This is a genomic window from Rhodoferax sp. TS-BS-61-7 (assembly GCF_002943465.1).
Lineage (GTDB): Bacteria > Pseudomonadota > Gammaproteobacteria > Burkholderiales > Burkholderiaceae_C > Allorhodoferax.
The window spans coordinates 224245-337935 of record NZ_PTQY01000001.1 but is presented as its reverse complement, the minus strand read 5'-3'; the positions used below and the strand labels follow the sequence as shown (position 1 = coordinate 337935).

General features: G+C 61.1%; 111 protein-coding genes, 2 tRNA genes and 1 riboswitch (2 of these 114 cut by a window edge). Of the genes, 66 read left to right on the top strand and 47 right to left on the bottom strand.

Going from position 1 to position 113691, the window contains the following annotated elements; all coding sequences use genetic code 11:
• The 24 genes from C5F53_RS01580 to C5F53_RS01470 form a co-directional block, all read left to right on the top strand.
• Window positions 1-1110: the 3' portion of a phage major capsid protein gene (locus tag C5F53_RS01580; RefSeq protein ID WP_105259575.1), read on the top strand. Its footprint begins 93 nt before the window's first position; 1110 of the gene's 1203 nt are visible here — the last part of the coding sequence; its start codon lies off the left edge, out of view; it ends in the stop codon at window positions 1108-1110.
• A 72-nt stretch (window positions 1111-1182) separates the two neighbouring features.
• Window positions 1183-1518, top strand: a complete 336-nt coding sequence (locus tag C5F53_RS01575; protein ID WP_105259574.1) for a hypothetical protein — start codon at window positions 1183-1185, stop codon at window positions 1516-1518.
• An 80-nt stretch (window positions 1519-1598) separates the two neighbouring features.
• Window positions 1599-3314, top strand: coding sequence for a hypothetical protein (locus tag C5F53_RS01570; RefSeq protein ID WP_105259573.1), 1716 nt, complete (start codon window positions 1599-1601; stop codon window positions 3312-3314).
• Window positions 3315-3316: 2 nt separating this feature from the next.
• On the top strand, window positions 3317-3457 hold the full coding sequence (locus tag C5F53_RS20210; RefSeq protein WP_161499863.1) for a hypothetical protein: 141 nt from the start codon (window positions 3317-3319) through the stop codon (window positions 3455-3457).
• Window positions 3458-3462: 5 nt separating this feature from the next.
• Entirely contained in the window at window positions 3463-3657 is a 195-nt protein-coding gene (locus tag C5F53_RS01565; RefSeq protein ID WP_105259572.1) for a hypothetical protein, read from the top strand.
• A 5-nt stretch (window positions 3658-3662) separates the two neighbouring features.
• On the top strand, window positions 3663-4229 hold the full coding sequence (locus tag C5F53_RS01560; protein ID WP_105259571.1) for a head-tail connector protein: 567 nt from the start codon (window positions 3663-3665) through the stop codon (window positions 4227-4229).
• A gap of 2 nt (window positions 4230-4231) precedes the next feature.
• Window positions 4232-4594: a head-tail adaptor protein gene (locus C5F53_RS01555; RefSeq protein ID WP_105259570.1), complete on the top strand. Its 363-nt coding sequence runs from the start codon at window positions 4232-4234 to the stop codon at window positions 4592-4594.
• Entirely contained in the window at window positions 4584-5036 is a 453-nt protein-coding gene (locus tag C5F53_RS01550; RefSeq protein ID WP_105259569.1) for a hypothetical protein, read from the top strand. The genes C5F53_RS01555 and C5F53_RS01550 overlap by 11 nt, the downstream gene beginning before the upstream one ends.
• Before the next feature lie 3 nt (window positions 5037-5039).
• Window positions 5040-5624 carry a hypothetical protein gene (locus C5F53_RS01545; RefSeq protein ID WP_105259568.1) on the top strand — a complete coding sequence of 195 codons (585 nt, stop codon included), beginning with the start codon at window positions 5040-5042 and terminating at the stop codon, window positions 5622-5624.
• Window positions 5625-5696: 72 nt separating this feature from the next.
• A complete protein-coding gene (locus tag C5F53_RS01540; protein WP_105259567.1) occupies window positions 5697-7205 on the top strand; it encodes a phage tail sheath C-terminal domain-containing protein in 1509 nt (502 codons plus the stop codon).
• 40 nt (window positions 7206-7245) lie between these two features.
• Window positions 7246-7611, top strand: a complete 366-nt coding sequence (locus C5F53_RS01535; RefSeq protein WP_105259566.1) for a phage tail tube protein — start codon at window positions 7246-7248, stop codon at window positions 7609-7611.
• Window positions 7608-7904, top strand: coding sequence for a phage tail assembly protein (locus tag C5F53_RS01530; RefSeq protein ID WP_105259565.1), 297 nt, complete (start codon window positions 7608-7610; stop codon window positions 7902-7904). Before C5F53_RS01535 ends, C5F53_RS01530 begins: the two co-directional genes overlap by 4 nt.
• A gap of 145 nt (window positions 7905-8049) precedes the next feature.
• Window positions 8050-9552, top strand: a complete 1503-nt coding sequence (locus C5F53_RS01525; RefSeq protein ID WP_105259564.1) for a hypothetical protein — start codon at window positions 8050-8052, stop codon at window positions 9550-9552.
• A gap of 3 nt (window positions 9553-9555) precedes the next feature.
• Complete coding sequence (locus C5F53_RS01520; protein WP_105259563.1) at window positions 9556-10746, top strand: DNA circularization protein; 1191 nt, start codon at window positions 9556-9558, stop codon at window positions 10744-10746.
• Window positions 10743-11927, top strand: a complete 1185-nt coding sequence (locus C5F53_RS01515; RefSeq protein WP_105259562.1) for a phage baseplate assembly protein — start codon at window positions 10743-10745, stop codon at window positions 11925-11927. The genes C5F53_RS01520 and C5F53_RS01515 overlap by 4 nt, the downstream gene beginning before the upstream one ends.
• Window positions 11924-12442: a phage baseplate assembly protein V gene (locus C5F53_RS01510; RefSeq protein WP_201740769.1), complete on the top strand. Its 519-nt coding sequence runs from the start codon at window positions 11924-11926 to the stop codon at window positions 12440-12442. The genes C5F53_RS01515 and C5F53_RS01510 overlap by 4 nt, the downstream gene beginning before the upstream one ends.
• Before the next feature lie 5 nt (window positions 12443-12447).
• Window positions 12448-12891, top strand: coding sequence for a phage GP46 family protein (locus tag C5F53_RS01505; RefSeq protein ID WP_105259561.1), 444 nt, complete (start codon window positions 12448-12450; stop codon window positions 12889-12891).
• Complete coding sequence (locus tag C5F53_RS01500) at window positions 12884-13942, top strand: baseplate J/gp47 family protein (protein ID WP_105259560.1); 1059 nt, start codon at window positions 12884-12886, stop codon at window positions 13940-13942. The genes C5F53_RS01505 and C5F53_RS01500 overlap by 8 nt, the downstream gene beginning before the upstream one ends.
• Window positions 13933-14520, top strand: a complete 588-nt coding sequence (locus tag C5F53_RS01495) for a YmfQ family protein (protein ID WP_105259559.1) — start codon at window positions 13933-13935, stop codon at window positions 14518-14520. Before C5F53_RS01500 ends, C5F53_RS01495 begins: the two co-directional genes overlap by 10 nt.
• A gap of 12 nt (window positions 14521-14532) precedes the next feature.
• Window positions 14533-15651, top strand: a complete 1119-nt coding sequence (locus C5F53_RS01490) for a hypothetical protein (RefSeq protein ID WP_105259558.1) — start codon at window positions 14533-14535, stop codon at window positions 15649-15651.
• Between the two features lie 61 nt (window positions 15652-15712).
• Window positions 15713-16144 carry a hypothetical protein gene (locus C5F53_RS01485; protein WP_201740768.1) on the top strand — a complete coding sequence of 144 codons (432 nt, stop codon included), beginning with the start codon at window positions 15713-15715 and terminating at the stop codon, window positions 16142-16144.
• A complete protein-coding gene (locus tag C5F53_RS01480) occupies window positions 16141-16458 on the top strand; it encodes a hypothetical protein (protein WP_105259557.1) in 318 nt (105 codons plus the stop codon). Before C5F53_RS01485 ends, C5F53_RS01480 begins: the two co-directional genes overlap by 4 nt.
• Before the next feature lie 4 nt (window positions 16459-16462).
• On the top strand, window positions 16463-16873 hold the full coding sequence (locus C5F53_RS01475; RefSeq protein WP_105259556.1) for a M15 family metallopeptidase: 411 nt from the start codon (window positions 16463-16465) through the stop codon (window positions 16871-16873).
• Window positions 16870-17406, top strand: a complete 537-nt coding sequence (locus C5F53_RS01470) for a hypothetical protein (protein WP_105259555.1) — start codon at window positions 16870-16872, stop codon at window positions 17404-17406. The genes C5F53_RS01475 and C5F53_RS01470 overlap by 4 nt, the downstream gene beginning before the upstream one ends.
• Window positions 17407-17473: 67 nt before the next feature.
• Here the strand turns inward: C5F53_RS01470 and C5F53_RS20745 are convergent, their stop codons facing one another.
• From C5F53_RS20745 to C5F53_RS01455, 3 genes are all read right to left on the bottom strand, one after another.
• Entirely contained in the window at window positions 17474-17761 is a 288-nt protein-coding gene (locus tag C5F53_RS20745; RefSeq protein ID WP_105259554.1) for a DUF3892 domain-containing protein, read from the bottom strand.
• Window positions 17762-18178: 417 nt separating this feature from the next.
• Window positions 18179-18565, bottom strand: a complete 387-nt coding sequence (locus C5F53_RS01460) for a hypothetical protein (protein WP_105259553.1) — start codon at window positions 18563-18565, stop codon at window positions 18179-18181.
• Window positions 18566-18612: 47 nt separating this feature from the next.
• On the bottom strand, window positions 18613-19629 hold the full coding sequence (locus C5F53_RS01455; RefSeq protein ID WP_105259552.1) for a site-specific integrase: 1017 nt from the start codon (window positions 19627-19629) through the stop codon (window positions 18613-18615).
• A gap of 108 nt (window positions 19630-19737) precedes the next feature.
• On the opposite strand from C5F53_RS01455, the gene dusA reads away from it, so the two are divergent.
• The 5 genes from dusA to C5F53_RS01430 all read left to right on the top strand — a co-directional run bounded on the left by dusA (window position 19738) and on the right by C5F53_RS01430 (window position 23227).
• Complete coding sequence (dusA, locus tag C5F53_RS01450) at window positions 19738-20727, top strand: tRNA dihydrouridine(20/20a) synthase DusA (RefSeq protein ID WP_105259551.1); 990 nt, start codon at window positions 19738-19740, stop codon at window positions 20725-20727.
• Entirely contained in the window at window positions 20714-21604 is an 891-nt protein-coding gene (locus C5F53_RS01445; protein WP_236635172.1) for a DMT family transporter, read from the top strand. The genes dusA and C5F53_RS01445 overlap by 14 nt, the downstream gene beginning before the upstream one ends.
• Before the next feature lie 27 nt (window positions 21605-21631).
• The gene (locus C5F53_RS01440; RefSeq protein WP_105259550.1) at window positions 21632-21958 is read left to right on the top strand and encodes a hypothetical protein; all 327 of its coding nucleotides are present in this window, start codon (window positions 21632-21634) and stop codon (window positions 21956-21958) included.
• A 78-nt stretch (window positions 21959-22036) separates the two neighbouring features.
• The gene (locus C5F53_RS01435; RefSeq protein ID WP_105259549.1) at window positions 22037-22864 is read left to right on the top strand and encodes a thioesterase family protein; all 828 of its coding nucleotides are present in this window, start codon (window positions 22037-22039) and stop codon (window positions 22862-22864) included.
• A gap of 27 nt (window positions 22865-22891) precedes the next feature.
• Window positions 22892-23227 (top strand): hypothetical protein, encoded by a 336-nt coding sequence (locus tag C5F53_RS01430; protein WP_146097266.1) that lies wholly within the window; start codon window positions 22892-22894, stop codon window positions 23225-23227.
• Window positions 23228-23370: 143 nt separating this feature from the next.
• On the opposite strand, the gene C5F53_RS01425 is transcribed toward C5F53_RS01430, so the two are convergent.
• A complete protein-coding gene (locus C5F53_RS01425; RefSeq protein ID WP_105259547.1) occupies window positions 23371-24495 on the bottom strand; it encodes an MBL fold metallo-hydrolase in 1125 nt (374 codons plus the stop codon).
• A 70-nt stretch (window positions 24496-24565) separates the two neighbouring features.
• Window positions 24566-25546 carry an NAD(P)-dependent oxidoreductase gene (locus tag C5F53_RS01420; RefSeq protein ID WP_105260356.1) on the bottom strand — a complete coding sequence of 327 codons (981 nt, stop codon included), beginning with the start codon at window positions 25544-25546 and terminating at the stop codon, window positions 24566-24568.
• 82 nt (window positions 25547-25628) lie between these two features.
• On the opposite strand from C5F53_RS01420, the gene C5F53_RS01415 reads away from it, so the two are divergent.
• On the top strand, window positions 25629-26174 hold the full coding sequence (locus C5F53_RS01415; protein ID WP_105259546.1) for a TetR/AcrR family transcriptional regulator: 546 nt from the start codon (window positions 25629-25631) through the stop codon (window positions 26172-26174).
• Window positions 26175-26488: 314 nt separating this feature from the next.
• On the opposite strand, the gene C5F53_RS20020 is transcribed toward C5F53_RS01415, so the two are convergent.
• The gene (locus C5F53_RS20020) at window positions 26489-27469 is read right to left on the bottom strand and encodes a hypothetical protein (protein WP_146097265.1); all 981 of its coding nucleotides are present in this window, start codon (window positions 27467-27469) and stop codon (window positions 26489-26491) included.
• A 181-nt stretch (window positions 27470-27650) separates the two neighbouring features.
• Window positions 27651-28322 carry a GntR family transcriptional regulator gene (locus C5F53_RS01405; protein WP_236635171.1) on the bottom strand — a complete coding sequence of 224 codons (672 nt, stop codon included), beginning with the start codon at window positions 28320-28322 and terminating at the stop codon, window positions 27651-27653.
• A 166-nt stretch (window positions 28323-28488) separates the two neighbouring features.
• Here C5F53_RS01405 and scpA point away from each other — a divergent pair, with 166 nt between their 5' ends.
• The 6 genes from scpA (at window position 28489) to C5F53_RS20405 (ending at window position 38306) form a co-directional block, all read left to right on the top strand.
• Complete coding sequence (gene scpA, locus C5F53_RS01400; protein WP_105259544.1) at window positions 28489-30660, top strand: methylmalonyl-CoA mutase; 2172 nt, start codon at window positions 28489-28491, stop codon at window positions 30658-30660.
• Window positions 30657-31682 (top strand): methylmalonyl Co-A mutase-associated GTPase MeaB, encoded by a 1026-nt coding sequence (gene meaB, locus C5F53_RS01395; protein WP_105259543.1) that lies wholly within the window; start codon window positions 30657-30659, stop codon window positions 31680-31682. Before scpA ends, meaB begins: the two co-directional genes overlap by 4 nt.
• Before the next feature lie 37 nt (window positions 31683-31719).
• Entirely contained in the window at window positions 31720-33252 is a 1533-nt protein-coding gene (locus C5F53_RS01390; protein WP_105259542.1) for an acyl-CoA carboxylase subunit beta, read from the top strand.
• 33 nt (window positions 33253-33285) lie between these two features.
• On the top strand, window positions 33286-35334 hold the full coding sequence (locus C5F53_RS01385) for an acetyl/propionyl/methylcrotonyl-CoA carboxylase subunit alpha (RefSeq protein ID WP_105259541.1): 2049 nt from the start codon (window positions 33286-33288) through the stop codon (window positions 35332-35334).
• A complete protein-coding gene (locus C5F53_RS01380) occupies window positions 35331-35807 on the top strand; it encodes a VOC family protein (RefSeq protein ID WP_105259540.1) in 477 nt (158 codons plus the stop codon). Before C5F53_RS01385 ends, C5F53_RS01380 begins: the two co-directional genes overlap by 4 nt.
• A gap of 171 nt (window positions 35808-35978) precedes the next feature.
• Entirely contained in the window at window positions 35979-38306 is a 2328-nt protein-coding gene (locus tag C5F53_RS20405; protein ID WP_236635170.1) for a methyl-accepting chemotaxis protein, read from the top strand.
• 33 nt (window positions 38307-38339) lie between these two features.
• On the opposite strand, the gene rsxB is transcribed toward C5F53_RS20405, so the two are convergent.
• The 5 genes from rsxB to C5F53_RS01350 all read right to left on the bottom strand — a co-directional run bounded on the left by rsxB (window position 38340) and on the right by C5F53_RS01350 (window position 44265).
• A complete protein-coding gene (gene rsxB, locus C5F53_RS01370) occupies window positions 38340-39026 on the bottom strand; it encodes an electron transport complex subunit RsxB (protein WP_105259539.1) in 687 nt (228 codons plus the stop codon).
• Complete coding sequence (phaZ, locus tag C5F53_RS01365) at window positions 39023-40450, bottom strand: polyhydroxyalkanoate depolymerase (RefSeq protein ID WP_105259538.1); 1428 nt, start codon at window positions 40448-40450, stop codon at window positions 39023-39025. The genes rsxB and phaZ overlap by 4 nt, the downstream gene beginning before the upstream one ends.
• A 47-nt stretch (window positions 40451-40497) precedes the next feature.
• On the bottom strand, window positions 40498-41853 hold the full coding sequence (locus tag C5F53_RS01360; RefSeq protein ID WP_105259537.1) for a phospholipase: 1356 nt from the start codon (window positions 41851-41853) through the stop codon (window positions 40498-40500).
• Between the two features lie 53 nt (window positions 41854-41906).
• Window positions 41907-43115 (bottom strand): amino acid aminotransferase, encoded by a 1209-nt coding sequence (locus C5F53_RS01355; RefSeq protein WP_105259536.1) that lies wholly within the window; start codon window positions 43113-43115, stop codon window positions 41907-41909.
• A gap of 106 nt (window positions 43116-43221) precedes the next feature.
• Window positions 43222-44265, bottom strand: a complete 1044-nt coding sequence (locus C5F53_RS01350) for a nitronate monooxygenase family protein (protein WP_105259535.1) — start codon at window positions 44263-44265, stop codon at window positions 43222-43224.
• A gap of 66 nt (window positions 44266-44331) precedes the next feature.
• Here C5F53_RS01350 and uvrB point away from each other — a divergent pair, with 66 nt between their 5' ends.
• From uvrB to C5F53_RS01300, 10 genes are all read left to right on the top strand, one after another.
• Complete coding sequence (gene uvrB / locus C5F53_RS01345) at window positions 44332-46443, top strand: excinuclease ABC subunit UvrB (RefSeq protein ID WP_236635169.1); 2112 nt, start codon at window positions 44332-44334, stop codon at window positions 46441-46443.
• 118 nt (window positions 46444-46561) lie between these two features.
• Complete coding sequence (gene iscR / locus C5F53_RS01340) at window positions 46562-47098, top strand: Fe-S cluster assembly transcriptional regulator IscR (protein WP_105259534.1); 537 nt, start codon at window positions 46562-46564, stop codon at window positions 47096-47098.
• A 66-nt stretch (window positions 47099-47164) separates the two neighbouring features.
• Entirely contained in the window at window positions 47165-48385 is a 1221-nt protein-coding gene (locus C5F53_RS01335) for an IscS subfamily cysteine desulfurase (protein WP_105259533.1), read from the top strand.
• 30 nt (window positions 48386-48415) lie between these two features.
• The gene (gene iscU, locus C5F53_RS01330; protein WP_105259532.1) at window positions 48416-48802 is read left to right on the top strand and encodes a Fe-S cluster assembly scaffold IscU; all 387 of its coding nucleotides are present in this window, start codon (window positions 48416-48418) and stop codon (window positions 48800-48802) included.
• A gap of 120 nt (window positions 48803-48922) precedes the next feature.
• The gene (gene iscA, locus C5F53_RS01325) at window positions 48923-49246 is read left to right on the top strand and encodes an iron-sulfur cluster assembly protein IscA (RefSeq protein ID WP_105259531.1); all 324 of its coding nucleotides are present in this window, start codon (window positions 48923-48925) and stop codon (window positions 49244-49246) included.
• Window positions 49243-49758, top strand: coding sequence for a Fe-S protein assembly co-chaperone HscB (hscB, locus tag C5F53_RS01320; RefSeq protein WP_105259530.1), 516 nt, complete (start codon window positions 49243-49245; stop codon window positions 49756-49758). The genes iscA and hscB overlap by 4 nt, the downstream gene beginning before the upstream one ends.
• Before the next feature lie 8 nt (window positions 49759-49766).
• Window positions 49767-51623, top strand: coding sequence for a Fe-S protein assembly chaperone HscA (hscA, locus tag C5F53_RS01315; protein WP_105259529.1), 1857 nt, complete (start codon window positions 49767-49769; stop codon window positions 51621-51623).
• A gap of 21 nt (window positions 51624-51644) precedes the next feature.
• A complete protein-coding gene (fdx, locus tag C5F53_RS01310; protein ID WP_094478765.1) occupies window positions 51645-51983 on the top strand; it encodes an ISC system 2Fe-2S type ferredoxin in 339 nt (112 codons plus the stop codon).
• 98 nt (window positions 51984-52081) lie between these two features.
• Entirely contained in the window at window positions 52082-52792 is a 711-nt protein-coding gene (dnaQ, locus tag C5F53_RS01305) for a DNA polymerase III subunit epsilon (protein WP_105259528.1), read from the top strand.
• A gap of 41 nt (window positions 52793-52833) precedes the next feature.
• Window positions 52834-52908 (top strand) — tRNA-Val (locus C5F53_RS01300).
• A 53-nt stretch (window positions 52909-52961) separates the two neighbouring features.
• On the opposite strand, the gene C5F53_RS01295 is transcribed toward C5F53_RS01300, so the two are convergent.
• Window positions 52962-53630 (bottom strand): PilZ domain-containing protein, encoded by a 669-nt coding sequence (locus C5F53_RS01295; RefSeq protein WP_105259527.1) that lies wholly within the window; start codon window positions 53628-53630, stop codon window positions 52962-52964.
• A 15-nt stretch (window positions 53631-53645) separates the two neighbouring features.
• Window positions 53646-54677 (bottom strand): carboxylesterase, encoded by a 1032-nt coding sequence (locus tag C5F53_RS01290; protein ID WP_161499862.1) that lies wholly within the window; start codon window positions 54675-54677, stop codon window positions 53646-53648.
• Window positions 54678-54823: 146 nt separating this feature from the next.
• On the opposite strand from C5F53_RS01290, the gene C5F53_RS01285 reads away from it, so the two are divergent.
• From C5F53_RS01285 to C5F53_RS01275, 3 genes are read left to right on the top strand one after another with little or no spacing between them, the layout of a single operon-like run.
• Window positions 54824-55270 (top strand): hypothetical protein, encoded by a 447-nt coding sequence (locus C5F53_RS01285; protein ID WP_105259525.1) that lies wholly within the window; start codon window positions 54824-54826, stop codon window positions 55268-55270.
• Window positions 55271-55278: 8 nt separating this feature from the next.
• Window positions 55279-56379, top strand: a complete 1101-nt coding sequence (locus C5F53_RS01280; protein WP_105260352.1) for an NAD(P)/FAD-dependent oxidoreductase — start codon at window positions 55279-55281, stop codon at window positions 56377-56379.
• Window positions 56380-56412: 33 nt separating this feature from the next.
• Window positions 56413-57282 (top strand): DUF4394 domain-containing protein, encoded by an 870-nt coding sequence (locus C5F53_RS01275; RefSeq protein ID WP_236635168.1) that lies wholly within the window; start codon window positions 56413-56415, stop codon window positions 57280-57282.
• 50 nt (window positions 57283-57332) lie between these two features.
• On the opposite strand, the gene C5F53_RS01270 is transcribed toward C5F53_RS01275, so the two are convergent.
• Entirely contained in the window at window positions 57333-58412 is a 1080-nt protein-coding gene (locus C5F53_RS01270) for a quinone-dependent dihydroorotate dehydrogenase (RefSeq protein ID WP_105259524.1), read from the bottom strand.
• Window positions 58413-58457: 45 nt separating this feature from the next.
• Here C5F53_RS01270 and rpiA point away from each other — a divergent pair, with 45 nt between their 5' ends.
• Both rpiA and C5F53_RS01260 read left to right on the top strand, forming a co-directional pair.
• Complete coding sequence (gene rpiA / locus C5F53_RS01265; RefSeq protein WP_105259523.1) at window positions 58458-59144, top strand: ribose-5-phosphate isomerase RpiA; 687 nt, start codon at window positions 58458-58460, stop codon at window positions 59142-59144.
• Between the two features lie 28 nt (window positions 59145-59172).
• Window positions 59173-59832 (top strand): trimeric intracellular cation channel family protein, encoded by a 660-nt coding sequence (locus tag C5F53_RS01260; RefSeq protein ID WP_105259522.1) that lies wholly within the window; start codon window positions 59173-59175, stop codon window positions 59830-59832.
• A 40-nt stretch (window positions 59833-59872) separates the two neighbouring features.
• Here the strand turns inward: C5F53_RS01260 and C5F53_RS01255 are convergent, their stop codons facing one another.
• The 12 genes from C5F53_RS01255 to C5F53_RS01200 all read right to left on the bottom strand — a co-directional run bounded on the left by C5F53_RS01255 (window position 59873) and on the right by C5F53_RS01200 (window position 73708).
• Window positions 59873-60502, bottom strand: coding sequence for a riboflavin synthase (locus C5F53_RS01255; RefSeq protein ID WP_105260350.1), 630 nt, complete (start codon window positions 60500-60502; stop codon window positions 59873-59875).
• A 54-nt stretch (window positions 60503-60556) separates the two neighbouring features.
• Entirely contained in the window at window positions 60557-61702 is a 1146-nt protein-coding gene (ribD, locus tag C5F53_RS01250) for a bifunctional diaminohydroxyphosphoribosylaminopyrimidine deaminase/5-amino-6-(5-phosphoribosylamino)uracil reductase RibD (RefSeq protein ID WP_105260349.1), read from the bottom strand.
• On the bottom strand, window positions 61698-62360 hold the full coding sequence (locus C5F53_RS01245) for a hypothetical protein (RefSeq protein ID WP_146097264.1): 663 nt from the start codon (window positions 62358-62360) through the stop codon (window positions 61698-61700). Before C5F53_RS01245 ends, ribD begins: the two co-directional genes overlap by 5 nt.
• Complete coding sequence (locus C5F53_RS01240) at window positions 62329-62805, bottom strand: type IV pilin protein (RefSeq protein WP_105259520.1); 477 nt, start codon at window positions 62803-62805, stop codon at window positions 62329-62331. The genes C5F53_RS01245 and C5F53_RS01240 overlap by 32 nt, the downstream gene beginning before the upstream one ends.
• The gene (locus C5F53_RS01235; RefSeq protein ID WP_105259519.1) at window positions 62802-67892 is read right to left on the bottom strand and encodes a PilC/PilY family type IV pilus protein; all 5091 of its coding nucleotides are present in this window, start codon (window positions 67890-67892) and stop codon (window positions 62802-62804) included. The genes C5F53_RS01240 and C5F53_RS01235 overlap by 4 nt, the downstream gene beginning before the upstream one ends.
• An 11-nt stretch (window positions 67893-67903) precedes the next feature.
• On the bottom strand, window positions 67904-68590 hold the full coding sequence (locus C5F53_RS01230) for a PilX N-terminal domain-containing pilus assembly protein (RefSeq protein WP_105259518.1): 687 nt from the start codon (window positions 68588-68590) through the stop codon (window positions 67904-67906).
• On the bottom strand, window positions 68590-69591 hold the full coding sequence (locus C5F53_RS01225; RefSeq protein ID WP_105260348.1) for a PilW family protein: 1002 nt from the start codon (window positions 69589-69591) through the stop codon (window positions 68590-68592). The genes C5F53_RS01230 and C5F53_RS01225 overlap by 1 nt, the downstream gene beginning before the upstream one ends.
• A complete protein-coding gene (gene pilV / locus C5F53_RS01220) occupies window positions 69588-70187 on the bottom strand; it encodes a type IV pilus modification protein PilV (protein WP_105259517.1) in 600 nt (199 codons plus the stop codon). The genes C5F53_RS01225 and pilV overlap by 4 nt, the downstream gene beginning before the upstream one ends.
• Window positions 70178-70807 carry a GspH/FimT family pseudopilin gene (locus tag C5F53_RS20740; RefSeq protein WP_105259516.1) on the bottom strand — a complete coding sequence of 210 codons (630 nt, stop codon included), beginning with the start codon at window positions 70805-70807 and terminating at the stop codon, window positions 70178-70180. Before C5F53_RS20740 ends, pilV begins: the two co-directional genes overlap by 10 nt.
• 93 nt (window positions 70808-70900) lie before the next feature.
• A complete protein-coding gene (nrdR, locus tag C5F53_RS01210; RefSeq protein ID WP_105259515.1) occupies window positions 70901-71350 on the bottom strand; it encodes a transcriptional regulator NrdR in 450 nt (149 codons plus the stop codon).
• Window positions 71351-71450: 100 nt separating this feature from the next.
• Window positions 71451-72695, bottom strand: coding sequence for a serine hydroxymethyltransferase (gene glyA / locus C5F53_RS01205; RefSeq protein ID WP_105259514.1), 1245 nt, complete (start codon window positions 72693-72695; stop codon window positions 71451-71453).
• A 41-nt stretch (window positions 72696-72736) separates the two neighbouring features.
• A riboswitch (ZMP/ZTP riboswitch) is annotated at window positions 72737-72865 on the bottom strand.
• A gap of 18 nt (window positions 72866-72883) precedes the next feature.
• Window positions 72884-73708, bottom strand: a complete 825-nt coding sequence (locus C5F53_RS01200) for a lytic transglycosylase domain-containing protein (RefSeq protein ID WP_105259513.1) — start codon at window positions 73706-73708, stop codon at window positions 72884-72886.
• A gap of 916 nt (window positions 73709-74624) precedes the next feature.
• On the opposite strand from C5F53_RS01200, the gene C5F53_RS01195 reads away from it, so the two are divergent.
• Together C5F53_RS01195 and C5F53_RS01190 are read left to right on the top strand one after the other, a co-directional pair.
• Window positions 74625-77354: a DUF349 domain-containing protein gene (locus tag C5F53_RS01195; RefSeq protein ID WP_105259512.1), complete on the top strand. Its 2730-nt coding sequence runs from the start codon at window positions 74625-74627 to the stop codon at window positions 77352-77354.
• 85 nt (window positions 77355-77439) lie between these two features.
• Window positions 77440-79062, top strand: a complete 1623-nt coding sequence (locus C5F53_RS01190; RefSeq protein ID WP_105260347.1) for an HD family phosphohydrolase — start codon at window positions 77440-77442, stop codon at window positions 79060-79062.
• Here C5F53_RS01190 and C5F53_RS01185 read toward each other — a convergent pair.
• The 5 genes from C5F53_RS01185 to C5F53_RS01165 are packed head-to-tail and all read right to left on the bottom strand — an operon-like array spanning window position 79037 to window position 83463.
• The gene (locus C5F53_RS01185; protein WP_105259511.1) at window positions 79037-79840 is read right to left on the bottom strand and encodes a UDP-2,3-diacylglucosamine diphosphatase; all 804 of its coding nucleotides are present in this window, start codon (window positions 79838-79840) and stop codon (window positions 79037-79039) included. The two genes, C5F53_RS01190 and C5F53_RS01185, sit on opposite strands and share 26 nt — an antisense overlap.
• A gap of 17 nt (window positions 79841-79857) precedes the next feature.
• Window positions 79858-80364 (bottom strand): peptidylprolyl isomerase, encoded by a 507-nt coding sequence (locus C5F53_RS01180; RefSeq protein ID WP_105259510.1) that lies wholly within the window; start codon window positions 80362-80364, stop codon window positions 79858-79860.
• Between the two features lie 3 nt (window positions 80365-80367).
• Window positions 80368-81048 carry a peptidylprolyl isomerase gene (locus C5F53_RS01175; RefSeq protein ID WP_105259509.1) on the bottom strand — a complete coding sequence of 227 codons (681 nt, stop codon included), beginning with the start codon at window positions 81046-81048 and terminating at the stop codon, window positions 80368-80370.
• Window positions 81048-82331, bottom strand: coding sequence for a L,D-transpeptidase (locus tag C5F53_RS01170; RefSeq protein WP_105259508.1), 1284 nt, complete (start codon window positions 82329-82331; stop codon window positions 81048-81050). Before C5F53_RS01170 ends, C5F53_RS01175 begins: the two co-directional genes overlap by 1 nt.
• Before the next feature lie 28 nt (window positions 82332-82359).
• Entirely contained in the window at window positions 82360-83463 is a 1104-nt protein-coding gene (locus C5F53_RS01165; RefSeq protein ID WP_105259507.1) for a tetratricopeptide repeat protein, read from the bottom strand.
• A gap of 186 nt (window positions 83464-83649) precedes the next feature.
• Between C5F53_RS01165 and cysS the strand changes: the two genes are divergently transcribed.
• The 6 genes from cysS to C5F53_RS01135 all read left to right on the top strand — a co-directional run bounded on the left by cysS (window position 83650) and on the right by C5F53_RS01135 (window position 88856).
• Entirely contained in the window at window positions 83650-85026 is a 1377-nt protein-coding gene (cysS, locus tag C5F53_RS01160; protein WP_105259506.1) for a cysteine--tRNA ligase, read from the top strand.
• A complete protein-coding gene (locus tag C5F53_RS01155) occupies window positions 85026-85688 on the top strand; it encodes a DNA-3-methyladenine glycosylase (RefSeq protein WP_105259505.1) in 663 nt (220 codons plus the stop codon). The genes cysS and C5F53_RS01155 overlap by 1 nt, the downstream gene beginning before the upstream one ends.
• 14 nt (window positions 85689-85702) lie before the next feature.
• A complete protein-coding gene (locus tag C5F53_RS01150) occupies window positions 85703-86680 on the top strand; it encodes an acetyl-CoA carboxylase carboxyltransferase subunit alpha (RefSeq protein ID WP_105259504.1) in 978 nt (325 codons plus the stop codon).
• A 30-nt stretch (window positions 86681-86710) separates the two neighbouring features.
• Complete coding sequence (gene tilS / locus C5F53_RS01145) at window positions 86711-87676, top strand: tRNA lysidine(34) synthetase TilS (RefSeq protein WP_105259503.1); 966 nt, start codon at window positions 86711-86713, stop codon at window positions 87674-87676.
• A gap of 105 nt (window positions 87677-87781) precedes the next feature.
• Window positions 87782-87874, top strand: a tRNA-Ser gene (locus C5F53_RS01140).
• 172 nt (window positions 87875-88046) lie between these two features.
• The gene (locus C5F53_RS01135; RefSeq protein ID WP_105260346.1) at window positions 88047-88856 is read left to right on the top strand and encodes a mechanosensitive ion channel family protein; all 810 of its coding nucleotides are present in this window, start codon (window positions 88047-88049) and stop codon (window positions 88854-88856) included.
• A gap of 18 nt (window positions 88857-88874) precedes the next feature.
• On the opposite strand, the gene C5F53_RS01130 is transcribed toward C5F53_RS01135, so the two are convergent.
• The 5 genes from C5F53_RS01130 to C5F53_RS01110 all read right to left on the bottom strand — a co-directional run bounded on the left by C5F53_RS01130 (window position 88875) and on the right by C5F53_RS01110 (window position 95771).
• Window positions 88875-89513 (bottom strand): glutaredoxin family protein, encoded by a 639-nt coding sequence (locus C5F53_RS01130; protein WP_370446694.1) that lies wholly within the window; start codon window positions 89511-89513, stop codon window positions 88875-88877.
• 34 nt (window positions 89514-89547) lie between these two features.
• On the bottom strand, window positions 89548-91593 hold the full coding sequence (locus C5F53_RS01125) for a M3 family metallopeptidase (RefSeq protein WP_105259501.1): 2046 nt from the start codon (window positions 91591-91593) through the stop codon (window positions 89548-89550).
• Between the two features lie 53 nt (window positions 91594-91646).
• On the bottom strand, window positions 91647-92522 hold the full coding sequence (gene folD / locus C5F53_RS01120) for a bifunctional methylenetetrahydrofolate dehydrogenase/methenyltetrahydrofolate cyclohydrolase FolD (RefSeq protein ID WP_105259500.1): 876 nt from the start codon (window positions 92520-92522) through the stop codon (window positions 91647-91649).
• A gap of 71 nt (window positions 92523-92593) precedes the next feature.
• Window positions 92594-93220, bottom strand: a complete 627-nt coding sequence (locus C5F53_RS01115; protein WP_094478892.1) for a response regulator transcription factor — start codon at window positions 93218-93220, stop codon at window positions 92594-92596.
• A 4-nt stretch (window positions 93221-93224) separates the two neighbouring features.
• The gene (locus C5F53_RS01110) at window positions 93225-95771 is read right to left on the bottom strand and encodes a PAS domain-containing sensor histidine kinase (protein ID WP_201740766.1); all 2547 of its coding nucleotides are present in this window, start codon (window positions 95769-95771) and stop codon (window positions 93225-93227) included.
• Window positions 95772-95941: 170 nt separating this feature from the next.
• Between C5F53_RS01110 and aceE the strand changes: the two genes are divergently transcribed.
• From aceE to lpdA, 3 genes are read left to right on the top strand one after another with little or no spacing between them, the layout of a single operon-like run.
• Window positions 95942-98650: a pyruvate dehydrogenase (acetyl-transferring), homodimeric type gene (aceE, locus tag C5F53_RS01105; protein WP_105259499.1), complete on the top strand. Its 2709-nt coding sequence runs from the start codon at window positions 95942-95944 to the stop codon at window positions 98648-98650.
• Between the two features lie 18 nt (window positions 98651-98668).
• The gene (gene aceF / locus C5F53_RS01100) at window positions 98669-100333 is read left to right on the top strand and encodes a dihydrolipoyllysine-residue acetyltransferase (protein ID WP_105259498.1); all 1665 of its coding nucleotides are present in this window, start codon (window positions 98669-98671) and stop codon (window positions 100331-100333) included.
• Complete coding sequence (lpdA, locus tag C5F53_RS01095; protein ID WP_105259497.1) at window positions 100330-102168, top strand: dihydrolipoyl dehydrogenase; 1839 nt, start codon at window positions 100330-100332, stop codon at window positions 102166-102168. The genes aceF and lpdA overlap by 4 nt, the downstream gene beginning before the upstream one ends.
• Before the next feature lie 77 nt (window positions 102169-102245).
• Here the strand turns inward: lpdA and C5F53_RS20015 are convergent, their stop codons facing one another.
• Window positions 102246-102476: a hypothetical protein gene (locus C5F53_RS20015; RefSeq protein WP_146097263.1), complete on the bottom strand. Its 231-nt coding sequence runs from the start codon at window positions 102474-102476 to the stop codon at window positions 102246-102248.
• Window positions 102460-102597: a hypothetical protein gene (locus C5F53_RS20205; RefSeq protein ID WP_161499861.1), complete on the bottom strand. Its 138-nt coding sequence runs from the start codon at window positions 102595-102597 to the stop codon at window positions 102460-102462. The genes C5F53_RS20015 and C5F53_RS20205 overlap by 17 nt, the downstream gene beginning before the upstream one ends.
• A gap of 91 nt (window positions 102598-102688) precedes the next feature.
• Between C5F53_RS20205 and rsmH the strand changes: the two genes are divergently transcribed.
• The 4 genes from rsmH to C5F53_RS01075 all read left to right on the top strand — a co-directional run bounded on the left by rsmH (window position 102689) and on the right by C5F53_RS01075 (window position 106364).
• Window positions 102689-103762, top strand: coding sequence for a 16S rRNA (cytosine(1402)-N(4))-methyltransferase RsmH (gene rsmH / locus C5F53_RS01090; protein ID WP_105259496.1), 1074 nt, complete (start codon window positions 102689-102691; stop codon window positions 103760-103762).
• Window positions 103762-104175, top strand: coding sequence for a hypothetical protein (locus tag C5F53_RS01085; RefSeq protein ID WP_105259495.1), 414 nt, complete (start codon window positions 103762-103764; stop codon window positions 104173-104175). The genes rsmH and C5F53_RS01085 overlap by 1 nt, the downstream gene beginning before the upstream one ends.
• Before the next feature lie 44 nt (window positions 104176-104219).
• Window positions 104220-104807, top strand: coding sequence for a hypothetical protein (locus tag C5F53_RS01080; protein ID WP_146097262.1), 588 nt, complete (start codon window positions 104220-104222; stop codon window positions 104805-104807).
• Between the two features lie 135 nt (window positions 104808-104942).
• Entirely contained in the window at window positions 104943-106364 is a 1422-nt protein-coding gene (locus C5F53_RS01075) for an aspartate kinase (RefSeq protein WP_105259493.1), read from the top strand.
• A 73-nt stretch (window positions 106365-106437) separates the two neighbouring features.
• On the opposite strand, the gene C5F53_RS01070 is transcribed toward C5F53_RS01075, so the two are convergent.
• The 8 genes from C5F53_RS01070 to cyoB form a co-directional block, all read right to left on the bottom strand.
• Window positions 106438-107811, bottom strand: a complete 1374-nt coding sequence (locus tag C5F53_RS01070; protein WP_236635166.1) for a GGDEF domain-containing protein — start codon at window positions 107809-107811, stop codon at window positions 106438-106440.
• A gap of 27 nt (window positions 107812-107838) precedes the next feature.
• Complete coding sequence (locus C5F53_RS01065; protein ID WP_105259492.1) at window positions 107839-108945, bottom strand: YHYH protein; 1107 nt, start codon at window positions 108943-108945, stop codon at window positions 107839-107841.
• A 70-nt stretch (window positions 108946-109015) separates the two neighbouring features.
• Entirely contained in the window at window positions 109016-109549 is a 534-nt protein-coding gene (locus C5F53_RS01060) for a response regulator transcription factor (RefSeq protein WP_105259491.1), read from the bottom strand.
• Window positions 109539-110876 (bottom strand): ATP-binding protein, encoded by a 1338-nt coding sequence (locus tag C5F53_RS01055; protein ID WP_105260343.1) that lies wholly within the window; start codon window positions 110874-110876, stop codon window positions 109539-109541. The genes C5F53_RS01060 and C5F53_RS01055 overlap by 11 nt, the downstream gene beginning before the upstream one ends.
• Complete coding sequence (locus C5F53_RS01050; RefSeq protein ID WP_105259490.1) at window positions 110860-111642, bottom strand: SURF1 family protein; 783 nt, start codon at window positions 111640-111642, stop codon at window positions 110860-110862. The genes C5F53_RS01055 and C5F53_RS01050 overlap by 17 nt, the downstream gene beginning before the upstream one ends.
• A gap of 56 nt (window positions 111643-111698) precedes the next feature.
• Entirely contained in the window at window positions 111699-112154 is a 456-nt protein-coding gene (gene cyoD, locus C5F53_RS01045; RefSeq protein ID WP_105259489.1) for a cytochrome o ubiquinol oxidase subunit IV, read from the bottom strand.
• Entirely contained in the window at window positions 112155-112787 is a 633-nt protein-coding gene (cyoC, locus tag C5F53_RS01040) for a cytochrome o ubiquinol oxidase subunit III (RefSeq protein ID WP_105259488.1), read from the bottom strand.
• On the bottom strand, window positions 112780-113691 hold the final stretch of the coding sequence (cyoB, locus tag C5F53_RS01035) for a cytochrome o ubiquinol oxidase subunit I (protein ID WP_105260342.1). Its footprint extends 1092 nt past the window's final position; the window shows 912 of its 2004 coding nt (coding positions 1093-2004); its start codon lies off the right edge, out of view; the stop codon is at window positions 112780-112782. Before cyoB ends, cyoC begins: the two co-directional genes overlap by 8 nt.

Below are 113691 nucleotides of genomic sequence, written 5' to 3'. Positions count from 1 at the left end.
AAGGAAGACCAGACCAAGTACGACGGCCTGATGAATGAGCTGGAGCTCATCGGCACCCAAATCAACGCCCACCAGCGCCAGCTGGATGCCGAAGCAGACAACGTCTTTGTGCAGAAGCCCGGCACTAAGGTCGTGGACGGCGACATCAACAAGCTGGCCGCTGTAGCCTTGTACATGCGTCACGGCAACAACGTGACCGCCGAGCAGGCCATCGCCATCCGCAACGCCATGAGCACCACCACCGGCGCTGAAGGCGGCTTCACCGTTCCCGCCGAAGTCTCCAAGATGGTTATCGACGCCCTCAAGGCCTATGGCGGCATGCGCGACGTGGCAACGATCCTGCCCACTGAGTCCGGCAACGCTTTGACCTACCCTGCAAGCGACGGTACAGCGGAAGAGGGTGAGATCGTTGGAGAAAACGCAGCGGCGACCACTGGTGAAATCACCTTCAGCAACGTGCCGCTCAACCCGTTCAAGTACAGCTCCAAGAAAATCGCTTTGCCGGTTGAGCTGATCCAGGACAGCGCCATCGACGTGATCGCTTTCGTGGTTAACCGCTTGGCCACCCGCTTGGGCCGCATCACCAACAAGCACTACACCATCGGCACTGGTACCGGTCAGCCATGGGGCATCGTGAACCGCGCTTCTGCAGGCAAGGTGGGCACTACGGGCCAGACCCTTACCGTGATTTACGACGACTTGGCAGACCTGTTCTACAGCATCAACCGCGCCTACCGTCGTGGATCTGCCTGGAGCTTGGCAGATACATCCCTGCGCAACATCCGCAAGATCAAAGACACCGCAGGCCGTCCGATCTTCACGCCTGGCTATGAGGCAGGCATCACGCAAGACGCACCTGATCTGCTGATGGGCAAGCCGATCGTGATCAACGACGACGTGCCAGCCATGGCTGCCAACGCCAAGTCCATCCTGTTTGGTGACCACAAGCAGTACACCATCCGCGATGTGGCCGGCTCCACCGCCATCCGCCGCTTCGATGACTCTGCCTTTGCCCTCAACGGCCAGGTGGGCTTCTGCGGCTGGCAGCGCACCGGCGGCAACTTGCTGGACACAGCTGCCGTCAAGTACTACCAGAACAGCGCCACCTAAGCGCCCTGGTAGGCAGATCCGGGCACGCTGGCCGTGCCCGGCCCTCAAACCCCATTTCTCGGAATCATTCCCATGACAAAGAAACTCATTGCGCTGGCCGTCATTGCGGCTGGCGTCTTGGCTGTGGACTCCAAAGAGATCCCAGTCGGTCAACCCTTCGAAGCCGCTGACGACCTGGCCGAAAAGCTGATCGCCGCTGGCGACGCCAAAGAAGAGGCGCCTGCAGCCCCTGCACCTGCCAAGGGCAAGACGGTCAAAGCCCGTGTCCTGGTTGACGGCACCCTTGGCAAGATCAATCAGGTGATCGATGTCCCGCAAGAGAACGTCAAGACCTTGGAATCTGAAGGCCAGATCGACACCAGCAAAGCCGCCGTCACCTACGCCTTGAGCCTCAAGACTGACGACTAACCCCGCGCACTGCTGCGTGATGCACTCCACCCGCTGGAGTGCATTGCAGAGCAAACCCGCTCACCTATTCAAAGCCCACCATGTCCAGCTTACCAATCAAAGACGCCGACAACAACACCCGCCGGGTGGACGTTTTCACGCGCACCGAAGGCGCAGAGATGGTGGAAACCCAGGCAGTTGTCCTGGTAGACCCTGCCAGCGGTGCGCCAGTGGATCTGGCGACCCAAACCACAGTGGCCGCGCTGCTGACCGCAGCCCAGGCAATACAGGCCGCTGCCGAGGCACTTAACGCCAAGACCACCGCCATCAACACTGGCGCGATCGAGGGCACCGTGGCCCTGGACGGGGCCAGCCTTGCGGCGCTGGAAAACGTCACAGTGTCTGCAGCCAGCCTGGGCGAGCCCGGCAACACCCCAGCCACAGACGACACCGGCACTTTCAGCATCATCGCCCTGCTCAAGCGGGCGCTGGGCTTCTGGTCGTCTTTGGCCAGCGTGGTGCGCGCCACCAATAGCCCATTCACCGATGGCGACAAAGGCCTGATGATCCTGGGCAAGCGGCGCGACAGTGACAGCACCATAGTGGCTGACGGTGACTACGCTGGCTTCAATATGGATGAGGTAGGGCGCCTCAAGGTCGCCACACAGCCAGGCTCGGTACCGGCAGTCTCTGGCCAACTCACTGCAGCAGGCCAGGCTGTGGCCATTGCCACCGGCCGCATCGGAACGCTGTCCATCGCAATGGTGGCCACCACCCTGGTGGGGCACAACGCCATGTTTGAGTTCAGTAACGACAGCACCAACGGGGCCGACGGCAACTGGAAGACCGTGCAGGCCGTCCGCACCGACAGCAACATCATTGAGCCCACCACGGGTGTGCTCGCAGCAACCCCGGCCTATGGCTGGGAACTGAACGTATCCGCGTATGCCTGGTTTCGCGTGCGCGCCACGGCTCACACCAGTGGCACAGCTGCCTACACCCTCAAGCCTGGTGCCTATGCCAGCGAGCCGGTGCCCAGCAGCCAGAACCCGCCTCTGGTGCCCTTAACCTTCACCCAGGCCGGTGTCATCGCGATCAATACCGACCTCATGGTGATCGACTGCTTGAACTACCGATCGGTGCTCATTCAGGCCACGAGCCTCGGGACTTCCGGCGTCATTACTCCTGCATGGTCCAACGACGGTTTGACCTATGTCGCCCCCACGATGCACAACACATCGGGTGGAGCCAGCGGGACCGTGCAGGCTGGCAGCATCTATCGCATGGACGTTGGCGGCCGATATCTGCGGCTTCGACTCACAACCGCAACAACCGCCGGCACGACGACGTTGTCTGTGCAGTGCAGCCAGAACTCCGTTCCGCTGTCTGTTGCAATTCTTGGTACCCCTTCGTTTACGGCTGCTGCAGGCACAAACCGCATTGGCTTCATTGCTGGATCAGGTACTTACTCGGATGACAGCAATGGAGCGTTAGCGTCCGCAGCTTCGTTTACTGGTAGCAGTCGTGACTTGACCGCCGTTGCTTCGGCAACATCGTTTAACAGCGCAAACACGATGGCGAAAGAACTACGGGTTGGCGCCGAGTCCGATCAATCCGGCACTCTCTGGTTGGAGGTGTCACGCGACAACACAAACTGGCGTCGCATCAAGGCCGTACCCACTGCGGCGGTCACTGGTGGCGGCCAGTACGCCGAGATCGTGCACCGCCCGAGCTGGCGCTATGCACGCGTTGGCTTCACTAATGGCGCGACTTTGCAAGGTCGTTTTTCCATCGGCACTATTTTGATGGCTGCTTAACCATGAACGAATTTCCCATCTGCCCCTTGTGTGGCCAGCCGGTCAACACCAACACCGACGCGCATGTCACCGAAGCTGATGGCGTCACGGTGAAGCACCACGAGTGCCCGCAACCAGAGGCCGAGCCCCCAGCGGCCGAGTAAGTCGCATGCTGCTCTTGCTGCTGAAAGGCCCCAGCGGGCCTGTCTACACGTCTGCACCCATGGGCGCAGGCTACATGCGCGCGCCGGCAGCCAGCAGCCGCCCACTGCAGGCCGCCATGGTGCGCCCAGCAGCTGGTGCGCAAACCCGCGTGGCCACTGGCAACACCAGCCGCCCCCTGCAACCCAACACCACCAGGTAGCCAATATGTCCGCCATCCGCACCGGTACCCCCAGCGCCGAACCCTGGACCCTTGCCGAGGTCAAGACCCACCTCAAGGTGGACCACACCGAAGAGGACGCACTGATCGGCGCGCTGCTCACCGGCGCCCGCGAAAACGCGGAGGAACGCTTGGGCCGCACCCTGTGCAACACGCCCTGGCGCCTCACGCTCGACGGCTTCCCGAGCGCCATCAAGCTGCCTATGCCCCGCGCCCTGGCGGTGCAGTCGGTCAAGTACCTGGATGGTGACGGCGTAGAACGTACCCTGAACCCAGCCGACTACCTGCTGGACGACGTGAGCGAGCCCGGCTTCCTGGTGCCCGCTTACGGCAAGGCCTGGCCCGCCACGCAGTGCCGGATCAACGCCCTGGTGGTGGAGTACACCGCCGGCTACGGCCCGGCCGCCACCGCCATCCCCATGCCGGTACGCCAGTGGGTGCTGCTGGTGGTGATGGAGATGTACCGCAACCGCAGCCTTACCTCTGAGGTCAAAGCCATCCCGCACGACTTTGCAGCCAGCCTGCTGGACTATTACAAGATCTGGAGCATCTAGCCATGGCCAGCAAACTGCCAGCCGACGGTGAGCTGAACCGCCGCATCAACCTCCGCCTGCGCACCGATGTGCCCAACGCCAGCATGGGCACCGATGAGGTGTACAGCGCAGGCATCTGGCGCTGGGCCAAAAAAGAGCCCATCCGCAGCATTGCCATCCGGGCAGGGGAGAACACGGGCGAAGAGCCCACCGACCTGTTTTGGGTGCGCTGGGCCAGCGGCACCAAGCCCGACGACATCACCCTGGCCCACGTGATCGACTTTGGCGGCCACCGCTTTCGGGTGCTGGACACCATCGATGTGGACGACTTGCACCAGTTCACCCGCATCACGGCAAAAGACCTGGGAGTGATTGATGTCCCTTAACAAAGAGCGATATCGCACCGGCAACGACATCAGCGGCATCCGCATGGATGTGGGCCTGCAGTTCCACAAAACGATCGACTACGACCGGCGCCAAATGCGCCGCGCCCTCAACGCCGGTGCCAACCACCTGCGCAGAGAAGCGCGCCGCTTGCTGGCCCGCCGTGGCGTGGTGTCCTTGCCTGGCGAGACACCGGGCCAAGACACTGGGCGCCTGGTCCGCTCCATAGGCACCATCACCCGCGGCTCCAAAGGCGGCTGGGTGAAGGTGGGCCCGCGCACCATCAAGGGCAGCGTGTTCTACCCGGCGTTTCTGTTCTACGGCAGCCCTAAGACCGGGCTGGAGGCGCGTGCCAACTTCATGGAGATCGCCTTGCAGAACAAACGCGAGCTGGTACGCAGCGAAGTACGCGCCGCACTCAAAGACTCACTGGTGCCGAGGTAACGCATGGAACTAGAACCCATCATTGAAGCCCTGCGCACCCGCTTGCCAGTGTTTGGCAACCGCGTGGGCGGTGCCGTCCAGTTCAAGGCCTTGGGCGAGAAGTCAACCCTGCAAAGTCCCTGCGCCTACGTCATCCCACTGGACGACAACGCCAGCGAGCGCAAGGCCGGCAACACCGCCAGGCAAGAGATCACCGATGGCTTTGCCGTAGTGGTAGTCATGAGCAACAAGCCCGACGAAAAAGGGCAGGGCAGTGCACTCAATGCCCACAACATGCGCACCCTGCTGTGGGCCGCGCTGTTAGGTTGGTGCCCCAGTGAAGAGTACGACCCCATCGTCTACGAAGGCGGCCAGCTCATGAAGCTGGACCGCGCAGAAATGTGGTTCCAGTACGAGTTCTCAGCCATGACCGAGATCACCGACGCCGATGGATGGCGCAACACAGAGCTGAACGGCCTGCCGCACTTTGACGGCCTGGACGTGCAGCTGGATGCCATAGAGCCCTTTGACCCCAACCGTGGGGCCACAGGGCCCGATGGCCGCAACGAAACCGGCGGGGCCTGGCCCCGCACTGGCAGCCTCGAATAGAGGCCGCCACCTGTTACCGCATGCCCGCCACCCAGCGGGCTTTTTTTTGTCCCACCCTAGGAGTCCACTCCCATGTCTATTTCGTTTTCCAAGATCCCGGCCGGCGTGCGGGTGCCCCTCTTCTACGCGGAGATGGACAACAGCCAGGCAGGCTACTTCACGCAAAACAAGCGCGCCATGCTCATCGGCCAAAAGCTGGCCGCCGGCAGCCAGGCCGTCGACACGCCCATCCTGGTGTCCACCACCGACCAGGCCAAGGTCCTGTTTGGCGTGGGCTCCATGCTCGCCCGCATGCACGAGCTGTTCCGCGCGCAAGACCCGTTTGGCGAGGTCTGGTGCCTGGCAGTGGCTGACGCAGGCGCGGGTGTTGCCGCCACGGGCACCATCACCGTCACCGGCACCGCCACTGCAGCCGGCACCATTCCCCTGTACATCGCAGGCCAGCTGGTCAGCGTGCCTGTGGCCTCTGCAGACGCAGCCAACGCCATTGCCGCCAGCATCAACGCGGCCATCAACGCCGCCACAGGCCTGCCAGTCACCAGCACCGTGGCCACTAACGTGGTCACCGTCACCTGCCGCTGGAAGGGCCTCACCGGCAACGACATCACCGTCCTGGACAGCTTCCGCGGCGCAGCGGGTGGCGAGGCACTGCCAGCTGGCGTGGCCCTGGCTTACAGCGGCAGCGGCAAGCTCGCCAGTGGCACGCTCAACCCCACCCTCACGGGCACCCCCATCACCGCCCTGGGCGATGAAGAGTACGACTACATCATCCACCCCTACACCGACAGCACCAGCCTGGACGCCATTCAAGCCGAGCTGAACGACGCCACCGGCCGCTGGAGCTGGGCCCGCCAGGTGTATGGCCATGCCTACTCCGCCCTGCGTGGTGCGGTGGCAGCGCTCACCACCGCTGGTGGCTTGCGCAACGACCCGCACCACACGCTGGCCGCGATCGATGTGGACTGCCCCAACCCCGCCTGGGAATACGCGGCCGCCTACGGTGGTGCCAACGCCGTCTGTCTGAATGCTGACGCCGCACGCCCCACCCAGACCACGGTGCTAAACGGTATCCTGGCGCCACGCCCCGGCAAGCGCTTCCTGCTTACCGAGCGCCAGAGCCTGCTCAGCTACGGCATCGCCACCAGCAGCTACGGCCCTGGCGTGGTGCGTGTGGAGCGCGCCATCACCACGTACCAAAAGAACGCCTTTAACCAGGCCGACCCCAGCTACCTGGACAGCGAAACCCTGCACACCCTCACCGAGGTCACCCGCCGACTGCGCAGCCGCATCACGCAAAAGTACCCGCGCCACAAGCTGGCCAACGATGGCACCAACTTCGGCCCCGGCCAAGCCATCGTCACGCCCAACGTCATCCGCGGCGAGCTGGTGGCCGAGTACCTGGACATGGAGCGCGACGGCCTGGTGGAAAACGTCGCCCTGTTCAAAAAGTACTTGATCGTGGAGCGCAACGCCACCAACCCCAACCGCCTGGACGTGCTGCTGCCGCCTGACCTGATCAACGGCCTGCGCATCTTTGCGGTGCTCAACCAGTTCCGCCTGCAGTACGCAGCCAACGCCTAAGCCAGGCACAACCCCAGTTCATTGAAAGGAACTCAACACCATGGCAAGTAAACGACTGGCAGGCGTCTGCTACATCAAAGTGGACGGCGAGCAGATCGAAGTCTCGGGCGGCCTAGAAGCGCCCCTGTCAAAGACCAAGAAAGAGGCCGTGCAAAGCGCGGCGCGCACTGTGGGCTTCAAAGAAACACCCATTGCGCCTTACGTCAAGGTCACCGGCATCCTGGTGCCCGGCTTCCCCAAAGCCAAGCTGGAGAGCGGAACCGACATGACTGTCACCGCCGAGTTTGCCAACGGCGACGTGTACACCCTGTCTGGCGCCTGGTTCGGTGGTGAGTCTGCCCACAAGGGCGACGACGGCACCGCAGAGCTGGAGTTTGGTGGCACGGACGGGGAGTGGAAGGAATGAGCGGCCCCAAAGAAATCAAGCTCAAGAAGACCATCACGGCGCATGGCAAAGAGGTGTCGGTGCTGTCGCTGCAGGAGCCTGAGCCAGAAGACCTGTTTGCCCTGGGCTCGCCGGTCCTCATCGTCCCCAGCGCCACGGGGGACTCCGGCATTGAGATCCGCGCCAAGGTCATTGCGGCCTACATCTCGCGGCTGGCCAAGATCCCGCCCAGCAGCGTGAAAGAGATGCACATCGCGGACATCTACAAGTGCCAGGAGTGGCTGCTCCCTTTGTTGCAGGGCGAGGGGACATAAACCAGTTTGTAGACCGCCTTTTTGAGGTGGCCTACTTCTGGCGGCTAGATCCTGCCGTCCTCCTCGCCATGCCGCTTAGCCGGTACGACCTTTTCGCCCGCCAGGCAGAGCGCCTGGCCACCAAAATCAATCAGGAGTAATCGCCATGGCCGACAACTGGCAACTCAAGGCAGTGCTGTCTGCCAACGCACAGGGCCTGCTCAAGACGCTGGACAGCGTCAACAAAGCCACCCGCAGCACCCGCAAGCACCTGGCAGACATTGGCAGTGGCTCGCTCAAGCTGGCCCAGAACTTGGCGCTGCCCGTGGGCCTGCTGGGTGGGCTGGCTGCAGGCTTCAGCGTGGCGGGTGTGGTGCAGGCGGCCAAGAACTTTGCGCTCATGGGCGACGAAGTGGCCAAGGGCAGCCAAAAGGCAGGCCTAAGCATCAGCGAGTGGCAGCGGTGGAACTACGTGGCAGGCCAGTCCGGCATCGAGGCCGCCACGCTCAACAGCTCCATGGGCCGGCTGAACAAGCAGATTGCAGAGGCTGCGGCCGGTAAGAACAAAGACCTGGCAGCGCTGTTTTCCAAGGCCCGCATTGGCATGCGTGGCGCCAATGGCGAGCTGCGCACCAGTTCTGAGCTGCTGCCCCAGATTGCCGATCTGTTCGCCCGCAACGGCAACGAAGCCACCCGCGCCCGCATGGGCAATGCCATCTTTGGCAAGAGCTGGCAAGACCTGGCGCCGTTGCTGCTCGGTGGCAGCGACGGCATCGCCCAGCTCACCCTGCGCTACAAAGAGCTGGGCCTGGAAGTGGAGGAGGGCGCCATCAAAGCCGGCGAGGCCTTTGGTGACCAGATGGACGACCTGAACCTGGTCACCAAGTCCTACGCCAACACCATTGCCGCCAAGCTGCTGCCGGTGCTCAGCCCGCTTCTGGAGAAAACAATCCAGTGGGCGGTAGCAAATCGGGCCGTCATCACCACCAAGATCACCGACTTTGTGGCCGGCTTTGCCAACGCCATGGGGCGGGTGGACTGGAACAAGGTGGTTGAGGGCGTTGGTGGTTTCTTCAATGGCCTCATGAGTCTGGTGGAGTGGCTGGGCGGCGCTCGCAATGCGCTCATCGCGCTGGTGGTATTCATGAACTTGAATAGCATCGTTGCGCTCGCCCAGATCATTGGCTCGGTCGGCAAGTTTGCGTTTGGGCTTTACGGCTTGGCAGCCAGCGCTGTGCCTGCCGCTGTCACGAGCATGAGCACGCTCACCATGGCGATGGCCAGCGCCAACGCCGGCGGCACCACTCTGCTAGGCACGGTTGGCCTGCTGGTGGCCAAGCTGGCCGCTGCAGGGGCCGCTGGCTATGCGGTGGGCACGGGCCTGAGCTGGTTGATCGACAAGGGCATTCAGTCGGCCACTGGTGACAAAGACGCATCCCTTGGAACTTGGGTGTATGACAAATTCAACGACGACCCCATGGCGCAGATGAACGCGGCAGCCAAGCCCAATCTGGTGGGCAGCACAAACCGCGTGCAAGCCAGTGGCGCAGTCAACATCAAGTTTGAGAACGCCCCACCTGGAATGCGCTTTGAGCAAGAGATCACTCGCTCAGATATCCCAATCAACACCAGCGTGGGTTATCGATCCTTCGCCACTGGAATGCCATAAGCCATGTCCGAACTCTCCAAAGCCCTGCGCCCTGCCAGCTTCCGGGGTGTACCGTTTGAGGTACTGGAGGCCAGCGGTACCGCTGGTCGCCGTACTGAAACGCACGAGTACGCCAAACGCGACAAGCCCTTTGTAGAGGACAACGGCCGCGCCACACGCCCCATGCGCTTTGAGGGCTTTGTGGTGGGCCGTGACTACGTGGCCAAGGCAAAAGCGCTGCTGGATGCGCTGGAGGCCCCTGGCCCTGGTGCTCTGGTACACCCATGGTTTGGCACAGTTACGGTGTCCATTGAGAATCCCGCCGGCTACACCTTCGACAACGCGCTGGGCAAGGCCACCTTTCAGCTCAGCTTTATCGAATCTGGCGAGCTGACCTTCCCCAGCGCTGTCAGTAGCACCCCCGCCCAGAGCCGCCTGGCCGCCAGCGCGCTGGAGGTGGCCGCTGCAGACGACTTTGCCCAAACGTTCATGGTGGACGGCTTCCCGGACTTTGTGGAAGAGGGCGCCACCACAGGCCTCACGCAGGCCTTTGGCCGCGTGGCCAGCGGCACCGTGCCAGGCCTGGGCGCGCTGGACTATGCCAACACCGCCAGCAGCTACCTGCAGACCGGCCTGGCCTTGCTGCGCAGCCCTGCAGCCCTGGCGCAGACGGTGGTGGCCTTCCTGGGCGTGTCTGGCTACGCCACCAGCGGCCTGCAGTGGGGGGCGTTGGCGCAGTCGCTCATCCGCCTGGCACAGCACGCCAGCTTTGCAGTGCCTGCAGCGCCTGTTGTCTACACGCCTGCACGCCAGCAGGCTTACCAAAACACGCTGGCCACCAACGCACTCATGCGCCAGGTGCTGCTTGCCCAGGCGGTGGGCGCCAGCAGCCTGGTGGGCGCCACGGTTTACGACGACACAGTGCTGCTGCGCGATTCCCTCGCTGGCGCGCTGGATGCTGAATCGCTGCATGCCAGCGACAACAGCTATGAAGCGCTGCAGAGCGCCCGCGGCAAGGTGTGGCGCGACCTGACCGAGCGCGGCCGCGACGGTGCCCGCCTGACCACCCGCACCCCGCTAGACACCACGCCCGCCCTGGTGCTGGCGTATGACATTTACGAAAACGCAGACCGCGAGAGCGAGATCTGCACCCGCAACGCAGTCCGCCACCCCGGCTTTGTGCCGCCCGCCCCCTTGAAGGTGCTAACCCGATGACAGCAGAGCCCAATGACCCCCACAACACCGTGCGCCTGGTGGTCAACGGGCAAGAGTACGGCGGTTGGAAGTCCGTGCGCATAGAGGCCGGCATCGAACGCCAATGCCGCAGCTTTGACCTGGGGGTCACCGACCGCTGGCCCGGCCAGACCGACATACCCCGGCGCATCGTTCCGGGTGATGCGTGCCAGGTGTTCATTGGTGCCGACCTGGTGCTCACCGGCTACGTGGACGGCACCCCTGTGCGCTACGACGCGGACAGCGTGGGCGTCGGCGTCAAGGGCCGCAGCAAGACAGCCGACCTGGTGGACTGCTGCCCCGTGCCCGCCGGCGAGAGCCTGAGCGCCGTGGTGGCGCAGTGGCGCACCCAGCAGCTGCCCGGTGTTGCCAAGCCGCCCCCCAAGAGCGCAGTGCAGTGGCGTGGCCAGAAGCTGGAGCAAATCGCAGCCGCCCTGGCTGCCCCCTATGGCGTGCGTGTGGTGGCCGAGGTAGACACCGGCAAGGCCATCGCAGACCACCAGGTGCAGCAAGGTGAGAGCGTGTTTGAGAGCATCGACCGGATGATGCGCCTGCGCCACGTGCTGAGCACCGACAACGGCCAGGGCGACCTGGTACTCATCACCGTGGCCAGCGGCGGCCGCGCCACCACAGCGCTGGAGCTGGGCGTCAACATCAAGACCGGCGCGGCAGAGCTGGACTACAAGGGCGTGTTTAGTGACTACATCGTCAAAGGCCAGCGCGCTGGTGATGATGAATCCTTTGCCGGCGACGTGGCCGAGGGTGAGGGCACCAGCCTGGCAGCCGACAGCCGCGCCAAGCGCCGCCGTGTGCTGGTGATCAAGCAAAGCGGGCAGGCCGATGAAGGCACCTGCCAAGAGCGTGCCAACTACGAGCGCGCCCACCGCGCCGCCAAAGCCCTGCAGGCCAGCTACACCGTGGTGGGCTGGCGGCAGCAAGACGGCACGCTGTGGCAGCCCAACCAGCTGGTGCGCGTGCGCGACCCAATCATCGGCTTTGATGCGGACATGCTGGTGGCCGAGGTGGCTTGGGTGCTTGACGCCAAAGGCCTGCGCACCGAGGTGCGCGTGGGACCGCCAGACGGCTATGTGAACAAGGTGGGTCAACTCAAAGCGGCAAAGAGCCAAAAGGGCGGTGGCGATGCCTGGAGCGATGTGAAATGACCGACATGAACAAGCTGCTGGGCCCCATGGCCCGCAGGCTGGGCAACATGGTGGCGCGCGGCAAGGTGCTGGCGGCCAACAGCCTTGGCAAGCTGCAGATCCTGCAGCTGGGCCTGCTGGCCGGCGAAACCAAAGACCGGGTGGAGCACCTGGAGCCCTTTGGCTTTACCGCCAAGCCGCTGCCGGGTGCCGAGCACGTGACCCTGTTCCTGGACGGCGACCGCAGCCACGGCGTGACCGTGGTGGTGGCTGACCGCCGCTACCGCCTGCAGGGCCTTGTGGATGGCGAAGTGGCCATGTACGACGCATTCAACAACAAGATCCACCTCAAGGCGGACGGCACCCTGGACATTGTGGCCAGCGGCAGCGTGCAGATCACCAGCCAGCTGGTCACCATCACCGGTGATCTGCAGGTGGGCGGGACCATCACCGCTGCAGAGGTGCTTGGCGGTGGCAAGAGCCTGGCCACCCACACCCACCCCAACGGCACGCCCAACACGGGCACACCCAACTAGACACCATGATCACCGACCAACCACTGACCATCCTCATCGATGGCCGGGAGGCGCAGCTCGCCCTGCAGTCTGCCGAGCCACTGGTGCGGGCCGTGTACATCAGCCTGTTTACCTGGCGCCGCGCAAAGCCCGACGACGATCTGCCAGGCACCGAGCGCATGGGCTGGTGGGGCGACAGCTTCCCGCCGGTTGAGGGCGACCGCATTGGCTCGCGCCTGTGGCTGCTGGCCCGCGCCAAGCTGCTTGCAGACACCCCGGCCAAGGCCAAAGAGTACGCCGAAGAGGCGCTGCAGTGGCTGCTGGAGGACGGCGTGGCCGCCAAGGTGGACGTGCAGGCCGAGCGCAAAGGCCTGGAGACGCTGGCCATGCGCGTCGTCATCTACAAGACTGGGGCCAGCGTGCCCCTGGACATTCGATTCACCAACGTCTGGGAGTTCCTCCATGTTTAACCGCCCCACGCTTGCCGCCCTGGTAGAGCGCATCCGCACCGATGTGCTCTCGCGCCTGGTGAGCGACGACGCCCTGCGCCGCACCGAGGCAGAGGTTTACTCCCGCGCGCTGGCCGGTGCCGTGCATGGCCTTTATGGCTATGTGGAGTGGGCCGCCAAGCAGATCATTTACGACACGGCCGAAGAAGAGCACCTGGTGCGCTGGGCCGGCATCTGGAAGGTGCTGCGCAAGGTGGCCGTGGCCGCCAACGGCAATGTAACTTTCTCGGTGCAGGTGGGTGCAGTCATTCCCGCCGGCACGCTGCTGCAGGCGCTGGACGGCGTGCAGTACGTCACCACCACCGAAGTCACCGCCGGCAGCACCAGCGCCGTGGCGCCAGTGGCGGCAGTAGAGCCCGCTGCAGCCGGCAACCGGGCTGCAGGGCAGACGCTGAACCTGGTCAACCCAGTGGCCGGCGTGCAGACCTTGGCCACGGCCGGGCTGCTCAGCGGTGGTGCAGACGTGGAGACGATCGACAGCCTGCGCGATCGCTTCCTTACCCGCATCCAGCAGCCACCCCAGGGTGGCGCCAAGCACGACTATGAAAACTGGGCGCTGGAAGTGCCTGGCGTTACCCGCGCCTGGGTGTACCCGCAAGAGATGGCCGCCAACGGCGTCACCGTTCGCTTTGTGCGCGACAACGATGGCACAGGCGCCGCCATCATCCCCAGTGCGCCCGAGGTGGCCACGGTGCAGGCCTACATCGAAGACCCATCGCGCAAGCCGGTTACTGCAGCGCTCACCGTAGTGGCCCCCAACTCGGTGCCCTTGAATTTTGTGTTCACCGACTTGGTGCCCGACACCACGGCTGTGCGTGCGGCCGTGAGTGCCGAGCTGCAGGATCTGCTGCGCCGCAAGGCGGTGCCTGGTGGCCCCTTGTTGCTGTCCCAGATCCGGGCCGCCATCAGCACTGCAGCGGGTGAAGAGAACTATGTGCTGGCATCCCCCAGCGCGGACGTGACCAACACCCTGGGCAACATGTCCACCATGGGGACCATCACATGGCCTTGAACGCTGACGACTACCGGCAGCAGCTGCAGGCACTGTTGCCCCAGGGGCCCGCGTGGCCACGTGAGGAGTCGCCAGTCTCGCGCCTGCTCACCGGCCTGGCGCAAGAGCTGGCCCGCGTGGACGGCCGTGTAGTGACCCTACTGGAAGAGGCAGACCCCCGCACCACTGCTGAGCTGTTTGCCGACTGGGAGCGCGTTACCGACTTGCCAGACGAATGCGCCATTGCCTTTGGCGGTGACCAGACCACTGCCCAGCGCCGCGCCGCACTACTGGGTCGCCTCATCAACCTTGGCGGTCAAAACGCCGGGTTCTTCGTGGACCTTGCCGCTGCCCTGGGCTATGCCATCACCGTGCAGGACTTCACCGAGCACACGGTGGACGACGACGTGGACCACCCACTGTATGGAGAGGCATGGGCCTTTGCCTGGCAGGTGAATGGCGTGCTCAACCAGGTCACCGAGATCACCGTGGACGACTCGGTGGACGACCCCATCGCCGCTTGGGGCTCGGCCCTGCTGGAGTGCGTGATCGAACGCCTCAAACCCGCCCACACCACTGTTTTGTTTAGCTACACCTAGGAGACCACGCTCATGGATCGCGTTTTTAAATCCGGCGCTTCGGCCACACCGCCCGCGCCACCTGTCAGCCCATCGGTGGGCTATCCCATTGGCGGAGATCCTGGCACCGGCACGCCAGCCACCAAGCCCGGCGCGTACTGGTACCACATGATCACCGAGAGCCTGCGCCGCTTGCTGGTGGCATCTGGCCTCACGCCCGACCACACCAACCTGGACCAGGTTACCTTGGCCGTGCAGGAGATGATTCGCCAGGCCGCGGGCGACTACAAACCATCGGTGCGTGCGGCTACAACGGCCAACATCGCGGCCCTTAACGGTGGTGCCCCAAATACTTTGGACGGTGTCACGTTGGTGGCCGGCGATCGCATCCTGGTCAAAGACCAAACCACTGCCAGCCAAAACGGCCTGTACGTGATCACCACGTTGGGCACCGGTGCCAACGGCACCTGGACCCGCGCTGCCGATGCGGATGCCACTGGCGAGCTGACCAGCGGTGCAGTGGTAGCGGTGGAAGAGGGCAGCTTCAACATTGATACACAGTGGATTCTCGTTACTGACGGGGTTATCACTATTGGCACCACGCCGCTAACTTTCGTCAAGCAAGGTGCGGTGGGCCAACAGGTTGGCGAAGTCTGCTATTTCGCCAGGGCCACGGCGCCGGTTGGTTTCGTAAAGGCAAACGGTGGAACCATCGGCAGTGCAGCGAGCGGTGCAACCTTGCGCGCCAGCGCGGAAATGCTTGCGCTGTTTACTTTGCTGTGGGGCGAGTTCTCCAATTCGATACTGGCCATTCAAGACAGTGCTGGCGCCGCATCAACACGAGGCGCGAGTGCAGCGGCCGACTTTGCCGCAAACAAACGCCTGCCAGTGCTGGATCTGCGTGGCGAGTTCGTTCGTGGTCTGGATGACTCTCGCGGCGTGGACGCAGGGCGTGTAAACGGCTCTGGACAGTCTTACATGACCGAAAGCCACGTGCACGGTGGCTCCTACAACAGCTTCAATGACCGGGCTGGTGGAGCGGGCGGCACGCCGAACTTGAATTCGGGAGGCACGCTTAGCAACACGTCCGCATTTGGTGGCACGGAAACGCGCCCCAGGAACGTTGCGCTGCTTGCTTGTATCAAGTACTGAAGAAATAGACCAGGCCGCCTCAGAGCGGCTTTTTTACGTCCCCTTGAAGCCGAGGAACTTCATGCCAGATCCAACTATTCCGACCGCCGCCGTGGTCCAGCTTGCAGCAGCTGCCGGCGGCGCGGCCAGCGTCACTCTTCTGGGGGTGCCACTGGGCCTCCGGGTCGATCTGCTCATTGCGGGCTTTGCCGGTTCCGTGGTGGCCATGGCGCTGTTCAACAGCGTGCCAGGCAACTGGGACACCTGGCAGCAGCTGGTGCGCAGCAGCCTGCAGCGCATCGCCGTGGCGGTGGCCAGCAGCCTGGTGGCGGGCTACGTCACGCCCATCCTGCTGCTGATCATCAACATGCCGCTGGCCCTGGTGGTAGGTACCGGCTTTGTGGTGGGCGCCGGCGCGCGCCAGGTGCTCACCTTCGTCATCCAGCGTGTTAGCGGTGGGGCCCCAATGCCTGCATCGGTCGCACAGCCTGCAGATGGAGGTACCAACCCATGAGCACGCTCCAGATCCTGCACTGCCTGGCTGCGTTCATTGTCCTGGCCGAGGCGCTGAACAAGCTGGAGCGCTGCGCTCCATTAGCCCCCGGCATGACAACCCACGCCCGCGTGGTGGACGGCCTCAAAGCCACCGCCTGGGCGCTGCTGGCCCTGGGGGCGGGTGGGGCGCTGGCCACGCCCGTGCTGCACAGCCTGGGCGTCAACCCGGCGCCGTGGGACCACATCAGCCACGCCACCCCCTCATTGGCAGAGACCGCTTTCACGCTGGGCTTTGCCGTTCTCATTGTTCGCACCCGTGTAAAGGAGGGCTGAGCCCATGGCATTCGAGTTACCTGAAAAATCCAAGGCACGCCTTGCTGGCGTTCACCCACGACTGGTGAGCGTTGTGTTGGCCGCTGCAGCTCGCTCTGACGTGAAGTTTGTGGTGACCGAGGGCCTGCGCAGCCTGGAGCGGCAAAAAGAGCTGCAGGCTGCAGGCAAGTCGCAGACCATCCGCTCGCGTCATCTGACAGGCCATGCGGTGGACCTGGCGATCTGGGAGGACCGCGATGCGGACAAGGTGGTGGACGCTGATGAGATCTCGTGGAAATTTCCACAGTACCAGCAGCTGGCGCAGATCGTCAAAGAGGCTGCAGCCGAACTTGGCGTGCCCATCGAGTGGGGCGGCGACTGGACCAGCTTCAAAGATGGCCCGCACTTTCAACTTCCTTGGAGCGCATATCCATGAGCACCTTCGCCAAAGTCGCCATCCTGCTGGGCCTGCTGCTGGCCCTGATGTTTGGCGTGCGCGCCATAGACCAGCGGGGCTACCAACGCGCCAAAGCCGAGGCCACGGCCGCGCTCAAAGAGCAACAGCGCCAGGCAGAGCGCCTGCTGGCCAGCGAGACCGCCAAAGCCCGCGCAGCCGAGCAGGCCCTGCGCGACTTCAAAACCAACCAGGAGAAACAGGATGCGAAAAACCAATCGACCGTTGCGGATCTGTCTAGCCGTCTGCGCCAGCTCGCTGGCTCTGCTGGCCGGCTGCGCGACCCCAACGCACACGGATGTGGGCGCGGTAGTGGTGGCCCCACGGGTGAAGTTGCCACCGCCCCCGGAAGTGGTGCAGCAGACCCTGCCGAAGCCGCCGGGCTACTTTCAGTGCCTCTTACTGAGCTACTTCAAAGAGCCCTGCGCGAGTCCGACGACATCAACGTCGCCTACGCCAGCTGCAGGGCCGACACCTACGCAGTGAGAGCCGAGCCCCCGTTGTCTCCGCCGTGAACCAAGGCACGGCTTCAGCCCCCACCCCTTCCCCCATATCGGGCGAGGGGTGGGGGCTTTTTTGCGTTTACGGGAACTCAGGGAGACTTAGCAGGTTGTTCACGTTCAGTGAATCTGCGTCAGTTTTTAAGTAGAGGTGTCCACTTGCGCTTTTCACTACTGACACCCATACAGATTTGCCGCCAGTAGAGACGTAAAACCTATAGGTGGCATCGAGAGCTTTTGCCACGGCATTGGCAAGATCCAGTTTCCAGATCTTGCCGTCGGGGTTTCGCCCTCCAACCGATTTGATAGAGTGGTGGATGTCAGTCCGTGGGACTTTGTTTACATAGTGGATTTGTACTGAGAGAGTCATGATTGGCAATTTTTCTGGCCTATGGCCGTTACAAAAAAACGCCTGATCTCCCTTAATTTCATGGCAACATATCCGTGTTGTAAACAATACGTTGTTGAAACCCCCTGATCAGGCTAAAACTGGTTGGGGTGAGAAAAGCCAGGGTTGCACCCCTGGCTTTTCACTTTGGGCTCCACACACTATATCTGGGGTATGTGCGAGTGACAATCCACTACCGGTAGTGTACAGGGGGGTGTTTTCCCAAACACCTTTCGCACGTCCTTGTCGGACTGTGTTTTTCTCCACTGAAACTAGATCCCATGCGGGTTTTGGCGGCCTTTGGGCTTGAAAGCGGCATGAAACTTGAGCTTTCGCCGTAAATAGTGGCTGAAAATAAATTTTCTCTATAGATATTTATCCACTTTTTTCATCAATAGCTCAATCTCCATCAATGGACTCAAACGCCCGCCGCCACTTCGGAACCTCCCTTGGCGGCTCTGGCAGCAGCTCCAGCTTGCCAGGCAGCAGACGGCACCACCAGGTCTGCGGGTAATACGCCACGTTGGCCTTGGAGGATGAGTTTCGCGGCACCAGCTCCGTGCCCATCACCACCATGCCCTCGGCCGTGATTCGCACCACCACCGCATCAATGAGCGACGGCACCGCTGGCTGGCGATCGCGCCCCATCACATCGGCACGCAGCCGCATGGCGGTGTGGTTGCTGCCGTCCCTCCACTTGTGCAGGGTCAGCTCCCCAGGCACCGCTTGCTCGGGGCTCCGCAGCTTGGTGCCACGGTTATAGAGGCGTTGGACTTCATAAAACACTGTTTAATAATACAGTGTTTGGGGTGAGGCATCAGCCCCGGCTCAGCCTAGCGGTGCAGATCTTTGGCCCGCAGCTGTGTGTAGCGCATGAGCTGCTTGGGGTCCTTGTGGCCAGTAATGAGCATCAGCTCGGGGATGCTGTACTTGTTGCACTCCACCAGGCGGCTGATGGATTCGTGGCGTAGGTCATAGAGCCGGAGATCAACGATCTCCAAATCAGCGCAGGCGCGTGGAAAAATGCTGCTCCAGGTGCTTCCGTTGACTGGGAAAATGTACTCAGCCCCTGACGCCTTGGTCTTCTCAGCCTTGGCAATGATCTCCATGCACCGCCCCAGCAGCGGCACCACCTGGTTGTTGCCCACTTTCTTCTTGGGGTCCTTGCGGTCCAGGATGGTGATGGTGCGGTCCACCTTGTTCAACTTGTCCCACCGCAGCCCGGTGATCTCACTGGGCGGTCGGAAGCCTGAATCCAGAATGAAGTCGATCAGATCTGGGGACAAACTCTTGCTGTGCTCAGCAAACCAGCCTTTGAGCCGGTCGATCTCATCCTGCGTAGGGCGCCTGTCGCGCTCTTCGCCACGCTCGAGCTGGCCCATGTGGCTTAGCATTTCGCGGGCATCATCCACCACGCTGGGATGTATCGGCATTTGCCATAGGGCGCGGCCCACCTTCAGCACGCTCTTGAGGTAGGTGAGGTCAATGCCGGCAGTCACGTTCTTGATCTTGCGGTCCTCGGTGATGTAAGCCACCACGCGGCCTGGCGTCAGTGCGGCCACCTGTACATCCTTCAAGTGCTCTTTGAGCTTCTTCAGCACGTCCGCCTTGTTGCGGCCAAACGGCTTGGCACCGCCTATCTCTTCCTCATAGCGCTCGATCAATTTACCCATGGTGTGGGCCTTGCCCACGGGCATTACGCCGGCGCGTAAACTCTCCACGTCGCCCTCAACACCGCGCGCCCACGCCTCGGCCAGCGCCTTGGTGCTGAATGTCTCAGTTCTGTCGGGGTAGCCCTTGCGCCGTATCTGTGCGCGCCAGCGCTTCCCGACCTTGATGATGGATGCCATGGGGTTGTAGCAAATTTGTAGCAGTCAGAAGTGTAAACCAGTGTTATTTCGTGTTTTTTTGTGCATTTTGACCCATTTAGAAACCCGCGCCAAATGGACGTTCTCCCAATGAAAACAACCACTTACCCCTCAAATCGGCTAAGTGTTGCACCCATGATGGACTGGACCGACCGCCATTGCCGCTATTTCCACCGCCTGCTGAGCCGCCACGCGCTGCTGTACACCGAGATGGTGACCACCGGCGCACTGATCCATGGTGACGTGCCGCGCCACCTGCGCTTTAACACCGAAGAACACCCGGTGGCCCTGCAACTGGGCGGTAGCGAGCCGGCCGACCTAGCCCAGTGTGCCAAGCTGGGCCAGGACTGGGGCTACGACGAAATCAATATCAACTGCGGCTGCCCCAGCGAACGCGTGCAGCGCGGCGCGTTTGGCGCCTGCCTGATGAACGAAGCCTCGCTGGTGGCCGACTGCGTCAAGGCCATGGTGGACGTGGTGGACATTCCGGTGACGGTGAAGCACCGCATTGGCATCGACAAGGAAGAGGGCTACGGCTTTATGCGCGACTTTGTGGGCACCGTGGCCGATGCAGGCTGCACCGTGTTCATTGCCCATGCGCGCAATGCCTGGCTCAAGGGACTCTCTCCGAAGGAGAACCGCGAGATTCCGCCGCTGCGTTATGAGCTGGTGCACCAGCTCAAACAAGACTTTCCCCACCTCACCATCGCCATCAACGGCGGCCTGACCACCAGCGCCCAGCTGGTCGAGCAGTTGGCGCATGTGGACGGCGTGATGCTGGGCCGCGAGGCGTATCACAACCCCTGGTGGCTGGCCGAGTGGGATGCTACGTTTTTCGGAGCTGCTCCCGCTGAGCTGACGCGGGAAAGCGTCGAATTGGCCATGGTGGAGTACATGGAGCGTGAGGCGGCGGAGCATGGTACGTCCTGGTACAGCATTGCCCGCCATATGCTGGGCCTGCGCCACGGCCTGCCCGGCGCGCGCAAGTGGCGCCAGGTGTGGAGCGACCACCGCTACAAAACCTTGCCCGCCCGCGACGTGATGGCGATTGCACGGGGTACTGCGCTTGCAGCGGCCTGAGCAGGAGCGCTGGGCCCTGCTGGGGCTGTGGCTCATTCCCGCCCTGTGGGCGGTGAACTTCATCGTCGCGCGCTGGGCACCTGGCGTTGTGGCGCCTTATGCGCTGGCGCTGGGGCGCTGGGCCATCGCCGGCGTGCTGCTGGGCGCGGTGGCACGCCAAGAGCTGTGGGCGCAGCGCCGCGCCATTCTGGCCGTGTGGCACCAGTATGTGGTGCTGGGCTTTTGCGGCATGTTGGTCTGTGGCGCCTGGGTTTACCTGGGTGCGCGCACCACCGGCGCCATGAACATCTCCCTGATCTACGCCGCGTCGCCCGTATTAATTGCCCTGGGCGCGGTGCTGTGGCTGGGGGAGCGTTTCCGTTGGACGCAAGTGGCCGGCGTGGTGGTGGCGCTGGCCGGTGTGGTGCATGTGGTGGTGCAAGGCCAGTGGCTGGCGCTGGGCCAGGTGCAGTGGGTGGTGGGCGATGCGTGGATCGTGGCGGCCATGGTGGCCTGGGCGGCCTACGCGCTGCTGCAAAAGCTGTGGCCCAGCCCGCTGGGTTCCACCGCGCGGCTGGCGGCCATTTGCGCCGGGGGTGTGCTGACGCTGATTCCCTGCGCCGTGTGGGAGGCCCAGTTGCCCGAAACGCCCGCCTGGTCTTGGGCCGCCACCGGTTTGGTGGTGGCTGCGGCGTTGTTTCCTGGCCTGGCCGCCTACTGGATTTATGGCGCCGCGCAAAAGGTGCTGGGCGCCAGCCGTGTGGCGGTCACGCTGTACCTGGGGCCCTTGTATGCGGCCCTGGCCGCTTGGGGCGTGCTGGGCGAGCCGCTGGGTGTGCACCACCTGGTGGGCGCGGCGCTAATTTTGCCCGGCGTGTACTGGGTGTCGCGGCGCTAACACGCGCCAGACGCGCAGGAGACAGCCATGGCCAAGCGCGCCCATCACCATGTGTATGTGGTGGAGTTGTCCCCCCAGGTGCTGGAGCAGGCCAAGTTTGTGCGCGCCAACCCGGGCTACATCACCGGCAAGCCCTGTGTGTATGTGGGCATGACCGGGCTGGACCCGGATATTCGGTTTGACAAACACAAGGCGGGCATACAGGCCAACCGTTATGTGCTGAAGTTTGGCCTGCGCCTGCTGCCCGATTTGTACGAGGCCTACAACCCCATGCCGTATGAGGCCGCGCGCGACATGGAGGTGGAGCTGGGTATCAGCCTGCGGGCGGCAGGGTTTGGGGTGTGGCAGGCCTAGGGCGCCATTTATGCATGAAATTGGCCTCTAGCCCCCGTGGAATATGCGCAAGCAGCTATCAAAAGAGGAGTGACTGACATGCCAACTACGCTTGAACCCACCGCAGGGCGTGCGCCCGCCGCGGCTTTTTTTCCGCTGGACACCCACGTGTTCCGCGCCACCCAGCTCACACGCGGCCCCTGGCACCCGCAGCAGCAACACGCCGGCCCGCCCATCGCGCTGGTGAGCCACGCGCTGGAAGCGGCGGCTCAGCCGCACGGCCTGTTGCACATGGCGCGGTTGACGGCCAACCTGCTGCGCCCGGTGCCCATTGCCGACATCGAGGTGCGCGTGCAGGAAGACTATGTGGGCCGCAACGCCGGCCACTTCTCGGCCGTGGCGCTGGCCGATGGCAAGGAGCTGATCCGCGCGACCGCCCTGTTCCAGCGCGAAGGCGAGGTGGACATTCCCCAGGGCCTGCCCGGCCACCCCCTGCCCAAAGCGCCCAAGACACCAGCCGACTCACCCGTGCAGCGCTTTCCGTTTGCAAAAGGCGAGCTGGGCTACCCGGATTTGGTGGAAAGCCGCATTGCCGCCGGGCGCATGTTTGCGGGGCCCAGTGCCGTGTGGTTCCGCCTGAGCTACCCGCTGGTACAGGGCCAAAAGCCCAGCCCCTACCAGCGCGTGGCGGTGGCGGCCGATTCGGGCAACGGCATCAGCGCCATCCTCGATCTGTCCACCCACGTCTTCGTCAACTCCGACCTCACCATCAACCTGCTGCGCCGCCCCGTGGGTGAGTGGATTTGCCTGGATGCGCGTACCCATTTGTCCAACCACGGTGGCGGGCTGGCCGAGTCGGCGCTGTATGACGAGCTGGGGTTGATTGGGCGGGCGACGCAGAGTTTGTTTGTGCGCAAGCGGGAGTAGGGCGTGGTCAGCAAGGCAGGCGTACAGATGACAAAACTCACCCTGGCAGATCGCCTTTGGGCTGCTGCGCTTGGCGCCTTGTTTGGGGGCATAGTTGGCTTCGCGCTGGCGTGGCTCTTTGGCGTCTATTCCAGCACGATGGGGCCGTCCACGACGCCTGTAGATTTCAGTCACTGGATCGCTTGGAGTGCCATCGGTTTTGGTGCAGTCGGCCTGCTCTTTGGGCCATTTGTGGGCACGCTCATCGGCGTGGTCGTCAATGGCATATTTGAGTTTGAGCGGGGCGACGAGCGCATGCCCGTCTGGGTGTTGGTGCTTGTTCTTGTTGCCGTGGTCGCAGGCGTTTTTTGGTCGGCTGTGTGACAGGCGAGGTGGCCTGCATCGTGCTAAGGAATAGCTGAAATCGACCCGGAGCTGCAGTCGACCCAAAGCGGGCTTCCGGCAACTCAGGTTCATGACCGGAAAGCGGACATCCAGAACTGAAAAACCAGGCGGGTAGAGTTGGCTTACTTGGTGCCAGCTACTGCTCTCTTAGGCAACTTGATTGTTTGACCGATTGCCATCACGTCAAAGTCTTGCCTACTTAAGCCAGCTGTCTCTCGTGCCACGGCAAGGTCGATGGGCGGCTGATCGAGAGATTCGTCGGTGAGGTCAAACGTCCCCCAATGAACCCCGATGCTGCGTTTGGCGTTCAAATCACGGTGAATCTGTACAGCCTCCTGCGGGTTCACATGCTGCTCTTTCATGAACCAACGCGGCTCATACGCGCCAACGGCAATCAATGCCACATCGAACCCTCCCCCAAACTCCGTCGTTTGGCGCTCAGCGAAATACCTTTGGGTATCCAGGAAGTCCTGGGAATAACCCGTGTCCCCACTGAAGTACAAATGGAAGTCTGCGGCAAACAACGCGAAGCCTCCCCACAGCGTGGCACGACGATCCGCGATGCCGCGAGAGCTCCAATGTTGAACTGGCGTGAAATGGACATCCAGCTCACCATTGGGCAACTTCACCAGTAAGTTTTCCCACCAGTCCATTTGTCTAACGTTCTCGATTCCTTCGCCAATCATCCATTTCCTAACCCCAAGCGGCACCACAAACAGTGGAGGACCGCCCGCTTGCGAATTCAGTGCTCGCACACTGCCAGTGTCTAGGTGGTCGTAGTGGTTGTGGGAAATCAGCACGAGATCAATATGCGGCAAATCTTGCAGCGAAATTCCTGGCGGCTGGTAGCGCTTAGGCCCTGCAAATTGAACTGGCGATACACGGTCAGAAAAGACGGGATCTAGCAAAATATTCAATCCCCCCATCTGAACCAGCATGGTGGCGTGGCCAATCCAAGTGATGGCTGGTACCTGGGATTCGCCTTTGTTGGCGCGAACAAATTCAATATCCGGAGATACAACAGGCGTTTGCCGCTGGGGAGGTTTGGGGAGGCTATCGCGCTGGCGTGACCACATCCACTTGAGTACCTCCAGGCCCGACTTGTCTGTGGCATCGGTGTAGTTATTTTGAAACCCATCTGGACGATGGTGCTTGAGGGATGGGTTGTAGTCTTCGTTCACGGTTGCGCAGCCAAATAAGGTCCAACTTAGAAAAACGGTGGATAAAACACGCACAGATATTTTCATGGTTTTTGACTCGTCTCGTGTGTGGTTGTCAACAGTTGCCGATGCAATGCTAGCCAGCGGGAAGTTTTCACTAGCGCTTCATGGCTTTGATGCCCTGCTCCCAAGATGTCTCTGGGGTGTAACCCAATTCACGCTGGGCCTTGCTAATGTCAACAGTAAACGGCTTGCCAATGAGCCGCAGCATCTGACGCGTAATGGGAGGTTCACCTTTACGCCCAAAGACGCGCCACATCCACTCCATCTGTGTAGCCATGAACCATGCCACTGGCAGCGGAACAGAAGCGTCAGGAGGGACTACGCTTTGTGTTTGGAACAAGCCTGAAAGAACCTGCTTTAGCGTGCTGTCGTATCCATCACTGACAAAGTAGGCTTGGCCACCACGCCCCTTTTTAAGTGCCAAAGTCGCGGCGTGGCAGACGTTGTCCACGTGAGCGGTAGACATGGCTTGCGTACCATCACCGACCCAGCGGAATTGCCCAGCAAGTACGTTCGCTACCATGTGGTCCAGCGTTGGCATGCCGGCCCCCCAAATCATCGGAGGGCGAATGACGACTGTTTCGAAAACGCCCGGACGGTTCGCACCCAGAACCAGTGCTTCGCTACGCGCCTTGGATGCACTATATGGTGCCCATGTGCGTTCTTGCTGTGGTTGCGATTCGGTGACTTTGAGCATGGGCTCCATATCGCCCATAACGACCGCTGCAGCCCCCACCTGCACGAAGCGCTTTACTGATCCGGAAGCTTCGGCCGCTCGCAAAAGATTGGCAGTGCCCTGCACATTGGCCCGCTCAAACTCTTCGCGAGTACCCCATAGCTTAAAGAGAGCTGCCACATGGATGACTGCGTCACATCCATGCGCCGCAGCGGTAAGTGATGCTTCGTCATCCAGGGAGCCTCGCACTGGATGTGCGCCATGCTTCAATACAATCGCGGAAGCCTCTTCGCTGCGCGCCAAAGCACGGACATGCCAACCGCGTGCACTTAGGCGCTCTATAAGTTTTCCTCCAACAAACCCAGAGCCTCCGGTGACTAGGCAAGTAGGTAAAGTCATAAATTTCCTTTGTATATCGTTGATACACTTATCGTATAACAATGATATACATGACGTCAAGTTTTTTGTTTTGAGGATGTAAATGGATACCGAAAATGGCATTCTGGATGCCGCTGAAGCACTGCTTGAAACACATGGTCCTGCGGGGCTCACGACACGGGCGGTGTGCGAAGCCGCCGGAATTAAGGCCCCCACGCTGTATCACTACTTTGGGGATAAGAGCGGTCTTGAGCGCGCGCTAATTCAGCGGGGTTTAGACGAATTTATGCAACGCAAACGCGCACCTCACGCGTCGGCTGACCCACTGGAGCAACTTCGATTTGGTTGGGACATAGCTTTGGAATTTGCCCTGAAGAGACCGACTCTATATGCGCTGATTGCTCAGCACGCACTCACACAACCGACGCTAATTGCTGATGCGCATGCACTAATGCAGGCACGAGTGCAACGTTTAGTGGATTTGGGAAGATTTCAGGGCCCCACAGAAGATGCTGCGCGCGCAGTCTGGGCTGCATCCCAAGGGGTACTCTCGCTCGTCTTACAAGGTACGCAGCGCAAATTGATTGAGGCGACCAGCGACTTGCTTTTTAAAGCCGTCACCAGCGCGCTTTCAGCATCCGCGAAATAGACTGATGCGCCTGGTTATAGGATCTGATTACCCTGGGCGCGACGACGCGGATGCCTATAACACTCCGCCGTACTGCACATTGATAAGGATGTCTCGCACTCGCTGGCCACCATCTGCAGTCACGCCCACGGACATTGGGCTTTTTTATCCAGCATTGAGTGAGGGAGGCTCTTAAGCGCACTGTTGTGTGCCCACTAGCTTTGCTGAAAGCCGACGTTGGCGACCTTCTGCTCCTGGCCCAAGCCGGCTTTCCGCTTCACCGGTATTTATAGGCAATGGTGACGGCATGAATTGCTGGCTGCACGGCGTGCACATTAGTTGGAGTTCTCATCTCGCAACTTAGCAACGAAATCCTGTACCGCTCTCTTGAGAAGGATTACCGCATTCGGAACGTTCTGTGCAAACACGCCCGTAACGATCGCAACCCGACCTTTGATGTTCACCAGCTCGGTGTATATATGGCTACCGTTTGGCTGCTGCTGTGCACAGACTCGGTCGGGTTGATCGCAAGCTATTTGATTCTTCTTGAACTCTCTGGAAAACTGCCGCTTCACCAATTCGAACTGCTCTGTGCGTACCGGAAATGGTCCTGGCCGTGTGTCATCAAGAACAACGATCAATTGCTTCGTTTTCGCCCCATCTTCTGCTGCATCAATAGGGGTGAAAGCTCCAATGAATAGGTTTGAGTTGACGGCGGGCCCAAGACGCTGATCGGTACTTGGATCAATCAATAAAGGTTGCCAACCGGAAGGTGCGCTGATGGAGAGGGAGCTCTGTGGAGTCCGGCCTACACGCATCCCCGTTTCTCCTCGTGGTTCGCAACGCCCATTTTCGGCCAACGGAACTCGAATGGAAACTGATCGCAGCCTCATTGGCGGTTTGCTATCTGCTGAGGCTGGCGGCGGAAACTGTTGTCGATCCAAGAGCAACCACTCGTCTTCTATCCGATATCGCAGGGTTGTTGGGGCTACTTTGGGTTGACCCGTGGCTTGGTCCAGCACAGTCACGCGAAGTTGCCCGGGTTCGTTAATTTCGTATGCAGAGAGAAACTCCTTTCGTCCTGCATTGGTTTCACACACACTACGGGCTTGGGTGGCGGTATATTGAATAACACAGTCGCCATTCATATGCACTACACGCTCGTCAGATCTGGTAATTTCTACATGCTGACTGCGCCAACACCCTTCTAAGGTTGCGTCTTGATTTGCGAATACTGAGCTGTATCCGAATAGCAGCACTAGCAAGGCGCATTTTGATACGCAGGCTGTCTGACCAGCGAAGTCGTAATGCTTCAATTCATCCTCCCTTATTGGTGTCCAATTTATATCAATCTTTTAAATTGGCACTTTGGTCTTTGAGAGAGTTCCGCTGATAGCGGACGTTGACGAAAGACTGCGTTGCCCGAAGCGGGCAGCGGATTCAACGAATGCTTTGCCCACGATGGTTCTTGGGGCCGCTGCTTTTCCGCAGGCCAAGCTACTCCGCCGCCTCCAACCCATTCGCAAAATGCTCCCGCACCCGCTGCACCGTCAGCGCGGCATCGCGCGCGGCCAGCGCTTCCATGATCGCCCGGTGCTCGGACAGTGACTCTTCAATGCGCCCGGTCTTGAGCAGGGAGTTGTGGCGGTTCAGCTTCATCACCTTGCGCAGGTCGGCCACCATCTGGTCGCGCCAGCGGTTGTTGGCGATCTGCAGCAGGCGCATGTGGAACTGTTCGTTCACCGCAAAGAACTGGTCGGTGTTGGCCTTGCCCGGTTTGGCGGCAGTCTCCAGCGCCTTGTGCAGGGCCTGCAGTTCTTTCAGCTCCGCGTCGGTGGCCTTGGTGGCCACCACGCCAGCGGCGTCGCTCTCCAGCAGGCTGAGCAGGTGGTACACGTCCGACAGGTCCTGCTGCGACACCTCGGTCACATAGGCGCCGCGGCGCACCTTCATGGTCACCAGGCCTTCGGTGGCCAGCACTTTCAGCGCCTCGCGCAGCGGTGTGCGGCTGATGCCAAATTGTTCGGCAATCTTCAGTTCGTCAATCCAGCTGCCGGGCTCCAGTTCACGCTTGAAGATGCGCTGGCGCAGCAGCTCGGCCACTTCCTCATACAGAGGGCGAGGGGCCAGCGAGACAGCGGGGCGGGTTTCAGGCATCGTGGTGGGCATGCGGTGTGGGGCGGCCAGTTCAAAAAAGTTGGGAGATTGTAAGCTGCAACCAATATTCTGAATCAATAATTATGAATAATGTAAACTCGCTTCCACCCCAACGCTGCCGGGATTACCCTCCCGGTTCCACCTTGGGGGAGCCCATGAACGACCCGCGGACCACGCCATGACTGACCAGAACCCTGTATTCAAAACCGCCACGCTGGACGCTTGGGCCAAAGCGGCCGCCAAGTCCGCGCCCGGCGGTAATGTGGACGCGCTGAACTGGATCACGCCCGACGGCATCGCGGTCAAACCCCTCTATACGGCGGCCGACACGGCAGACCTGAAACACGCCGACACGCTGCCCGGCTTCGAGCCCTACCTGCGCGGCCCGCAGGCGACGATGTACGCCGTGCGCCCCTGGACGATCCGCCAGTACGCCGGTTTCTCCACCGCCGAAGAGTCCAACGCCTTCTACCGCAAGGCGCTGGCCGCAGGCGGGCAGGGCGTGTCGGTGGCGTTCGATCTGGCCACGCACCGCGGCTATGACAGCGACCACCCGCGCGTAACGGGCGACGTGGGCAAGGCCGGTGTGGCGATTGATTCGGTCGAGGACATGAAGATCCTGTTCGACCAGATTCCGCTGGACAAGGTGTCGGTCTCGATGACTATGAACGGCGCGGTGTTGCCGGTGTTGGCGGGCTATGTGGTGGCGGCCGAAGAGCAGGGTGTGGCGCAGGACCAGTTGAGCGGGACGATTCAGAACGACATTCTGAAAGAGTTCATGGTGCGCAACACCTACATCTACCCGCCCGCGCCCAGCATGCGCATCATCGGCGACATCATTGGCTACACGGCCAAGAACATGCCCAAGTTCAACTCGATCAGCATCTCGGGTTACCACATGCAGGAGGCGGGCGCCAACCAGGCACTCGAATTGGCCTTCACGCTGGCCGACGGCAAGGAGTATGTGAAGACGGCGATTGCCACCGGGCTGGACGTGGACGAGTTTGCCGGGCGCCTGTCGTTCTTCTGGGCGATTGGCATGAACTTCTATCTGGAGGTTGCCAAGATGCGCGCGGCGCGGCTGCTGTGGTGCCGCATCATGAAGGGCTTTGACGCGAAGAACCCCAAGAGCCTGATGTTGCGCACGCACTGCCAGACCAGCGGCTGGAGCCTGACCGAGCAAGACCCGTATAACAACGTGGTGCGCACCACCATCGAGGCCATGGCTGCCGTGTTTGGCGGCACGCAGAGCCTGCACACCAATGCGCTGGACGAAGCGATTGCGCTGCCCACCGAGTTCTCCAGCCGCATTGCCCGCAACACCCAGCTCATCATCCAGGAAGAAACCCACATCACCAATGTGATCGACCCTTGGGCCGGCAGCTACATGATGGAGAAGCTGACGCAAGACATGGCCGACGCGGCGTGGACCATCATCGAAGAAGTCGAAGCCATGGGCGGCATGACCAAGGCCGTGGACAGCGGCTGGGCCAAGCTGAAGATCGAAGCCGCCGCTGCCGACAAGCAGGCGCGCATTGACAGCGGGCAGGACGTGATCGTGGGCGTCAATAAGTACAAGCTGAAGAGCGAAGACGTGGTCGAAGCACGCGATATCGACAACGTGGCGGTGCGCGAGTCGCAAGTCGCCCGCCTCCAGGGAATAAGGTCAAAACGCGATGTAGCCCGCGTGGATGCTGCGCTAGCAGCTATCACTTTTGCAGCAGAGAGTGGCACGGGCAACCTGCTGGACTTGTCCATTCAGGCCGTGCGCCTGCGTGCCACGGTGGGCGAGGTGAGCGACGCGTTGGAGAAAGCCTATGGCCGCCACCGTGCCGACACCAATAAGGTCAGCGGCGTGTACGCTGCAGCCTACGACAGCGCCAATGGAGACACCATGGACTACTGGAATACGCTGAAAGCCGACATCGCCAGCTTTGCCGAAAAGCAGGGCCGTCGCCCACGCGTGATGATCAGCAAGCTGGGCCAGGACGGCCACGACCGCGGCGCCAAAGTGGTAGCCACGGCCTTTGCTGACTTGGGCTTTGACGTGGACATGGGCCCGCTGTTCCAAACCCCCGAAGAATGCGCCCGCCAGGCGATTGAAAACGACGTGCATGCTGTGGGTGTATCCACCCTGGCCGCAGGCCACAAGACGCTGGTGCCCGCCATCATTGCCGAGCTGAAGAAGCAGGGCGCGGATGACATCATCGTCTTCGTCGGCGGCGTGATCCCTCGGCAAGACTACGACTTCTTGTACGCCGCAGGCGTCAAAGGCATTTACGGCCCGGGCACGCCAATCCCGGTGAGCGCACGCGACGTGCTGAATCAGATCGAGAAGGCCCTCGGGTGACCCCTGCATCGGTTCAGGCCGGATTGCTGGGGGGCGAGTCCCTTGCGCAGCGCCGTGCCATTGCCAAAGCCATCACCCTGCTGGAGTCCACGCGGGCCGACCACCGCGCGCAGGGCGATGCGCTGCTGACTGCGCTGCTGCCGCACACCGGCAAGTCGCTGCGCCTGGGCATCAGCGGTGTGCCGGGGGTGGGCAAGTCCACCTTCATCGAGGCGCTGGGTTTGCACCTGATCGCGCAGGGTCACCGCGTGGCGGTGCTCACTATTGACCCGTCTTCCAGCGTGTCCGGCGGCTCCATCCTCGGTGACAAGACGCGCATGGAAAAACTCTCCATGCATCAGAGGGCCTTTATCCGCCCGAGCCCCAGCAGCGGCACGCTGGGTGGCGTGGCTGAGAAAACGCGTGAGGCCATGCTGGTCTGCGAGGCTGCGGGCTACGACATCGTGATTGTGGAAACCGTGGGCGTGGGCCAGAGCGAGACTGCGGTGCAGGGCATGACCGACATGTTTGTGCTGATGCAGCTGCCCAATGCGGGCGACGATCTGCAGGCCATCAAGAAGGGCGTGATGGAACTGGCGGACCTGGTGGTCATCAACAAGGCCGACATTGACGCCGACGCGGCGACGCGTGCGCAAGCCATGATCACCTCCAGCCTGCGGCTGCTGGGAATGCATGGAAATCCGAATGACCCGCACAGTGACAAACACTGGCAGCCCAGAGTGATGTCGCTCAGTGCCTTGCATGGCACGGGTGTGGACGCCTTCTGGGCTGCGGTGAGCGAATTCCAAACCTTGCAGAACGCCAATGGCCTGTTCCACACCCGCCGCCAAAACCAGTCGCTGGCATGGATGTGGGAGCGTATTGACGCGGGGCTCAAGCACGCGTTCAAGCACAACCCGGCGGTGCGCGAAGCCTTGCCGCGGTTGACCGCAGCGGTGCAGGCGGGCGAGCTGGCAGCCAGCACTGCAGCACGAAATCTGCTCTCAGCCTCCGACTCCATTGCGCCAGCAGCTCCTAAATAGATAGCAATTAGAACGTTTCAGACGAGAAGGATTTTTCATGCAAGCCATTCTTGAACAACTCGAAGCCAAGCGCGAACTCGCGCGCCAGGGCGGTGGCGAAAAGCGCATCTCCGCCCAACACAAAAAAGGCAAACTCACCGCGCGCGAGCGGCTGGAAATTTTGCTGGACGAAGGCACGTTTGAAGAGTGGGACATGTTTGTCGAACACCGCTGTGTGGACTTCGGCATGCAAGACCAGAAGATTCCGGGCGACGGCGTGGTCACCGGCTACGGCATGATCAATGGTCGCCTGGTGTTCGTATTCAGCCAGGACTTCACGGTGTTTGGCGGCGCGCTGTCCGAGGCGCATGCCGAGAAGATTTGCAAGGTGATGGACCAGGCGATGAAGGTCGGCGCGCCGGTGATTGGTCTCAACGATTCGGGCGGCGCGCGTATTCAGGAAGGTGTGGCGTCGCTGGGTGGTTATGCCGATGTGTTCCAGCGCAACGTCATGGCCAGCGGCGTGATTCCGCAGATCAGCATGATCATGGGGCCAAGTGCTGGCGGCGCGGTGTATTCGCCAGCGATGACGGACTTCATCTTCATGGTCAAAGACTCCAGCTACATGTTTGTCACTGGCCCCGAAGTGGTGAAGACGGTGACGCATGAAGAGGTGACGGCCGAAGAGCTGGGCGGTGCCATCACCCACACCACCAAGAGCGGCGTGGCCGATCTGGCGTTTGAGAACGATGTGGAAGCGCTGCTGATGCTGCGACGCCTCTACAACTACCTGCCGCTGAACAACCGCGAGAAAGCCCCGGTGCGCAAGAGCGGCGACCCCAGCGACCGCAAGGACTTGAGCCTGGACACGCTGGTGCCCGAGAACGCGAACAAGGCCTATGACATGAAGGAGCTGATCGTCAAGACCGTGGACGATGGCGACTTCTTCGAGATCCAGCCCGAGTACGCCAAGAACATCATCATTGGCTTTGCCCGCATGGACGGTCAAACCATTGGCATCGTGGCCAACCAGCCATTGGTGCTGGCCGGTTGCCTGGACATCAAGAGTTCCATCAAGGCCGCACGTTTTGTGCGCTTCTGCGATGCGTTCAACATTCCGGTGATCACGTTTGTCGACGTGCCCGGTTTCATGCCCGGCACTAGCCAGGAGTACGGTGGCATCATCAAACACGGCGCCAAGCTGCTGTATGCGTATGCCGAGTGCACGGTGCCCAAGATCACGGTGATCACGCGCAAGGCCTATGGCGGTGCGTATGACGTGATGAGCTCCAAGCACCTGCGTGGCGACGTCAACTTTGCCTGGCCCAACGCCGAGATTGCGGTGATGGGGGCCAAGGGCGCGGTGGAAATCATCTTCCGCGAAGACAAGGGCGACCCCGCCAAGCTGGCCGCGAAGGAAGCCGAATACAAAGCCCGCTTTGCCAACCCGTTTGTGGCTGGCGCACGCGGCTTTATCGACGACGTGATCCTGCCGCACGAAACCCGCAAGCGCATCTGCCGTTCGCTGGTGATGCTCAAGGACAAGAAGCTGGAAAACCCGTGGCGCAAACACGGGAACATCCCCCTCTGATCGCCGCCTGAGAACAAAAAAAGGACAAGCACCATGTTCACCAAAATCCTGATCGCCAACCGTGGCGAAATCGCCTGCCGCGTGATTGCGACGGCCCGCAAGATGGGCATCAAAACCGTGGCCGTGTATTCGGACGCGGACAAAGAGGCCCGCCATGTGGCACTGGCCGATGAGGCCGTAAACATCGGCCCCGCACCCAGTCGCGAGAGTTATTTGCTGGCCGACAAGATCATTGCGGCCTGCAAACAAACCGGCGCACAGGCGGTGCACCCGGGCTACGGCTTCTTGAGTGAGAACGCGGAGTTCTCCAAGCGCTGCGAAGAAGAGGGCATCACCTTCATTGGCCCCAAACACTATTCGATTGGCGCCATGGGCGACAAGATCGAATCCAAGAAGCTGGCGGGCAAGGCGGGTGTGAACTGCATTCCCGGTGTGAACGACGCGATTGAAACGGCAGAGAAGGCCGTCGAGATTGCCAAGGGCATTGGTTACCCCGTGATGATCAAGGCGTCGGCGGGCGGCGGTGGCAAGGGCCTGCGCGTGGCTTTCAACGACAAGGAAGCGCTGGAAGGTTTCACGTCGTGCCGCAACGAAGCGCGCAACAGCTTTGGCGATGACCGGGTGTTTATCGAAAAGTTTGTAGAAGAGCCGCGCCACATTGAGATCCAGTTGATCGGCGACAGCCATGGCAATGTGATTTACCTGAACGAGCGTGAATGCTCGATCCAGCGCCGCCACCAGAAGGTGATTGAAGAGGCGCCAAGCCCCTTCATCAGCGACGCGACGCGCAAGGCCATGGGCGAGCAGGCGGTGGCGCTGGCCAAGGCCGTGAAGTACCAAAGCGCGGGTACCGTCGAGTTCGTCGTCGGCAAAGACCAGAGTTTTTACTTTCTGGAAATGAACACCCGCTTGCAGGTGGAGCACCCGGTGACGGAGGCCATCACCGGACTGGACCTGGTGGAGCTGATGATTCGCGTGGCGGCCGGCGAAAAGCTGCCGCTGGAACAGCAAGATGTGCAGCGTAACGGCTGGGCTATCGAATGTCGTATCAACGCCGAAGATCCGTTCCGCAATTTCCTGCCCAGCACCGGCCGCCTGGTGCGTTTTGCACCACCCGAGCAGACGATGTGGCAAGGCAACACGGCCGACCTGCTGGGCGTGCGGGTGGACACCGGTGTGCAGGATGGTGGCGAGATTCCGATGTTTTACGACTCGATGATTGCCAAACTCATCGTGCACGGCAAAGACCGGCTGGACGCGATTGCCAAGATGCGCGAAGCGCTGAACGGCTTTGTGATCCGTGGCGTGTCCAGCAACATCCCCTTCCAGGCCGCGCTACTGGCGCACCCCAGGTTTGTGGCGGGGGATTTCAACACTGGTTTTATTGCAGAGAACTATGGCAAGGGTTTTTTTGCCGAAGACGTGCCGCACGACGATGCGTCCTTTCTCACCGCGTTGGCCGCCTTTGTGCGCCGCAAGTCGCGTGAGCGTGCGGCGGGCCTGTCGGGCCAACTGCCCGGCTACGCGGTGGACGCCGGCAAGGACTATGTGGTGGTGACGCTGGATGCGGCGGGCAACCACCGCTACGCGCCGGTGCATGTGGATGAGTTTGAAGGCGAAACCGGCTCTGCGCGAGTCACCGTGAGCGCTAGCAGCTATGTTATTCGTAGCAAATCGCGCCTCAACGACATTGCCATCACCGGCACGGTCAACGGAAAAACCTTCACCGCGCAAATTGAACGCGGCACGCCCAAGAACCCGCTGGCCCTGCGGGTGCAGCACAACGGCACCCGCATCGACGCGCTGGTCATGTCCCCGCGCATGGCCGAGCTGCATGCGCTGATGCCGCACAAGGCACCGCCTGACATGAGCCGCTATGTGCTCTCGCCCATGCCGGGCCTGCTGGTGGATGTGGCCGTGGTGCCCGGCCAGAAGGTGCAGGCCGGTGAACGTGTGGCCGTGATCGAAGCCATGAAGATGGAAAACGTGTTGTTTGCCGCTGCCGATGGTGTGGTGGGCAAGGTGTTGGCGGCCAAGGGCGAGAGCCTGAGCGTGGACCAGGCGATTGTGGAGTTCGTATGAGCCAGAACACCAGGCCCTTCAAGGTGCTGGGCATCCAGCAAATTGCCATCGGTGGCCCTGACAAAAAACGCCTGCAAACCCTGTGGGTGGACATGCTGGGTCTGGAAGTCACTGGTACATTCAAAAGCGAAAAAGAGAATGTGGACGAGGACATTTGCTCCATGGGCACCGGGCCGTACAAGGTCGAGGTGGACTTGATGCAGCCGTTGGACCCGGACAAAAAGCCAGCGGTGCACACCACGCCGCTGAACCATGTGGGCCTGTGGATCGACAACCTGCCGGTGGCCGTGGAGTGGCTCACCGCCAAGGGCGTGCGTTTTGCGCCCGGCGGCATCCGCAAGGGGGCAGCGGGGTACGACATCACCTTTTTGCACCCCAAAAGCAACGATGAATTTCCGATTGCGGGCGAGGGCGTGTTGATTGAGCTGGTGCAGGCACCGCCCGATGTGATCCAGGCTTTGTCTGCGCACTAGGCGGTTTGCATGGCATTTGGCCGGGCTTTTACGGGTTTCTTGGCGTTTGCTCCGCTATCGGTAGGGTTACAGTCAGCCAAAAGTGCTTGAATAAACACATACCTTTGGCAGTTTGGACAGGGGTTCACTGGTTTTGCGGGCCCGCGCTGTAGCGCAGACGAGGAGACAACAATGAAGCTGGGTAAGGTTTTTTCCGCCGGTATTTGGCTGATGCGCCGCATGCGCTTTGGCGTGAAGCTGGGTTTGGTGACGGTGGTGGTGCTCGTGCCCCTGTTTTTCATCGCCGCCGAGCTGATTGGCCGGGAGCGCAGTGAAATCGCCATGACCCGCGCTGAGCTGGTGGGCATTGCCATGGTGGAGGATGCCAGTGCGCTGGTCCGCCAACTGCAAACCCACCGCGGGCAGACCAATATGCTTTTGTCTGGCAACACCGCCGTGCAAGGCGCCCGCGACAAAACCCGCGAATCCCTGAAGACAGCGCGTGACCAGCTGGATGCCAACGTCACCCGCCAGGCCGGCGCCGTGAGCAGTGCCGAGTGGAAGGCGCTGCGGGAGCGCGTGGATGCCCTCATTCCGGCGCTGGAGGGCAAGGCTGCGCCTGCAAGCTTTGCGCTGCACACCGCCTTGATTGAAGACCTGGCGCGGTTTGTCTACGGCATTGCCAACGAATCCAGTCTCTTGTTCGATCCTGACCCGGTGACCTATACGCTGATGGACATGGCCGTGTCGCGCCTGATTCCCTGGACCGAACAGGTCGGGCGCCTGCGCGGGCAGGGGGCAGGTTTGCTGAGCCAGCCCACCCTGGATGAGAACGGTGCCACCCGGGTGCGCACCCAGCTCGACGCGCTGGACGCTTGGGCACAGGATGTGAAGTACGCCCAGACGCTGATGCAGGCCATGGGGGTGAAAGAGCCCTTAGGCGAAAAAGCGCTGGAGGCCAGCAGCAGTTTTTCCAAACTGGCGCGTGAACGTTTCGCTGCCGGGGCCACCACGGGCGAATCGCAAACCTATTTCAACGCTGGAACGCAGACCATTGAGGCGATAGCTGCGTACCAAAGCTCGGCGGTACAAGGTGTTCACCGCCTGCTGCAGCAGCGCCTGGACCGCACGGTCACGATGCTGTGGGTTACCGCTGGGGTGAGCGTACTCACCGTGTTGGCGCTGCTGTATTTCATGTTGTCGTTTAACTTCAGTTTCTTGCAAGACTTGCGCCAGGTGCTGCGATTCATGGAGGAGACTGCCAGTGGAAATTTGCGCCACACGGTCAAAATTCGTGGCAAAGACGAGCTGTCGGAAATGTCCCATGCCATGGATGTGATGGTGAACAACATTTCCGTCATGGTGGCCAGTGTGCGCAGCAACTCGGCGCTGGTGGCCAATTCCGGGGATGTGCTGGTGACGGGCAATGAGGCCTTGTCGGGCCGTACCGAGCAACAGGCTGCCAACCTGGAAGAAACCTCGGCCAGCGTGCAGGAGCTGTCTTCCACCGTGAAGGACAACGCCCACACCGCCCAAAAGTCCGACCAAGCCGCGCAAGCGGTGCGCGGCGTGGCGGAGCAGGGCGCGCAGGGCATGGTGGAAGCGATTGCTTCGGTGGAGGCGATTGAGGCCAGCACCAAACGCATGGACGAAATCGTGGGTGTGATCGATGGCCTGGCGTTCCAGACCAACATCCTGGCGTTGAATGCAGCGGTGGAAGCCGCCCGTGCCGGTGAGTCGGGTCGTGGCTTTGCCGTGGTGGCGACTGAGGTCCGTTCGCTGGCGCAGCGGTCCGCAGCGTCGGCCAAAGAGATTCGCCAACTCATTGGCGCTTCCAGTGCCCAGGTGGCGACCGGGGTGGCCCAAATCCGTGCGGCCGGCGCCAACATCACACGCATTGTGGATGGTGTGCGCGATGTGGCGGCCAATATGTCGCACATCTCGGCGTCCAGCGCCGAGCAGAGCAACAGCCTGGCGGAAATCACCACAGCGATTCGCCAGCTCGACGAGATTACCCAGCAGAACGCCGCCATGGTGGAGCAGGCTGTGAGCCAGGCCACCGCCCTGCAGGAGCGCGCGAGTGTGCTGTCGGATGCGGTGTCGGTGTTCAAGCTGCAGCAGGGCTCGGCTGATGAGGCCCGTGCCCTGGTGGAGCGCGCTCTGTCGCTACGCCGCGGGGCGGGCAGCCGCGACGCTTTTGTGCGCGAGGTTACGCCCAAGGAAAGCGCTTTGTTTGATCGCGATATGTATGTGTTTGTACTGGACCGCAGTGGCCAGTACCTGGCCTTTGGTGGCAACCCGGCCAAGGTGGGCACCCGTGTGCAGGACGTAGCCGGTATCGATGGCAACGCCCTGATGGCCTCCATTGTCGGCCAGGCCTCGGTGGCCCCAGGCTGGGTGGAATACGACATCGTCAACCCGCTCAACGGCAAGGTGCAGACCAAGATGTCGTATGTGGTGCAGGTGGACGATGTGTTCGTTGGCTGCGGTGTCTACAAGAACCTGATGGCCGCGCTGTAAAGCTGCGTCGGCACTGGCGGCGGCTGTGGTCGTTTAGCTGCCGCCGCCGGGCTTTGCACGGGCCCGGGCGCGCGCCAGGGCCGCCTCAATCACGGTACGCTTTTGGTCCAGCACGGCCGGGTCGGTGTGTTGGGAGTGGGCGGGTAGGTCGGCCAGTTTCATTTCTGCCTTGTCCTGTAGTCGCTGGGCATGTTCTGCCTCCTCGCGGCTGCGGCGGCTTTGGCGAGCGCTGTAGCGGGTGCGTGCCTCGTCAGCCAGCGGCTGGGGCCAGGCGCTCCAGCCGGTCTGGCTGCCGCTCACGTTCTCCAGCAGGATGCAGTCCACCGGGCACACCGGCAAGCACAGCTCGCAGCCCGTGCAATGCTGCTCCAGCACCGTGTGCATGCGTTTGTTGCTGCCGATGATCGCATCGGTGGGGCAGGCGTCTAGGCACAGGGTGCAGCCGATGCACCAGTTCTCGTCGATGAAGGCCACGCTACGCGGCGCTTCCACCCCAAAGGCGGGGTCTAGCGGCAACACGGGCTGGCCGGTGATGGCCGCCAGACGCGTGATGCCTTCGGCCCCGCCGGGCGGACACTGGTTGATGCCGGCTTCGCCCACTGCCATGGCGTGTGCGTAAGCGGCGCAGTCGGGGTAGCCGCAGCGGGTGCACTGCGTTTGGGGCAGAGCGTCCAGCAGGCGCTGCACCAGGGGCGGTGCAGCTGTCGTGCCCGCGGTCACTTGCTCTTGACGCTGCGCTTGGTCGCTACCTTTTTAGGAGCTGTTGGCGCAGGTTTTACGGGGGCTACGGCCACTTTTTTAGCCAAAACGGGTTTGGCGGCAGGCTTGGAAACTGTTGCTGCTGGCGCTGGTTTGGCGGTCGGTTCGGCCTTGGCCACAGGTAGCGGGTGCGCCTTGATAAAGGCCTTGACCTGTGGGTACACATGTTCGCGCCAGCGGCGGCCCGAGAAAATGCCGTAGTGGCCGGCGCCCTTGGCCTCAAAGTGGCGCTGCTGGCTCTTGGGTACGCCGCTGCAGATGTCGTGCACGGCTTCGGTCTGGCCGGCGCCGGAGATGTCGTCGAGCTCACCTTCCACCGACATCAGCGCGGTGGTCTTGATGTCAGCCGGCTTCACACGTTCCAGCTTGCCTTGGGGGTTCTTCACATCCCAGGTGCCATTGACCAGGCTGAACTCCTGGAACACCACCTGGATGGTCTCCAGGTAATAGTCTGCGTCCATGTCCAGCACGGCGTTGTACTCGTCGTAGAACTTGCGGTGGGCTTCGGTGCTGGCGTCGTCACCCTTGATCAGGTCTTTGAAGTAGTCGTAGTGGCTCTTGGCGTGGTGGTCGGGGTTCATGGCCACAAAACCGGTGTGCTGCAAAAAGCCGGGGTAGACGCGGCGGCCCGCACCGGGGAAGTTGCTGGGCACGCGGTAGATCACGTTGTTCTCAAACCAGCTGTGGCTCTTGTTCATGGCCAGGTTGTTCACCGCGGTGGGGGACTTGCGGGCGTCAATCGGGCCGCCCATCATGGTCATGGTCAGCGGCGTGGTTTCGCCGCGGCTGGCCATCAGCGACACGGCAGCCAGCACTGGCACGGTAGGCTGGCACACGCTCATCACATGGCAGTTGCCGTATTTGCCCTGTACGTGGCGGATGAACTCCTGCACATAGTTCACGTAGTCGTCAAGGTGAAATTCGCCGTCTGCCAGCGGCACCAGACGGGCGTTTTTCCAGTCGGTGATATAGACCTTGTGGTCCTTTAGCATGGTCTTGACCGTGTCCCGCAGCAGCGTGGCGTAGTGGCCCGACAGCGGCGCGACGATCAACACCACAGGCTGGCCCTTGATCTTTCCCAGGGTGGTCGTGTCGTCGGTAAAGCGCTTGAAGCGGCGCAGTTCACAAAAGGGTTTGTTCAATTCCACGCGTTCGTGGATGGCCACGTCGACGCCGTCCACATCGATGGTGCGCAGGCCGAACTCGGGTTTTTCGTAGTCCTTGCCCAGGCGGTGCATCAGGTCGTAACCCGCCGACAGGCGCTGGGCAAAGGGGTTTTGCCCCACCACCGACAGCGGGTTGTTGTAGAGCTTGGCAGCGGCCAGTGCCAGGTCAGAAAACGGCTCCATCAGGGAGCGTTGGGTTTCGTAAAGCTGGTACAGCATGGGGGGAACCTCAGGAAATGTTGCAGTGCAATATAACAGCAATGGTCTTAATAACGGTTGCCGGATTTGACAATGGCACGCAGGGCATTGCGGCTGTGTGCACCAAAATTGCCCATTAATTCGGCCACCAAGGCCTGCAACCGTGCACGTCGCGTAGGGTCTTGTGCCAGCAGGTCTGGCAGCAAACGCATGGTCGCATCTTGGGGCTGCAAGTCAATCAGGGCTTCTGCCACCCACTCGGGCGGCAGGGTTTCCAGTAGCGTGCGCTGGGCGTTGTCGGCCAGAGCGGCGGTCTGGGCGGCCACCACGGTGCGCAGGTAGCGGTCATTCCATTCGGGGTAGCTGCTGTCTTTGTCCTGTGTTTGCAGGGCTTTGGTGCTCTGGGGCAGCAGCTGGGCCTGCAGGGCGTCCAGCACCAGCCGCTGGTTGGTGATGGCGCGGATGCGCGCATTGCGCGGGCCGGGCAGCCCCATGCGGGCCAGGGTGTTGTAGGCCAGCAGCTTGGCGCTGGACTCCCCGGGCGCCAGGCGGGCGTGGTAGGGGTGGGTCAGGCTTTGCAGGTAGTGCAGGGCCAGGCCGGCAAACCGCCAACCCCAGTAGTCGTGGCCGGTGCGCAGCGCCAGGGCGGACAGGCTGGAATACTGGTAATACCGCGCTTGCACCATGGAGCGTTTGGCCCAGGGGGCAACGCTGTACAACATGCGGTCTTCGTGGAAAAACCCCACGTCAAACGGCCGCTGTGATGCGGCGGCCGACGTCAGGTTGCCAAACGGCTGCCTGCCCAGCCCCCATAACTTGCCCCAACCGGTGGGGCTGTCTTCCCACAAAAAGCTGTCCAGCCCGTAATCAGGCTCGTCGGTGGCGGTGGCCAGCACGGCCAGGGGGCTGACCAGGTCGCCCGGCTTGATGGCGACAAAGCGCTTCTCGGCATGGGCGGCATGGGGCGGGGGCAGGCTGCTTACGTCGGCCAGGCTTAACGTGGCGTAGCCGGCCTGCAAGCCATCGCTGCCTTTGGCGTCCGGCTCCAAGAATAGGTTGAGCTTGCTGTTGGGGGCGATGCGCAAGGCGGCCAAAAAGGCCTGTCGACGGGCCTCGTCGCTGCGTTGGGGGTTGGCCACAAAGGCCAGGGCATCGGGGAGCGCGGGGTAATACTCCACGGCGGCCATAGCCCAGGCCTCCTGGCTGGCCAGCAGTGCTTCCAGTGTCTGCTCCTGGGCGCGCAAGAACGTGTCCAGCGACTCGACCACGGCCCGCGGGGCCTGGCTGAGTTCTGGCATACCTTCCAATGCCCGGTAGCTGGCCTGCGTGTGGTTGCCACCGGCCCAGGCCGACGTGCCAACCACGCACCAAACCAGCGTCAGGCAAAGGGTGCGCAGCCGGGTCAAACGCAGTGTGCTATGCATTTAATAGCTGCTTGCGCATATTGCATGCGGTCTAGCAGCATATTGGGCTTGGATCAAATGACCTTGGCGATGGCCGCGCACACGTAGTCGATGTTTTTGCTGTTCAGCGCGGCCACGCACATGCGGCCGGTGTCGGTGCCGTAGACACCGAACTCGCTGCGCAGGCGCACCATCTGGTCCTTGGAGAGACCGGAGTAGCTGAACATGCCGATCTGGGTGGTGATGAAGGACATGTCCTGTTTGACACCGGCGGCCTTCAGGCCGTCGACCAGTTTCTGGCGCATGGCCTTGATACGCACGCGCATTTCGCCCAGTTCCTTTTCCCACAGGGCGCGCAGCTCGGGGTTGTTCAACACCGCAGCCACCACGGCGCCGCCGTGGGTGGGTGGGTTGGAATAGTTGGTGCGGATGACGATCTTCAGTTGCGACAGCACGCGGCCGGCTTCTTCCTTGTCCTTGCACAGCACGGACAGGCCGCCCACGCGTTCGCCGTACAAGCTGAAGCTCTTGGAGAACGAGGTGGACACAAAGAAATTCAGGCCAGCGGCGACAAACTTGGCGATCACGGCGCCGTCTTCAGAGATGCCGTAGCCAAAGCCTTGGTAGGCCATGTCCAGGAAAGGTGTCAGGTTTTTGGCCTTCACCACGGCAATCACTTGGTCCCATTGCTCGGGGGTGATGTCATAGCCGGTGGGGTTGTGGCAGCAGGCGTGCAGCACGACCACCGTGCCAGCGGCAGCAGCGTTCAGGCTGGCCAGGTAGCCTTCAAAGTTCACACCGCCCTTGCCACCGTTGGCCGCTGCGTCAAAGTACGCATAGGTACCCACTTCAAAACCGGCATTGGTGAACAGCGCACGGTGGTTTTCCCAGCTGGGGTCAGAGATCAGCACCTTGGCGGCGGGGTTCAGCTTCTTCAAGAAGTCGGCGCCAATCTTCAGGCCGCCGGTGCCGCCAATGGCTTGCACGGTGGCCACGCGGCCGGAGGTGACGGGTTCGCTGTCCGTACCAAACACCAAGCCTTTGACGGCGTTGTCGTAGGCCACGATGCCGTCGATGGGCAGGTAGCCGCGGGCGGTGGGCTTGTCCATCATGGTTTTCTCAGCGGCTTGCACGCATTGCAGCAAGGGCAGCTTGCCGTTGTCGTCGAAATACACGCCCACGCCCAGGTTCACTTTGTTGGGGTTGCTGTCAGCGTTGAATTGTTCGTTCAGACCCAGGATAGGGTCGCGGGGAGCCATTTCGACGGCGGAGAAAAGAGACATGGAAAAGTCCTGTGATTGGAATGTCGGGGAGTGACCCGGTACCGCGGCCTGCGATGCGGGTAACCCCTATTTTACCGGGCACCGCGCTGGTGCCTTTTCAAGCTGCTTAACGCGCCAGGCCCTCTGCCAGTGCACGCGTGAGTTCGGCGGCCGGCACATTGCGGCATTGCGAGGCGTTTTGCCCGCTCCACAAAGGGGAAAAGTCGGTGCTGCCTTGGCTCTCGGCGCGTGCGCGCAGCGGGGCGATGGCGCCGGTGGCCAGCGGAAACGCAGGAGCAGCCGGGCTGAGTGGGCCCAGTTCGCGCATCAGTCGGTTCATGATGCCGCGCGCCGGGCGGCCGGTGAACAGGGTGGTAAGTGCGGTGTGGCGCGCTGCCGGGCTCTGCAGTACTGCCCGGTGCAGGGCAGAGGTGGTGGACTCGGGGCAGCACATATAAGCCGTGCCAATCTGCACGGCCGAGGCGCCCAGCGCCATGGCGGCGGCCACGCCATCCGCATCGGCGATGCCACCCGCGGCAATCACCGGCACGGTCACGGCCTGCACGATCTGCGGCAACAGCGCCATGGTGCCCACCTGGGTGCTCAGGTCGTCACTCAGGAAGATGCCGCGGTGTCCCCCCGCTTCCAAGCCCTGGGCAATGACGGCGTCGGCACCGTGATCCTGCAGCCAGACGGCCTCGTCCACCGTCGTGGCGGATGCCAGTACCAGGCTGCCCCAGCTTTTGACACGAGCTAGCAGGGGGGCGGAGGGCAGGCCAAAGTGGAAGCTCATCACGGCAGGCTTGAAGGCTTCGACTACGTCGGCCACCTGGTCGCTGAAGGGCGCGCGGCCCGGGCCAGGGACGATGTCCGCCAGCGATAGCCCAAGCTCGGTGTAATAAGGCTGCAAGGCCTGCCGCCAGATTTCGTCGCGCGCGGGGTCGGGCGCAGGGGGCGTGTGGCAAAAGAAGTTGACGTTGTAGGGTTTGTCAGTCAGCGTAGTCAGTTGTGTGAGTTCGGCACGCAGCCCATCCAGACTCAGCATGGCGGCGGGAATGGAGCCCAGGCCACCGGCATTGCAGACGGCGGCGGCCAAGGCATGGCCTTGCACGCCCGCCATGGGAGCCTGAATCAGGGGGAGGGCGGTGCCCAGGAAAGAGGGGTTTGGCATGGCAGGGTCCTGTGGGTACGCGGTCTAGTCTACAGTTCCACCTTTGCCCCTTTTAAGCACGCCGCCATGCCTTCCCCCCAGCCCACCCCCGCAGTGACCGATGACGCCGAGCAGGTGCGCACCGGTACTTTTGTGCGCTACCCGGATTCTCCCTACGAGCTGTACCAGCCCTACCCCCCAGCAGGTGACCAACCTGAGGCGATTGACCAACTGGTGGAGGGGGTGACCGATGGCGAGGTGTTCCAGACACTGCTGGGCGTAACCGGCTCGGGCAAGACCTTCACCATGGCCAACGTGATTGCCCGGCTGGGGCGCCCGGCCATTGTGTTTGCACCCAACAAGACGCTGGCGGCGCAGCTGTACAGCGAGTTCCGCGAGTTCTTTCCCAAGAACGCCGTGGAGTACTTCGTCAGCTACTACGACTACTACCAGCCCGAGGCCTATGTGCCGCAGCGCGACCTGTTCATCGAAAAGGACAGCGCGATCAACGAGCACATCGAGCAGATGCGCCTCTCCTGCACCAAGAGCCTGCTGGAACGACGCGATGTGGTGATCGTGGCCACGGTGTCGGCCATTTACGGTATCGGCAAGCCCGAGAGTTACCACCAGATGGTGATGACGCTGCGCACCGGTGACAAACTGGGCCAGCGCGACATGATTGCCCAACTGGTGCGCATGCAGTACCAGCGCAACGACATGGATTTCAGCCGTGGCGCCTTCCGCGTGCGCGGCGACACCATCGACATCTTCCCCGCCGAACACAGCGAGATGGCGATCCGCGTGGAGCTGTTTGACGACGAGATCGAGAGCCTGCAGCTGTTCGATCCTCTGACCGGCCGCATCCGCCAGAAGATTCCGCGCTTCACCGTGTACCCCAGCAGCCACTATGTGACCCCGCGCGAGCAGGTGCTGATGGCAGTGGAGACCATCAAGACGGAGCTGTCAGACCGGCTGAAAGAGTTTGTGGGCATGGGCAAGCTGGTGGAAGCCCAGCGGCTGGAGCAGCGCACACGCTTTGACCTGGAAATGCTGAGCGAAGTGGGGCACTGCAAGGGTATCGAAAATTACTCGCGGCACCTGAGCGGTACGGAGCCGGGCGAACCACCTTCCACATTGACCGACTACCTGCCCAAGGACGCGGTGATGTTTCTGGACGAAAGCCATGTGCTGATCGGCCAGTTTGGCGGCATGTACAACGGGGACCGGGCGCGCAAGACCACGCTGGTGGAATACGGATTTCGCCTGCCCAGCGCGCTGGACAACCGACCACTCAAGTTTGAAGAGTTCGAGACCAAGATGCGCCAGGCCATCTTTGTGTCCGCCACACCGGCGCAGTGGGAGAAAGACCACGCGGGCAAGGTTGTGGAGCAACTGGTGCGGCCCACGGGCCTAGTAGACCCTGAAGTCGAAGTGCGCCCAGCCACCAGCCAGGTGGATGACGTGCTGCAGGAAATCCGCATCCGCGTGGAGAAAAATGAGCGTGTGTTGATCACCACGCTGACCAAGCGCATGGCCGAGCAACTGACCGACTACCTGACCGACAACGGCGTGAAGGTACGCTACCTGCACAGTGATGTGGACACGGTGGAGCGCGTGGAAATCCTGCGCGACCTGCGCCTGGGCACCTTCGACGTGCTGGTCGGTATCAACCTGCTGCGCGAGGGCTTGGACATTCCCGAGGTGTCGCTGGTGGCGATTCTGGATGCCGACAAGGAGGGCTTTTTGCGTTCCGAGCGTTCGCTGATCCAGACCATCGGCCGTGCCGCCCGAAATCTGGAAGGCCGGGCCATCTTGTATGCGGACAAGATCACGGATTCGATGGAGCGGGCGATTGGCGAGACCGAGCGCCGCCGCAAAAAACAGATTGCCCACAACCTGGAACGGGGCATCACCCCGCGTGCCATTGTGAAAAAGGTGCGCGATCTGATCGACGGTGTTTACAGCGAGAAGGCTGGCAAGGAAGCCGATCGCCTGGAGCGCGACGCCCAACAACGTGCGCAGGTGGAGGACATGAGCGAGAAGGATATTTCCCGCGAAATCAAACGCTTGGAGAAGCTGATGATGGAGCACGCGCGCAATCTGGAGTTCGAAAAAGCGGCGCGGGTGCGCGACCAACTGCACATCCTGAAGGAGCAGGCCTTTGGTGCGCCCGGGGCCGACAACGTTGTGATTTTGTAAAGTTGATTAAATCTATCGGGTTAATAGACTGGCCAGTCTGCTTACCCGAGCAAGTTGAAGGGTCGCGTGGTATACTTGAGTCCGTTAGTCAACAACCCCCCGACTGAAGGAGCAAGCGATGCGTCTCACCACCAAAGGCCGTTTTGCGGTCACCGCGATGATCGATTTGGGCTTGCGCCAAAGCTCGGGTCCCGTGACATTGGCTGCCATCAGCCAGCGCCAGCAAATCTCCCTGTCTTATCTGGAGCAGTTGTTCGGCAAGTTGCGCCGCCATGAGCTGGTGGAGTCCACCCGTGGGCCTGGGGGCGGGTATACCCTTGCTCGCAAAGCCAGCGATATCACCGTTGCAGAAATTATTGTGTCGGTGGACGAGCCCATCGACGCCACGCAATGTGGTGGCAAGGAAAACTGCCTGGGTGAGGGCACCCGCTGCATGACCCATGATTTGTGGGCTTCTCTGAACACCCGCATGGTGGAGTTTCTGGACTCCGTGACCCTGCAAAAACTGGTGGACGACCAGTTGGCCAAAGGCCTGCAAGTCGAAGACAAACCCACCATCAAACGTGCCATCTCGGCCATGCCCGTGGTCAAACCCATCCGCGTGAACGCCCCCAACTCGGTGTTTGCTCTTGGCAACACGTTTGCCAAGTCCTAAGACTGCAACGCGTTTTCCAAGTCCTGATTTCCCCGTTTTTATTTTTTAGCCAGTACCGAGCCAGCCATGGATACCACTCCCCACTTCCCCATTTACATGGACTACAGCGCCACCAACCCTTGCGATGAGCGGGTGGTGGATGCCATGGTGCCTTGGTTGCGCAACCACTTTGGCAATCCGGCGTCGCGTAGCCATGCCTGGGGCTGGGAAGCCGAAGCCGCAGTCGAAAAGGCCCGCGAGCAAGTGGCTGCGCTGATTGGTGCTGACCCCCGCGAAATCGTCTGGACATCGGGCGCGACCGAGTCCAACAACTTGGCCCTCAAGGGCGCTGCGCATTTTTACCAGTCCAAGGGCAAACACCTGATCACGGTGAAAACCGAGCACAAAGCCGTGTTGGATACCTGCCGTGAACTGGAGCGCCAAGGCTTTGAGGTCACGTATCTTGATGTGCAGGACGACGGTTTGGTGGATCTGGACGCCTTCAAGGCCGCGATTCGCCCCGACACCATCCTGGCCAGCGTGATGTTCGTGAACAACGAGATTGGTGTGATCCAGGACATCGCCGCCATTGGCGCCATCTGCCGTGAAAAAGGCGTGATCTTCCATGTGGACGCTGCCCAGGCCACAGGCCGGGTGGACATCGACATGACCACGCTGCCGGTCGACCTGATGAGCCTGACCTCGCACAAGACCTATGGCCCCAAGGGCATTGGCGCGTTGTTTGTGCGCCGCAAGCCCCGTATCCGCCTGGAAGCACAAATGCACGGTGGTGGCCACGAGCGTGGCATGCGCAGCGGCACCTTGCCCACGCACCAAATCGTCGGTATGGGCGAGGCCTACCGCATTGCCAAAGAAGAAATGCATGCCGAGAACATCCGCATCCAGGCCCTGCACGACCGCATGCTGGCAGGCTTGAAGGATGTGGAGCAGGTGTTCATCAACGGCCACGAATCCAAGCGTGTGCCCCACAACCTGAACATGAGCTTCAACTATGTGGAAGGTGAATCGCTGATCATGGGTATCAAGGGTTTGGCGGTGTCGTCCGGTTCCGCCTGCACTTCGGCATCGCTGGAACCCAGCTATGTGCTGCGTGCCCTGGGCCGCAGCGACGAACTGGCTCACAGCAGCCTGCGCATGACGATTGGCCGTTGGACCACCGAAGCCGACATCGACTACGCCGTGGACACCATCAAGAAAAACGTGGCCAAGCTGCGTGACCTGAGCCCGCTGTGGGACATGTACAAAGAAGGCATCGACATCAGCACCATCCAGTGGGCTGCGCACTAAAAGTTATTGAAGAGTGAAGAGGTAATCCAAATGGCATATTCAGACAAAGTCGTTGATCACTACGAAAACCCCCGCAACGTGGGCAGCTTTGAAAAAGGCGATGACAGCGTGGGCACCGGTATGGTGGGCGCGCCCGCTTGCGGCGACGTGATGAAACTGCAGATCAAGGTCAACCCGCTGACGGGTGTGATTGAAGACGCACGTTTCAAGACCTATGGTTGCGGTTCGGCCATTGCCTCCAGCTCGTTGGTGACTGAATGGGTCAAGGGCAAGACGCTCGACGAAGCAGCAGCACTGAAGAATAGCCAGATCGCCGAAGAACTGGCCTTGCCGCCCGTGAAGATTCACTGCTCCATTCTGGCCGAAGATGCCATCAAAGCAGCCGTGGATGACTACAAGAAAAAACACTTGAATTAATGTCCCCCCCGAAGCGCCTGCGGCGCCTCCCCCTCAGGGGGCGCCACCAACAGCCCGGCAAAGCCGGTTCTGCGGTGGCCCTGGCTTCAAGTGATGCGCGTATGGACATGAAAGATTGAAATGACAGTTTCTCTGACCGAGGCCGCCGCACGGCACGTGACCCGCTACCTGACCAAGCGTGGCAAGGGCGTGGGCGTGCGTCTGGGCGTCAAAACCACGGGCTGCTCCGGCTTGGCGTACCAGTTGGAGTACGTGGACGAGTTGTCGCCCGAAGACATCGTGTTTGAAGGTTTTGGTGTGAAGGTGTTGGTGGATCCCAAAAGCCTGGCCTACATCGACGGTACGCAGCTGGACTTTGTACGTGAAGGGTTGAACGAAGGTTTTCGCTTCAACAACCCCAACGAACGCGACAAGTGCGGTTGTGGTGAATCGTTCCGCGTGTGAACCTGCAGGCCGATGATTTCGAACTGTTTGGCCTGACCCGACAGTTCGCGCAAGACCGCACCGCACTCGACGCCCGTTGGAAGGCTCTGCAGCGCGAAGCCCACCCCGACAAATTTGCCGCCCAGGGCGCAGCCGCCCAGCGTGTGGCCATGCAATGGTCGGTGCGCATCAACGAGGCCTACCAGCGTCTGAAGGACCCGCTCAAGCGCGCGGCCTACCTGTGTGAACTGGGCGGTGCTCCCGTGAATGCCCACAGCAACACGGCCATGCCTGCTGCATTTCTGATGCAGCAGATGGAATGGCGCGAGGCGCTGGACGATGCGGAAGCGGTGCCCGCACTGGAGGCGTTGCAGGCCGAGGTCGATGCCTCGCGCGCGCAATTGCTGCAACAATGTGCCAGCCTGCTGGACCAACAGCACGATGCGGTTGCGGCCGTGGGGCCTGTGCGGGCCCTGATGTTCATCGAAAAATTCACCCAAGACCTGAACCAGCGCTTCGACCAGTTTGAATAATTACCGCCATGGCGCTTCTACAAATTTCTGAACCTGGGCAATCGCCCAACCCACACGAGCGCCGCATTGCTGTGGGCATTGACCTGGGCACCACCCATTCGCTGGTAGCCGCGGTGCGCAACGGAACTGCTGAGTGCCTGCCCGATGCGGACGGCAAAGTGATCTTGCCTAGCGTGGTGCGTTATGTGGATGCCCAGCGCCGCCAGATTGGCTATGCCGCACTGGAGCATCAGGCCAGCGATCCAGGCAACACGATTGCCTCGGTCAAGCGTTTGATGGGGCGCGGCATCAAGGATGTTGCCCACCCAGAGAAGCTGCCTTACGCGCTGTTGGATGTGCCGGGCATGGTGCAAGTACGTACCATTGCAGGCGACAAAAGCCCGGTCGAAGTGAGCGCTGAAATCTTGGCTACGCTGCGTTTTCGTGCCGAAGACACGTTCAATGACGATATTTACGGCGCTGTGGTGACCGTGCCTGCGTACTTTGACGATGCACAGCGCCAAGCCACCAAGGATGCGGCCCAGTTGGCCGGCCTGAATGTGCTGCGCCTGATCAACGAGCCTACGGCGGCTGCTATTGCCTATGGCTTGGACAACGCGTCCGAGGGCGTGTATGCCGTCTACGACCTGGGTGGCGGAACCTTTGACATTTCCATCCTGCGCTTGTCTGCGGGCGTGTTCGAGGTGCTGGCTACGGGGGGCGACTCGGCCTTGGGTGGCGACGACTACGACCGTGCTTTGGCGGATTGGCTCCTGCAGGAGGCAGGCCTGCACGCCAATACGCCGGAAGACCAGGCCCTGTTGATGGCCGAGGCTCGCAGTGCCAAAGAGGCGCTGTCGTCCGAAGACATCGTGACGGCCGAGGTGGATCTGTCGTCCGGCAGTCTGGACCTGTCGCTGAACCGCGACCAGTTTGAACAACTGACGGCACCGCTGACGGCCCGAACCCTACAGGCTGTGCGCAAAGCTTTGCGCGATGCGACCCTGCAAAAAGAAGATATCCAGGGCGTGGTTATGGTGGGTGGCTCCACCCGCATGCCGCAGGTGCGCCGTCTGGTGGGGGAGTTTTTTGGCCAGGAGCCCCTGACCAACCTGAACCCGGATGAAGTCGTGGCCCTGGGCGCCTCCATCCAGGCCAACCAGTTGGCAGGCAACAACCCTTCGGGCGATTTGCTGTTGCTGGACGTGATCCCACTGTCCCTGGGCATTGAGACCATGGGTGGCTTGGTGGAGCGCATCGTGCCGCGCAACCAGACCATTCCCACCGCCATGGCGCAGGATTTCACGACCTACAAGGATGGTCAGACCGCCCTGGCCTTGCACGTGGTGCAGGGTGAGCGCGACTTGGTCGCTGATTGCCGCAGCCTGGCGCGTTTTGAGCTGCGCGGCATTCCACCCATGGCGGCCGGCGCAGCGCGCATTCGCGTGACCTTTACCGTGGATGCCGATGGGCTGCTCAACGTGTCTGCCAAGGAGCAGGTGAGTGGTGTCGAGGCGCGTATTGATGTGAAGCCATCCTATGGTTTGAGCGACGACCAGATTGCGCAGATGCTCAAAGAGAGTTTCACCACGGCGGAGGCCGACATGCGTGCCCGTGCGCTGGTGGAGGCCCGGGTCGATGCGGACCGCTTGCTGCTGGCCACCCACAGTGCGCTGGCTGCCGATGGGGACTTGCTCAGTACGCAAGAGCACGCCGACGTAGATGCTGCGATGCAAGCGCTGGACGCCGCCCGCAGCAGCGACGATGCGGCGTTTGTGGAAGCCCAATCCAAAGCCCTGGCCCTGGCCACCGAAGCCTTTGCCGCCCTGCGCATGAACCGCGGTATCGCGCAGGCGCTGGCTGGCAAAAACATTGAAACCCTCTGACCCCGCGCGGGAAGAAGCACCATGCCCATCATCAAAATCCTGCCCCACGCCGAGTACTGCCCCCAGGGGGCCGAAGTCTCTGCGCCCGCGGGTACCTCTATTTGCGAAGCCTTACTGGAAAACGGCATCAAGATTGAACACGCGTGTGACATGAGCTGCGCCTGCACCACCTGCCACGTGGTGGTGCGCGAAGGTTTTGCCTCGCTTAATGAACTGGAAGAAACCGAAGAGGACTTGCTGGACCGTGCCTGGGGATTGCAACCACAATCGCGGCTCAGCTGCCAGGCGTTTTTGGCCCAAAAAGACCTGGTGGTAGAAATCCCCAAGTACTCGCTGAACCACGCCAAAGAGAATCATTAGCCCCACGCTCCACCGCTGCGCGGGTCGCTGCCCCCGAGGGGCGCATTTTTCCTTGGGGCGGCCCGGCGGAAAAACACCCACTGAGTATTATTGAAACTATGCGCCAAATTTTTCTGGACACAGAAACGACGGGTTTTTACGCCAACCATCCGGACAACCCGGACCGCATGGTGGAAATCGGCTGTGTGGAGCTGGTGAACCGCAAGCTCACGGGCAACAACCTGCACTTTTACCTGAACCCCGGGCGCGATAGCGACGAGGGGGCACTGCGCGTTCACGGGTTGACCACCCAATTCCTGAGCGACAAGCCCAAGTTTGCAGACATCGCGCAGCAGCTGGTGGATTACGTGGCCGATGCGGAAATCATCATCCACAACGCGCCGTTCGACCTGGCGTTCCTGAACATGGAGCTGGCGCGCACTGGCCACCGGCCTTTCAAGGAGTACGTGGCGGGCGTGCTGGACACCCTGGTGATGGCCAAGGAAATGTTCCCTGGCAAGCGCAACAGCCTGGATGCCTTGTGCAGCCGCCTGGAAGTGGACAACTCGGGGCGTACGCTGCACGGCGCTTTGTTGGATGCCGAGCTGCTGGCCGATGTTTACATCAATATGACGCGGGGGCAGGATGCCTTGCTGATGGAAACGACAGTGGTGGACACCGCAGGCCCCGTGGTGGAGCGTGTGGATCTGCACGGCATTGCCTTGCCCACATTGCAGGCCAATGCGCAGGAGCTGGCCGCCCACGACGAGGTGTTGACCCAACTCGACAAATCCAGTGGTGGAAAAACGCTATGGCGCCAAATGGCCTGAAATCTTGGTATATAATCTGAGGCTTACCTGATCAGTATTCAGGGCGATTAGCTCAGGGGTAGAGCACTGCATTCACACTGCAGGGGTCGCAAGTTCGAAACTTGCATCGCCCACCAAACACAAAAGGCCAGCGCAATGCGCTGGCCTTTTTCGTTGTGGGGCCGAATATTCAGTTGGGCGCGTTTTGCGTCAGATAGTTGAGCACCAGCTTGTCATTTTGGCGGGTGCCCTGGAACGCCAGGCCGGCAAAGAAGTGGTCTTGCCCCATGGGCCGGCTGTGGTGGCATATCTTGCCGCTCAGGTGCAGCTGGACCGGGTTGCCATCCACAGTCACATCCATCGACAGTTCCACCAGCTCCCCAATCGCCCCCAGTGGGTCGGTCGTGCTGACCATCGCACCGTCTGTGCTGATGTCGACCAGGTCCACCAAGCGCGCGCTGACCTCAGGCGGTGCGGTCGCTGGCCGGGCCGTGGTGGGCCAGGACACTTTGGTGCGCATGGACTGGCGCACGCGTCTGGCGTCTACCTGGGCCGGGTAGGCCAAGAGTGCGTAGGCAAAGGGTTTTTCGAAGGTTTGCAGCACCTTGCTGAGGAAAGAAAACTCGTACTGCCCGGTGAATCCGCGCACCACACACACTTCGCCTTCTTCCATGCCTGTTTGCGTGGCATCCGCACTTTGCGGCCCCACCATGACCCCTTTGCCTTCGATAGCGCCAAAAAACTGCGCTTCTTTTTTGCTGGTGCCTTCGACCAGGCGCCGGGTTTGCAGGGCCATGCCGGAGCGCAGCCCCAAGGCCTTGAGCGGCATACGAAGAATGGCGTCGTTGTCTGTGCTCATGGGTGTGGCTCCCGGTCAGGGGGCGGGCAAGGCCTGGGCCCAGCGGATGATGGTCTCCGCCATGGGGGTAGTGGCTTTGGGGGCCTTGATGTCTCCGACCAGTACGTGTTGCCCCTTGGATTCGCTGTAGTCCACCGCCTGCATCTGTTTGGTTGCAGAGCCTATGCGGGCAAACGCGGCCTTGGTCTGTTCAGGCTCCACGGTCTGGTCTTTCTCGCTGTACAGCACCAGCAATGGCGTGCGGAAGGCGCTGAGCTCACTCTCGCGTACGCCTTTGACCAGCGCCATCATCGGGAAGAGGGCGCGTGTGGGGTAGGCGTTGGTCCAGGCGCCGTCTTCTGCGGGGCTTTCGGCCGGGCTGCCGCGGTTGTCGCCCTGCAGGGCAAAGGCGATCTGCTGGCCCCAGGGGCCATTGATGATTTCTGCCCGTTTGTCTTTGGGTCCAAAGTTGGGCGACACAAACACATGGCCTGCCACCTGGGCGTTCTGCCCATTGGCGCCCAGCCAAGTGGCCAGTGTGGCCCCGGTGGAACAGCTGATGACCAGAACTTTGTCCCCCAGCGTTTGGCCAATGCGCAGCGCCTCTTGGGCGTCGGCCAGCCAGTCTTGCACCGTGGCCTCACCCATGGCGGGGCCCGGGCGGCCGTGGCCGGTGAGGCGGGTGTAGAAGGTGTTGGCACCTAGCGCCTTGGCCACCAGGTCGGTCATGGGGGCCGTCTCCAGCCGGCTGGCGGAGAAGCCGTGGATGTAGACCACGGCCCAGGGGGTGCGCTGGCCGGCAGCACCGGCCCAGACAATGTGTTTTTCGTTGTTGGGCTTGATGTCGGGAAAGGCTGCTTCGGTCTTGCGTACCCAGTCGTCCAGCTGGGCAATTTCTTGGGGGGCTTGCGCCCGTGCGCTGGGGGTGTTGGGGCCAAAGGCATTGCGCGGTCCGGCCAGGAACACGAGAACGGCGACCAGTACCAAGGCGGCCAGTACGGCCACGATGCGGAACCAGGTTTTCTGCAACAGGTGGCTGGTACCAGTGGTGGGTGTTGTTGTCGTCACAAGGGTCTCCCTACATCGAAAAAGGCTGCGCCAAGTCGTCGGATTTGACCCTCGGCACAGCGGTATTTCCGGGCTTGGCGCCGCGGTTTCTCGATAAGATGGTACACCGCCCGGTGTCCTCTTTTGCAACCTATGGAAGCAGCGCAATGAACTCTCGCAAGCCCCTTTACGGACGCGTTCTGGCGATCCCCTTGGTGCTGGGGCTCAGCGCATGTGCCGATCTCAATAACCTGATGGTCCAGTTGGGCTCCAGCAGGCCAGCGGCCATTCTGCAAGTACAAGGCCAGCGCCTGGACGGCACGGTGACCCTGAGCCCCGACCGCACCGGTACCTTGAATGTGACGGCCAGCCAGGGCGAGCCCAGCATCTGCATGGGGCAGCTACGTTTTACCTCCACCACCCAGGGGGAGGTGGACCTGCGGTGTAACGACGGCACCGCCGCCGCCCTGCAGTTCAGCATGCTCACCGCTGTGAAAGGTTATGCCTACGGGGCCGGTAACAAGGGGCCGGTGGCCCTGACCTTTGGCATGTGGGATGACGAGGCCCCCGCCTATTTGCCTGCCCAGGCGGGCAGTGCGGACACAGCCCGTTGAGCGTCGGCATGGAGCAGGTGGACTGTGTGGTGGTGGGCGCCGGGGTGGTGGGTCTGGCGGTGGCCCGCGCACTGGCACTGGCAGGACGCGAGGTGCTGGTGCTGGAAGCCTGTGATGCCTTTGGTACCCAGACCAGTGCGCGCAACAGCGAAGTCATCCATGCAGGCATTTATTACCCCGCGGGTTCGCTGAAGGCGCAGCTGTGTGTGCGGGGCAAGCAGCTGCTGTATGACTACTGTGCCGAGCGTGGCCTGCCCCACCAGCGCTGCGGCAAATTTATTGTGGCCACCGATGCTGCGCAGGTAGCACAGCTGCAGGGTATCCAGGCGAAGGCAGCCGCCAATGGCGTGAGCGACTTGGTGCTGCTGGATGCCGCCCAGGCCCGTTCCGCCGAGCCACAGCTGCACTGCCTGGCGGCCTTGCATTCACCGTCCACCGGTATTGTGGACAGCCATGCTCTCATGCTGTCCTTGCTGGGCGACTTGGAGCGTGCAGGCGGTGTTTTGGCACTCAATTCGCCCCTGGCCCATGCCAATATTGCGCAAGCAGCTATTGATTTGATAGCGGAAGATGGCACGCAATTGCGCGCCCGTACCGTGGTCAACGCGGCGGGGCTGCAGGCTCCGGCGCTGGCCGCACGTTTTGCCGGGCTGGCTCCGCAGCATGTGCCGCAGGCCCACTTTGCCAAGGGCAACTACTTCACGCTGGCCGGGCGCAGCCCGTTCTCGCGCCTGATTTACCCCGTGCCCGAGGCTGCAGGCCTGGGTGTGCACCTGACCATCGATCTGGGCGGGCAGGCTCGTTTTGGGCCGGATGTGCAGTGGGTGGACGACCCGCAGGACCTGGCGGTGGACCCGGCGCGTGGCGATGCGTTTTATGCCGAAGTGCGCAAATACTGGCCCGCTCTGCCCGACGGTGCGCTGCTGCCCGCCTATGCGGGCATGCGCCCCAAGATCCACGGCCCGGGCAGTGCCGCATCAGACTTTGTGATTCAAGGCCCCTTGGTGCACGGAGTGCCGGGGCTGGTCAATTTGTTTGGCATCGAGTCGCCGGGCTTGACCAGTGCGCTGGCCATTGCAGAATATGTACAGGCCATGCTGGCGCCATAGGGGCGGGGTGATACTTTTCTTTTGGAGGCAATCATGATGTATTCGTTGGAAAAAACCGGATGTAAATGGACCTTGGCTGCTGCAACCTTGGCGGCTTTGGCAGGCTGCGCCAGCGCGCCCGAGGCGCAGGGGCCCCTGCGCAAGGAAACCCTGCATGTACTCACGCAAAAAATGGAGCTGTTGACGGTGAATGCAGGCCAGCCAGGCAAGGTGCTGCAGCGCACCGCGGTTACTGGCTTGCCCGCGGGGGAGACCCTGGTGGGCATGGACTACCGCATTGCCAAAGGGGTGTTGTTTACCCTGAGCCGTGCCGGGCGCCTGTACACGCTGGACGTGCCTACGGGCGCGCTCAAACCTGTGGGCAGTGCGGCGGCCGTGGCCCTGCAGGGAGAGGTGTTTGGCATGGACTTCAACCCGGTGGCTGACCGGGTGCGTGTGGCCAGCAACAGCGGCCAGAACCTGCGCCTGCACCCGGAAACGGGCGCATTGGCCGCCACCGACCCTGCGCCTGCCTACGCCGCCGGCGACAAGCGCGCCGGCATCAAGCCCGAGCTGGTGGCAGCGGGTTACACCTACAACAAGACCGACGAAAAGCTCACCACCAACTACGCCATCGACCGCAATGGTGGCTACCTGGTGACGCAGGGTTCGCTGGAGGGTGTGCAGCCCGTGGTGTCCTTTAACACCGGTTTGCTTTTTAGCGTGGGCGCGTTGGGCATTGCCGATATCACCGATGCGAACCTGGACATCGCCGATGTCACAGGGGCGGCCTTTGTCACCGTCACCACCCAAACGCAAACCGCTTCGCGCCTCTACACGCTGGACCTGAAAACCGGCAAGGCCACGCTGCTGGGCACAGTGGGCGACGGCACCAAGGTGATTGGTATCGCCGTCGAGCCCTGATTGCTATGAAATAAGGAGCTACTCGCGCAGTAGCTGCGCGCGCTAGAGCCCTATTTCTTCATATTTTTGATCGCCAGGGCCGCGTCCCTTACCAGCGCAGGGCCTTGGTAGATCAGTCCGGTGTAGATCTGCACCACATCGGCTCCGGCCTTGATTTTGCTGACCGCATCGGCCGCAGACATGATGCCGCCCACGCCGATGATGGGGAAGTCACGGCCCAGTGCGGCGCGCAGCTGGGCAATCACCGCATTGCTTTTTTCCAGCACGGGCGCACCCGAGAGGCCGCCGGTTTCCTCGGCATGCGGCATGCCCTTCACCGCCTCGCGCGACAGTGTGGTGTTGGTGCCGATCACGCCCCAGGCGTTGTTGACCTGGCCGCTGGTGTCAGTGCCGTAGCGCTTGAGCGTGGCGGCGATGACGGCGACCTGGTCGGCCTCCAGATCGGGGGCAATTTTCAGGAAGATGGGTTTTCGCTGGCCGTGCTTTTGGGCCAACTGCTCGCGGCGTTCGGCAATCGCGCCCAGCAGCGCGTCCAACGCCTCGTCGCTCTGCAGGCTGCGCAGGTTCTTGGTATTGGGACTGGAGATGTTGACGGTGATGTAGTCGGCGTGCGGGTACACACCGTCCAGGCAGAGCAGGTAGTCGTCCGTGGCTTTTTCAATCGGCGTGGCGGCGTTTTTTCCGATGTTCAGGCCCAGCAGCAGGGACGGATTCTTGCTCTGGCGCAGGGCGGAGCGCTGCACATTGGCGATGAAGGCGTCCAGCCCGCCGTTGTTGAAGCCCAGGCGGTTGATGAGCGCGTTGGCCGCGGGCAGGCGGAACATGCGCGGCTTGGGGTTGCCGGGCTGGGCCAGCGGCGTGACGGTGCCCACTTCCACAAAACCAAAGCCCATGGCGCCCAGGCCGTCGATGCAGCGCGCGTTCTTGTCCAGGCCGGCGGCCATGCCCACGCGATTGGGGAACTTCAGGCCCGCCAGGGTGACGGGGTCGTCCACGCGGTTGTTGCAGTAGGCCAGCTTGAGCGGGTTGCCCTGGGTGGCGGCCAGGCCGGCCATGGTGATGTCGTGGGCGACTTCGGGGTCCAGATTGAACAAAACGCTGCGGGCGAGGGCGTAGGGCACCAGAGACATCGGATAATTCCTGCTTTCAGATTTCAACTCCTTCGATTGTCCCCTATGAGCACACCCGCACTGACCCAAGACGAACTCAAAACCCTGGTCGGCCAGGCGGCGCTGCAGTACGTGGTGCCCGGCGAGATTGTGGGCGTGGGCACCGGCTCCACGGTCAACAAGTTCATCGACGCACTGGCCACCATCAAGGACCAGATCAAGGGCGCCGTGTCCAGCTCCGTGGCCAGCACCGAGCGCCTGCAGGCGCTGGGCATCACCGTGTTTGATAGCAATGAGGTGGACAAGCTCTCGGTCTATATCGACGGGGCCGACGAGATCGACGGTGCGGGCAACATGGTCAAGGGCGGCGGCGCGGCGCTGACGCGCGAGAAGATTGTGGCGGCGCAAAGCGCCAAGTTCGTCTGCATTGCGGACGAGTCCAAGCTGGTGAAGACGCTGGGCCAGTTCCCTCTGCCGGTGGAAGTCATCCCCATGGCCACGCAGCGCGTCATCGCCCAGTTTGCGGCCATGGGCGGCGCCGGCAAGGTGCGCCAGAAGGATGGCAAGTCGCTGGTGACCGACAACGGCCAGTGGATTGTCGACGTGACCGGTCTGCAGATCACCGATCCGCTGGCTTTTGAAGCCGAAGTGAGCCAGTGGCCCGGCGTGGTGACGGTGGGCGTGTTCGCCTTCCAGCGTGCGCAGGTCTGCCTGCTGGGCACGGCCAGTGGCGTGAAGACGCTGACGTTCTAATCTTCTCTCTCAACACGGAGGGCAGGGCATGGCGGTAAACCATTTGGCCGAGGTGCTCACGCTCTCCAACACCCACATCGCGATCGAGGCCGCTGCCACAGTGGCCTTTGCCTTGTCTGGCCTTATGGAAGCGGCGCGCAAGCGGCTGGACGCCGTGGGCGTGTGCATGGTGGCCGGACTCACTGCTTTTGGCGGCGGCACGCTGCGTGATGTGCTGCTGGACCGGCGCCCCTTCTTCTGGGTGGAACACGCCACCTGGCTATGGGCGCTGCTGGCGTTGTGTGTGGGTGCCATGCTGTTTCTGCGGGCACGCCACTTTGAACCGACTGAGCGTGCCATGCAGTGGCCCGATGCGCTGGGGCTGGGCCTGTTTACCGCTGGCGGCACCCATATCGCGCTGGAGATGGGCATGCCCGCCATCGTGGCCGTGCTTATGGGCATGGTGACCGCCGTGTTTGGCGGCGTGATGCGTGATGTGGTCTGTAATGAGATTCCACGCGCGTTTCGCGATCACCAGCCCTATGCCGTGTGTTCGTTTGCTGGCGGCTGGGTGATGGTGGGGGCTTATGCTTTGACCTGGCCACTGTGGTTGGCCACGCTGGCAGCTGCAGGCACTGCCACGGCATTGCGGGTGCTGGCTTTGTTGCGTGGTTGGAGTTTGCCGGAATGGCGCTCAGGAGCCCATTGAGGCAAGCGCCAGGTCTGCCTCGGGTAGGTTTTTCTGGGCTTTAGCTTTGCGCGGCGGGCGCTGTCATCATGCGTTCCACATAACGCGCAATCAGGTCAATTTCCAGGTTCACTTTTTTGCCCACGGCCAGCGTGTGCAGCGCCGTGTTTTCCACCGTGTGCGGAATCAGGTTAATGCTCACCTCGCAGCCACCCGCTACATCGGCAATGCGGTTCACGGTCAGACTCACACCGTTAACGGTGATAGAACCCTTGTAGGCCAGGTACTTGCCCAGCGCCACGGGCGCCAGCACGCGCAACTCCCAGCTTTCGCCCACTTGGGCAAAGTGGCTCACGGTGCCCATGCCATCCACGTGGCCCGATACCAAGTGGCCGCCCAGGCGGTCGTGCGCGCGCAGGGCTTTTTCCAGGTTAATGGGGCCCAGCGCGTCCAGCCCGGCCGTCTTGTCCAGCGATTCGGCGGAGATGTCGATGGTGAACTGTTTTTGGGCCACATCGAAGGTGGTGACCGTCATGCACGCGCCGTTGAGCGCAATGCTGTCGCCCAAACCCACATCGTCCAGATATCCGGTGGGCGTCTCAATCGTGAGGCGCTTGCCATGGGTTGCAGATTCGCCCAGAGCCTGGACGGCGGAAATGCGGCCTACGCCGGTGATGATGCCTGTGAACATAGTGGCATTTTCGCAGGGAATGGGCAGGGCGCTGGTCCCCACCGTGGCAAAACCCTAGAAGGCGTCACGCCCTTGCACGCGCGCGACGATGCGCAAGTCGGGCCCCACCATCTCGGTGGACTTGAAATCCAGCGCCACGCCCTGTGCCAGCTCGGTCAGCGGCCCGATGTTGAACATGCCCGCGCCTTGGCCCAGCAGCTTGGGCGCCAGGTAGACCACGAACTCGTCCACCAAACTTTCGCGCACCAGCGATCCGTTGAGTTTGAAGCCCGCTTCCACATGCAGCTCGTTGATTTCGCGCTGGCCCAGGTCTTTGACCATGGCCGCCAAGTCCACCTTGCCCGTGGGCTGGCCCTGGGCGTTGTGGCCGGGCAGGTAAATCACCTTGGCGCCCAGCGCCTCCAGCGCCGCTTGCTTGGCGTCATTTTGGGCTACAGCGTAGATAAATACTGCGCGACCAGCTATAAAAAAAGGAGCATCCAGCGGCGTTTGTAAGTCGCTGTCCACTACCACCAGATGGGGCTGGCGCGGTGTTTCCAACAGGCGCACATCCAGCCGCGGCTTGTCCGCCAATACAGTACCTATGCCAGTCAAGATGGCACAGGACCGCGCGCGCCAAGCATGGCCATCGGCACGCGCCTCAGCGGAGGTAATCCACTGGCTGGCACCGTTGTCCAGCGCCGTGGTGCCATCCAAGGAGGCAGCCACCTTCATGCGCACCCATGGCGTCTTGCGGACCATGCGGCTGAAGAAACCGATATTGAGCTCCCGCGAGGCGATGGCCAGTGGATCGGTGGGGGCCAACACTTCCACCTCAACCCCTGCGGCGCGAAGCCGTGCAAAGCCCTGGCCGCTGACTAAGGGGTTGGGGTCCAGGTTGGTGGCCACCACTTTTTTAATGCCAGCTGCAATGAGGGCATCACAGCAAGGCCCGGTGCGGCCATGGTGGGAGCAGGGCTCCAGGGTGACGTAGGCCGTAGCGCCAACCACTGAGTGGCCCTGGGCAACTGCGTCACGCAAAGCCATGACTTCGGCGTGGGGACCACCGGCGCGTTGGGTGTGGCCTTGGCCGATGATCACATTCGTGGAAGATAGGAGCAAACACCCCACTTTGGGATTGGGGGACGTGAGCCTTAAAGCCGATTCCGCTCGACCCAACGCAAGGCGCAGTTGCTGGTCTTTCCGACTAGGTTGTTCAATGTTCAAAAGCAATCTCTAAGGTGCGCTTGCTGGCGACGGTATCGCCATTTTTTACAGCCGGGTTCATGGGCGTACTTGCCAGCCAGTCTACGACTTCCCGCATTTGGCTTTCGCTCAAGAGGCTAGGGCGCACGTCTAGCAGTTCCACCCCAGTGATACTGCCGTTTTGTTGTATCCATATACGCACAACGATGGAACTTACCTCGTTGAGGTAACCCTTCTTTAGCGGCAGGATCCAGTTGGCTGCAGGTAATGCCGGTATATCTGTCTCCTCCAAAGAAAGGTATTTGCTGTTGGAGAATCCGTCCGTAAACGTGGCGGAGAGTACTTTTTCAAGCAATGGCTTCGAAGCTCCTTGGAGTGGGGCCATATCCATGGCTTGAGCTGGCGTACTACCTGTTGCCTCGGCTAATACTGCTTCTGTGCTTGAGTGGTTAGTCGCTTCCGTTACCTTAACCATAGACAGGATCCATGGCTGAGGTGTCTGTAGGGTTATCTCGGGTGTATGCAATTGTGAGAAGGGGAGCCCCTTGCCCCCTAAGCCTATCAAAACCAGACAGCCATGCAACAAAACGGCAAGCGTTGTTGCGATCAGCAGTTGTCTGCGTAAAACCATCTCTTCGTCTTTAACGCCAGCATTCAGCTGCCGCAATTGCATCAGATGCAAACCTGGTTGTAGAGTACCCGGTATTGGAGCGAACCCCTGTGTTTGTGAGATTGAAGTTGCCGCAGCGATCTGATGCCAGCGGCCCTCCTACCACCCGAGTTGCGGTCAAGGTGAATGTCCTAGTACCGGCGGCACTAACACCGATGGTGTATGAACCTCCGCCATCGCGTGGAGCTCGGCTCAGGTTCGCGGGGAATATGTCTGCAATGGCTGAGCCGGCCGTGTTTTGGTCGTATCGGTAGTTTTCCGAATAATGGCGCTCCATCCACTGGCCCGCTTCCAGCAATATAGTTTTCATTTCGGCTCTGCGCCCCCTTGCGACGTATTCTTGGTAGGAAGGCAAAGCAATAGATGCCAGTATCCCAATAAGGGCTACTGTGATCATGAGCTCAATGAGAGTAAATCCACCTTCACGGGTATTAGATATTGCTTTCATTCGGGAGCCTTAGTTTTGAAGGATGGTATTTCGCGCCAGTAAATACGCGCAGAGGCATTCGCCGACTCTGCTGTGATGTCAGTAGTCTCTCCGATGATACGCGTGCAATTTGCCTCGCCCGACGCACACACTGATTTGGTCGCATCTCGCGCAAAGGTAACACGTTGGTCAGTAATCTTGATGGAGGCGAGAAGGTACGTGACGCCATTGATTGTGATGGAGCCAAACACCGATTTTTCGAGCAAGCCTGAAATGGGGTCTAAAAAGGTCACGTATGCAGATGGCCCCTTGAAGCACACTTCTGTACTGCTGGCTGCGGGAGCGATGGAGACTGTTGAGAGCAAGCCTTGTGTGATAACTGGATTGCTCACGGTCATCTCCCCTGAGTCAGGGAAATTCAGATACCAGCCTTTGTTATTGGTCCAGTCAATGGCTGCTCCAGTAACGTAGCCATCGCCTACTTTTCCATTGAGTGGATCTATATCGTCCAAAGTAATCCGGATCATTGAACGGGCCGCCAGTTGTGATCGCAGACGCGGTAAACCATTGGTAGCATCATCTAGCAAAGCTGGCGTGTCAATATATGCTTGACTGCTATAGATCGGTTTGTCCCAGATACCAAATATTCCATTAATTTTTCCAGAGGTATCAGGAAAATCTGCATTACTAATGGACTTGCCAGTAGCCACATTAATTACCACACCACCTAGAGGATGAAAGCGGTACTCAGGTGCGGTGGTAATCGGCAAGCGGGTTGTGCCGTCTGTAGACTTTGTAGTAAATAACTGTCTACCGCCATACGCCATGCCCCAAGCATTTGGATCTGAGCTGGATACGTCAAATTTCCAGATATTGCCTTTCAGGTCACCAGCATAAATGTAGTCGGCGACACCGTCATTATTGGTATCTATCCAGGTCGGTTGTGACAAACCATTGGCGGGCCCAGCATCTGCTACAAGTTTTATGTAGTTTGTGCCAGTAGTCCAAGTTCCAGCCGTGGGGCCATTAACAAACAAGATATAGAGAGCTGCTTTGCCACTCGTGCTATTGACCCCGTTGGGCAACAGAACAGCAAACTTGCCATTGTTCATTTTTGCTACAGGGGAGGCCGCCTCAGAAACCCGGCTGGGGTTACCGATTTGCGCCAAGTTGTAGCCTAGGTCACCACTAGTGTCGTCTGCCTCCGAAAACTGCCACTTGAAAATCGAAGCGGCGTTCGCTTCGGTCAAGGCGCTCGGAGTGGTTGTATCCAGGGCAAACATGCCTTTTGCACCACGGCCAAGGGATGAAAATACATAGGTTTTCCAACCCGCTGGCGCAGGCGCACCTGCGTCGTAACCTGCAGCGCTGGATGATGTTACGGTTGAACCCAACAAAACATCAGCCGAGAAAGGCGAGCCGTCTACAAAAGACTGTACTTTTTCGGTGGCCGGTTGTACCCAGTCTTGCAGGCGGGAATGAACCAACTGTGGCACGTAAGACATGACAGGTGTACCGCCCTGTGTCGCGTTGGAGCTTGCATCAAATCCATGGAGCATTCCGTCACCAGTACCGACCCAAATAATACTTTGGCGAGCTTTATGGAGGGTAACAAATGCACCGTAACCAGGAAATGCAGCACCAAAATAATCTGCATTAGGCGGGGCCATCACTGTCGGATTGGAGTTCACCACCGGGCCCATGATGGAGTTCAAATTGCGCTTGCGGAAGCGCAAGCCACTTGGACTTTCGTTCACACGACTTCCACGCAACCAATTCAACTTCGCTTCGGCGGTAGCATCTGTTCCGCCAAGCGCGGTTGTTTTGATCGGATCCGACAGAGAAGACCAGTTAAATGCAACACCAGTAGTGTTAGTGCTATTGGTAATAATGACACGGTCCGCCGCTGCAGTTTGGGTTAATTTGGTATGGCCAGCCCAGTGGTAGATACTTCGGTCCAACGCACCATCTTTCAAGCTGACATTGAACGTACCGTCTGATTGAACCATGAATGTAATAAGTTCACCGTGCCCATCGTCCCCATCAAAACTGGCAAGGTATTTCAGACTGCCGGCCTGAATCTGGGCAGATGCAACCGCAGGGGCAGTATTTGATGCGCTCACAATTGCATTGAAGGCGGACCGCAGCGACTTCTCTAATTCACTAGGACGAACTGCCAAGAAGTAGCTGTCAGGAATACCATCAGATCCCGACGTGCCATCCAATTTTTTTACGTCCCAATTGGCTTTGTTTACTAAAGGCTTTTGGTAATACTCTTTGGAGTCGGGCGTAGAGGTATCTGGATCTTCCATCTTGCTGAAGCCGCCCCACTTTGCGGCATACCACAGGGGGTCTTCCAGTCTGCTGGCTGCGGTCACGCCAAAGTCGTATTCGGCACGGCTTTCATCCTGGTTCACCTGGCAATTGTTGCAACCACCGTTCAAGATATTCCCGTGTGCCGTCCCGTCAGTCCGCGTCACGATCATCCCTGCATCTGCGCGCGTGTAGCCCAAGATGCCAGAGTGGAAGTGCACACCATCTCGTGTGGTGCCAGAAATTGTGTATCCAAAACCTTGTGGGTTGGCAGTGGCCGCATTGAACACACGGGTGTAGACGTAAAGTTTGCTGCCTACCACCTCGTAGCGCAAGATGCCAGACACGTCACTGTCGTAGTCACCGCCTTGCTCCGAGTCTTCCCACACGATCAGGTACTTGCCCGAGGTTGCTGTGGGTGTCCCTACCACACGGAAATCGACAATGGTTCCGTTGCCCACATTGCCACCCACCAGCAATTGGTAAGCCGGTTGGATCACAACTTTAGCACCCGCAGTCGTTGGGTGAGGCACCTCGATACGAGGTTTGCCAGGTGACAGCGCTACAGAAAAGCTTTTGACCTTGTAAGCATCTTTATTGGCTTTAAGGTCTGCCGCTGACGGCTCTTTAACGGGATGGGTTCGTGCCCAGTAGGCAGCGCCAGCTAATGCATAAGAACCTGCATAAGACGGTGCATCTGGGCAAATGCCGTTGGCGGTAGCCAGGGTTGTGGTTACGCCGTCAATTACCTTGGCTGTGCAACTGCCCGTATTGGTCGCACCATTGCTGCCGATAAACCACGATTTCGCTGCATCGTGAATACCTTCGTCTACGCCGATGATATTGACTTGGGCAGCCAGATTGGGTGCGGTATGCAGTGTTCCAAATGTTGCCCATTGAGCTGCGTCATTGGGATCGTTGGAATCGTAAGATGTGACGCTTGCGTTGAAGTTAATTGCATTAACCGCACGACATTGGCCTTGGCCAAAAACGGCTTCTGCCGCGGCTTGCGCCGTGGGGCCACCTTTGGTGAAAGGATCTATCCATGCAGGTTTTGGCAAGCCTAATGCTGCATCTTTTGAGCCTGCATCGGTATAGTTATAGGCAGCACTAGCCGCAGTCTTTCCTCCCAAGTATCGCAGCGACTCCACAAACATCTCACCTAGTGGGTTGCCCCAACTAGTACATATATTATCCGAGAGCGATGTCAGTTGGTAAGTGCAGTTGCCGTCTCCTATATAACTGCCATCGCTATATCTATATCCATAGATACGCAGTTTGTTCAGGGTGTAAACAATGCCCTGCGTGGAGGTGAACGTACCGTTTGTTGTGTAGTTCACCTCATTACGGAATGACTGCATATTGCTGCGCAATGTTCCACCGCTAATGTTTTTGGCAAATGACCCGGTCATCAAGCCAAATTCGGCCAAATTACCTTCTCCATACTCATGGAGCAAGCCAATGGGTTTGAAGTTGCCGCTGGGGTACTCTTGGCAGCTCTCGGTTCCAATCAGTGCAGAAGAGACGCAGGCATCTACCCGTACGATGAAGTCAGGCCCAGTGCCAGAAATAACTACACCTTGGTTTGATTTACTGGGATTGCTTGCACTGGCGCCCAAGCCAGTCACACTCACGTTATTACCGTTGGAAGCCCCTTTTTCACCACTCCAATAACATTGCCAACGTTCGTTAGCATTCCAGAGTTGGTAGTCGCCTTTGGCAATTCGCATAAGCGGAGGGTTCACATTGGTATGTGAATCACCATTGGTTGATGCGTTGCTGTTGTAGGGCAAATTCTCTGTCAGGTTATTGCCGAGTGTGGTGTTACAAATCGTGGCAGAAGTTTGTGTAAGGTTTTTGATGTTCCATTTTTTGATGGTCACCGCTGTTGCCGCTACAAAACCAGAGGGCTCTACCACCATGGTGAACCAACCGTTGGCCAAATCCACCTCAACAGCAAAACCTTCCATGTATTGCGCAGTGTTGTCGGCATTCACGGCCCGAATTTGATCACCTTTTTCTATGGTAAAGGCAGTCGTAAATGCCATGCGATGCGTAATACAGTGATACTGGGTCGGTCGACTATCCATGTTGTCGACAAAAAAGGCATCCACTTTGCTCTCGCACGTATTCGCTACAGCTGCCGCGGGCACGGTGCCTGGGCTAAAGCGGTGTAGCTTGTTGTCTGCAGATACATACTGGATAACACGACGGGCGTTGTTGTTGTCGTAATCGCTAATATTTTTGTCACTCGCCAGCTGCGTGGCAGAGAACGGAGTGAGTTGTGTCAGGTCACTGCCTTTGTAGTATTTAGCAAATGAGTGCGCATCGGTCGGCAGGCTGGAGCGCTCAAGAATTGTGGAGCTGGCGGAGTCGGTGGAGCGTTGGCCGCCATAAAGCACTTTTCGAACCACATCCATGCGTGTCATGGTGGCCCAATTCAGAAAGTTTCCGCTCCAATTGCCAGAGCAGTATTTGTCTGTGTTGACGCTGGCAGGAGAGAATTTGTTACTTGTCCCGCTGTAGTTGTAGCATTTATACGGGTCGAAATAGCCGTAATATGTAAATGCGTGTTTATAGGTAGTCTCGGGAAGGCTGTCGCCATCCAAATCCGAAAATTCGTCATAAGCACGATAAAACAGCTGGTGGTCTTTCGACATATTCAGCATGATCATCGGCCGAGGTGTCGACGTGACAATATTCGGCGGAATTGCCGGCGTCAACTGGGCCCAAGTTGCGGTTTGGCCTGCTAACAAAGCAAGACCAACAATAAGTTGGGTAAATAATGTTTTCATATAAATATTCCTTACCGCAAAAATGGGCGGAAATAACTTTGCATTACCACTTCGGTATTCACATCGGCACCAAATCCACGTGCAGTAACGCGTACCACTTTGTCATCGCCACGTGAGAGATATTCCATGATGTATTCGGGCTGCCGGGCAACGCCGCTCAATCGGGCTACCCCCGTGAAGGTGCCTAGTGGCACAGATCCATCGAATGTGCAGTTAGTGTCTGGCCCTGCTGCATCGCTTGGCTTGGCGCTTGCGGGGCCAGCGGGAGCACCTTCCCAGCGGCCATTTTTGTCGTCTGTAGTGGGCCACCAAGGCTCAGGATTTATTACGGGGTCCGCTGTGTAATTGCTGGTGTCGTAATAACTCAGCTCATACCGACATTGACCCCGCGGACAGTTGGTGTCAAAGTTTGGAGCTCGCAAGGCGCCGGTGAGTGGCCGGTCATCATTGCGTGGGCAAAGTGCGGTCGGCAGCCGTGTGGACACCGTTAGCATCAGGTCGCGTTCGGCATCACGAAGACCAGCTTCCGCCGCCTGCCGGGCAACTTCATAATCCAACTGATTGCGAGTCAGTGTTTCGCCTATAGTCGCATGCCTAATACCCAATGTTCCCAGGATAGTGATCACAAGCAAAAACATCAGCACCATGGGCAGCGCAATGCCTTGTGTACTGGAGCGCATTTGGTCAGTGCGGTGCATCAATACACCCCATTCAGGTTATTGCGAATCGCAAAGACACGCTCAAAGCGTTTGAAGATGGTGCGGTCCGCCGCATCGTAGGCGACGGTATTTCCCCGGCAGTCGTTGTAGGTACGATTGACGCCTGCGGCGTCTTGGGTGCGAGAGTTTTCCATGGTGCGTGTCAAAAGGCAGACATGAACCGCGGTGACGCGTTGCCAGCCGGTTTTGCCGGCGGCAATGGGCAGTGCCGACACCTCAGCTGCAGTATGGTAAGTTTCCGGCGACAAACTGCCTGTGCCGTTATGAACGCCATAGCGAAATGCCATGTCTGCCAGGCCTTCGAACATAGGTTGGTAGACGCTGTCTTCCGGGTTTCTGCCATTTCCGTTGCAACCCAAACTCATCGTGGCAACCGCGCGGTCTGTGGTGCCTGGGCCCTGCACGGTGTAATTATTGGCAACCAGTCCAAACCGGTTAGAGATATAGCGAGGTCGCCCTGCGACGATTTGAGCGGCGTTGTTAGCGTCTAGAGCTACGCTCTGCCGCAGGCAGTCAAAACCACTAGAGAACGTCGTGGTTGAATCCAACTCTGGGATACCAAAATAATTAATCACCACAGAATCAGGCGCATTAGCCACTGCCGCCGGGCAGTCTCCGGTTACCGGGTTGAAGCGAGCGCCATCACAGCCGAACAGCCCTTGGTTATAAGCGACTACTGCAGGATTTTTAGTGTTGCTGAACCCACCCATCAGGTTGGTGCTTGCAGAGCCGTTTGACATGATGGCTGGGTAGTATCCTGCCATTTGCAGCTCCCGGCCCACCATATCCAAAACCAGCTTCGCATTTTCATTAATCACAGAAACGCTGGACATGGCAGTTGCGGTGCTCCTAGCTGCCAAGTAAGCCGTAGCGGCAGCCAAACCAATGGCGAGGCTGATGACTAAGCTCACCATCAACTCCACCAAAGTCAAGCCGGCTTGTCGATGCCACCCGCGAGGGTACATGTGCGCATGAGTCATGGGACCATCTCCAGGTTGGCGCAGCGGACCCCAACTAAGTCGGCAGTGGCTCCCACCGCCGCAGGGCAGCAATTACGTGCTGCCACACCTGTTGTTGCGGCTGTGCAGGCGGCAGGAGATTGCAAAACACCAGCATCCACATTGTCTTTGTCATACCAGGCAACGGTGACCAAAAAACGCAGATCAACACCTTTGGTGCCCGTTGGCACGACAAACCCGGTTGCCCCAGGCAGTTGTTGATCCAAATCCCTGCGCCAAACAAGCAAATCGTAAGTTGCTAGTTCTGCCGCATCACAGGTCGTTGTGTCACAGTCTTTCGCTGGGTCGAAGTAAGTCGCGCTGGCTTCAATGGCGGCTCTTTCTTCAGCGTAAGTACGTGTGTAGTTGTAGGCAGTAGCCAAAGAGCCAGAGTTCGCACGAATGCGGTCGGCCAAACTGGCAATATTGGAAGACAGGGCGCTGCGAATCCAGCTCGATTGCTCGTACTTGAGTGCCGCTGTTTGCATGCCCAGCATGCCCAGCAAACCTATGGACAGCACCAAAATGGCAACAAGTGCCTCAATTAATCCCGCACCGCGCTGGTTGCTCATGGACATGCGTCAACTCCTGCATATTGCTTGGTCGTTACTCGTCCAGATGAGCTGATGCATATGGATCGATAATGTGGGCTGCTTACAGTTTCGGGCTCATATCCAAGCGTGAAGTTGCTTTGCCCGGCCGCCGTTAGTCCTCTGGATTCAAACGTCAGGCGCCGGAGGAGTGTGTTTGCAACAAGGGTGAAGTTAGTGTCTCCAGCTTGTCGTACTGCAATCAAAGTTGAACCATTTGTCGTCGGGTTATTCTGTGCGTTAGAGCATGTCGGATTCGCAAAAACTATCCAACCATTTTGCCAGTTGGTGTTCCCCGCAGCAGCACAAGTGGGAGTCCCGCCAGTCAAAGCATTTGCGGTATTGATGGAGGTGCAGATAGCGACGCAGCTGTTTCTTGTAATTGCCTCTGTCCGCGCCCTTGCTATGTCATTTGCAAAGTCCGAGGTAATACTTCCTACTTGGCTGCGCACCTGCATTTCTCGCAGGCTAGGAACACCAATGGCCAAAATGATGGCCAAAATAGCCACTGTGACCAGTAACTCAATCAGGGTGACGCCTGACGCGAGGCCAAGATGCTGCGCGCGGGAAGGAACTCGGTTGGGGCTATTGGGACTGTGGGCGGACATGCCCAGAGTATAGAAAGTGTGCGCGGCAGGTGTATGCCCGGTTATCGCTGGTGTGCTACCACTAGTCCCATTGGTTTTTGGCCTCTGGCGGGGCTACCGACTCACCTCGTCCACCAAAGTCTTGAACTCATCAATGTCCTCAAAATTGCGATAAACGCTGGCAAAACGCACGTAAGCGACCTTGTCGAGCTTTTTGAGTTCGCGCATGACGAGTTCGCCGATGCGGGTGGATTGGACTTCGCGCAGGCCCAGGTTGAGGAGTTTTTCTTCGATGCGCTCGATGGCGCTGTCGATTTGCTCGGTGCTCACGGGCCGCTTGCGCAGGGCCAGGTTCATGGAGGCGAGCAGTTTGGCGCGTTCAAACTCGATGCGGCGACCGTCTTTTTTGACGATGGCCGGGAAGTTGACGTCCGGGCGTTCATAAGTGGTGAAGCGTTTTTCGCACGATCCGCACTGGCGGCGGCGGCGAATGAAGTCCCCGTCTTCCGAAATTCGAGTCTCTACCACCTGGGTTTCAGAATGGCTGCAGAAGGGGCATTTCATGGCGCAGGGGTGCTCAATTAAGTGCCAAATAGGGCTCTAGCCCTTATAAAACAAGCGCAAGCAGCTATCAAAATAGTAGTGCTTGCGCTTGCCATAAGGCTTACTTGTAGACCGGGAAGCGCGAGGTCAGCGCATGTACCTTGGCGCGCACGGCGGCAATGTTGGCCTCATCGCGCGGGTTGTCCAGCACATCGGCAATCAGGTTGGCCGTGGCGCGGGCTTCCTCGTCCTTGAAACCGCGGGTGGTCATGGCGGGGGTGCCGATGCGCACGCCGCTAGTCACCATCGGCTTTTCGGGGTCGTTGGGGATGGCATTTTTGTTGATGGTCATGTGGGCGGCGCCCAGCACGGCCTCGGCTTCTTTGCCGGTAATGCCTTTGGAACGCAGGTCCACCAGCATCACGTGGCTGTCGGTGCCACCGCTGACGATGCGCAGGCCGCGGGCGGTGAGTGTTTCCGCCACGATTTTGGCGTTGCGGGCCACTTGCTGCTGGTACGTCTTGAACTCAGGCGCCATGGCTTCTTTGAAGGCCACCGCCTTGGCAGCGATCACATGCATCAAGGGGCCGCCTTGCAAACCGGGGAAGATGGCGCTGTTGATGGCTTTTTCGTGCTCGGCCTTCATCAGGATGATGCCACCACGGGGGCCGCGCAGGCTCTTGTGGGTGGTGGAGGTGACCACGTCGGCGTGGGGCACGGGGTTGGGGTACACACCGGCGGCAATCAGGCCAGCGTAATGGGCCATGTCCACCATGAAGATGGCGCCGATTTCCTTGGCAATCTTGGCAAAACGCTCAAAGTCGATGGCCAGGGAGTAGGCGGATGCACCTGCAATGATGAGTTTGGGCTTGGTCTCACGTGCTTTGCGTTCCATCGCTTCGTAGTCGATGGCTTCGTTGGCGTCCAGGCCGTAACTCACCACGTTGAACCATTTGCCGCTCATGTTCAGGGCCATGCCGTGGGTCAGGTGGCCGCCTTCGGCCAGGCTCATGCCCATGATGGTGTCGCCGGGTTTCAGGAAAGCCAGGAAAACGGCTTCGTTGGCCGATGCGCCGCAATGGGGCTGCACGTTAGCGGCTTCGGCGCCAAAAATTTGCTTGATGCGGTCAATCGCTAGTTGCTCAGCCACGTCCACATGCTCGCAGCCACCGTAGTAGCGGCGGCCAGGGTAACCTTCGGCGTATTTGTTGGTCAGTTGGCTGCCCTGGGCGGCCATGACGGCGGGTGAGGCGTAGTTTTCGCTGGCAATCAGCTCAATGTGGTGCTCCTGGCGTGCGTTTTCGGCCAGGATGGCGGCCCACAATTCGGGGTCGGCTTGTTCAACAAGGATGTTGCGGTCGTACATGGCAGTCCTAAAAGACAAAGGGCCTGTGGGTCTGAAAGACACAGGGCTGCCCAGGCGAACGGCTGATCACAAGCCCGAAAAGGCTTGCGGCACGCTTCCCAGTGGTGTCCCACGTCAGCGCCAATGGGCCTTGAAGGGCCCGGCGCCTATCGCCAGTTGCGTGCAGGCAGGAGTTTAACCGAGCGCGCTCAGGAGTTGGCCAGGTGGGCGACGTTTTCCACGCCAACCGGCTGTGCTGTTTCGGGCGCAGGCAGCTTGACAGGCACTGAGGTGACTGGCGGCGCGGCCAAGGGCATGGGTTTGCCTGTGGCGACAGACTGCAGGCGGGCGTGTTCTGCCATCACCTTTGCAGCATAACCACCGTCGTCTTCCAGGTTGGCGGCACCCACGTAGTACTTGAGGCCACCCTCGATGGAGCCGGCGCGGGCAATACATTCCTGCAGCACCTTTACACCCACACGCAAGTTGGACACGGGGTCAAACGCGGCATGTTTGCCGCCAAAACCTTCGTACTTGTCGCTGTGCACCTTGGTCATGACCTGCATCAGGCCCTGGGCACCCACGTGGCTCTGGGCAAAGGGGTTGAAACCCGACTCAATAGCCATGATGGCCAGAATGAGGGTGGGGTCCAGCTTGGTACGTTGGCCAATCTCATACGCCTCGGCCACCAGTGCGCTCAGTGGCTCGGGGGCCACGCTGTACTTTTTGCTCAGCCAAAACGCCACAGCCGCTTGCTGCTTGGGCAGGGCCTGCGGGTTGGCTGCGGTGGCGCGCTCCACGGCGTCAGGTTCTGTGGCAATGCCGGTGGATACCACGTGGCGGTTTTGCAGCCAGCCCATGAGCTGGAGTTCGCCGGCTTGGCGGATTTCGGGACGTGCCGTCAGGGTGATGGCGGCAAACATGACAGCCAAGCCGAGGAGGGCGAAGCCGTTGTGGGTAATTTCGAAGAAACCTTGGGCGATGTCTTTCGCAACGATGCGAAGGCCCTGGGTGAATTGTTGAGTCGCTGTCATAGCTCTTCCTTCTTTGGCGGGGGCCAGGACCTTGGCGCTGCAATACAGCGGGGCGGTTCGGACACCTCGTTTGGGTTGGTACGCTATCAATATCCTGCGGCGTCGTCTCGACATGTGCAGCGATTTGAATATGCCGGGTTCGGCAGCGGGGCGGGTAATCCCTAGTCAAAACTTGGGATGGGCGGATTCTAGGTGGCTTTAATATGCACGGTCAACCATATCAAGTTAATTTGATATATTTATTGGTTTGTTTTTGGGCTGTTTTTGCCAAAAAATTGGCAGTTTTGCGCATTTAGAGCATTGGCCTTAAGCCGCCAATCGACAGACGGTAGGCCATTGAAACTTTGATTTGAAACTGCCGAGCCTCGTGCCTAGACTGCGTGGGCCTGAACATTCAGGCGTTTTACCGGCAGTAGCCAGTCCGTGCTTCAGGCACCGTGATAAAGCGGCCCCGGTAACCCCAAGGAGGCAATCTATTGCTTCATGTTCGTGGTGGGACAGTACGCTCCCCTGCGACAACCCGTGATGGCATGGACCTTCGGTCAGCCATCGAGCCCGGCAGCGGTCTGTTCAGACTTCTGTCGGGCTTTCTTTTGCCCTTGCCTTCTGCCCAGAACACGCTCCGCCAAGCGAACGCGTCTCTATATATAGAGGCATATGCGTCTCTCTAGGGAAAGTCAGGGTTTGTCGCCAAAGACATGGAGCCAGTTCGGCACCTTTGTTTGCTATCAATAAAGGAGCTGCTTGCGCATATTCCATAAGCGTTATGGCTACTTTTCTTATAAATCTGGGTGTGCAGCAGCCGCACAATTTGGTGTTGGTAACCGTGGTGCAGTAAAAAACGGAAGGGGCAGGGCATTTCGAGGCGAAAATACCCGGCTGTATTTTTGTTTACCAACCCTGATTGCTACCCACTGTGACCTCGTCCAACTCCGCCAAACACCTCGACATTGCCCAACTGGACAGCCTGACCGGCGGCGCATTCACCGCCGCAACCGCAGGCGACCGGGCCTCCCGCATCCGGGAGTGGCTGCAGGGCAACCCCGGCGCCGATCTGCTGGCCGAGGTGTTCCGCGAGCTCAGCGTCAAAGACAAGGGCGCCGCCAAGCTGGTGCGCGAGCGTCTGGACGAAGCCAAGCGCTCCAAGGGCCAAGAGCTGTTGGCCGCCGAGTGGGCAGCCCGTGCCCAGGCCCTCATCGACACCGCCAAACTCAATATTGCCGACGCCCTGGCCTGGCAGCGTGACGCCGCCAAAGCCGGCGCACCCCTGAGCAAAGAGCCCCTGGCCACCCTGAAAACCCAGTTGGCCGAACGTGTGCGTGGTATCGAAGACTTGCAGCACCAGGTTCAGGTGCAGCGTGAAGCCGCGGTGTTGTTGGCCCAGCGGATTGAAGTGCTGTCCACCAAACCCTGGGGCGATGCCCAGGCCGCGCTGGATGCCCTGCGGGTTGACGTGGACCACTGGCAAACCCAGGCCACCGCCCTGGTGGCGCATGCCAGCTGGGCCAGTGTGGACCTCAAATTCCCACCATTGCTGGACGCCTCGCGCGGCCAGCTGCTGGTGGTGTGGGATGCTTTTCAGGCGGCCCTGAACTTGGCCGTGGCCGCTGCGGCCGACGCCAGCGCACCCTTGCCGCCCGTGCCCGTGTGGGCGGACGAACTGCGCGCCGCGCGCGGCGTGCCCGCCGAGGCACCGGCTAAACAGGCCAAACCCAAGGTGGACCCCGAAGTGCGCGCCCAGGCGAGCACTGCCGTGCGCGCTGCGCTGACCACGCTGGAACAGGAAGTGGCCGAGGGCCACGGCAAGGCCAGCGCCGGTGCGGCCAATGCACTGCGTAATGCGCTCAAGGAATTTGGCAAGGTCATTGACGGCAAACTGGAAAACCAGGCCCACGCCGCACTGGCTGCGGCGGGTGAACTGGAAGGCTGGCAGCGCTGGCGCGCCGACCAGATCCGCGATGAGCTGGTCACCAAAGCCGAAGGCCTGCTTAAGCGCCCCGAAGGCCAAGCCATTGGCGGACGCAAGATGCAGGAAACCCTGCGCATCCTGCGCGACCAGTGGAAACAAACCGACCAAGGCGGCGTGCCCAACCACGCGCTGTGGAAGCGTTTTGACGAAGCCTGCAACGAGGCCTACAAGGTGGTCGAGGGCTGGCTGGAGAAGGTCAAGGCAGAATCCGCCGAGCACAAGGCCCAGCGCCTGGCGCTGATTGCCGAGGTCAACGCCTGGGCCGAGGCCAACCGCACCGCGCTGGACGATGACTGGAAGGGTTTCAACCGCATCCTGCACCAGTTTGGCGACCGCTGGCGCGAAGGTGGACACGTGGGCGAAAAGGTGTTTGCCGAGCTGCAGCCGCTGTGGAAAGCCGCCATCGCCAACGCCGCGGCACCGCTGGAAGCCCTGCAGGCCCAAAGCCTGGCCGCCCGCCACGCCATGATTGAAGAAGCCAAGGTGCTGGGCGCCGCGCCGGTGCTGCGCATCGACGCCGTCAAGGCGCTGCAACAGCGCTGGCAGGCGCAGGCCCATGCGGTGCCGATCGACCGCCGTCAGGAGCAAAAACTGTGGGATGCGTTCCGCAAACCGATTGACGACGCCTTCAACCGCAAAACCACCGAGCGTGAAAAGGCCGAAACCGCACTGGGTGCACGTGACCGCATGGTGCTGGACGCGGCCAAAGCACTGGAAGCTGCCAACGCGTCGGGCGACGCCCAAGCGATTCGCGCCGCCATGGCTGCACTGGAAGCCGCTTTGCAAGGCCAAGCCCAGGCGCAGGCCGAAGTGACAGCTGCCGGTGCGCAAGAGCAGGCTGCCCAGTCTGCAGCTGCTGAGGCGCCGAATATGGCTCCAGCCCCCGTGGAGTCTGCGCAAGCAGCTACTGAATCGATAGCGGATGGTGATGCCGAGGCCGACGTTTCGACGGAAATCGTTGTGCCGGAAGCCCCGGTGGCGCCTGCCGCCCCTGCCAAGCCAGCACCCAAACCCGTGGTGGCCGTGCGTGGCGACGACCGCCCCGGCATGAAAAAAGAAGCACCCGCCGCTCCCGGTCGTGGTGGCAAATTTGGCGACCGCAAGGACGGCGGTGCCGGACGCGGTGGTCGTGATGGCGCCGCAGCTCCCTGGGGTGACCGCGGCCCGCGTCGCGACGACCGAGGTGATCGTGGTGACCGCAGCTACGCACCTGCTGCCCCGCGTTTGGGTGACACCGCCTTCCGTGCCCAGCGTGATGCGCTGGAACACGCCCAACTGGCTTTGAAGAAACTGGCCGCCCAGGCCCATGGCGAAGCACTGACCCAACTGCTCGCTGCATGGGAAAAGCGCGACGCCACGCTGGTGCCCGCAGCCCAAGAGTTGGGCAGCCGTGCCGCAGCCCAAAACCGCACGGTGTGGGTGAAGGCCGTGGAGGGCACTGCCAAGCCACAAGCGGTGCAATCCTTGTTGCGCCTGGAAATGGCGGCCGAAGTGCCTACGCCTGCCGAGCATCTGGATGCACGCCGGGGCTTGCAGCTGCAATTGCTCACGCGCCGCAACGACCCCGCCCCCGCCCAGACCTGGGGCCAGGACGCTGCAGCGGTGTTGTCGGGCGAGTTCAACGCGGCCGATGCACGCCGCTTGCAGACGGTGCTCAAAGTGTTGCTCAAGCGTTAAAACGGCGGGCGCCGTATAGGCGCAATGGGGGGCCTGTGGAACAATGGGCCGTGCCCAGGCGGGTGCTTTGACCAAGGGGGAAACCGTGGACTCAGTGGACGATCTGCTGCGCAGGCTGGAGCAACTCAATGCGATTGGCTCGGCACTTTCCAAAGAGCGTGACATCACACGCTTGTTGGAAAGCATTCTGGTGGCTGCCAAGACCATCACCCATGCCGATGGCGGCACGCTCTACCGCGTGACCGATGACCAGCAGGAACTCCGTTTCGAGATCCTGCGCACCGATTCGCTGCATATCGCCATGGGCGGCACTTCGGGCAAACCGATTAATTTTCCCAACCTGCCCCTGCATGATGCGCAGGGGCAGCCCAACGACTCGCTGGTGGCCGCCTACGCAGCGCTGCACAACCAGACGGTCAACATCGCGGACGCCTATACCGAGCCCAACTTCGATTTCTCGGGCACCCGCCAGTTTGATGAACGCACGGGTTATCGCTCGCAGTCTTTCCTGGCGGTGCCCATGAAGGACCACGAGGGCGATGTGATCGGGGTGCTGCAGTTGATCAACGCCAAGCATCCGGACACTGGTGCCGTGGTGTCCTTCTCCAGTGCCGACCAAAGCCTGGCCGAGTCCCTGGCCTCGCAAGCGGCCATTGCCATCACCAACCGCAACCTGATGACGCAGTTGGAGGCCTTGTTTGAGTCTTTCATCAGCCTCATCAACTTGGCTATCGACGAAAAATCGCACTACACCGGTGGCCACTGCCAACGCGTGCCCGCGCTGACCATGATGTTGGCTGAAGCGGTGAATACCACCCAGAGCGGCCCGCTGGCGGACTTCACCATGGACGACCGCGACCGCTACGAGCTCAAAATTGCAGGCCTGTTACACGACTGCGGCAAGGTGACCACGCCGGTACACGTGGTGGACAAGGCCACCAAGTTACAAACCCTGTTTGACCGCGTGCAACTGGTGGACACGCGGTTTGAGGTGCTCAAGCGCGACCTGGAAATTGCGGCACTGCGCGAACAGCTGGCGCTGCGTGACGTACGCGAGGCTGATGCCGAGGCGGACATCATGGCAGGCGCGCGTACAGCTATTGAGGCCCTGGACGCAGACCGCGAATTCTTGCGCAAGGCCAACCAGGGTGGTGAATTTATGAAAGACGCCGACACCGAGCGGGTGCGCCAGATTGGCACCGGCACGTTGTGGCGCAATACCGATGGGGTGGAGTCCGACTTTCTGACGGCGGACGAGATTGAAAACCTGACCATCCGTGCCGGCACACTGACCGCAGGTGAGCGTGACACCATCAATTACCACATCGTCGCCACTATCAAGATGCTGGAGCAGTTGCCCTGGCCCAAACACCTGAAGAATGTGCCTGAGTACGCAGGTGGGCACCATGAGCGTATGGATGGCAAGGGTTACCCCAAGGGGCTGACGCGCGAGCAGATGTCGGTACAGGCACGGGTGATGGGCATTGCCGATATTTTTGAAGCGCTGACCGCGCGGGACCGCCCCTACAAACAGGGCATGAAGTTATCCCAGGCCATGGGCATCATGCACAAGTTCCGCACCGGCGGCCATATTGACCCCGACCTGTTCGACATCTTTGTGCAGGAGCAGGTCTACCTGCGTTATGCCGAGCAGTTTCTGGACCCCTGGCAGATTGACGAGGTTAATCCGCAAGCCTGGGTGAACTGATCTCGGGGCTGTCGGGGGGCAGGCGGTTGACCTGCACGCCAGACTTTGCTTGCGAGCGCCACGACAAACGCAGCACCTCGGCCCGCGGTGGCGTGGCACCCAAATCCCAATCACTGAGCACCGTACGGTCATGCGTCGCATCGAGCGTGTGAAAACCAGGTTTGTGTGTATGGCCGTGCAGCAGGTGCAGGGCATTTCCAGTTGCCAGCCATTGCAGCGCGGCCGGGGTGTCCACGTCGGCGTATTCGGTTCCTGACTGCTTTTTGGCGTCGCTCTGGCTGCGCAGATTGCGGGCGATGTCTTGCCGCGTAGCCAGGGGCTGGCTCAGGAATGTGCGTTGCCATTCCGGGCTGCGCACCTGGGTGCGAAAAACCTGGTAGTCGGTGTCGTCCAGGCACAAGGCATCGCCATGGCTCAGCAGCCAGCGGGCCGTGCCCATTTGTAAAACAGTGGGGTCCGGGAGCAGGGTGGCGCCGCAGGCGTGCATCAGGGCCTCGCCCATCAGGAAATCGCGGTTGCCGTGCATGAGGTAAACGGGCAGGCGCTGTGCCGTTTGCTGCAGCACGCGGCTGCATTCGGCCTCGAAGCTGGAGGCCTGGGTCAGCACATCGTCACCCACCCACACCTCAAACAGGTCGCCCAAAATAAAAACCGCATCCGCCGTGGTCTGGCCCAGATACTGGCGCCAAGCCTCGAAGGTCTGCGGTTCACTGGCCTGCAGGTGCAGGTCAGAGATGACGTCGATGCGTTGCCAGTGGGATGGCGCGTGTAGTTCCATCCCCTGGCCCTTGCGGTTTACAGTGCGACGGCTTTTTCGATGATGACGTCTTCTTTCGGCACGTCGTCATGGAAGCCCTTGCGGCCCGTTTTCACGGCCTTGATCTTGTCCACCACCTCAGTGCCCGAAATCACTTTGCCAAACACGGCGTAGCCCCAACCCTGGGTGGAGGGCGCGGTGTGGTTCAGGAAACCGTTGTCGGCGATGTTGATGAAGAACTGGGCGGTGGCAGAGTGCGGGTCGCCGGTGCGCGCCATGGCCACGGTGTACACATTGTTTTTCAGGCCGTTGTTGGCTTCGTTTTCAATGGGCGCATCGGTGGATTTTTGGCCCATGCCGGGTTCCATGCCGCCGCCTTGCACCATGAAGCCGGGGATGACACGGTGGAAGATAGTGCCGTTGTAGTGGCCCCTGTTCACATAGGCCAGGAAGTTGGCGGTGGACTTGGGGGCTTTGTCTGCGTCCAGTTCCAGCGTGATGACGCCGTAGCCGGTAATGTGGAGTTCGACTTGGGGATTGCTCATGGTTTATTTCGCCACTGTGGCGGAGTTGATGGTGATGGGGGTTTGGGGAACGTCGCTGCGGAACGGGCCGCCTGCGCCGGTGGGGGTGGACTTGATTTTGGTAATTACGTCCAGACCACTGATGACTTTGCCGAACACGGTGTAGCCAAACAGCTGTGGTGAATTCAGGAGCGCCGCACGCGGCGTGTCCTTGTAGACCTGGCCCTGGTATTCAAACTTGGGCACCGGGTCACCCGGCGGAATCAGCACCGGGTCGAGAAACGCATTGTCCTGCACATTGATGAAAAACTGTGCGCTGGCGGACTGGGGGTCGTTGGTGCGGGCCATGGCCAGGGTGCCCACAGTATTGCGCGGGCCACCGCGGGAGAGGGCTTCTCGGCCTTCGTGCGGCACCGGTGCCCGCGTCGGTTTTTCCACGTACTTGCTGTCATAACCGCCCCCCTGCACCATGAAGTTGGGAATGACGCGGTGAAAAATCGTGCCGTTGTAGTGTTTGTCTCTTACGTACTGCAGGAAGTTTTCCACCGTCTTGGGGGCCTTGTCTGCATACAGTTCCACCGTGAATTCACCCACACTGGTTTGAAACTTGACTTGCGGGTTTTGTGCGGCCGCGGTCCAGCTCAACGAGGCCAGTGTGCAAACCAACCACAGGCCGCGCAGCGGCTTTGCCATCCAGGGTCGCATTACAAAATTCCTTCGTAGAAAATTTTCCATTGGTTGTCCTGGCGGATCCAGTACTGGCGTTTGGTCAGGCCGGTGCGCACCCCATCCGCCACTTCGCCAAAGGTGGCCACCATGGTGTCGGCGCTGTCGGTCCAGCGCAGATAGGACACGTCCTTGAGTTGAATCGTGCGGCCTTGTGTTTTTTGCATTTCAGAACGCAGGGTCGGGGTCCACTGCGCCAGGGTTTTGCCATTGCTGTTGAAGTCTGCGGTGTAGAAAGACAGCACCTGACTGACATCACCGGCAGTCTTGGCATTGCGCCAGGCCAGCAGGGCGTCCTCAAAAGGTTTGGCTTCGGTGCGCGAGGCGCTGGGGCTGACCCAACGCAGCTGCGGCGCAATCAGCACGGGCGTGGCACGCACTTCTACCGTGCGGATGATGTGTTCCAGGTCCGGGTTGGCCAACACCACACAGCCGTCGGTGGCCTGGGGTGGGCGCGAGAACTGGTTGGGCGGCGTGCCGTGCAGCCAGATGCCGCTCCCAGTTTTGCCGCGCTTGGCATCCAGCACATTGGGGTAGTTGATGGGCAGGGCGCCGGAGCCATAAAAGTCTTTGAGCGACTTAGGGTCCAGGTTGCTGGTGATGTAGTACACCCCCAGCGGCGTGCGCTGGTCACCTTCCACGTCTTTGGCCGTGCCAGCCTTGCCGACGGATATGTAGTAGTCCGCTACCAGGCTCAAGCCCGCTGGTGTGTTGGCAAACAGGTACAGGCGCGAGCGGGAGGCATCCACGGCAATGGCGTGCCGTGTGCGCTGGGAGAGTTGCAAAAATTGTGCGGGCACCATGTCTGCGGGTGGGCGTTCGCGCAGGGCGCGCACACGCCGCAGCGACTCTTCCCGCAACTCGTTCAGCACCGCGGGGGCTGCCTTGGCCATGGTGTCGGGTACGTCGCCCAGCTTGGCCAGGGGGCGTGTACGCGCTGCCAGCAAGTCGCCATAGACCAGCTGGGCGAGCTGAAAGTGAGGCAGCTCTTGTGCCAGCTGTTCTGCTTTGCCCAAGGCTTCGCGGCTCTGACCCTTGCCGATCAGGCTGTAAACCTCGATCAGGCGTGCCTCGGCTACGCCCTGCGCCGCCAGGGCGCTGGGTGCTGCACTGGTGCGTTGGATGTTGGCTTTGTCCAGGCGTTTGCTGGCATTGGTTTGTGCAGATGCAGCACCCGCCCACAGTACCAGCAGGTACAGTGGCACGCTGTAAAAGCGTCGCAGAAAAAGGCCGGGGCGCACCGGCTCGCGAATGCTGGTCATTGGCAACAGTAGAGGCCGCAAGGGCCTGTTAGTTCACCGACTCGCGAACAATCAGCCAGCGATCGCCGGACCTGGCCAGATCCAGGGTCTTGCGGCTGGAGACCGCGAGTGCGTCTGCCTTGTAGTCTTGGCGGAATTTGGCGACGGCCTTGTCGCCATTCACGCTCACGCTGAGGTTGTCGAGTTTGACGGTAATTTTGGACTTGCCACCGATGCGTTGGCGGCGTTCCGTTTCCCAGGCGCTGCGGCTGGCATTACCGGGTGGGTCAAATTCTTTGCCATATGCAGCCAGATAGCCTTTCACATCTTTGGCAGCCCAGGCACGGGCCCATGCGCGTACGGCCGCTTCGGCGTCTTTGCTGGCTTGGGCGGATTGGCTGGGGGCTGCCGGTTCTGGCGTACTGGTCGGCGGCGTTGGCGTTGCAGCTGGCGCGGCTGCAGCCGTCGTGGCGGCTACGGCAGGCGCTGCGGCGGGCAGGTTGGGCGGGGGTTTGACGGCGGCGGGTGGCGTCAGTGTTGGCGGTGCCTTGGCGGGGGACGTTGCAGCGGCGACCACTTGTGGCGGTGCAGTGACGGCCGGCGTACTGGACGGACGCTGGCCCTTGGCCAGTGCCGGGTTGAACAGTTCGCGAATCAGGGCCAGTTTGGGTGCTACCGCCGTGTTGGACGCGTCCAATTGCAAAGCCTTGCCATAGGCTTGGCTGGCCAGCTTCGCATACACATCGCCCAGGTTTTCGTGGGCGGTGGTGTAGCTGGGGTTAGTGCGGATCGCCATTTCCAGCGCGGTGCGGGCCTTGTCAAACTGGCTTTGACCGGCGTAAAGCACAGCCAGGTTGTTATAGGGCTCAGGCAGCTCAGGGTAGTCTTCGGTCAGTCGGCTGAAGGTAGCGATGGCCTCGGAGGTTTTGCCGGAGTCGCGCTGGACCACGCCTTTGATGAAGCGCATTTGCGGGTCGCGGGGTTTGCCCGCCAGGTACTGGTCGGCCTTGGCGAGTGCCTCATTGAATTTACCGTTGCGTGCCAGCTGGGAAACGTCGGAGTAGTCATCCGCATGGGCGGAGGAGAAGACGAGGGTGGCCGCAAGTGCCACCAAACGCAGTGACATGCTTACAAATGAGGGGGCGTGCTTCATAGTGCCTTTGGAATCTAGCGCGTCGGAGGACCCCTCTTCAGGGGGCTTATACTGCGTTGCATTGTAGCTGAGGGGGGTGCCTGCCAACCCCTTGGCAAAACCCTGATTGGACACCAAGCGAGCCCCGTAACCGAGTCTTCGGTTGCCATGGGCTCGCTGCTTTTGTGAGTTGGTTTCGAGATACCCATGAGTTTGCGCATCTACAACACGCTGTCGCGTTCGTTGCAACCCTTTTTACCCGCAGAGCCCGGACACGTGCGCATGTATGTGTGCGGCATGACCATTTACGACCTGTGCCACATTGGCCACGCCCGGATGATGATGGCGTTTGATGTGGTGCAGCGCTGGCTCAAGGCCAGTGGCCTGCGCGTGACCTATGTGCGCAACATTACCGACATTGACGACAAGATCATCAAACGTGCGCTGGAGCGGGGCATCACCATACGCCAGCTCACCGATGAAATGATCACGGCGATGCATACCGACATCGGCGCGCTGGGCATTGAACCACCTTCGCTGGAGCCGCGTGCCACTGAATATGTGCCGCAAATGTTGTCCCTCATCGGCCAGCTTGAAAGCAAGGGCCTGGCCTACCGCGCCAGCAATGGCGATGTGAACTACTCGGTGCGCAAGTTTGTTGGCTACGGCAAGTTGTCGGGCAAGTCGCTGGACGAGCTGCGTGCCGGTGAGCGTGTGGCGGTGCTGGATGGCAAGGAAGACCCCCTGGACTTTGTGCTGTGGAAATCGGCCAAGCCCGAAGAGCCGGCCGATGCCAAGTGGGCCAGTGAATTTGGCACCGGCCGTCCGGGCTGGCACATTGAATGCTCGGCCATGAGCTGCTCCACGCTGGGCGAAACCTTTGACATCCACGGCGGCGGGGCCGACCTGCAGTTTCCCCACCACGAAAACGAAATCGCCCAGAGCGAAGGCGCCACGGGCAAGCCGCTGGCCCATTTCTGGGTGCACAACGGTTTTGTGCGTGTGGACAACGAGAAGATGAGCAAGTCGCTCGGCAACTTCTTCACCATCCGCGATGTGCTGAAACAGTACGACGCAGAAACCGTGCGCTTTTTCATCGTGCGAGCCCACTACCGCAGCGCCCTGAACTACAGCGATGCGCACCTGGACGACGCACGCCAGTCCCTCAAGCGCCTGTACACCGCGCTGGATCAGGTGACACCGGCAGACATTGCCGTGGATTGGGCCAACCCGTATGCCGTGCGCTTCAAGGCGGCCATGGACGAAGACTTTGGCACCCCCGAAGCGGTTGCCGTGTTGTTCGACCTGGCTTCTGAGGTGAATCGCAGCAAATCGCCAGCCCTGGCCGGTCTGCTCAAGGCTCTGGCGGCATGTCTGGGGCTGTTGCAAGGCGACCCGAAAGCGTTTTTGCAGGCCGGTGCCGCTTTGGACGAAGCTGCCATCCAGTCCCTGATTGCCCAGCGCGCCGCGGCAAAGGCCGCCAAGGACTTTGCACTGGCCGACAGCATCCGCAAGGACTTGCTGGCCCAAGGCATTGTGCTCAAGGATTCGCCGGCGGGTACGACCTGGGAAGCTGTGCAGTAATGGCTACCTCCGCGAAAAAGGCCGAAGAGCAGGCCCCGGTCCTCGCGACCCCCTATTTTTGGGAGGAGGCTTGCAAGCATCTGGTGAAAAAAGACCGGGTGATGAAGCGCCTGATCCCCCAGTTTGGCGATGCCTGCCTGCAAACCCGGGGCGACGCTTTTGTGACCCTGGCGCGCAGCATTGTGGGCCAGCAAATTTCGGTCAAGTCGGCCCAGACCGTGTGGGACCGCTTTGTGTTGCTACCGCGCAAGATGACACCCGCCAATGTGCTCAAGCTCAAGGTGGATGACATGCGCGCTGCTGGCCTGAGTGCGCGCAAGGTGGAATACCTGGTGGACCTGGCCCTGCACTTTGATAACGGCGCCCTGCACGTCAAGGACTGGGATGGCATGGGCGATGAGGAAATCATCGCGGAACTGGTGGCGATCCGCGGCATTGGCCGCTGGACGGCCGAGATGTTCCTGATCTTTCACCTGATGCGGCCCAATGTGCTGCCGCTGGATGACGATGGCCTGATCCAGGGCATCAGCCAAAACTATTTTTCAGGCGATGTAGTGAGCCGCAGCGACGCGCGCGAGGTGGCTGCCGCCTGGGCGCCGTACTGCAGCGTGGCAACTTGGTATATTTGGCGCTCTCTCGACCCCCTACCGGTCGCGTACTAGAAGGAGAAACAGCGTTGGCTAAAAAGACATTTCTCGATTTTGAGCAGCCTATTGCCGAGCTCGAAGGCAAGATCGAAGAGTTGCGTTATGTGCAAAACGAGTCCGCGGTGGACATTTCCGCCGAGATCGACCAGCTGAGCAAGAAGAGCCAGCAGCTCACCAAAGACATTTACAGTGATTTGACCCCTTGGCAAATCACCAAGATCGCGCGCCATGCCGAGCGTCCCTACACGCTGGACTATGTCAACGACATCTTCACGCATTTTGTGGAGCTGCATGGCGACCGCCACTTTGCCGACGACCTGAGCATTGTGGGCGGCTTGGCCCGGTTCAACGGTACACCTTGCATGGTGCTGGGCCAGCAAAAAGGGCGCGACACCAAGGAGCGTGGTTTGCGCAACTTCGGCATGAGCAAGCCCGAGGGTTACCGCAAAGCCCTGCGCCTGATGAAGCTGGCGGAGAAGTTCAAGCTGCCGGTGTTCACCTTTGTGGACACGCCAGGCGCGTACCCCGGCATTGACGCCGAAGAGCGCGGCCAATCCGAAGCCATTGGCCGCAACATTTTCGAGATGGCGCAACTCGAAGTGCCCATCATCACCACCATCATTGGTGAAGGTGGCTCCGGCGGCGCCTTGGCCATTTCGGTGGCCGACCAGGTCATCATGCTGCAGTACTCCATCTACTCGGTCATCAGCCCTGAAGGTTGCGCCTCCATCTTGTGGAAAACCTCCGACAAGGCGCAGGACGCGGCCGACGCTCTGGGCATCACCGCCCACCGCCTGAAGGCCCTGGGCCTAGTAGACAAGATCGTGAATGAACCTGTGGGTGGCGCGCACCGCGACACCAAGCAGGCCGCGGCTTTCCTCAAGCGCGCGCTGGCTGATGCCTACCGCCAAATCAGTGACCTCAAGGTCAAAGAGTTGCTGGACCGCCGCTACGAGCGCCTGCAAAGCTACGGCCGCTTTACCGACACCAAGGCCACCGGCAAGTAAGCCGGTAACGCCGGCGACCTGCCGCACGCCATGACCCAGTCACTGGATGCGGCCGTGCGGGCTTTTCAGCCCGCTTTGCCTTTAGGGGTGGCTTTCAGTGGGGGCGCGGACTCTACCGCTTTGCTGATCGCCTGTGCCGAGCGCTGGCCGGGGCAGGTGGTCGCCCTCCATGTGAACCACGGCCTGCAGGCTGCGGCGGCCGACTTCGAAGCCCACTGTGTTGCGCTGTGCGGTCAGCTGAATGTGCCCTTGCGGGTGCTCAAGGTGGATGCTGGGCATACACCCGGCCAAAGCCCCGAGGATGCCGCCCGTATTGCCAGATACAAGGCTTTAAGTGCTCTAGCCCTTACGGAGTATGCGCAAGCAGCTATTAAATCCATAGCGCTGGCCCAGCATGCGGATGACCAGGTGGAGACCTTATTGCTGGCGCTGAGTCGCGGTGCGGGTCTGCGTGGCCTGAGCGCCATGCCTGCACAGTGGCAGCGGGATGGCTTGGCCTTTTACCGGCCTCTGCTGCAGGTGTCGGCCGCGGACATTAGGGCGTGGTTGGTCGCGCGGGGTGTGGGGTTCGTAGAAGACCCGACCAACACCGACCAACGTTTTACCCGCAACCGCATTCGCGCCCAGCTGCTGCCCGCGCTGGAGGCTGTGTTTCCCCAGTTTCGCGACACACTGGCCCGCAGTGCGGTCCATGCCGCACAGGCCCAGGGCCTGTTGAATGAGATAGCGACGGCGGATTTGAGTGCTGTGTGCCGCGCTGACGATGGGCTGCCTGCAGTGAAGGCACTTCAAGCCCTTTCTGCAGCGCGCCAGGCCAATGCCCTGCGCCACTGGTTGGCCAGTGCCTACGGTGTGATTCCGAGTGCAGCCCAACTCGCGGAGTTGCAGCAACAGATTGCTGCCTGTACCACCCGTGGCCACCACATTCACATCAAAGTGGCCGACGGTTTTGTGGAGCGCAAGGGCCCGGTGCTTGCGTGGTACCGGCCCGCATAGCCATGTGAGGTAGTGGGTTGCCTCACACAGGGCTTTTGATCTGGGCCAAGCATGGGTTTGGGAAAAACAGGCCAGAGTCTGTGCGATAATCCTGCCTGACCTTTAGGAGACGTGACCGAGTGGCCGAAGGTGCTCCCCTGCTAAGGGAGTATGGGGTGTAGAGCCTCATCGAGGGTTCGAATCCCTCCGTCTCCGCCAGAAAGTTAAAAAAGCCCGATCAGTGATCGGGCTTTTTTTTCGTCTCTACGTGACGCAGTTCACAGACACACCGTCAGTGCATCCCGATGCGGCGGCTATCATGCCCACTGTCAAACGCGGCCTGCTGGGCTGTGCGGCGGCGATTTTTATTTCATTTCAGGAGGACAGGCACGTGAACACAGAAGTCATTTGGACATTTCTCACCACGCAAGGCGCGGATTTCGGTTTGAAGCTGCTGGGCGCTTTGGGCGCCTGGATTGTGGGGCGCTGGCTGATTTCGCTGGCCCTGCGTTTGTTGGGTGCCGCCTTGCAGCGAGGCGGTAAGGTCGACCAGACGCTGGCCAACTACCTCAACTCCATTTTGTCAGTGATTCTGAACGTGGTTCTGATCCTGGCGATTCTGGATATTTTTGGTGTGCAGACGACGTCGTTTGCCGCGCTGCTAGCCGGTGCTGGCCTGGCCATTGGTACGGCCTGGGGTGGTTTGCTGACCCATTTTGCAGCTGGCGTATTTATGCAGGTGTTGCGTCCCTACAAGGTGGGTGATTTTGTGACTGCGGGCGGCGTGACCGGTACGGTCAAAGAGCTGGGCCTGTTTGGTACGACGTTGATCACACCAGACAACGTGGTCACGATTGTGGGCAACAACACCGTGTTTTCGGGTTCGATCCAGAACTTCAGCACCTTGGCCTACCGCCGTGTGGACTGTGTGGCCAAGGTGGCCAACGGAGTCGATGTGCTGGATGCGATTGCGCGGCTGCGCAGTGCGGTCGCGGCAATTCCCAACGTGGCTGCAACGCCAGCTCCCGATATCGAGATTTTGCAGTTCACGCCTGAAGGCCCCTTGCTGTGTGTGCGTCCCTATACCCACACCGACCACTACTGGCAGGTGTACTTTGACACGCATAAAGCGGTGGTCAGCACCTTTGGTGCGGCGGGATACCCAGTGCCCGAAACCCCCGTGGCGCATCGCACCCTTTAATTGGGCGCTGTGTGGCGCTTAAAAGGTGATACCGGCGGGGTTGGAGGGGGCGGGCGCAGCAGCAGGTGCTGGGCTCGGAGGCTCCACAGGTTTTGGCGCTTCTTTGGGGGCTGCAGCAGGTTTCTGTACGGCCACCAGAGGCGCAGGGGCAGCAAAGCGGTAGCCCCTGGGGAGGGTGGATGTACCGGGGTAACCTGCTGCGTCCAGGTACTGAGTCCACTCCAGATCGGAAAAGCCTTTGAGTTTCTGGCTGCCAATGGTGGCGTAGGGCAGAGAGTTGTCTCCTGCCAAGCGTTGCAGGGCTTCTTGGTCTTCGGGCGTGCTTACGGTTCGTTCATTGAACGGGATGCCTCGGTTTTTCAGCAGGGACCGACCACTATCACAAGGCCCGCAGGGCGATGCGGTGTAAAGGGTCACTGGATATTTGGAGGCCACCTGGCGCAGTTCGTAGGGCAGGTCGGAACCCGCCGCCGCACCGCTGGACGCTGCGCCTGTGGCCGCGACTTTGCCTTTGTCGGCTGCAGCGGGAGGTTTGTCGGAAAAAGTCACCTTGCCGTCCGGGCCCACGATCTTGTAAACCGGTTGCGCCACGCTGGCTTGGCCCAGCAGTGCCAGGGCCAAGGCGCCGAGGAGGGTGATGCGGGTCTGCATTGTCATAGGGTCATCCTGCAAGGTGTGTATCAACAAGGTTTCAAGACTGGGCCATGCCCTGGTGCCGGAGCAGCGCGTCCAGAGAGGGTTCGCGGCCCCGGAAGGCTTTGAACGACTCCATGGCCGGGCGGCTGCCACCGGCTTCCAGAATGGCCATGCGGTATTGTCGGCCGGTTTCGGGGTTGGGCAAACCGTCGCTATCTGCCGACTCTTCGAACGCGGCGTAGGCGTCTGCGCTCAGCACTTCGGCCCACTTGTAGCTGTAATAACCTGCCGCATAACCACCAGCGAAGATATGGCTGAAGGTATGGGCCGTACGGCTCCAGGCCGGGGGCTGCAGCACGGCCACTTCCTGGCGCACCTGTGCCAGCAGGGGCATGAAGTCGGCGGCCGGGTCGTGGTCGGTGTGCAGCAGCATGTCGAACAGGGAAAACTCAATCTGGCGCAGGGTCTGCATGCCACTTTGGAAGTTTTTGGCGGCCAGCATCTTGTCGAACAGCACACGGGGCAGGGCGGCACCGGTTTCCACATGGGCGGTCATGTGCTGCAGCACGTTCCATTCCCAGCAGAAGTTTTCCATGAACTGGCTGGGCAGCTCCACCGCATCCCACTCCACGCCGCTGATGCCAGAGACATCGCGCTCGTTCACCTGGGTCAGCATGTGGTGCAGGCCATGGCCAAATTCGTGGAACAGCGTGGTGACATCGTCATGCGTCAACAGCGCGGGCTTGCCATCCACGCTTTCTGCAAAATTGCAGACCAGATGGGCCACTGGCGTTTGCAGTTGGCCATTGTCGGGGCGCAGCCAGCGGGTGCGCACATCGTCCATCCAGGCGCCGCCACGTTTGCCGCTGCGGGCGGTGGGGTCCAGGTAGAACTGGCCGACCAGCTGCAGGCCCTGCGGGTTGCGGCGCTCGATGCGGTAGAACTTCACGCCCGGGTTCCACACGGGCGCGCTGTCCTCGCGGATTTCCACGTCAAACAGGGTCTCCACAATCTTGAACAGCCCGGCCAGTACCTTGGGTGCGGTGAAGTACTGTTTAACCTCTTGCTCGCTGAAGGCGTAACGTGCTTCCTTGAGTTTTTCGGAGATGTAAGGCCAATCCCAGGCCTGTGGGTCGTTCAGGCCCAACTCGTCGCGCGCGAAGGCGCGCAGGTCGGCAATGTCTTTTTCTGCAAACGGGCGGGCCTTGCGGGCCAAGTCGCGCAGGAACGTGACCACGGTGGCCGGAGAATCCGCCATTTTGGGCACCACGGACAGGGCGCCAAAGTTGGCATAACCCAGCAGCTGCGCCTCATCCTGGCGCAGGGCCAGGATGTCGCGAATGATGCTGCTGTTGTCAAACTTCTGAAACTCGGGCTCGGCTTCGGTGGAGGCGCGGGTCACGTAGGCGCGGTAGAGCACGGCACGCAAGGCGCTGCTTTGGGCAAACTGCATCACGGGCAGGTAGCAGGGCATCTTCAACGTGAGTTTGTAACCTTCTTTGCCTTCGGCCTGGGCTGCGGCGCGGGCGGCCTGTACTACATCTGGTGGCACACCGTCCAGTTCGGCCTCGGTGGCGTAGTAGGCAAAGGCGTCGGTGGCGTCCAGCGTGTTTTCGCTGAACTTCTGCCCCAGCTCGGCCTGCTTTTCCTGGATGGCGGCAAAACGCTCGCGCTCGGCGCCTTGCAGCTCGGCGCCGCCCAGCACGAAGTTGCGCACCGCATTTTTGTGGGCTTGCAGCTGCTCCGCGTTCAGGGTACCGGTGTTGATGGCCTTGTATTTGGCGTACAGGCGTTCGTCCGCGCCCAGGCGGGTCCAGAACTCAGTGACTTTGGGCAGGGCCGCGTTGTAGGCGGCGCGCAGCTCGGGCGTGTCAGCCACGCTGTTGAGGTGGCTGACCGCGCCCCAGGCCAGGCCCAGTCGTTCGGTGGCCACGTCCAGTTCCCTGGCGATGGCCTGCCATTCGGCGGGGAAATCGGCCGCGGTGACCGTTTCCAGTGCCTGCTCGGCCTGGGCCAGCAAGGCGTCCATGGCGGGCTCCACATGCTCGGGCCGGATCTGGTCAAACAAGGGCAGGCCGGTGGTGTTTAGCAATGGATTCATGGTGGTGCGGGTCAGAGCAGTGGAACTGGAGAATAGGTGGGGGCAAGCCAGGCTTATGCAAGCCCGCGCTGGGCGGCGTCGCGTTCGGCAGCCTCCAGCGTGTTCACCAACAGCATGGTGATGGTCATGGGGCCCACGCCGCCAGGCACGGGGGTGATGTGGCTGGCCACCTGGCTGACGCCAGCAAAGTCCACGTCGCCACACAGCTTGCCCGCATCGTCACGGTTCATGCCCACGTCAATCACCACGGCGCCGGGTTTGACCATGTCAGCGGTCAGCACATTGCGCTTGCCCACCGCGGCCACTACCACGTCGGCTTGTAGGGTCATGGCCTTGAGGTCGGGGGTGGCGCTGTGGCATACCGTGACGGTGGCGTTCTGTTGCAGCAACATCATGGCCATGGGTTTGCCCACGATGTTGGAGCGGCCAATGACGACTGCATGTTTGCCACGCAAGTTGTAGCCAATGCTCTCCAGCATCTTCATGCAGCCGTAGGGCGTGCAGGGCCAAAAACCGGGTTGGCCCACCATGAGCGCACCGGCGCTGGCCACGTGGAAACCGTCCACGTCCTTGGCGGGGGAGATGGCTTCAATGACCTTGTGCGCATCGATGTGGGCGGGCAGGGGCAGTTGCACCAGGATGCCGTGGATGCTGGGATCGTTGTTGAGCGCGTCCACGCGGGCCAGCAGTTCGGCCTCGGTCATGGTGGCGTCGTACTTTTCCAGCACCGAGTGCAGGCCGGCGTCGGTGCAGGCCTTGACCTTGTTGCGCACATAAACCTGGCTGGCCTGGTTGTCACCCACCAGCACCACGGCCAGGCCGGGCGTCAGGCCACGGGCCTTGAGGGCGGTGGTGCGGCTGGCGACGTCACCACGCAATTGGGCGGCCAGGGCGTTGCCGTCGATGGTCTGGGCGGAAGATACGGTCATGGTTCTGTCTTGAAGTAAAAACGCCCGCAGCGGAGGCAGAGCGGGCGCAAGGTGCTATAAAAATGGGAGCGTCAGGTTTTTGGTGCGTTCTGGCCCAAGGCAATTTTGAGCAGATCGGCCACGGTGTTGGCGCTGAGTTTTTCCATGATATTGGCGCGGTGCGCCTCCACCGTTTTGATGCTGATGCCCAGGTCGTCGGCAATCTGTTTGTTCAGGCGGCCGGCCACGATGCGTTCGAGCACCTGGCTTTCGCGCAGCGTGAGCTTGGAGAGCAGGGCGTCGCGGCTGACCGCGAGCTGGTAGTCGGCAAAGGTGTCCTTGGCGTGTTCCAGCATGCGTTCCACCAGGCTGACCAGTTGGTCTTCCTTGAACGGTTTCTGGATGAAGTCCATGGCGCCTTTTTTCATGCTGTCCACGGCCATGGGCACATCGCCGTGGCCAGTGATGAAGACGATGGGCAGGGGAGACTTGGCTTCGATCAGGCGGCTTTGCAGCTCCAGGCCGGTCATGCCACCCATGCGGATGTCCACAATCAGGCAGGCCACTTCGCGCGCGTCGTAGCGGCTCAAAAAGGATTCGGCGGAATCAAAACACCGTACCCGGTAACCCTTGCCCTCCAGCAGCCATTGCAGGGAGTCCCGCACTGCTTCGTCGTCATCGACTACGTAAACCGTTCCTTTTTTGGGGATCAAGCTCATTCAGTTATCCGAGGTTGGGTTGGGGTGCGGGCGGCTCTGCATAGGTCAGAGCGCCACCTTCGGTCAGGGGCACCCAGAAGGAGAAGCGGCACCCTGACACATCCGTCCCATTGTAGATGTTCTCCGCGGTCATTCGGCCCAGGTGCGACTCGACGATGGAGCGGCACAAATTCAGCCCGATGCCCATGCCATCGGCCTTGGTGGAGTAGAAGGGTTCATAGAGCCGGGCCATCACTTCAGGCGCCAGGCCCTTGCCTGTGTCCTGCACCGAAAACTCCACCACCGTCTTGCCATCGATGTGGCGCGGCAGCACCCGCAACTCGACGATGCGGTCGGAGGTTTGGCGCAGCGCCATGTCGATGGATTCGGCCGCGTTGCGCAGCAGGTTGATCAGCACCTGCTCGATCAGGATCGGGTCCACCAGCACCATGGGCAGGCGGGCCGCCACGTAATGGTTCAGGCGCACATTAAAGCGGCGCAGCTCAATTTCGGCCAGCTCCACGGCCTCGGCCACCATGGTGGGCACGGCGGACTGGGTGCGGTTGGGCTCGCTGCGCTTCACGAAGGACCGGATGCGCTGGATGATCTGACCCGCACGCTGGGCCTGTTTGGCGGTTTTTTCCAGCGCCACCAGCAAGTCCTCTTCGGAAATCTGTTTGTCCTTGATGCGCGAGACCATGCCATTGCAGTAGTTGTTGATGGCGGTCAGCGGCTGGTTCAGTTCGTGCGCCACGCTGGAGGCCATTTCACCCATGGTGATCAGGCGGCTGGACATCTGGGCCCGCTCCGATTGGATGGCGGCCTGCTCCTCGGCCAGGCGCCGGGTGGTGATGTCGGTGGCAATCACCATTTGGGCCAGGCGGCCGTCCACCCAGCTCAGGTAACGCGTGCGCACCTCCAGCCACTTGCCCAGGGCCGGGATGAAGATTTCGGCACTCTCCGTGTCGCTGTCGGGCAGGGCCGTGGTGGGCAGGCCGGCAAAGGAGTCCACGCTGTCCGAAGCCTCGTCATTGGTGAGGTTCATGGGCATGCCTGCTTCGGCCACCAGTTGCAGGTGGCCGCCCGCCTGCACGCCAAACCACTGGCGGTACAGCTTGTTGGCAAACAGCAGCTCGTCGCTACCCAGGGGGGCGACCGAGATGGACGCATCTAGCGCCTCCAGCACCGTGGTGAAGCGCTGGTGCGAGGCAGAGAGCTGCTCGCGCACGCGGTTGGGCTCGGTGATGTCGGTCATGGAGGTGACCCAGCCGGTTTGTGTGCCCATCGCGTCGATCAGCGGCGACACATACAGGCGGGCATCGAACAAGGTGTTGTCGCGCCGCTTCACCCGCACCTGGATGCCGCCGGGCGTGGTGTTGCCGTGCATTTCTTCCTCCAGGCGCGAGGCCAGATGCTCACGGTCACTGTCGGGCCAATAGGGGAAGGGTGCGGTGCGGCCCACCAGGTCCGACTCGCTCCAGCCCGTCATCTGGCAGAAGGCGGCGTTGACATAGGTAATGCGGCCCTGCAGGTCCATGGCGCGCATGCCGGTGAGCATGGAGTTTTCCATGGCGCGGCGGAAATTGGTTTCCGACATCAGCGCCTGCTGGGCCTGCACGCGGCGGCGGGTGTGGCGCCAGTTGGCAATCAGCATCCAGGCGGTCATCACACTCAGCGCGCTGACCAGCCAGAACAGCCCGCTGCCAATCACCCCCAGCGAGGCACGGTAGGCCTGTGCGCGGATGACCAGTCCGGCGCCTACGGGGGAGACCGGCATGGCGTATTCGTTGGCCGGGTTGCTCCAGGGCATCACACGTCCCACCAGTTTGCGGTCCGGCATGCTGGTGCCCGCCAGCAGCTTGCCATTGGCGTCTTGCAGCGAGACCGCATAACGCGCCGACACTTCGGATGGCACGCCGTAGCGGTACAGACCATCGATCGAGTATTCGGTCAGCAGCACGCCTGCAAAGCGCCCGCGCTCGCTCAAGGGCACAAACATCTGCAAGGTGGGGGACTCATCCTTGGCACGCGGGGGCTGGATGTACAGAGGTTGGTTTACCTCGCGGGTCAGGGCGTAACCCGCATCGCGGGCGCCGTACGACAACACGTCGGTGCTGGACTGCAGGCTGCCCGTAAAGTTGCCGCCCATGCCCACACTGGCGCGTGTGCGGCGTTTGTCGTCAACCCAGGCCATGCCCTGTACCTCGGGGTACTGGTCCAGCATGGCGGCGGTGCGCTGGCGGAAGTCGTCCAGGTCGAGCTCGCGGTTGGATATTTCGCGGGCAATGCGGGTGATTTGCTCTTGCCGTTCCAGCAGGCGCAGTCGCAGGCGCTGCTGGGTGTATTCCACGTCGCGCTGCACGGCTTCCTGTTCGCGGTCCATTTCTTCCACGCGCAGGTAGCCCAGGGCCGACACGATGGCTGCAAAAAACAACAACACGGCGGCCAGCGGGGCCAACATGGCGAACCGGTCTTGGCGATGGGGGGTGAGCCGCTGCCACCAGCGGCGTGCGCCGTCCACCGAGGGCAGCGCAATGGGTTTGGGCAAAGAAATCACTTTGTAAAAGGGCATTGCCCAAGTGTAGGGGCGCCAGCTTGACGCTACGCTGCATCAAGGTTACAGGAGGTTTCTGTATATTTCACATTAAGAAATGATTGAGCATGATTTGAAATTTCAAAATAAATATGAGAAACTAGGGCTGCCGCACTAAATTACGCCAAAGTACCAAGAAGGAGACATCGATGGCTGCAGTTCCCCAAAACCCTTTGGGCACGTCCGACGTGGACGGTCAGGAAACCCGTGAATGGATGGACGCCCTGAGCGCCGTCATCGAAAGTGAAGGCCCCGAGCGCGCCCACTTCTTGTTGGAGCAACTGCTGGAGCATGCCCGCCAGAAGAGCATCGACATGCCTTTTTCGGCCAACACTGGCTATGTAAACACCATTGAGCCCTCCGAAGAAGAGCGCTCTCCCGGCAACCTGGAAATTGAAGAGCGCCTGCGCGCCTACATGCGCTGGAACGCCATGGCCATGGTGGTCAAGGCCAACCGCCACCACCCCGTGGACGGCGGTGACCTGGGCGGCCACATCGGTTCGTTCGCCTCGCTGGCCAGCCTGTTTGGCGCCGGTTTCAACCACTTTTGGCACGCCGAGAGCGAAGGCCATGGCGGTGACTGTCTGTATATCCAAGGCCACGTGTCGCCCGGCGTCTACGCCCGCGCCTACCTGGAAGGGCGCCTGACGGAAGAGCAACTGCTGAACTTCCGCCAGGAAGTGGACGGCAAGGGCCTGTCCAGCTACCCGCACCCCAAGCTGATGCCCGAGTTCTGGCAGTTCCCCACGGTATCCATGGGCCTGGGCCCATTGATGGCCATCTACCAAGCCCGTTTCCTGAAGTACCTGCATGCCCGTGGCATTGCCAACACCGAGAACCGCAAAGTCTGGGTGTTCTGTGGCGACGGTGAGATGGACGAAGTGGAAAGCCTGGGCGCGATCGGCCTGGCCGCACGCGAAAAGCTGGACAACCTGGTGTTCGTCATCAACTGCAACCTGCAGCGCCTGGACGGCCCAGTACGCGGCAACGGCAAGATCGTGCAAGAGCTGGAAGGTGAATTCCGCGGCGCCGGCTGGAACGTGATCAAGCTGCTGTGGGGCTCCGGTTGGGATGCCCTGCTGGCGCGCGACAAGGAAGGCGCCCTGAAGAAGCTGATGATGGACACGCTGGATGGCGACTACCAGGCCATGAAGGCCAACGACGGTGCCTACGTGCGCAAGCATTTCTTCGGCAAAGACCCGCGCACGCTGGAGATGGTGTCCAAGATGTCGGACGAAGAAATCTTCGACCTGCGCCGTGGCGGCCACGACTCCAAGAAGGTGTACGCCGCCTTCCACAAGGCTGTGAACCACAAAGACCAGCCCACCGTGCTGCTGATCAAGACCGTCAAGGGTTTTGGCATGGGCAAGAGTGGTGAAGGCAAGAACACTGTGCACCAGACCAAGAAGCTGACCGACGAGGATATCAAGGCCTTCCGCGACCGCTTCAACATTCCCGTGCCAGACAGCGATCTGCCCAATGTGCCGTTCTACAAACCGGCCGATGACACCCCTGAAATGAAGTACCTGCACGAGCGCCGCAAGGCCTTGGGCGGTTACCTGCCACACCGCCGCGTGAAGGCCGACGAATCGTTCACCGTGCCCTCGCTGGAAACCTTCAAGGCCGTGATGGAGCCCACCGCCGAAGGCCGTGAGATCAGCACCACACAAGCTTATGTGCGCTTTTTGACCCAGCTGCTGCGCGACCAGGCCCTGGGCCCCCGCGTGGTGCCAATTCTGGTAGACGAGGCCCGTACTTTTGGTATGGAAGGCCTGTTCCGCCAAGTCGGTATCTACAACCCGGCAGGCCAGTTGTACACCCCGGTCGACAAAGACCAAGTCATGTACTACAAGGAAGACAAGGCCGGCCAGATCCTGCAAGAGGGCATCAACGAAGCCGGCGGCATGAGCAGCTGGATTGCGGCTGCCACCAGCTACTCCACGAGTAACCGCATCATGGTGCCGTTCTACGTGTATTACTCGATGTTCGGCTTCCAGCGCATTGGCGATCTGGCCTGGGCGGCGGGTGACATGCAAGCCCGCGGCTTCTTGTTGGGCGGCACATCGGGCCGTACCACGCTGAACGGCGAGGGCCTGCAGCACGAAGACGGTCACAGCCACATCATGGCCGGCACGATTCCCAACTGCATCAGCTACGACCCGACCTTCGCGCACGAAGTGGGTGTGATCTTGCACCACGGTTTGAAGCGCATGGTGGAGAAGCAGGACAACGTCTTCTACTACCTGACGCTGCTGAACGAAAACTACGCCATGCCCGGCCTGAAGGCGGGCACCGAAGAGCAGATCATCAAGGGCATGTACCTCTGCAAGGAAGGCCCCGCGCTGACCAAGAAGGCACCCCGCGTGCAACTGTTGGGTTCGGGCACCATCCTGCGCGAAAGCATTGCCGCGCAAGAGCTGCTGGAAAAAGAGTGGGGCGTGGGCGCCGATGTCTGGAGCTGCCCAAGTTTCAATGAACTGACCCGTGACGGCCAGGACGCAGACCGCTGGAACCTGCTGCACCCGCTGGAAACACCGCGCGTGTCGTTTGTGGAACAGCAACTCGGCAAGTCCACCGGCCCCGTGGTCGCGTCGACCGACTACATGAAGGCCTATGCCGAGCAGATTCGCCCCTTCGTGCCCAAGGGCCGTACCTACAAGGTGCTGGGCACCGACGGCTTTGGTCGCTCCGACTTCCGCAGCAAGCTGCGCGAGCACTTCGAGGTGAACCGCCACTACATCGTGGTGGCCGCCTTGAAGGCGCTGAGCGAAGACGGTACGGTGCCCGTGGCGAAAGTGGCGGAAGCCATTGCCAAATATGGCATCAACGCTGACAAAGTGAACCCCCTGTACGCCTAAGCACCGGAGACAAACAACATGGCAATCGTAGAAGTACAAGTCCCGGACATTGGCGACCTCGACGAGGTGGCGGTGATCGAGGTGATGGTCAAGGTGGGCGACACGGTCAAGGCCGAACAAAGCCTGATCACTGTGGAGAGCGACAAGGCCTCCATGGAAATCCCGTCCAGCACCGCCGGTGTGGTCAAGGAGATCAAGGTCAAGCTGGGCGACAAGGTCAAGCAAGGCTCCGTCGTGCTGGTGCTGGAAGCTGAAGGCGGCGCTGCCGCCCCGGTTTCTGAGTCCAAAGCGGCTGCAGCCCCCGTAGCTGCTGCGCCAGCAGCTCCTGTTTCTGTAGCGCCTGCGCCCGTTGCAGCCCCTGCAGCGTCCGGCCCCGTGGAAGTTCGCGTGCCCGACATTGGTGATTTCAAGGATGTGGCCGTCATTGAGTTGCTGGTCAAGGTGGGCGACACCATCAAGGTGGAGCAAAGCCTGATCACCGTGGAGTCCGACAAGGCCTCCATGGAGATCCCGTCCAGCACCGCCGGTGTGGTGAAGGAGATCAAGGTCAAGATTGGTGACACCGTGAACATCGGTGACCTGGTGGTGGTGTTGGATGGCGTAGTGGGCGCAGCCCCTGCGGCCGCACCCGCTGCCCCCGCCTCTGCGGCCACCGCCGCAGCGCCGGCACCGGCTGCCGCTGCTGCAGTGGCTGCCCCGGCAGCTGCAGTGGCCGTGCCAGCCCATGCCCCCGGTGGCGCCACGCTTGGATTGCCCCACGCGTCGCCTTCGGTGCGCAAGTTTGCGCGTGAACTCGGTGTGCCGCTGAACGAAGTCAAGGGCTCTGGCCCCAAGGGCCGCATCACCGAGGCCGATGTGCAGGGCTTCACCCGCTCCGTGATGAGCGGTGCGGTGCAAACCCTGGCCGCTGCGGCACAGGCCAAAGCGTCTGGTGGCAACGACGGCGCGGGCCTGGGGCTGATCCCCTGGCCGAAGGTGGACTTTGCGAAGTTCGGTCCGATTGAACGCAAGGAAATGTCGCGCATCAAGAAGATCAGCGGCGCCAACCTGCTGCGCAACGCGATCATGATTCCCGCCGTCACCAACCATGACGACGCCGACATCACCGACCTCGAAGCCTTCCGCGTCTCCACCAACAAGGAGAACGAGAAGTCGGGCATCAAGGTCACCATGCTGGCCTTCCTGATCAAAGCCTGCGTGGCCGCGCTGAAGAAGTTCCCCGAGTTCAACAGCTCGCTGGATGGTGACGCGCTGATCTACAAGCAGTACTACCACATCGGTTTTGCGGCGGACACGCCCAATGGCCTGGTGGTGCCCGTGATCAAGGACGCCGACAAGAAGGGCATCTTCCAGATCAGCGCCGAGATGGGCGAGCTGGCCAAAAAGGCGCGCGACGGCAAGCTGAGCCCGGCCGACATGTCCGGTGCCTGCTTCACCATCTCCAGCCTGGGCGGCATTGGCGGGCGTTACTTCACGCCCATCATCAACGCCCCTGAAGTCGCCATCTTGGGCGTCTGCAAGAGCCAAATGGAACCCGTGTGGGACGGCAAGGCCTTTGTGCCGCGCCTGATGCTGCCCTTGTCGCTGACGTGGGACCATCGCGTGATCGACGGCGCAGCCGCTGCACGCTTCAACGTGTACCTGGGCCAGATCCTGGGCGACTTCCGGAGGGTTTTGCTGTGAGCATCGTAGAAATCAAGGTTCCGGATATTGGCGACTTGGACGAAGTCGCGGTCATTGAGTTGCTGGTCAAGGTGGGCGACACCATCAAGGCCGAGCAAAGCCTGATCACCGTGGAGAGCGACAAGGCCTCCATGGAAATCCCCGCCAGCGAAGGCGGCGTGGTCAAAGAGTTGAAAGTGAAGTTGGGCGACAAGGTCAAGCAGGGCACCGTGGTGGTGTTGCTGGAAGCTGCCGGCGCTGCTGCAGCCCCGATTTCAGCACCAAAAGCGGCTCCAGCCCCCGCCACTGCTGCGCCAGCAGCTCCTGTTTCTGTAGCGGCGCCTGCGCCTGCAGCCTCCAGTTTTGGTGGCGCTGCGGATCTGGAGTGCGATGTGGTGGTGATTGGCGGGGGGCCCGGCGGTTATTCCGCCGCCTTCCGTGCGGCCGATCTGGGCCTCAAGGTCATCGTGGTGGAGCGCTACGCCACCCTGGGCGGCGTCTGCCTGAACGTGGGTTGCATCCCCTCCAAGGCGCTGCTGCACGTGGCGGCTGTCATGGACGAAGTCAGCCACATGGCCGACCTGGGTGTGGACTTTGGTGCCCCGACGCTGAACATCGACAAGCTGCGCAGCCACAAGGAAAAGGTTATCGGCAAGCTGACCGGCGGCCTGGCCGCCATGGCCAAGATGCGCAAGGTGACCACCGTGCGCGGCTATGGCAACTTTGTCGGCGCCAACCACCTTGAAGTGGAAGAGACCAGCGGTACCGCGCAAGAGAAGACCGGCAGCAAGAAAGTTATCGCCTTCAAGAACGCCATCATCGCCGCAGGCTCGCAAGCCGTGCGCCTGCCTTTCATGCCCAACGACCCGCGCGTGGTGGACAGCACCGGCGCCTTGGCGCTGACCGGTGTGCCCAAGCGCATGCTGATTCTGGGTGGCGGCATCATCGGCCTGGAAATGGGCACCGTCTACAGCACCCTGGGCGCCCGCCTGGACGTGGTGGAAATGCTGGACGGCCTGATGCAGGGCGCTGACCGCGACCTGGTGAAGATCTGGCAGAAGATGAACGCCAAGCGCTTTGACAACATCATGCTCAAGACGAAGACCGTGTCCGCACGCGCCTTGCCCGAAGGCATTGAGGTGACGTTTGCGCCGGCGGAAGAGGGCGGCACTGCGCCTGCGCCGCAGGTCTATGACCTGGTGCTGCAGGCCGTGGGGCGCACACCCAATGGCAAGAAGATCAGCGCCGAGAAGGCTGGCGTGGCGGTGACCGACCGCGGCTTCATCAACGTCGACATCCAGATGCGTACCAATGTGCCGCACATCTTCGCCATTGGCGACATCGTGGGCCAGCCCATGCTGGCGCACAAGGCAGTGCACGAGGCGCACGTGGCGGCCGAAGTGATTGCGGGTGAACTGCAAGGCAACAAGGAATTGGCGGCTGCTGCCTTCAACGCCCGCGTGATCCCCAGCGTGGCCTACACCGACCCCGAGGTTGCGTGGGTCGGCCTCACCGAAGACCAGGCCAAGGCGCAAGGTATCAAGGTCAAGAAGGGCCTGTTCCCTTGGACGGCATCCGGCCGCGCGATTGCCAACGGCCGCGACGAAGGCGTCACCAAACTGCTGTTTGATGATTCCCCCGAGGCCCACGGCCACGGCAAGATCCTGGGCGGCGGCATGGTCGGCACGCATGCGGGCGACATGATCGGTGAGATCGCGCTGGCCATTGAGATGGGTGCAGATGCGGTGGACATCGGCAAGACCATTCACCCGCATCCCACGCTGGGCGAGAGCATCGGCATGGCGGCGGAGATTGCACATGGCAGCTGCACGGATGTGCCGCCGGCGCGGAAGTAATGCTGAAGAGCCGCTGAATACGCTATAAATTCAGTAGCTGGCCGCGCAGATTCCGTAAGGGCTGCGCGGATTTTTCATTAGATTTTCCAGTGTTTGCCCTGCATGGGTAAGTCGCGCACGGGCCACACGGGGCACAGCATTTGCACCACCTCCACCAGGCTCAACCACTCTACGAAGGGGGCGATCCCAGAAGCGTTGCCCAGTGATGGCTGAAATGGCACCCCTGCTTCGCGCACCAGCACCACATTCGCATTGGTACGGCTCAGCGTTACTTCAGCAAGTGGTTCGGTGTTATCCGAGAAGTTCATGGTTGGTGGCCCGCACGACCTGGTGCGCAACCACCGCTAAACCACCGATCAAGGCCGGTTCTGTGCCGTTGCGCGCAAACATCAACAGTGCTTCGCGAATTTGTTCGGCCAGGTTAGACATGTCTGTGGCGTGGAATGGTGGATGCGGAAATCATAGCGCCCGCTTGGGCATCAGTGCTTGGGTTGGGGGTGGGGCGGCCGCATAATGGCCAATGACCGACGCTTCCCCTCCCCACAAGCGCCGCGTGCGTTACGCGGGCACCCATCCCCGCCAGTTTGAAGACAAATACAAAGAGCTAGACCCCACGCGCCATGCGGCCGAGGTGGACAAGGTCATGCAGCGCGGGCAAACGCCTGCGGGCATGCACCGCTCCATTTGTGTGGACGAAATCCTCGCCATCCTGAAACCCGTGCCGGGTGAAACCGGGCTGGACCTGACCCTGGGTTTTGGCGGCCACACGCTGGCCATGCTGCCGCTGGTGCAGCCGGGTGGGCGCATGTTTGGCATGGATGTGGACCCGATTGAGCTGCCGCGCACCACGGCGCGGCTGCGCAAGCTGGGGTTTGGCGAAGAGGCGCTCAGCGTGCACCGGGCCAACTTCAGCGAGCTGGCCACCTTGCTGCCGCAGGCGGGCGGGGGCTTTGACTTTGTGTTGGCCGACCTGGGCGTGTCGTCCATGCAGATTGACAACCCGGCGCGGGGCTTTAGTTTTCGCGCCGATGGCCCGCTGGATTTGCGTCTGGACCCCAGCAGTGGCCAGTCAGCCAGCGAGTTGTTGTTGTGCGTGACGCGGCACCGGCTGCGTGACCTGCTGACCGACAACTCCGACGAGCCCTTTGCGATTCCCCTGGCCGCAGCCCTGCAAGGCCAGTACCTGGAAACCACGGTGCAGCTGGCTGACCTGGTGCGGGCCACCATGGAGCTGGCCTACAAGCGCAGCATGCCGGCAGAAGAGCGCCTGGTGGAAACCAAGAAGGTGCTGCAGCGCACATTCCAGGCGCTGCGCATTGAGGTGAATGACGAGTTTGGCGTGTTGGATACCATGCTGCGGGACCTGCCCGCCTGCCTGAAACCCGGTGGGCGCGTGGCGATTTTGAGCTTCCATTCTGGCGAAGACCGGCGCGTGAAAAAGTGCTTTCAAACCGGTGAGCGCAACGGCACCTTCAGCAGCGTGGCGGCCGATCCGATTCGCGCCTCGTATGACGAGCAGCGCAGCAATCCGCGCTCATCGTCTGCCAAGTTGCGCTGGGCGGTGCGGGCGCTTCACGGCGGTGCTGTGGCGTGATGGAGCGGGTGACCGTACAAGGGCGGCGTGCGCCGTGGGGCCTGCTGCTTCTGGCTTTCTTGTTGACCGGTTGCGAAAAACCGGAGCCAATAGCCTCGCCTTCTGTCGAGGTGGATCCACTGGCGACGGTGCCACCGGAGCGGGTATTCAAGGGGTTATTGGGGGGCAAGCCCGTACACTTGGTGGTGCATGAATGCAAGGTTTTCCGCGCTACATCGGAGGAGGGCGGTTGGCAGATGGTGCTTGAACCCGAGCCCTATCCGTTCTTCAGCTATTGCGAGCGGCAGACGCTGCTTGTCGAGGGTGGCGCAGTCACGGTCACCTTGGGGCGCATAGCCTTTGGTGCAGGAGGCTGCTGTGCCACCGGCGGTACCTACCGTTCCAAGGATGGCGTGCGCTGGAAGAAGCTGTGAGCGCTGCGCATGCAGATCGCCCGACACGTTGAAGGAGGATGTATTTGAAAAAGCAAAAATTGCCAATAGCAGCCATGCTGCTGTGTGCTGCAAGCGCTGTGGGGGCTTTGGAGCTTCAGCAGCAAAACTTTAGCGACGACGAGATTTTCTCTACCGTGGTCAGCAAGTTCAAAAAATCACTGTCGCACCGCTTCAACCCTGCTGCCAAGGCTGAGCCAAAACCTTTGCTGGTGCTGGGGCCTGCACTGAAATTTGGCAAAAAAATCAAGTCTGCATCATTCAGCCACCTGACGCAGCAAGAACTGGTTGCGCAGCAAGAGGCGGTTTTCATCTTGGTCACCAATGCCTACCCGGATGTAGAGCGCAATGCCCTCTATGTCGAATACGACATCCCCAGCAATGCGTCGTTTGGTGTGTTGCGGGTCTATCCCCAAGACGGTGTGCTGGTGGCGGAAGTGAAGGATGGTTACCGATCCTCCTCCGGGGCCCGAGCAACCTACGGCAAGTTGTACGAAGGCGTGGCCTGCAGGGACAACACGGAAATGGCCTACCGCTGGAACTACTACGAACGCAATGGCGCCAGTGGGCGTTGCCTTGATGTGATGTTCACTGAATTTATGAGCGGGTTTTAGTCCTCAAAGGGCCCAGGCCGTTGTGATAACGGTACCCGCCCCAAAGTGGTGGAAAATAGAGGGCTTTCTGCCCTTGCCTTCTTGGCAGAAACTCCCGCCCGGCTCTTTAACCCTTTAGCTCCTCCCAGCTTGTCCATGCAAGACGTCAATTCCTCCAAGATTTCTGTCGAGAAGATCGGCGGCACCTCCATGACCGCTTTTGGCGATGTATTGCGCCACATCGTGCTGCACGACCCCAAACGCATCTACGGCCGCATTTACGTGGTGTCGGCCTACTCGGGCGTGACCAACCAGTTGCTGGAGCACAAGAAAACCGGTGAACGTGGCATTTACGCCCTGTTTGCCGAGGGCAAGGGTTACCAGGACGCACTGACTGGCCTGTCCGTCAGCCTGAAGAAACTCAACGCCGGGTACGCCGATATCGGCCTGCCATTGGCTGTGGCCGACGCCTTTATCGACCAGCGCATTGCCCAGGCCCGTGAATACCTGGGCGCCATGCAGCACGTGTTGGCCAGCGGTTACCTGAGCCGCCACGACGTGTTGTTGGCCGCGCGCGAAGTGCTGGCCTCCATCGGTGAATCGCACAGCGCGTTCAACTCGGTGGAAATCCTCAAGGCCAATGGCGTGAAGGCCGTGCTGATGGACCTGGCCGGTTTTGACGACAACGAAGCCTGGACGATTGACGAGCGTATTGCCAACAGTTTCAAAGACCTGGACCTGGCCAACAGTGTGATTGTGGCCACCGGTTACACCAAGGGCACCGAAGGCATCATGCGTGAGTTTGACCGTGGCTACTCCGAAGTCACCTTTAGCAAGATCGCCGTGGAAGTGCGCCCGGCCGAGGCCGTGATCCACAAGGAATTCCACCTGTCGTCGGCCGACCCCAACCTGGTGGGTCTGGAAAACGCCATCGTGGTAGGTGCCACCAATTACGACGTGGCCGACCAGCTGGCCGATGTGGGCATGGAAGCGATCCACCCCAAGGCGTCCAAACCCATGGAACTGGCGGGCATCCCCATCCGCTTGAAGAACACCTTTGAGCCGGACCACCCCGGCACGCTGATCACTAAGGACTTTGTGGGCGAACGTGCCCGCGTGGAAATTGTGACGGGCACCGACAAGGTCACGTTGATTGAAATCCACGACCCCAGCATGGTGGGTACCGTGGGGTTTGATGCCAGCCTGATGCAGGTGTTCTGCAAGCACGACATCAGCTACATCCTCAAGGCCACCAACGCCAACTCCATCGCCCATCTGGTGTGGGATAACCAGGTGACGGCCGAACTCGTGGCCGAACTCGAAACCCTGTACCAGGTGGTGACGGTCAAACCCAGCGCCATCGTCTGCACCATCGGCTCCAACATCGGCATCCCCGGTGTGCTGGCTAAGGCCGCGCAAGCGCTGGCCGATGCCCAGGTCAACGTCAACTGCGTGTCACAAACCCTGCGCCAGGTGAATATGCAATTTGTGATCGAGCGCGAAGACTACAAGACCGCCGTCATCGCGCTCAACATGGCCCTGTGCGTCAACTCCGGTACACCCGTGCCGCGCGTCTGACTACCGCTTAAAACGCTATAAATTCAATAGCTGGCCGCGCAGACTCCACGGGGGCTACGCGGCTTTTTTATGCCTAAATATCAGCCGCCACGGAGCAGACCTGGTTGCGCCCACCGTGTTTGGCCTGGTACAGCAGGGCATCGGCGGCTTCCAGCATGTGGTGAAAGCTGCCCACCTGCGTGTCGCTGCTGAGTCCCATGCTGATGGTGATGCGCAGGTCTGGGTGCACCTCGTGCCAGGGGTAGGCTTCTACTCGCAGTCGCAGGGCTTCGCAGGCCTCGCGGGCGTGGGCCAGGTCGGTTTCGGGGAAGGCCACCACAAACTCTTCACCTCCGTAACGTGCCACCAAATCCGAGCTGCGCATGTTTTGCTTCAGGATGTCGCCCAGGCGGCGCAGCACCTCGTCGCCCGTGGCGTGGGAAAAGCGGTCGTTGACACCCTTGAAGTGGTCGATGTCGCACAGTGTCACGCTAAAGGGACGCTGGTAGCGCTGGGCACTGGCAAAGAACTGGGCGCACTGTTCGTCAAAGTGGCGGCGATTGTGCAGGCCGGTTAGCACATCACGCAGGCTCAGCTCACGCATCTGGGTGGCCATGGCCTCGATCTGCGCGTGCGACTGGCGCAGGTCTTCGTATTGCCGCGCAATTTCGTCGCTCATGCGGTTGAAGGCCCGGGCCAGCACACCCACCTCGTTCTCCGATTCCACGGGCACCTGCTGGCGCAGTGCGCCTCCGCCCATGGCCTGCACGGCACCGGTCAAGTTGCGCAGAGATCTGCTTAGGCGGTTGCCCAGAAATAGCCCCAGCAGCAGCGTGAGGGTCAGGCCCACGGTGGTGCCCAGCACCAGCGATTCGCGCATGGCCGAGAGGTAACCCAGGTCCAGGTCGGAGTAGTTGGGCTCGCCCTGCGGTGAGGAATAGGCCACCACCTTGTCGTCGAGCAGGATGGGGAACATGCGGGCCCTGTCTTCGTCGCGGATAGCGTCGCCAGGCTTGTAGGGCGCCAGGGTGAACAGCGAGTTGTAGTTGGCGTCAAACAGGTAGAAGCGAAACGGTGGCCGGTGTAGGCCACCACCCGGTGACGGTGGTGGTGGCTGGTTGCCAGGCTGGGCTACCAGCCCGGGGCCTACAGGGCGGGGGTCTGCCGGCGGTGGCAATACACCCCCCCCTGCATCGGGCCGTGGAGGAGGGCGGTGCCGCTCGGAAAAAGCGCGGAAGCCCTCCACCTTCTGGCCCTCCGCCCAGCTGCCATAGGTCTTGAAGTATTTCTGCACATCGGCCGTGAAGTTTTTGCTGGACTCCTGCATCACCAAAGCGTTGAACTTCTTGGTAAGCCGCTGGTAGGCCAACCCACCCACGATAGCGGTGGACGCCAGGCTGGTGACCAGCAGGCAGGCAATGAGTTCGGTGCGCAGTGACAGGTTCCAGCGCGGGAGCAAAGTGGCCATGGGTTCTCTCAGTGAATCAAGGCGTTATTAGCGCGCGGCTTGCAGGGCGGACTGCAGTGTCTCCACGCTGATGCCCAGTTTGGCGGCAGCGGCGCGCAGGTCCGGTGGTGGTGGTCCCAGCGCTTCGCGCAGCTTCTGTGCGCTGATGCCTAAAGTGGCCGCTACCTTGTTCAGATCGGGCGGTGCGCCAGCAGGGCCGCCGGGTGGCGCTGCAGCACCGCCTTCCGGAGGCCGGCCACCGGGGGCGTTCATGGTGCGCTGGGGGCGGGGACCGCTGATGGTGGACACGTCGGCCTGTTTGTAGCTGCCGCGCAGGCAGCCCGCGGTGTAGGGGAAGTCGGGCGTGGCGTGGTAGTGGTACATGGCCACCTGCTTGCCCTCCCAGGGGATGGTGTGGGTGTGGCCATGGCATTCGTCCAGGTCTTTGCTGCGCAGGGCCTGGCCCTTTTCACCGTAGGGGCCATAGATGCCAAAACCATCCACCAGGTAACCCACCAGGGCAGAGTGGCCGTTGGGTTCGCGTGGGTCAGCCACGCAGCTGCTGAGGCTGTGGTAGTGGTACACACCCGACTCCTGCGGGTGGCCCTGGCACGCGTCCTGGGTTTCGTGGGCCACCGCGTCGCGGCCCGGCGCGTCCAGCGCGTTGAACAACACGGCCCCGCTCAAGAGAAACCCGATCGCCCCCGGCGCGCAACTGGCCTGCGCGGCCAGCGTGGGCCACAGCGGCAGTGCCACCTGCATGGTCTGCGCCTGGATGCGGTTGGGGTTGCGGTCGTAGCGGTAGGCCTCGCTGTTGCTGGGGACTGGAAAGCTGCCTGTGGTGTGGTTGGGCAGGTCGTTGCCGCTGAACACGCGCTGGTTTTGCTCCACGCTGAGCTTGAACTGCGACGGCCAGCTCACCTGCCCCGGTACTACCGCCTTGGCGGTCAGGTCATACGTGCCGTTGGCGGTGTTGATCCACGGACCCACACGCTGGGCACCACCCGCCTGCGGGTTGATGTGGCAGGCCCAGATCCAGCCGACCTTGGGCGACTGTGAAATCTTGCCATCGCCCAGGGGCAGGGCGGTCAGGTCATGGCCATGCCCCGAGGTGGACACGATGGCCCATGCCAGGGCGGTCACTGTTGCTTTCATCCAAGGCCTCCACAGGTTGCACCGAGTGGGCACAAGGATACGGCATGCCAGTGGCACCCGATGCGGCGTTTTACACCCGCTGTTTGTCCAGCTTGCGGCTCAGGGTGCGGCGGTGCATGCCCAGGCGGCGGGCGGCTTCGGAGATGTTGAAGTCACTCTCGGCCAGCACTTCGTGGATGCGTTCCCACTCCAGTGTCTTGATGGAGCTGGAGCGGTTGGTCAGCGCGACTTCGGTGTTGCCTTCTTCTAGGCCGAAGGCGGCCTCGATGTCGTCGGTGTTGGAGGGTTTGGCCAGGTAGTGCAAGGCGCCTAGCTTGATGGCCTCTACGGCCGTGGCAATGCTGGCAAACCCCGTGAGCACGACGATGCGCATGGCCTCGCTGTGTGCATGCAGCGCGCGCACGCAGGCCAGGCCGGTGGCTTCGCCCTTGAGTTTCAGGTCGACCACGGCGTAGGCCGGCGTGTGTGTGGCCAGCAGGGCCTCCATGGCGGCCATACCGTCGGCGTGCAGCACGCGGTAGCCGCGCCGCTCGAAAGAGCGCGTCAGGGTGCGGGCAAAGGCCTCGTCGTCTTCGACGATGAGCAGCAGGCGTTCAGTGTCCATGGTCTTCCTGGTTGGCGTCTTGCAAGGTGATAGCCGACAGCGACAGCGTGATGGTGACCTCGGCACCGCCCTCTGGTCGGTTACGCGCCACCACACTGCCGCCCAGGGTGCGTGCCACGTTCATGGACAGGAACAGGCCCAAGCCCCCGCCGGGCCGCCCTTTGGTGGACTGGTAGGGGATGCCAATCTGCGCCAGCAGGCTGGGCGAAAAGCCTGGGCCCTGGTCGCTGACCACGATGCGCAGCACGTCGGCGTCGCGCTCGGCCTGCAGGCGCACCCAGTGTGGGGAGGCGTCACGCGCATTGTCCAGCACGTTAAACACCATTTGCTGCAACGTGGTGTCGGCCACCATGGGGCTGTCGTGCTGGATGCGGTTGTCATACACAAACTGGTCCACCGAACGGGTGGTGCGCCAGTCTTGCACCAGGGTGTCCAGAAACTGGCGCACCGTGGTCTGCACCGACGACTCGCCCCGTGTTTCGCCGGCCGACAGCAGGATGCCGCTGACAATGCTTTTGCAGCGTTTGACCTGGGCCTCCATCTCGGCAATGTCTTCCTGCAGCGTGGCGTCGGCGCCCAGCGCCTGCATGTGTTTCCAGTCGCCCAGAATCACTGCCATGGTGGCCAGTGGTGTGCCCAGCTCATGGGCCGCGCCCGATGCCAACAGGCCCATGCGCACAATGTGTTCTTCTTCTGCCGCCCGCTGGCGCACGGCGGCCAGGCGGGCGTCGCGCCGGCGCAGGTTGTAGTTGATGCGCGTGATGAAGATGACCACCAGAATGGCGTTGAGTGCAAAACACACCAGCAGGCCCACCACATAGGGGCTGCTCCAGCCATCCTGCAAGTTGGGCGCCAGCGGCAGTGGGCGGCTGTGCTGCGCCAGCAGCGCCACGCAGGCCGATGCCATCCCTACGATGGACCAGAGGTAACCGCCGCGCAGCAGCATGGCACCCACGGCAATCTGCAGCAGGTACAAAAACACAAACGGGTTGCTGATACCCCCGCTCAGGTACAGCAGCGCCGTCAGTGCGGCCACGTCCACCAGCAGGGCAAAAAACAGCTCGATGTCGTGTACTGGGCGGCGGGTGCGCCAGCGCAGCAGGCTGGCCAGGTTGATGAGCACCAGGCAGCCCACGATGGCCAGCATGGCTTGCAGGGGCAGCGGCAGGCGCAGGCTGTAGTGGGTCACCTCGATGGTGAGCAACTGCCCGACCACCGCAATCCAGCGCAGCTGAATCAGCTGTTGCAGGTTTTTGCGCCCGGCCGCGGCGCTGGCGGAGCGGGCCTTGTGCAGGGGCAGAGGGGAAAGCTTAGGGCTGCTGGTCATGGGCGGGGTGGTGGAGGGCGGCGGCACGCAGCCTGCGCTCATAGCGTGCCACAAGCAGTGCCGATCCTGCAACCATCAGGGCCAGCCCGAACCAGGTGAGTGCGTAGACCAGGTGGCTGTTGGAGAACTGCACCACCGTCAGCCCCGGGCGGGGCCACACACCTTGCATGGCAGGGGGAAGTTCTACCGAGGCACCGCCTTGCAACACCGGCATGCCGGCGTCCACAAAAAATGGCGCTGCCTGCGCCAGCTGCTGGGCCTGGGCGATGGCGGCCACATCGCGCGAGTGCCAGCGCTGCTGCGCAGGGTCGTTGCGGCGCAGAAAACCACCACCGGGTTCACTCATGCGCAGCAGGCCGTCCACCGTCACCCATGCCGCGGCAGTGGTTGGTGTGTCGGTGGGTAGCCACTGCGTGCGCTGGGCTTGCGGCACAAAACCGCGGTTCACCAACACCTGGGTGCCGTCGGCTTGTTGCAGCGGGGTGAGCACCCAGTAGCCTGCGCCCAGCGCCGTGGTGGCCTGGGTGAGCACGGTTTTGTGGGGAAGCCAGTGCCCCTGCAGGCGTACGGCCAGGTACTCATACCGTGCCGCATCTACCTGCGGCCACAACGCGGGCGCCGGTGTGGCCACGGGCGTGGCCTGGATGCGCTGCGTCACGCGGTCTATCAGGTTCAGCTTCCAGGCGCGGCGCTGCACTTGCCACACGCCCAGCGCACTAAACCCGACAAACAGCGTGATGCCCAGCACCGCAAGCAGTGCCAGCATCCAGGTGGGATGCGTGGGCTGGCGGGGCGATGCGGGGGCTGGCACTGCGTGATGTGTCAGGGTGTGCCGTGGTGTGCCGCGGCGGGCGCAGCCCCTGGCTGCACCGCTGCGGGTAGGACGGGTTGTGTGGGGTGTGCGGGCATCATGTTGCTGTTCATGTGGAACATGACCCACAGCGTGCCGGCAATGGCAATGGCCACAAAGACCACGGTGAAGATGGTAGACAGCAGGGTCCAGCCGCCTTCGACCTTGCCGTTCATGTGCAGGAAACACACCATGTGCACCAAAATCTGCACCACGGCAAAACCGCCGAGCACCAGGATGGCGGTGTTGCGGTCGGCAATCACCTTGCTCATGACCAGCCAGAACGGAATGGCCGTGAGGATGATGGACAGCACAAAGCCGGTCATGTAGCCAGAGAGCGTGCTGTGGGGGCCGTCTTCTGCATGGTGTTCATCATGGCCATGCCCCGCGTGGGTAGCGGCGTGTGCGGTGTGTTGTGCGGCGCTCATTTACAGCACTCCCATCAGGTAGACAAAGGTGAAGACACCGATCCAGACCACGTCCAGAAAATGCCAGAACATGGACAGGCACATCAGGCGACGGGTGTTGGCGGGAATCAGCCCGTGTTTGCTGATCTGCAGCATCAGCACCACCAGCCAGATCAGGCCAAAGGTCACGTGCAGGCCGTGGGTGCCCACCAGGGTGAAAAAGGCCGACAGAAAGGCGCTGCGCTGCGGACCGGCGCCCTGGTGAATCAGATGGTAGAACTCGTACAGCTCCAACCCCAGGAAACACAGGCCAAACAGCCCGGTGACGCCCAGCCACAGCAGCGTGCCTTTCACATCATTCATCTGCTTGCGCAGCATGGCAAAGCCGAAGGTGATGGACGAGAGCAACAAAAAGGCCGTGTTGATGGCCACCAGCGTCAGGTCGAACAGCTGCGCGCCCGTGGGCCCCGCCGCATAACTGCGGCCCAACACGCCGTAGGTGGCAAACAGGGCCGCAAAGATGAGGCAGTCGCTCATCAGATAGAGCCAGAAGCCCAGGGCGGTGCCGTTCTCGGGGTGGGGCTCGTGGGCGAGGTGGTACTCGCGCGGGGCCATTGCGCCAGCGGCGCTTGTGTGCAGGGTGGTATCAGACATGGCGGGCCAGTTGCAGTGTGCGGGCTTCTTCGGTGGCGATCACATCGGCCGCCGGAATGTAGAAATCACGCTTGTAGTTGAAGGTGTGGGCGATGCAGGCAAACAGCAGTGCGGCAAACGACACGCCGGCCAGCAGCCACATGTGCCAGATCAGCGCAAAACCAAACACCAGCGACAAGGCCGAGATCACTGCACCGGCACCGGTGTTGGCCGGCATGTGGATGGGCGCAAAGCCGCTCAGGGGGCGTTGGTAGCCGTGTTTTTTCATGTCCCACCAGGCGTCGATGCTGTGCACCACGGGGGTAAAGGCAAAGTTGTAATCGGGCGGGGGCGAGGAGGTGGCCCACTCCAGCGTGCGCGCATCCCAGGGGTCGCCGGTGTGGTCACGCAGTTCTTCGCGCTTCAGGTAGCTCACCACCAGCTGGATCAGGAAGCAGGCAATACCCGCCGCAATCATGGCAGCGCCAATGGCAGCCACGACAAAGTACGGTTGCAGTGAGGTGTCTTCGAAGTGGTTGGCGCGGCGGGTCACACCCATCAGGCCCAGCACATAGAGCGGGCCGAACGCCACCCAGAAGCCGACCACCCACAGCCAGAAGGAGCGCACGCCCCAGGTACGGTCCAGCTTGTAACCAAAGGCCTTGGGGTACCAGTAGTTGATGCCGGCAAACAGGCCGAACAACACACCGCCGATGATCACGTTGTGGAAGTGGGCGATCAGGAACAGGCTGTTGTGCAACACGAAGTCGGCCGGGGGCACCGCCAGCAGCACGCCGGTCATGCCACCGATGGCAAAGGTCACCATGAAGGCCACGGTCCACATCATGGGCAGCTCGAAACGGATGCGGCCCTTGTACATGGTGAACAACCAGTTGAAGATCTTGGCCCCGGTGGGGATCGAGAT

Coding starts and splice junctions, on each gene's coding strand:
- C5F53_RS01575 (WP_105259574.1), top strand. CDS start 1,183: ATGACAAAGAAACTCATTGCGCTGGCCGTCATTGCGGCTGGCGTCTTG.
- C5F53_RS01570 (WP_105259573.1), top strand. CDS start 1,599: ATGTCCAGCTTACCAATCAAAGACGCCGACAACAACACCCGCCGGGTG.
- C5F53_RS20210 (WP_161499863.1), top strand. CDS start 3,317: ATGAACGAATTTCCCATCTGCCCCTTGTGTGGCCAGCCGGTCAACACC.
- C5F53_RS01565 (WP_105259572.1), top strand. CDS start 3,463: ATGCTGCTCTTGCTGCTGAAAGGCCCCAGCGGGCCTGTCTACACGTCT.
- C5F53_RS01560 (WP_105259571.1), top strand. CDS start 3,663: ATGTCCGCCATCCGCACCGGTACCCCCAGCGCCGAACCCTGGACCCTT.
- C5F53_RS01555 (WP_105259570.1), top strand. CDS start 4,232: ATGGCCAGCAAACTGCCAGCCGACGGTGAGCTGAACCGCCGCATCAAC.
- C5F53_RS01550 (WP_105259569.1), top strand. CDS start 4,584: ATGTCCCTTAACAAAGAGCGATATCGCACCGGCAACGACATCAGCGGC.
- C5F53_RS01545 (WP_105259568.1), top strand. CDS start 5,040: ATGGAACTAGAACCCATCATTGAAGCCCTGCGCACCCGCTTGCCAGTG.
- C5F53_RS01540 (WP_105259567.1), top strand. CDS start 5,697: ATGTCTATTTCGTTTTCCAAGATCCCGGCCGGCGTGCGGGTGCCCCTC.
- C5F53_RS01535 (WP_105259566.1), top strand. CDS start 7,246: ATGGCAAGTAAACGACTGGCAGGCGTCTGCTACATCAAAGTGGACGGC.
- C5F53_RS01530 (WP_105259565.1), top strand. CDS start 7,608: ATGAGCGGCCCCAAAGAAATCAAGCTCAAGAAGACCATCACGGCGCAT.
- C5F53_RS01525 (WP_105259564.1), top strand. CDS start 8,050: ATGGCCGACAACTGGCAACTCAAGGCAGTGCTGTCTGCCAACGCACAG.
- C5F53_RS01520 (WP_105259563.1), top strand. CDS start 9,556: ATGTCCGAACTCTCCAAAGCCCTGCGCCCTGCCAGCTTCCGGGGTGTA.
- C5F53_RS01515 (WP_105259562.1), top strand. CDS start 10,743: ATGACAGCAGAGCCCAATGACCCCCACAACACCGTGCGCCTGGTGGTC.
- C5F53_RS01510 (WP_201740769.1), top strand. CDS start 11,924: ATGACCGACATGAACAAGCTGCTGGGCCCCATGGCCCGCAGGCTGGGC.
- C5F53_RS01505 (WP_105259561.1), top strand. CDS start 12,448: ATGATCACCGACCAACCACTGACCATCCTCATCGATGGCCGGGAGGCG.
- C5F53_RS01500 (WP_105259560.1), top strand. CDS start 12,884: ATGTTTAACCGCCCCACGCTTGCCGCCCTGGTAGAGCGCATCCGCACC.
- C5F53_RS01495 (WP_105259559.1), top strand. CDS start 13,933: ATGGCCTTGAACGCTGACGACTACCGGCAGCAGCTGCAGGCACTGTTG.
- C5F53_RS01490 (WP_105259558.1), top strand. CDS start 14,533: ATGGATCGCGTTTTTAAATCCGGCGCTTCGGCCACACCGCCCGCGCCA.
- C5F53_RS01485 (WP_201740768.1), top strand. CDS start 15,713: ATGCCAGATCCAACTATTCCGACCGCCGCCGTGGTCCAGCTTGCAGCA.
- C5F53_RS01480 (WP_105259557.1), top strand. CDS start 16,141: ATGAGCACGCTCCAGATCCTGCACTGCCTGGCTGCGTTCATTGTCCTG.
- C5F53_RS01475 (WP_105259556.1), top strand. CDS start 16,463: ATGGCATTCGAGTTACCTGAAAAATCCAAGGCACGCCTTGCTGGCGTT.
- C5F53_RS01470 (WP_105259555.1), top strand. CDS start 16,870: ATGAGCACCTTCGCCAAAGTCGCCATCCTGCTGGGCCTGCTGCTGGCC.
- C5F53_RS20745 (WP_105259554.1), bottom strand. CDS start 17,761: ATGACTCTCTCAGTACAAATCCACTATGTAAACAAAGTCCCACGGACT.
- C5F53_RS01455 (WP_105259552.1), bottom strand. CDS start 19,629: ATGGCATCCATCATCAAGGTCGGGAAGCGCTGGCGCGCACAGATACGG.
- dusA (WP_105259551.1), top strand. CDS start 19,738: ATGAAAACAACCACTTACCCCTCAAATCGGCTAAGTGTTGCACCCATG.
- C5F53_RS01440 (WP_105259550.1), top strand. CDS start 21,632: ATGGCCAAGCGCGCCCATCACCATGTGTATGTGGTGGAGTTGTCCCCC.
- C5F53_RS01435 (WP_105259549.1), top strand. CDS start 22,037: ATGCCAACTACGCTTGAACCCACCGCAGGGCGTGCGCCCGCCGCGGCT.
- C5F53_RS01430 (WP_146097266.1), top strand. CDS start 22,892: ATGACAAAACTCACCCTGGCAGATCGCCTTTGGGCTGCTGCGCTTGGC.
- C5F53_RS01425 (WP_105259547.1), bottom strand. CDS start 24,495: ATGAAAATATCTGTGCGTGTTTTATCCACCGTTTTTCTAAGTTGGACC.
- C5F53_RS01420 (WP_105260356.1), bottom strand. CDS start 25,546: ATGACTTTACCTACTTGCCTAGTCACCGGAGGCTCTGGGTTTGTTGGA.
- C5F53_RS01415 (WP_105259546.1), top strand. CDS start 25,629: ATGGATACCGAAAATGGCATTCTGGATGCCGCTGAAGCACTGCTTGAA.
- C5F53_RS01405 (WP_236635171.1), bottom strand. CDS start 28,322: ATGCCCACCACGATGCCTGAAACCCGCCCCGCTGTCTCGCTGGCCCCT.
- scpA (WP_105259544.1), top strand. CDS start 28,489: ATGACTGACCAGAACCCTGTATTCAAAACCGCCACGCTGGACGCTTGG.
- C5F53_RS01390 (WP_105259542.1), top strand. CDS start 31,720: ATGCAAGCCATTCTTGAACAACTCGAAGCCAAGCGCGAACTCGCGCGC.
- C5F53_RS01385 (WP_105259541.1), top strand. CDS start 33,286: ATGTTCACCAAAATCCTGATCGCCAACCGTGGCGAAATCGCCTGCCGC.
- C5F53_RS01380 (WP_105259540.1), top strand. CDS start 35,331: ATGAGCCAGAACACCAGGCCCTTCAAGGTGCTGGGCATCCAGCAAATT.
- C5F53_RS20405 (WP_236635170.1), top strand. CDS start 35,979: ATGAAGCTGGGTAAGGTTTTTTCCGCCGGTATTTGGCTGATGCGCCGC.
- phaZ (WP_105259538.1), bottom strand. CDS start 40,450: ATGCTGTACCAGCTTTACGAAACCCAACGCTCCCTGATGGAGCCGTTT.
- C5F53_RS01360 (WP_105259537.1), bottom strand. CDS start 41,853: ATGCATAGCACACTGCGTTTGACCCGGCTGCGCACCCTTTGCCTGACG.
- C5F53_RS01355 (WP_105259536.1), bottom strand. CDS start 43,115: ATGTCTCTTTTCTCCGCCGTCGAAATGGCTCCCCGCGACCCTATCCTG.
- C5F53_RS01350 (WP_105259535.1), bottom strand. CDS start 44,265: ATGCCAAACCCCTCTTTCCTGGGCACCGCCCTCCCCCTGATTCAGGCT.
- uvrB (WP_236635169.1), top strand. CDS start 44,332: ATGCCTTCCCCCCAGCCCACCCCCGCAGTGACCGATGACGCCGAGCAG.
- iscR (WP_105259534.1), top strand. CDS start 46,562: ATGCGTCTCACCACCAAAGGCCGTTTTGCGGTCACCGCGATGATCGAT.
- C5F53_RS01335 (WP_105259533.1), top strand. CDS start 47,165: ATGGATACCACTCCCCACTTCCCCATTTACATGGACTACAGCGCCACC.
- iscU (WP_105259532.1), top strand. CDS start 48,416: ATGGCATATTCAGACAAAGTCGTTGATCACTACGAAAACCCCCGCAAC.
- iscA (WP_105259531.1), top strand. CDS start 48,923: ATGACAGTTTCTCTGACCGAGGCCGCCGCACGGCACGTGACCCGCTAC.
- hscA (WP_105259529.1), top strand. CDS start 49,767: ATGGCGCTTCTACAAATTTCTGAACCTGGGCAATCGCCCAACCCACAC.
- fdx (WP_094478765.1), top strand. CDS start 51,645: ATGCCCATCATCAAAATCCTGCCCCACGCCGAGTACTGCCCCCAGGGG.
- dnaQ (WP_105259528.1), top strand. CDS start 52,082: ATGCGCCAAATTTTTCTGGACACAGAAACGACGGGTTTTTACGCCAAC.
- C5F53_RS01295 (WP_105259527.1), bottom strand. CDS start 53,630: ATGAGCACAGACAACGACGCCATTCTTCGTATGCCGCTCAAGGCCTTG.
- C5F53_RS01285 (WP_105259525.1), top strand. CDS start 54,824: ATGAACTCTCGCAAGCCCCTTTACGGACGCGTTCTGGCGATCCCCTTG.
- C5F53_RS01280 (WP_105260352.1), top strand. CDS start 55,279: ATGGAGCAGGTGGACTGTGTGGTGGTGGGCGCCGGGGTGGTGGGTCTG.
- C5F53_RS01275 (WP_236635168.1), top strand. CDS start 56,413: ATGATGTATTCGTTGGAAAAAACCGGATGTAAATGGACCTTGGCTGCT.
- C5F53_RS01270 (WP_105259524.1), bottom strand. CDS start 58,412: ATGTCTCTGGTGCCCTACGCCCTCGCCCGCAGCGTTTTGTTCAATCTG.
- rpiA (WP_105259523.1), top strand. CDS start 58,458: ATGAGCACACCCGCACTGACCCAAGACGAACTCAAAACCCTGGTCGGC.
- C5F53_RS01260 (WP_105259522.1), top strand. CDS start 59,173: ATGGCGGTAAACCATTTGGCCGAGGTGCTCACGCTCTCCAACACCCAC.
- C5F53_RS01255 (WP_105260350.1), bottom strand. CDS start 60,502: ATGTTCACAGGCATCATCACCGGCGTAGGCCGCATTTCCGCCGTCCAG.
- C5F53_RS01245 (WP_146097264.1), bottom strand. CDS start 62,360: ATGCAATTGCGGCAGCTGAATGCTGGCGTTAAAGACGAAGAGATGGTT.
- C5F53_RS01240 (WP_105259520.1), bottom strand. CDS start 62,805: ATGAAAGCAATATCTAATACCCGTGAAGGTGGATTTACTCTCATTGAG.
- C5F53_RS01235 (WP_105259519.1), bottom strand. CDS start 67,892: ATGAAAACATTATTTACCCAACTTATTGTTGGTCTTGCTTTGTTAGCA.
- C5F53_RS01230 (WP_105259518.1), bottom strand. CDS start 68,590: ATGCACCGCACTGACCAAATGCGCTCCAGTACACAAGGCATTGCGCTG.
- C5F53_RS01225 (WP_105260348.1), bottom strand. CDS start 69,591: ATGACTCATGCGCACATGTACCCTCGCGGGTGGCATCGACAAGCCGGC.
- pilV (WP_105259517.1), bottom strand. CDS start 70,187: ATGTCCATGAGCAACCAGCGCGGTGCGGGATTAATTGAGGCACTTGTT.
- C5F53_RS20740 (WP_105259516.1), bottom strand. CDS start 70,807: ATGTCCGCCCACAGTCCCAATAGCCCCAACCGAGTTCCTTCCCGCGCG.
- nrdR (WP_105259515.1), bottom strand. CDS start 71,350: ATGAAATGCCCCTTCTGCAGCCATTCTGAAACCCAGGTGGTAGAGACT.
- glyA (WP_105259514.1), bottom strand. CDS start 72,695: ATGTACGACCGCAACATCCTTGTTGAACAAGCCGACCCCGAATTGTGG.
- C5F53_RS01200 (WP_105259513.1), bottom strand. CDS start 73,708: ATGACAGCGACTCAACAATTCACCCAGGGCCTTCGCATCGTTGCGAAA.
- C5F53_RS01185 (WP_105259511.1), bottom strand. CDS start 79,840: ATGGAACTACACGCGCCATCCCACTGGCAACGCATCGACGTCATCTCT.
- C5F53_RS01180 (WP_105259510.1), bottom strand. CDS start 80,364: ATGAGCAATCCCCAAGTCGAACTCCACATTACCGGCTACGGCGTCATC.
- C5F53_RS01175 (WP_105259509.1), bottom strand. CDS start 81,048: ATGCGACCCTGGATGGCAAAGCCGCTGCGCGGCCTGTGGTTGGTTTGC.
- C5F53_RS01170 (WP_105259508.1), bottom strand. CDS start 82,331: ATGACCAGCATTCGCGAGCCGGTGCGCCCCGGCCTTTTTCTGCGACGC.
- C5F53_RS01165 (WP_105259507.1), bottom strand. CDS start 83,463: ATGAAGCACGCCCCCTCATTTGTAAGCATGTCACTGCGTTTGGTGGCA.
- cysS (WP_105259506.1), top strand. CDS start 83,650: ATGAGTTTGCGCATCTACAACACGCTGTCGCGTTCGTTGCAACCCTTT.
- C5F53_RS01155 (WP_105259505.1), top strand. CDS start 85,026: ATGGCTACCTCCGCGAAAAAGGCCGAAGAGCAGGCCCCGGTCCTCGCG.
- tilS (WP_105259503.1), top strand. CDS start 86,711: ATGACCCAGTCACTGGATGCGGCCGTGCGGGCTTTTCAGCCCGCTTTG.
- C5F53_RS01130 (WP_370446694.1), bottom strand. CDS start 89,513: ATGACAATGCAGACCCGCATCACCCTCCTCGGCGCCTTGGCCCTGGCA.
- C5F53_RS01125 (WP_105259501.1), bottom strand. CDS start 91,593: ATGAATCCATTGCTAAACACCACCGGCCTGCCCTTGTTTGACCAGATC.
- folD (WP_105259500.1), bottom strand. CDS start 92,522: ATGACCGTATCTTCCGCCCAGACCATCGACGGCAACGCCCTGGCCGCC.
- C5F53_RS01115 (WP_094478892.1), bottom strand. CDS start 93,220: ATGAGCTTGATCCCCAAAAAAGGAACGGTTTACGTAGTCGATGACGAC.
- C5F53_RS01110 (WP_201740766.1), bottom strand. CDS start 95,771: ATGCCCTTTTACAAAGTGATTTCTTTGCCCAAACCCATTGCGCTGCCC.
- aceE (WP_105259499.1), top strand. CDS start 95,942: ATGGCTGCAGTTCCCCAAAACCCTTTGGGCACGTCCGACGTGGACGGT.
- aceF (WP_105259498.1), top strand. CDS start 98,669: ATGGCAATCGTAGAAGTACAAGTCCCGGACATTGGCGACCTCGACGAG.
- C5F53_RS20015 (WP_146097263.1), bottom strand. CDS start 102,476: ATGAACTTCTCGGATAACACCGAACCACTTGCTGAAGTAACGCTGAGC.
- C5F53_RS20205 (WP_161499861.1), bottom strand. CDS start 102,597: ATGTCTAACCTGGCCGAACAAATTCGCGAAGCACTGTTGATGTTTGCG.
- rsmH (WP_105259496.1), top strand. CDS start 102,689: ATGACCGACGCTTCCCCTCCCCACAAGCGCCGCGTGCGTTACGCGGGC.
- C5F53_RS01085 (WP_105259495.1), top strand. CDS start 103,762: ATGGAGCGGGTGACCGTACAAGGGCGGCGTGCGCCGTGGGGCCTGCTG.
- C5F53_RS01075 (WP_105259493.1), top strand. CDS start 104,943: ATGCAAGACGTCAATTCCTCCAAGATTTCTGTCGAGAAGATCGGCGGC.
- C5F53_RS01070 (WP_236635166.1), bottom strand. CDS start 107,811: ATGGCCACTTTGCTCCCGCGCTGGAACCTGTCACTGCGCACCGAACTC.
- C5F53_RS01065 (WP_105259492.1), bottom strand. CDS start 108,945: ATGAAAGCAACAGTGACCGCCCTGGCATGGGCCATCGTGTCCACCTCG.
- C5F53_RS01060 (WP_105259491.1), bottom strand. CDS start 109,549: ATGGACACTGAACGCCTGCTGCTCATCGTCGAAGACGACGAGGCCTTT.
- C5F53_RS01055 (WP_105260343.1), bottom strand. CDS start 110,876: ATGACCAGCAGCCCTAAGCTTTCCCCTCTGCCCCTGCACAAGGCCCGC.
- C5F53_RS01050 (WP_105259490.1), bottom strand. CDS start 111,642: ATGCTGGCACTGCTTGCGGTGCTGGGCATCACGCTGTTTGTCGGGTTT.
- cyoD (WP_105259489.1), bottom strand. CDS start 112,154: ATGAGCGCCGCACAACACACCGCACACGCCGCTACCCACGCGGGGCAT.
- cyoC (WP_105259488.1), bottom strand. CDS start 112,787: ATGTCTGATACCACCCTGCACACAAGCGCCGCTGGCGCAATGGCCCCG.